Annotated in this window: 108 protein-coding genes and 1 pseudogene (1 of these 109 cut by a window edge); 30 read left to right on the top strand and 79 right to left on the bottom strand. The window is 63.0% G+C overall.

The annotated features are described in order from the left end of the window. The 3 genes from G7009_RS18765 to G7009_RS18755 all read right to left on the bottom strand — a co-directional run. A protein-coding gene (locus G7009_RS18765) for a sensor histidine kinase (protein ID WP_181131546.1) crosses the window boundary here: on the bottom strand, positions 1 to 478 show its 5' portion. 899 nt of this gene lie to the left of the window's left edge; 478 of the gene's 1377 nt are visible here — the first part of the coding sequence; the start codon lies at positions 476 to 478; the stop codon falls past the left edge of the window. Between the two features lies 1 nt (position 479). Beyond that, positions 480 to 1196 (bottom strand): response regulator transcription factor, encoded by a 717-nt coding sequence (locus G7009_RS18760; RefSeq protein WP_181131544.1) that lies wholly within the window; start codon positions 1194 to 1196, stop codon positions 480 to 482. A gap of 522 nt (positions 1197 to 1718) precedes the next feature. Next, positions 1719 to 1856, bottom strand: a complete 138-nt coding sequence (locus G7009_RS18755; RefSeq protein ID WP_181131542.1) for a hypothetical protein — start codon at positions 1854 to 1856, stop codon at positions 1719 to 1721. A gap of 68 nt (positions 1857 to 1924) precedes the next feature. Here G7009_RS18755 and G7009_RS18750 point away from each other — a divergent pair, with 68 nt between their 5' ends. The 3 genes from G7009_RS18750 to G7009_RS18740 all read left to right on the top strand — a co-directional run bounded on the left by G7009_RS18750 (position 1925) and on the right by G7009_RS18740 (position 5650). Further along, a complete protein-coding gene (locus G7009_RS18750) occupies positions 1925 to 4681 on the top strand; it encodes a response regulator (RefSeq protein WP_181131540.1) in 2757 nt (918 codons plus the stop codon). A 130-nt stretch (positions 4682 to 4811) separates the two neighbouring features. Beyond that, entirely contained in the window at positions 4812 to 5249 is a 438-nt protein-coding gene (locus tag G7009_RS27820; RefSeq protein WP_181131538.1) for a hypothetical protein, read from the top strand. Beyond that, a complete protein-coding gene (locus tag G7009_RS18740) occupies positions 5246 to 5650 on the top strand; it encodes an META domain-containing protein (protein ID WP_181131537.1) in 405 nt (134 codons plus the stop codon). Before G7009_RS27820 ends, G7009_RS18740 begins: the two co-directional genes overlap by 4 nt. Positions 5651 to 6098: 448 nt before the next feature. On the opposite strand, the gene G7009_RS18735 is transcribed toward G7009_RS18740, so the two are convergent. Next, on the bottom strand, positions 6099 to 6563 hold the full coding sequence (locus tag G7009_RS18735; RefSeq protein ID WP_181131536.1) for a TlpA disulfide reductase family protein: 465 nt from the start codon (positions 6561 to 6563) through the stop codon (positions 6099 to 6101). Positions 6564 to 6648: 85 nt separating this feature from the next. On the opposite strand from G7009_RS18735, the gene arsC reads away from it, so the two are divergent. From arsC to G7009_RS18720, 3 genes are read left to right on the top strand one after another with little or no spacing between them, the layout of a single operon-like run. After that, the gene (arsC, locus tag G7009_RS18730) at positions 6649 to 7002 is read left to right on the top strand and encodes an arsenate reductase (glutaredoxin) (RefSeq protein WP_181131535.1); all 354 of its coding nucleotides are present in this window, start codon (positions 6649 to 6651) and stop codon (positions 7000 to 7002) included. Continuing rightward, positions 6999 to 7604 carry an NAD(P)H:quinone oxidoreductase gene (wrbA, locus tag G7009_RS18725; RefSeq protein WP_181131534.1) on the top strand — a complete coding sequence of 202 codons (606 nt, stop codon included), beginning with the start codon at positions 6999 to 7001 and terminating at the stop codon, positions 7602 to 7604. The genes arsC and wrbA overlap by 4 nt, the downstream gene beginning before the upstream one ends. Beyond that, entirely contained in the window at positions 7597 to 8010 is a 414-nt protein-coding gene (locus G7009_RS18720; protein WP_181131533.1) for a DUF2069 domain-containing protein, read from the top strand. The genes wrbA and G7009_RS18720 overlap by 8 nt, the downstream gene beginning before the upstream one ends. Positions 8011 to 8151: 141 nt before the next feature. Here G7009_RS18720 and G7009_RS18715 read toward each other — a convergent pair whose 3' ends face one another. Further along, on the bottom strand, positions 8152 to 8823 hold the full coding sequence (locus G7009_RS18715; RefSeq protein ID WP_181131532.1) for a DNA-3-methyladenine glycosylase I: 672 nt from the start codon (positions 8821 to 8823) through the stop codon (positions 8152 to 8154). A gap of 4 nt (positions 8824 to 8827) precedes the next feature. Continuing rightward, complete coding sequence (ttcA, locus tag G7009_RS18710; RefSeq protein ID WP_181131530.1) at positions 8828 to 9652, bottom strand: tRNA 2-thiocytidine(32) synthetase TtcA; 825 nt, start codon at positions 9650 to 9652, stop codon at positions 8828 to 8830. Positions 9653 to 9916: 264 nt separating this feature from the next. Between ttcA and G7009_RS18705 the strand changes: the two genes are divergently transcribed. Both G7009_RS18705 and G7009_RS18700 read left to right on the top strand, forming a co-directional pair. After that, positions 9917 to 10516, top strand: a complete 600-nt coding sequence (locus G7009_RS18705) for a Yip1 family protein (protein ID WP_181131528.1) — start codon at positions 9917 to 9919, stop codon at positions 10514 to 10516. 123 nt (positions 10517 to 10639) lie between these two features. Beyond that, positions 10640 to 11134 carry a SprT family zinc-dependent metalloprotease gene (locus G7009_RS18700; RefSeq protein ID WP_181131527.1) on the top strand — a complete coding sequence of 165 codons (495 nt, stop codon included), beginning with the start codon at positions 10640 to 10642 and terminating at the stop codon, positions 11132 to 11134. 24 nt (positions 11135 to 11158) lie between these two features. On the opposite strand, the gene G7009_RS18695 is transcribed toward G7009_RS18700, so the two are convergent. Continuing rightward, positions 11159 to 14224 carry an efflux RND transporter permease subunit gene (locus G7009_RS18695; protein ID WP_181131525.1) on the bottom strand — a complete coding sequence of 1022 codons (3066 nt, stop codon included), beginning with the start codon at positions 14222 to 14224 and terminating at the stop codon, positions 11159 to 11161. Positions 14225 to 14230: 6 nt separating this feature from the next. Next, a complete protein-coding gene (locus tag G7009_RS18690) occupies positions 14231 to 15331 on the bottom strand; it encodes an efflux RND transporter periplasmic adaptor subunit (RefSeq protein ID WP_181131523.1) in 1101 nt (366 codons plus the stop codon). A gap of 171 nt (positions 15332 to 15502) precedes the next feature. On the opposite strand from G7009_RS18690, the gene G7009_RS18685 reads away from it, so the two are divergent. Beyond that, positions 15503 to 16141: a TetR/AcrR family transcriptional regulator gene (locus tag G7009_RS18685; protein ID WP_181131636.1), complete on the top strand. Its 639-nt coding sequence runs from the start codon at positions 15503 to 15505 to the stop codon at positions 16139 to 16141. A gap of 5 nt (positions 16142 to 16146) precedes the next feature. Here G7009_RS18685 and G7009_RS18680 read toward each other — a convergent pair whose 3' ends face one another. Then, positions 16147 to 16944 carry a class I SAM-dependent methyltransferase gene (locus G7009_RS18680; protein WP_181131521.1) on the bottom strand — a complete coding sequence of 266 codons (798 nt, stop codon included), beginning with the start codon at positions 16942 to 16944 and terminating at the stop codon, positions 16147 to 16149. Positions 16945 to 17039: 95 nt separating this feature from the next. Between G7009_RS18680 and G7009_RS18675 the strand changes: the two genes are divergently transcribed. Further along, a complete protein-coding gene (locus G7009_RS18675; protein WP_181131519.1) occupies positions 17040 to 17657 on the top strand; it encodes an energy transducer TonB in 618 nt (205 codons plus the stop codon). Positions 17658 to 17761: 104 nt separating this feature from the next. Here G7009_RS18675 and G7009_RS18670 read toward each other — a convergent pair whose 3' ends face one another. The 7 genes from G7009_RS18670 to ppc form a co-directional block, all read right to left on the bottom strand. Next, positions 17762 to 18451 carry an extensin-like domain-containing protein gene (locus tag G7009_RS18670; protein WP_181131517.1) on the bottom strand — a complete coding sequence of 230 codons (690 nt, stop codon included), beginning with the start codon at positions 18449 to 18451 and terminating at the stop codon, positions 17762 to 17764. Positions 18452 to 18456: 5 nt separating this feature from the next. Next, entirely contained in the window at positions 18457 to 19287 is an 831-nt protein-coding gene (locus G7009_RS18665) for an isocitrate lyase/PEP mutase family protein (RefSeq protein WP_181131515.1), read from the bottom strand. Positions 19288 to 19316: 29 nt separating this feature from the next. Beyond that, positions 19317 to 20186: a DUF72 domain-containing protein gene (locus G7009_RS18660; RefSeq protein WP_181131513.1), complete on the bottom strand. Its 870-nt coding sequence runs from the start codon at positions 20184 to 20186 to the stop codon at positions 19317 to 19319. Between the two features lie 3 nt (positions 20187 to 20189). Beyond that, complete coding sequence (locus tag G7009_RS18655; RefSeq protein ID WP_181131511.1) at positions 20190 to 20474, bottom strand: hypothetical protein; 285 nt, start codon at positions 20472 to 20474, stop codon at positions 20190 to 20192. 129 nt (positions 20475 to 20603) lie between these two features. Next, positions 20604 to 21278 carry a tRNA (adenosine(37)-N6)-threonylcarbamoyltransferase complex dimerization subunit type 1 TsaB gene (gene tsaB / locus G7009_RS18650; protein WP_181131509.1) on the bottom strand — a complete coding sequence of 225 codons (675 nt, stop codon included), beginning with the start codon at positions 21276 to 21278 and terminating at the stop codon, positions 20604 to 20606. An 87-nt stretch (positions 21279 to 21365) separates the two neighbouring features. Further along, positions 21366 to 22013 carry an adenylate kinase gene (adk, locus tag G7009_RS18645; RefSeq protein WP_181131507.1) on the bottom strand — a complete coding sequence of 216 codons (648 nt, stop codon included), beginning with the start codon at positions 22011 to 22013 and terminating at the stop codon, positions 21366 to 21368. A 256-nt stretch (positions 22014 to 22269) separates the two neighbouring features. Beyond that, a complete protein-coding gene (gene ppc, locus G7009_RS18640) occupies positions 22270 to 24897 on the bottom strand; it encodes a phosphoenolpyruvate carboxylase (RefSeq protein ID WP_181131505.1) in 2628 nt (875 codons plus the stop codon). Positions 24898 to 25049: 152 nt separating this feature from the next. Here ppc and G7009_RS18635 point away from each other — a divergent pair, with 152 nt between their 5' ends. The 3 genes from G7009_RS18635 to G7009_RS18625 all read left to right on the top strand — a co-directional run bounded on the left by G7009_RS18635 (position 25050) and on the right by G7009_RS18625 (position 26922). Continuing rightward, complete coding sequence (locus tag G7009_RS18635; RefSeq protein WP_181131503.1) at positions 25050 to 25394, top strand: pilin assembly protein; 345 nt, start codon at positions 25050 to 25052, stop codon at positions 25392 to 25394. A gap of 275 nt (positions 25395 to 25669) precedes the next feature. Further along, positions 25670 to 26083, top strand: coding sequence for a DUF4398 domain-containing protein (locus G7009_RS18630; RefSeq protein WP_181131501.1), 414 nt, complete (start codon positions 25670 to 25672; stop codon positions 26081 to 26083). 50 nt (positions 26084 to 26133) lie between these two features. Then, positions 26134 to 26922, top strand: coding sequence for an OmpA family protein (locus tag G7009_RS18625; protein WP_181131499.1), 789 nt, complete (start codon positions 26134 to 26136; stop codon positions 26920 to 26922). A 744-nt stretch (positions 26923 to 27666) separates the two neighbouring features. On the opposite strand, the gene G7009_RS18620 is transcribed toward G7009_RS18625, so the two are convergent. From G7009_RS18620 to G7009_RS18550, 15 genes are all read right to left on the bottom strand, one after another. Further along, positions 27667 to 27981, bottom strand: coding sequence for a hypothetical protein (locus G7009_RS18620; protein ID WP_181131497.1), 315 nt, complete (start codon positions 27979 to 27981; stop codon positions 27667 to 27669). Further along, the gene (locus G7009_RS18615; RefSeq protein ID WP_181131496.1) at positions 27978 to 28901 is read right to left on the bottom strand and encodes an alpha/beta hydrolase; all 924 of its coding nucleotides are present in this window, start codon (positions 28899 to 28901) and stop codon (positions 27978 to 27980) included. Before G7009_RS18615 ends, G7009_RS18620 begins: the two co-directional genes overlap by 4 nt. Beyond that, positions 28873 to 30150 carry a flavohemoglobin expression-modulating QEGLA motif protein gene (locus G7009_RS18610; protein ID WP_181131494.1) on the bottom strand — a complete coding sequence of 426 codons (1278 nt, stop codon included), beginning with the start codon at positions 30148 to 30150 and terminating at the stop codon, positions 28873 to 28875. The genes G7009_RS18615 and G7009_RS18610 overlap by 29 nt, the downstream gene beginning before the upstream one ends. Before the next feature lie 24 nt (positions 30151 to 30174). Next, complete coding sequence (locus tag G7009_RS18605; RefSeq protein WP_181131492.1) at positions 30175 to 30720, bottom strand: hypothetical protein; 546 nt, start codon at positions 30718 to 30720, stop codon at positions 30175 to 30177. A 29-nt stretch (positions 30721 to 30749) separates the two neighbouring features. Beyond that, positions 30750 to 31454: a TetR/AcrR family transcriptional regulator gene (locus G7009_RS18600; protein ID WP_181131490.1), complete on the bottom strand. Its 705-nt coding sequence runs from the start codon at positions 31452 to 31454 to the stop codon at positions 30750 to 30752. A 333-nt stretch (positions 31455 to 31787) separates the two neighbouring features. Continuing rightward, positions 31788 to 33290 (bottom strand): lysine--tRNA ligase, encoded by a 1503-nt coding sequence (gene lysS, locus G7009_RS18595; RefSeq protein WP_181131488.1) that lies wholly within the window; start codon positions 33288 to 33290, stop codon positions 31788 to 31790. Between the two features lie 71 nt (positions 33291 to 33361). Further along, positions 33362 to 34457, bottom strand: a protein-coding gene (gene prfB / locus G7009_RS18590; protein ID WP_181131486.1) for a peptide chain release factor 2 whose coding sequence is annotated in 2 segments (ribosomal slippage) — positions 33362 to 34384 and positions 34386 to 34457 — 1095 coding nt in all. Because the reading frame shifts where the segments join, the coding sequence is not laid out codon by codon here. A 280-nt stretch (positions 34458 to 34737) separates the two neighbouring features. Beyond that, positions 34738 to 35742, bottom strand: coding sequence for a response regulator (locus G7009_RS18585; protein ID WP_181131485.1), 1005 nt, complete (start codon positions 35740 to 35742; stop codon positions 34738 to 34740). Between the two features lie 51 nt (positions 35743 to 35793). Further along, positions 35794 to 36807, bottom strand: coding sequence for a chemotaxis response regulator protein-glutamate methylesterase (locus G7009_RS18580; protein ID WP_181131483.1), 1014 nt, complete (start codon positions 36805 to 36807; stop codon positions 35794 to 35796). Further along, positions 36804 to 39086 (bottom strand): hybrid sensor histidine kinase/response regulator, encoded by a 2283-nt coding sequence (locus G7009_RS18575; RefSeq protein ID WP_181131481.1) that lies wholly within the window; start codon positions 39084 to 39086, stop codon positions 36804 to 36806. The genes G7009_RS18580 and G7009_RS18575 overlap by 4 nt, the downstream gene beginning before the upstream one ends. Further along, complete coding sequence (locus G7009_RS18570) at positions 39083 to 39745, bottom strand: chemotaxis protein CheW (RefSeq protein ID WP_181131479.1); 663 nt, start codon at positions 39743 to 39745, stop codon at positions 39083 to 39085. The genes G7009_RS18575 and G7009_RS18570 overlap by 4 nt, the downstream gene beginning before the upstream one ends. Next, positions 39742 to 40986, bottom strand: a complete 1245-nt coding sequence (locus G7009_RS18565; RefSeq protein WP_181131477.1) for a CheR family methyltransferase — start codon at positions 40984 to 40986, stop codon at positions 39742 to 39744. The genes G7009_RS18570 and G7009_RS18565 overlap by 4 nt, the downstream gene beginning before the upstream one ends. Further along, positions 40983 to 41504, bottom strand: coding sequence for a chemotaxis protein CheW (locus G7009_RS18560; RefSeq protein ID WP_181131635.1), 522 nt, complete (start codon positions 41502 to 41504; stop codon positions 40983 to 40985). Before G7009_RS18560 ends, G7009_RS18565 begins: the two co-directional genes overlap by 4 nt. A gap of 6 nt (positions 41505 to 41510) precedes the next feature. After that, complete coding sequence (locus tag G7009_RS18555; RefSeq protein WP_181131475.1) at positions 41511 to 43133, bottom strand: methyl-accepting chemotaxis protein; 1623 nt, start codon at positions 43131 to 43133, stop codon at positions 41511 to 41513. A 129-nt stretch (positions 43134 to 43262) separates the two neighbouring features. Continuing rightward, positions 43263 to 43988: a tellurite resistance TerB family protein gene (locus G7009_RS18550; RefSeq protein ID WP_181131473.1), complete on the bottom strand. Its 726-nt coding sequence runs from the start codon at positions 43986 to 43988 to the stop codon at positions 43263 to 43265. Between the two features lie 64 nt (positions 43989 to 44052). Between G7009_RS18550 and G7009_RS18545 the strand changes: the two genes are divergently transcribed. Further along, positions 44053 to 44379, top strand: a complete 327-nt coding sequence (locus G7009_RS18545; protein WP_181131471.1) for a hypothetical protein — start codon at positions 44053 to 44055, stop codon at positions 44377 to 44379. Positions 44380 to 44671: 292 nt separating this feature from the next. Here the strand turns inward: G7009_RS18545 and G7009_RS18540 are convergent, their stop codons facing one another. The 3 genes from G7009_RS18540 to G7009_RS18530 form a co-directional block, all read right to left on the bottom strand. Beyond that, positions 44672 to 45778 (bottom strand): NADH:flavin oxidoreductase/NADH oxidase, encoded by a 1107-nt coding sequence (locus tag G7009_RS18540; protein WP_181131469.1) that lies wholly within the window; start codon positions 45776 to 45778, stop codon positions 44672 to 44674. 107 nt (positions 45779 to 45885) lie between these two features. Further along, positions 45886 to 47595: a single-stranded-DNA-specific exonuclease RecJ gene (recJ, locus tag G7009_RS18535; protein ID WP_181131467.1), complete on the bottom strand. Its 1710-nt coding sequence runs from the start codon at positions 47593 to 47595 to the stop codon at positions 45886 to 45888. A gap of 26 nt (positions 47596 to 47621) precedes the next feature. Beyond that, positions 47622 to 48164: a YaeQ family protein gene (locus G7009_RS18530; protein WP_181131466.1), complete on the bottom strand. Its 543-nt coding sequence runs from the start codon at positions 48162 to 48164 to the stop codon at positions 47622 to 47624. Positions 48165 to 48295: 131 nt separating this feature from the next. Here G7009_RS18530 and G7009_RS18525 point away from each other — a divergent pair, with 131 nt between their 5' ends. Together G7009_RS18525 and G7009_RS18520 are read left to right on the top strand one after the other, a co-directional pair. Continuing rightward, on the top strand, positions 48296 to 49495 hold the full coding sequence (locus G7009_RS18525) for a CaiB/BaiF CoA transferase family protein (protein ID WP_181131464.1): 1200 nt from the start codon (positions 48296 to 48298) through the stop codon (positions 49493 to 49495). A gap of 18 nt (positions 49496 to 49513) precedes the next feature. Continuing rightward, on the top strand, positions 49514 to 50467 hold the full coding sequence (locus G7009_RS18520; RefSeq protein WP_181131462.1) for a TIGR02285 family protein: 954 nt from the start codon (positions 49514 to 49516) through the stop codon (positions 50465 to 50467). 87 nt (positions 50468 to 50554) lie between these two features. Here the strand turns inward: G7009_RS18520 and G7009_RS18515 are convergent, their stop codons facing one another. The 12 genes from G7009_RS18515 to ffh form a co-directional block, all read right to left on the bottom strand. Further along, on the bottom strand, positions 50555 to 50836 hold the full coding sequence (locus tag G7009_RS18515; RefSeq protein ID WP_181131460.1) for a DUF3509 domain-containing protein: 282 nt from the start codon (positions 50834 to 50836) through the stop codon (positions 50555 to 50557). A 77-nt stretch (positions 50837 to 50913) separates the two neighbouring features. Continuing rightward, positions 50914 to 51354 (bottom strand): response regulator, encoded by a 441-nt coding sequence (locus G7009_RS18510; RefSeq protein ID WP_181131458.1) that lies wholly within the window; start codon positions 51352 to 51354, stop codon positions 50914 to 50916. Positions 51355 to 51559: 205 nt separating this feature from the next. Beyond that, positions 51560 to 52969, bottom strand: a complete 1410-nt coding sequence (gene thrC, locus G7009_RS18505; RefSeq protein ID WP_181131456.1) for a threonine synthase — start codon at positions 52967 to 52969, stop codon at positions 51560 to 51562. Positions 52970 to 53101: 132 nt separating this feature from the next. Beyond that, positions 53102 to 54406 (bottom strand): homoserine dehydrogenase, encoded by a 1305-nt coding sequence (locus G7009_RS18500; protein ID WP_181131454.1) that lies wholly within the window; start codon positions 54404 to 54406, stop codon positions 53102 to 53104. A gap of 97 nt (positions 54407 to 54503) precedes the next feature. Then, complete coding sequence (locus G7009_RS18495) at positions 54504 to 55247, bottom strand: thioredoxin fold domain-containing protein (protein WP_181131453.1); 744 nt, start codon at positions 55245 to 55247, stop codon at positions 54504 to 54506. Positions 55248 to 55396: 149 nt separating this feature from the next. Beyond that, positions 55397 to 56293 carry a site-specific tyrosine recombinase XerD gene (gene xerD, locus G7009_RS18490; RefSeq protein ID WP_181131451.1) on the bottom strand — a complete coding sequence of 299 codons (897 nt, stop codon included), beginning with the start codon at positions 56291 to 56293 and terminating at the stop codon, positions 55397 to 55399. 144 nt (positions 56294 to 56437) lie between these two features. Then, entirely contained in the window at positions 56438 to 56845 is a 408-nt protein-coding gene (locus G7009_RS18485; RefSeq protein ID WP_181131449.1) for an acyl-CoA thioesterase, read from the bottom strand. A gap of 97 nt (positions 56846 to 56942) precedes the next feature. After that, a complete protein-coding gene (rplS, locus tag G7009_RS18480) occupies positions 56943 to 57293 on the bottom strand; it encodes a 50S ribosomal protein L19 (RefSeq protein ID WP_181131447.1) in 351 nt (116 codons plus the stop codon). A gap of 42 nt (positions 57294 to 57335) precedes the next feature. Then, on the bottom strand, positions 57336 to 58088 hold the full coding sequence (gene trmD / locus G7009_RS18475; protein ID WP_181131445.1) for a tRNA (guanosine(37)-N1)-methyltransferase TrmD: 753 nt from the start codon (positions 58086 to 58088) through the stop codon (positions 57336 to 57338). 3 nt (positions 58089 to 58091) lie between these two features. Next, positions 58092 to 58628 carry a ribosome maturation factor RimM gene (gene rimM / locus G7009_RS18470; RefSeq protein ID WP_181131443.1) on the bottom strand — a complete coding sequence of 179 codons (537 nt, stop codon included), beginning with the start codon at positions 58626 to 58628 and terminating at the stop codon, positions 58092 to 58094. Between the two features lie 5 nt (positions 58629 to 58633). Continuing rightward, positions 58634 to 58885, bottom strand: a complete 252-nt coding sequence (gene rpsP, locus G7009_RS18465; protein WP_158459523.1) for a 30S ribosomal protein S16 — start codon at positions 58883 to 58885, stop codon at positions 58634 to 58636. Between the two features lie 233 nt (positions 58886 to 59118). Next, positions 59119 to 60492 carry a signal recognition particle protein gene (ffh, locus tag G7009_RS18460; protein WP_181131441.1) on the bottom strand — a complete coding sequence of 458 codons (1374 nt, stop codon included), beginning with the start codon at positions 60490 to 60492 and terminating at the stop codon, positions 59119 to 59121. 195 nt (positions 60493 to 60687) lie between these two features. On the opposite strand from ffh, the gene G7009_RS18455 reads away from it, so the two are divergent. From G7009_RS18455 to G7009_RS18445, 3 genes are all read left to right on the top strand, one after another. Beyond that, the gene (locus G7009_RS18455; RefSeq protein ID WP_181131439.1) at positions 60688 to 61497 is read left to right on the top strand and encodes a cytochrome C assembly family protein; all 810 of its coding nucleotides are present in this window, start codon (positions 60688 to 60690) and stop codon (positions 61495 to 61497) included. A gap of 10 nt (positions 61498 to 61507) precedes the next feature. After that, positions 61508 to 62713 carry a transporter associated domain-containing protein gene (locus G7009_RS18450; RefSeq protein ID WP_181131432.1) on the top strand — a complete coding sequence of 402 codons (1206 nt, stop codon included), beginning with the start codon at positions 61508 to 61510 and terminating at the stop codon, positions 62711 to 62713. 257 nt (positions 62714 to 62970) lie between these two features. Beyond that, positions 62971 to 64275 (top strand): MFS transporter, encoded by a 1305-nt coding sequence (locus G7009_RS18445; RefSeq protein WP_181131425.1) that lies wholly within the window; start codon positions 62971 to 62973, stop codon positions 64273 to 64275. A gap of 111 nt (positions 64276 to 64386) precedes the next feature. On the opposite strand, the gene purT is transcribed toward G7009_RS18445, so the two are convergent. From purT to G7009_RS18430, 3 genes are all read right to left on the bottom strand, one after another. Then, positions 64387 to 65568 (bottom strand): formate-dependent phosphoribosylglycinamide formyltransferase, encoded by a 1182-nt coding sequence (gene purT, locus G7009_RS18440; RefSeq protein ID WP_181131423.1) that lies wholly within the window; start codon positions 65566 to 65568, stop codon positions 64387 to 64389. A 284-nt stretch (positions 65569 to 65852) separates the two neighbouring features. Then, positions 65853 to 67136, bottom strand: a complete 1284-nt coding sequence (locus G7009_RS18435) for a Zn-dependent hydrolase (RefSeq protein ID WP_181131421.1) — start codon at positions 67134 to 67136, stop codon at positions 65853 to 65855. A 62-nt stretch (positions 67137 to 67198) separates the two neighbouring features. Continuing rightward, positions 67199 to 68689: an NCS1 family nucleobase:cation symporter-1 gene (locus G7009_RS18430; protein ID WP_181131419.1), complete on the bottom strand. Its 1491-nt coding sequence runs from the start codon at positions 68687 to 68689 to the stop codon at positions 67199 to 67201. Between the two features lie 615 nt (positions 68690 to 69304). Between G7009_RS18430 and hydA the strand changes: the two genes are divergently transcribed. The 3 genes from hydA to preA all read left to right on the top strand — a co-directional run bounded on the left by hydA (position 69305) and on the right by preA (position 73516). Next, a complete protein-coding gene (gene hydA / locus G7009_RS18425; RefSeq protein ID WP_181131417.1) occupies positions 69305 to 70744 on the top strand; it encodes a dihydropyrimidinase in 1440 nt (479 codons plus the stop codon). A gap of 130 nt (positions 70745 to 70874) precedes the next feature. Then, positions 70875 to 72242 carry an NAD(P)-dependent oxidoreductase gene (locus G7009_RS18420; RefSeq protein WP_181131415.1) on the top strand — a complete coding sequence of 456 codons (1368 nt, stop codon included), beginning with the start codon at positions 70875 to 70877 and terminating at the stop codon, positions 72240 to 72242. Beyond that, positions 72239 to 73516, top strand: a complete 1278-nt coding sequence (gene preA, locus G7009_RS18415; protein ID WP_181131634.1) for an NAD-dependent dihydropyrimidine dehydrogenase subunit PreA — start codon at positions 72239 to 72241, stop codon at positions 73514 to 73516. Before G7009_RS18420 ends, preA begins: the two co-directional genes overlap by 4 nt. 67 nt (positions 73517 to 73583) lie before the next feature. On the opposite strand, the gene G7009_RS18410 is transcribed toward preA, so the two are convergent. The 5 genes from G7009_RS18410 to G7009_RS18390 all read right to left on the bottom strand — a co-directional run bounded on the left by G7009_RS18410 (position 73584) and on the right by G7009_RS18390 (position 76317). Further along, positions 73584 to 74204: a TetR/AcrR family transcriptional regulator gene (locus tag G7009_RS18410; protein WP_181131413.1), complete on the bottom strand. Its 621-nt coding sequence runs from the start codon at positions 74202 to 74204 to the stop codon at positions 73584 to 73586. Between the two features lie 209 nt (positions 74205 to 74413). Further along, entirely contained in the window at positions 74414 to 74881 is a 468-nt protein-coding gene (locus G7009_RS18405; RefSeq protein ID WP_181131411.1) for a VUT family protein, read from the bottom strand. A 66-nt stretch (positions 74882 to 74947) separates the two neighbouring features. Continuing rightward, positions 74948 to 75145, bottom strand: a complete 198-nt coding sequence (locus G7009_RS18400; protein WP_181131409.1) for a DUF1289 domain-containing protein — start codon at positions 75143 to 75145, stop codon at positions 74948 to 74950. A gap of 1 nt (position 75146) precedes the next feature. Next, on the bottom strand, positions 75147 to 75671 hold the full coding sequence (locus tag G7009_RS18395; protein WP_181131407.1) for a gamma carbonic anhydrase family protein: 525 nt from the start codon (positions 75669 to 75671) through the stop codon (positions 75147 to 75149). A 46-nt stretch (positions 75672 to 75717) separates the two neighbouring features. Beyond that, positions 75718 to 76317, bottom strand: coding sequence for a CoA pyrophosphatase (locus tag G7009_RS18390; RefSeq protein ID WP_181131405.1), 600 nt, complete (start codon positions 76315 to 76317; stop codon positions 75718 to 75720). 133 nt (positions 76318 to 76450) lie between these two features. On the opposite strand from G7009_RS18390, the gene G7009_RS18385 reads away from it, so the two are divergent. After that, entirely contained in the window at positions 76451 to 77005 is a 555-nt protein-coding gene (locus G7009_RS18385) for an NUDIX hydrolase (RefSeq protein ID WP_181131403.1), read from the top strand. 17 nt (positions 77006 to 77022) lie between these two features. Beyond that, on the top strand, positions 77023 to 77577 hold the full coding sequence (locus G7009_RS18380) for a L,D-transpeptidase family protein (protein WP_181131401.1): 555 nt from the start codon (positions 77023 to 77025) through the stop codon (positions 77575 to 77577). 216 nt (positions 77578 to 77793) lie between these two features. Here G7009_RS18380 and G7009_RS18375 read toward each other — a convergent pair whose 3' ends face one another. The 13 genes from G7009_RS18375 to G7009_RS18315 are packed head-to-tail and all read right to left on the bottom strand — an operon-like array spanning position 77794 to position 88868. Continuing rightward, positions 77794 to 78453 carry a general secretion pathway protein GspN gene (locus tag G7009_RS18375; protein ID WP_181131399.1) on the bottom strand — a complete coding sequence of 220 codons (660 nt, stop codon included), beginning with the start codon at positions 78451 to 78453 and terminating at the stop codon, positions 77794 to 77796. Beyond that, entirely contained in the window at positions 78450 to 78836 is a 387-nt protein-coding gene (gene gspM / locus G7009_RS18370) for a type II secretion system protein GspM (protein ID WP_181131397.1), read from the bottom strand. The genes G7009_RS18375 and gspM overlap by 4 nt, the downstream gene beginning before the upstream one ends. Next, complete coding sequence (gene gspL / locus G7009_RS18365; RefSeq protein WP_181131396.1) at positions 78833 to 79933, bottom strand: type II secretion system protein GspL; 1101 nt, start codon at positions 79931 to 79933, stop codon at positions 78833 to 78835. Before gspL ends, gspM begins: the two co-directional genes overlap by 4 nt. After that, the gene (locus G7009_RS18360; protein ID WP_181131395.1) at positions 79930 to 80520 is read right to left on the bottom strand and encodes a prepilin-type N-terminal cleavage/methylation domain-containing protein; all 591 of its coding nucleotides are present in this window, start codon (positions 80518 to 80520) and stop codon (positions 79930 to 79932) included. Before G7009_RS18360 ends, gspL begins: the two co-directional genes overlap by 4 nt. Next, positions 80517 to 80885: a type II secretion system protein GspI gene (locus G7009_RS18355; protein ID WP_181131394.1), complete on the bottom strand. Its 369-nt coding sequence runs from the start codon at positions 80883 to 80885 to the stop codon at positions 80517 to 80519. The genes G7009_RS18360 and G7009_RS18355 overlap by 4 nt, the downstream gene beginning before the upstream one ends. After that, complete coding sequence (gene gspH, locus G7009_RS18350; RefSeq protein WP_181131393.1) at positions 80882 to 81319, bottom strand: type II secretion system minor pseudopilin GspH; 438 nt, start codon at positions 81317 to 81319, stop codon at positions 80882 to 80884. Before gspH ends, G7009_RS18355 begins: the two co-directional genes overlap by 4 nt. 22 nt (positions 81320 to 81341) lie before the next feature. Next, entirely contained in the window at positions 81342 to 81692 is a 351-nt protein-coding gene (locus tag G7009_RS18345; RefSeq protein WP_181131392.1) for a hypothetical protein, read from the bottom strand. A 55-nt stretch (positions 81693 to 81747) separates the two neighbouring features. Further along, the gene (gene gspG, locus G7009_RS18340) at positions 81748 to 82182 is read right to left on the bottom strand and encodes a type II secretion system major pseudopilin GspG (RefSeq protein WP_181131391.1); all 435 of its coding nucleotides are present in this window, start codon (positions 82180 to 82182) and stop codon (positions 81748 to 81750) included. 13 nt (positions 82183 to 82195) lie between these two features. Beyond that, on the bottom strand, positions 82196 to 83398 hold the full coding sequence (gene gspF / locus G7009_RS18335) for a type II secretion system inner membrane protein GspF (protein WP_181131390.1): 1203 nt from the start codon (positions 83396 to 83398) through the stop codon (positions 82196 to 82198). Positions 83399 to 83401: 3 nt separating this feature from the next. Then, complete coding sequence (locus tag G7009_RS18330) at positions 83402 to 84850, bottom strand: GspE/PulE family protein (protein ID WP_181131633.1); 1449 nt, start codon at positions 84848 to 84850, stop codon at positions 83402 to 83404. Continuing rightward, positions 84850 to 86793, bottom strand: a complete 1944-nt coding sequence (gspD, locus tag G7009_RS18325; RefSeq protein ID WP_375139564.1) for a type II secretion system secretin GspD — start codon at positions 86791 to 86793, stop codon at positions 84850 to 84852. Before gspD ends, G7009_RS18330 begins: the two co-directional genes overlap by 1 nt. A 21-nt stretch (positions 86794 to 86814) precedes the next feature. Beyond that, the gene (locus G7009_RS18320; protein ID WP_181131388.1) at positions 86815 to 87240 is read right to left on the bottom strand and encodes a pilus assembly protein PilZ; all 426 of its coding nucleotides are present in this window, start codon (positions 87238 to 87240) and stop codon (positions 86815 to 86817) included. Next, entirely contained in the window at positions 87237 to 88868 is a 1632-nt protein-coding gene (locus G7009_RS18315) for a lipoprotein UxpA (protein WP_181131387.1), read from the bottom strand. The genes G7009_RS18320 and G7009_RS18315 overlap by 4 nt, the downstream gene beginning before the upstream one ends. Positions 88869 to 89096: 228 nt before the next feature. Here G7009_RS18315 and G7009_RS18310 point away from each other — a divergent pair, with 228 nt between their 5' ends. Beyond that, entirely contained in the window at positions 89097 to 91166 is a 2070-nt protein-coding gene (locus tag G7009_RS18310) for a PhoX family protein (RefSeq protein ID WP_181131386.1), read from the top strand. Between the two features lie 77 nt (positions 91167 to 91243). Here G7009_RS18310 and gspK read toward each other — a convergent pair whose 3' ends face one another. Then, positions 91244 to 92209, bottom strand: a complete 966-nt coding sequence (gspK, locus tag G7009_RS18305) for a type II secretion system minor pseudopilin GspK (protein WP_181131385.1) — start codon at positions 92207 to 92209, stop codon at positions 91244 to 91246. 142 nt (positions 92210 to 92351) lie between these two features. On the opposite strand from gspK, the gene tatA reads away from it, so the two are divergent. The 3 genes from tatA to tatC are packed head-to-tail and all read left to right on the top strand — an operon-like array spanning position 92352 to position 93606. Then, the gene (gene tatA / locus G7009_RS18300) at positions 92352 to 92579 is read left to right on the top strand and encodes a twin-arginine translocase TatA/TatE family subunit (RefSeq protein ID WP_181131384.1); all 228 of its coding nucleotides are present in this window, start codon (positions 92352 to 92354) and stop codon (positions 92577 to 92579) included. Further along, positions 92579 to 92869, top strand: coding sequence for a Sec-independent protein translocase protein TatB (gene tatB, locus G7009_RS18295; protein WP_181131383.1), 291 nt, complete (start codon positions 92579 to 92581; stop codon positions 92867 to 92869). The genes tatA and tatB overlap by 1 nt, the downstream gene beginning before the upstream one ends. Next, complete coding sequence (tatC, locus tag G7009_RS18290) at positions 92866 to 93606, top strand: twin-arginine translocase subunit TatC (RefSeq protein ID WP_181131382.1); 741 nt, start codon at positions 92866 to 92868, stop codon at positions 93604 to 93606. Before tatB ends, tatC begins: the two co-directional genes overlap by 4 nt. A gap of 545 nt (positions 93607 to 94151) precedes the next feature. Here tatC and G7009_RS27520 read toward each other — a convergent pair. From G7009_RS27520 to purL, 4 genes are all read right to left on the bottom strand, one after another. Continuing rightward, complete coding sequence (locus tag G7009_RS27520; RefSeq protein ID WP_219856654.1) at positions 94152 to 97625, bottom strand: hypothetical protein; 3474 nt, start codon at positions 97623 to 97625, stop codon at positions 94152 to 94154. A 176-nt stretch (positions 97626 to 97801) separates the two neighbouring features. Beyond that, entirely contained in the window at positions 97802 to 100063 is a 2262-nt protein-coding gene (locus G7009_RS28055; RefSeq protein WP_181131381.1) for an Ig-like domain-containing protein, read from the bottom strand. Positions 100064 to 100347: 284 nt separating this feature from the next. Further along, on the bottom strand, positions 100348 to 100659 hold the full coding sequence (locus G7009_RS18275; RefSeq protein ID WP_181131380.1) for a Nif3-like dinuclear metal center hexameric protein: 312 nt from the start codon (positions 100657 to 100659) through the stop codon (positions 100348 to 100350). A 2-nt stretch (positions 100660 to 100661) separates the two neighbouring features. Beyond that, positions 100662 to 104561, bottom strand: a complete 3900-nt coding sequence (purL, locus tag G7009_RS18270) for a phosphoribosylformylglycinamidine synthase (protein WP_181131379.1) — start codon at positions 104559 to 104561, stop codon at positions 100662 to 100664. A 241-nt stretch (positions 104562 to 104802) separates the two neighbouring features. Here purL and mltF point away from each other — a divergent pair, with 241 nt between their 5' ends. Further along, a complete protein-coding gene (gene mltF / locus G7009_RS18265) occupies positions 104803 to 106257 on the top strand; it encodes a membrane-bound lytic murein transglycosylase MltF (protein WP_181131631.1) in 1455 nt (484 codons plus the stop codon). Between the two features lie 390 nt (positions 106258 to 106647). Here the strand turns inward: mltF and tadA are convergent, their stop codons facing one another. Both tadA and G7009_RS18255 read right to left on the bottom strand, forming a co-directional pair. Further along, the gene (tadA, locus tag G7009_RS18260; protein ID WP_181131378.1) at positions 106648 to 107127 is read right to left on the bottom strand and encodes a tRNA adenosine(34) deaminase TadA; all 480 of its coding nucleotides are present in this window, start codon (positions 107125 to 107127) and stop codon (positions 106648 to 106650) included. Beyond that, entirely contained in the window at positions 107127 to 108509 is a 1383-nt protein-coding gene (locus G7009_RS18255; protein ID WP_181131377.1) for a multicopper oxidase family protein, read from the bottom strand. The genes tadA and G7009_RS18255 overlap by 1 nt, the downstream gene beginning before the upstream one ends. A gap of 301 nt (positions 108510 to 108810) precedes the next feature. On the opposite strand from G7009_RS18255, the gene bla reads away from it, so the two are divergent. Beyond that, a complete protein-coding gene (bla, locus tag G7009_RS18250; protein ID WP_219856653.1) occupies positions 108811 to 109713 on the top strand; it encodes a class A beta-lactamase in 903 nt (300 codons plus the stop codon). A gap of 14 nt (positions 109714 to 109727) precedes the next feature. Here the strand turns inward: bla and G7009_RS18245 are convergent, their stop codons facing one another. The 5 genes and pseudogenes from G7009_RS18245 to mhpE form a co-directional block, all read right to left on the bottom strand. Next, positions 109728 to 110018, bottom strand: coding sequence for a DUF3077 domain-containing protein (locus G7009_RS18245; RefSeq protein WP_181131376.1), 291 nt, complete (start codon positions 110016 to 110018; stop codon positions 109728 to 109730). A gap of 802 nt (positions 110019 to 110820) precedes the next feature. Then, complete coding sequence (locus G7009_RS28050) at positions 110821 to 111039, bottom strand: Fic family protein (RefSeq protein WP_308813335.1); 219 nt, start codon at positions 111037 to 111039, stop codon at positions 110821 to 110823. A gap of 334 nt (positions 111040 to 111373) precedes the next feature. Further along, on the bottom strand, positions 111374 to 112645 hold the full coding sequence (locus G7009_RS18235) for an OprD family porin (protein ID WP_181131375.1): 1272 nt from the start codon (positions 112643 to 112645) through the stop codon (positions 111374 to 111376). A gap of 81 nt (positions 112646 to 112726) precedes the next feature. Further along, positions 112727 to 113908 (bottom strand): 3-(3-hydroxy-phenyl)propionate transporter MhpT, encoded by a 1182-nt coding sequence (mhpT, locus tag G7009_RS18230; protein ID WP_181131374.1) that lies wholly within the window; start codon positions 113906 to 113908, stop codon positions 112727 to 112729. 70 nt (positions 113909 to 113978) lie between these two features. Continuing rightward, a pseudogene (gene mhpE / locus G7009_RS18225) lies at positions 113979 to 114376 on the bottom strand (4-hydroxy-2-oxovalerate aldolase); the annotation flags it as partial.

Here is a 114376-nt window from a genome sequence, read left to right as displayed (position 1 = left end):
TGGTGACGATGCGCCAGAACAGACGGTATTGGCCTGGGGCGAGCCGTTCCGGCAACTGCATGACCAACATGCCTTGCCCTGGATTGTCGGGGAATGGCAAACGTAGCCATGGTTGGTCGACAGAGCGGCGGCTCATGGGCCAGTCGACGCCGCGCAGACGGGTCAGGCGTTGCAGTTGCACGCTATCGAGCGCGTCGCTGCCCAGCGGTCGCAGTTCGCTATCGAGGACCCCGATCCACCCCTGCTCGCGTTGACGCATCTGCGCCAGCCAGCGATCGACGCCCGCATGGCCGCCGCCACGCCAGGCCTGCTCGGCCTGCGCGGCGTAACTGCGCAACAACTGTCTGGCCGGCTCGGACAGAAAGGCGTTCTGGTGCTCCATGTGTCGGCCCCAGGTGTAGCTCAGGCCGATCATCAGCAGACAGAAACCGACCAGCAGGATCGATAGCTTCCAGAACAGCGGATGCCGGTCGAGCACTTCAGCCTGCCTCGCTGGCGCTGAGTACATAGCCCTTGCCCCAGACCGTGCGCAACTGCTGCTCGTGGTAGCCGATGGCCTTGAGCTTGCGGCGGATCTGGCTGACATGCATGTCGAGGCTACGGTCATGCCGGGCGTAGCCGCGTTGCAGGACCTGTTGATAGAGGAAGGGCTTGGAAAGCACGTCGTCCTGGCTGCGATACAGGGTATCGAGCAGGCGGTATTCGCTAGGCGTCAGGCCGGCCCATTGATCGCCACGGCGGACATCGCTGGCCTGTTCATCGAAGCGCAGCTGGCCGGACGGTGCTGTCCGCGGCTCCTGATGTCGGCGTTCGAGAGCCACGCGGCGCAGGATGGCCTCGATGCGTACCTGGAGTTCAGCCATGCTGAAGGGCTTGGGCAGGTAGTCATCGGCACCGCGTTGGAAGCCGGAGATACGGTCGGCCTCGGCACCGAGCGCGGACATCAGGATGACCGGAGTAGCGCTGTGTTGGCGAAACTGGGACAAGGCGTCCAAACCGTTGAGGCCGGGAAGCAGGATATCCAGCAGTACCACATCGAACGGGCGTCGCCCTGCCTCCTCCAGACCCTCCAAACCGTTACGGCACCACGTTACCCGAAAGCCCTCGCGCTGCAGCTCTTGATGCAGATAGGCTCCCAGGATGGGGTCGTCCTCGATAGCGAGGATAGTGGCGGCTGGGACAGTGACGGGATTCATTGGCGGCTGCTAGCAATTCTCAGTTACATGATTATTGTGGAAATGGTAGTGATGGGCAACAGATTACGACGGACGCCACCGTCGCTGCCGTTGCTCTTGCTCTTGCTCTTGCTCTTGCTCTTGCTCTTGCTCTTGCTCTTGCTCTTGCTCTTGCTCTTGCTCTTGCTCTTGCTCTTGCTCTTGCTCTTGCTCTTGCTCTTGCTCTTGCTCTTGCTCTTGCTTTTGATCTTGATCTTGATCTACCGCCCCATTCCAGCAGGCCGAGTGGAGGTGTCATGGAGGGGGCCGGGCGCAGCCCCTCTGGCGAAGCCGGAGCGCCGTACGGAGGGCTTTAGCCCATAGTCGGCGGAGCCCCCGGAGTGGCGCCGGAGTGAGGGGACCCGTAGCGAAGCGGAGGGCCCATGGTGGGGCAGATTTTTTTGGTTACTTTTTTCATCGTTTGGAAAAAAGTGACCCGCCGTAAGGGCGGAAAGGTGAGCATGAGCCGCCATCGCCAATGGATATTCACTCCATATAAGTGCCTCAGCAACGGTGCATGGCAGCATGCAGGATCAGGATCAGGATCAGGATCAACGACAACGACAACGACAACGACAACGACAACGACAAGAAAAGGGCAAGACCAAGATTGGGGCTATAAAGGAGTGCATTACTTTTCAAGCCAGAGTACTTTCCCGCCTAACCCCCGTCTCCCGACGGCCTCACCCCAAACCTGACAGGAGCCCGATGTGTTCGATCGCTTGGGAATCCGAAGCCGCGTCGTTCTGCTAGCCCTCCTCCCCGCAGGCCTGATGGCCCTGGCCCTGGGCAGCTATTTCACCTGGCTCCAGCAAAACGACCTCCGCACCCAGCTCCTGCAACGCGGAAAAATGATCGCCGAGCACCTGGCGCCCTTGGCCGCCTCTTCCCTGGCTCGCCACTCCGAACCGCAACTCGAACGCATCGCCGCCCAAGCCCTGGAACAGGCCGACGTCCGCGCCGTCGCATTCCTCGCCCCAGATCGCACGCGTCTCGCCCATGCCGGCCCCAGCATGCTCAATCAGCCCCCAAGCGGCGGCAACGGCACGCAATTGCTGCAACGCACAGGCAACGATGCCACCCGCTACCTGATGCCGGTCTTCGGCCACCATCGCGACCTCGCCGCCGACGCCATCCCCGCCGAAACCGAACACCTGCTGGGCTGGGTGGAAATCGAACTGTCGCACGACGGTACCCTGCTGCGCGGCTACCGGAACCTGTTCACCAGCCTGTTGCTGATCTTCGCCTGCCTGACCCTCACCGCCCTGGTGGCCTTGCGCATGAGCCGGGCCATCAACGACCCGATCAACCGCATTCGACACGCCGTCACGCAGCTCAAGGACGGTCATCTGGAAGAACGCCTTCCGCCCATGGGCAGTCACGAGCTGGACGCTCTGGCCGCAGGCATAAACCGCATGGCCGAAAGCCTGTACAACGCTCATGAGGAACTGCAACACAGCATCGATCAGGCCACCGAGGATGTCCGCCAGAACCTCGAAACCATCGAGATCCAGAACATCGAACTGGACATGGCGCGCAAGGAAGCCCTGGAGGCCAGTCGGATCAAATCGGAATTCCTGGCCAACATGAGCCACGAGATCCGGACTCCGCTCAATGGCATCCTCGGCTTCACCCACTTGCTGCAAAGAAGCGAGCTGACGCCACGCCAGCTCGATTACCTGGGTACCATCGAGAAATCCGCCGACAACCTGCTGGGAATCATCAACGAGATCCTCGACTTCTCCAAGATCGAGGCCGGCAAACTGGTGCTCGACAACATCCCCTTCAATCTGCGCGACCTGATTCAGGACACCCTGACCATCCTTGCCCCCGCGGCCCACGCCAAGCAGTTGGAGCTGGTCAGCCTGGTGTACCGCGACACGCCGCTGTCGTTGATCGGCGACCCGCTACGGCTCAAGCAGATCCTTACCAACCTGGTGAGCAACGCGATCAAGTTCACCCGCGAGGGCACTATCGTGGCCCGTGCCATGCTCGAGGACGAGCGTGAAGAGAGCGTGCAATTGCGGATCAGCATTCAGGACACGGGCATCGGTCTTTCGCCGCAAGACGTGCGCACCCTGTTCCAGGCATTCAGCCAGGCCGACAATTCGCTGTCGCGCCAGCCTGGCGGCACCGGCCTCGGGCTGGTGATATCCAAGCGCCTGATCGAGCAGATGGGTGGCGAGATCGGTGTCGACAGCACGCCCGGCGAGGGCTCGCAGTTCTGGATCAGCCTCACCCTGCCAAAGGCCCGCGACGATGCCGAGGAGCTGCCACTGCAACCGTTGCTGGGCCGCCGAGTCGCCGTGGTCGACGATCATGAGCTGGCGCGCCAGGCACTCGAACACCTGCTCGAGGATTGCGGCTTGAGCGTGAGCCTGTTCCCTGGCTTCGACCAACTGCTACAGGGCGTGGAAGCGGCCAGCCTGGCGGACCAACCTTTCGACTTCGCGGTAATGGGTGTCAATCTCGGCAACCTGTCGCCAGAGCAGCTGGGCCACTACAACCAGCAACTCGAACGCCAGCGATGCCAGTGCGTGGTGCTCTGTCCGACAACCGAGCAGGCGCTGTACCACCCCTACCTGCCCAATGGGCATGGGCAATTGCTGTCCAAGCCGGCGTGCACGCGCAAGCTGCGTCGGCTGCTGCTCGAGCTGATCCAGCCGCGCCGGGCGAATGTCGAGCACCGCATCCCAGGTGGCCAGCGCGTGCCGAAGATCCTTTGCGTCGACGACAACCCGGCCAACCTGCTGCTGGTGCAGACCTTGCTCGAAGGCCTGGGTGGCGAGGTATTGGCAGTCGATAGCGGCTATGCGGCGGTACAGGCCGTGCAGGACGAACCCTTCGACCTGGTGCTGATGGACGTGCAGATGCCGGGCATGGACGGTCGCGCCTGCACCGAACAGATCCGTCAGTGGGAAAGCAGCCAGAGCGGGCCATCGCTGCCTATCGTCGCCCTCACCGCTCACGCCATGGCCAATGAGAAGCGCGCCTTGTTGCACAGCGGCATGGACGACTACCTGACCAAGCCCATCAGCGAACGCCAGTTGGCGCAGGTGGTGATGAAGTGGACCGGCTTGAACCTGAGCACGCCGCACCGGGAACGCCCCGCGCAGCGCCTGCCCGAGAGCAGCGAGCTGGAAGTCCTCGATCCGGAGGAAGGCCTGCGCCTGGCCGCCGGCAAGCCGGATTTGGCCGCGGACATGCTGGCCATGCTCCTGGCGTCCCTGGAAGAGGACCGCGAGGCCATTCGTGTCGGGCGCGAGACGGCCGACCGAAACGCCTTGATCGAACGTGTCCATCGCCTCAACGGTGCATCGCGCTACTGTGGGGTCCCCCAGTTGCGCGCAGCTTGTCAGCGCAGCGAGACCTTGCTCAAGCAGGAGCATCCGCAAGCCTCGCAGGCGCTGGATGAACTGGACCACGCCATCTGTCGCCTCGCCGCCCAGGCACGCATGAGCGTGTGAAACCTGGGAATGAGGGGCGAGGATGGCTCGCTAGATTTCGTGAGCAGGCCACGGGATGGGGCGATCTCGATTAGCGGCCGTGAATAAAAACTCGACAGGCCCTAGAATACGCCGCCTATCTGGAGGACCCATGGTCGAGCACGATTTCCGCTACACCCTATTCAACCCGCAACACACCTTGATCGAATGCCGCGCGCTGGTCCCTGGACGCTACCAGGTTACCGGCAATGGCGGCTCGATACAGAAGGACGATGTCCTGCTGGTCAGCCTCAAGGGCAGCAAGGGTTTGTCCATGCGCCTGACCGTGGAAAGTGTGCGCCATCTGATCAATCCACGCGGCCAGTGGGTTGCCGTGGCCAGCGGGCCGGTGTTCGGCGAGCTCGAGATTCGCAGCTGGCAGGTGAAATGCGATGGCTGCGGCGCCAGCCTCGATTTCGAGTTCGCCGTGGATGCCAAGTTAGGCAACAAGGCTCGCCAGCCTGCTGCCAGCGCCCGTATCGTCGAGCTCGGCTGGACCCTTCGAGGCGATCGCCACCTGTGCCCACGTTGCCAGGAGGCTGCTCAGTGAGGCACCTGCTGACTGCTGCGCTGGCCTGCACCGGCCTGCTCGGTTGCGCCGCCGAGCCCGTTCAGTTGCAGCAGGAGCGCAGCTATGTGCTGGAGTGGATAGGCGAACGCCCGTTGATCGATTACAGCCATCTGACCCTGACGCTCGCCGCCGATGGCCGGGCCTATGGCAATGCGGGTTGCAACCATTGGTTCGCGCCCTACTCTCTCGACGGCGAACGGTTGACCTTCGGCCAGGTCGGCAAGACCCGCAAGCTGTGCGCACCGGCCCTGATGGAGCAGGAACAGCGCTTTCTGGATGCTTTGCAGACGGTACAGCGCTGGGATGTCTCATCGATCGAGCAGGTGCGGTTCTGGCCGGTCGAGGGCAAGCCGCTGCGGTTCTGGCCTGAAGAGGGTTAGGTGACGTGCCTGTCATGGCACTTTCAGTGCTCTCGAGATCGAGCGCCGCCCGCGCGGCGCTTCGCGGGTAAATCGCATCGGCGAACCGCCGCTCCCACATTTGTTGCACCGTGCCATGGCCTATGAGATTGGGGTTGTCAGCCTTGGTGCATGGCTGAAGATTGCATCAAGGCTGTTGCTGACGCCTCGATATCTTTGTCGTACAAACAAGGCTAAGAACTCGGTCTATCAGGCCATGGTACGGTGCAACAAATGTGGGAGCGGCGGTTCGCCGATGCGATTTACCCGCGAAGCGCCGCGCAGGCGGTGCTCGATCTCAAGGGCGCCGCAAGGCCCAAGACATGCGCCTGGCCGCCATAACGCGCTCTAAAGCCTGCCCTGCCAGCTACGACACCCTCCCGAATCCTGTCCTGCAACCCCGAGACACCCTCACCCACCCCAAAAAACCTCAAGCCCCCTTGAGCGCCTTGATCTTCGCCTGCAACCCCTCGAGCGTCTGCTCGCCCATCAACTGCTCACGGACCTTGCCCTTGTCGTCGATGATGTAGGTCACCGGCAGCGCTTCGCTGCGTGGCAGGTCATAGCGCTCGGCCGGGTCCTCGGCCAGGACGGTGAAGTCAATGCCCAAGGTTTCGCTGGCCTGTTTCAGATCCTGGCCCTGCAAGCCATCGAAATTCACGCCGACCACTTTGATGCCCTGCGCCTGCCACTGCTTCGCTGCGGCGTTGAGCTCGGGAATTTCCGTGCGGCACGGGCCACACCACTCGGCCCAGTAGTTGAGTACCAGCCATTGCCCTTCGAGCTGTTCGGCCTTGACCGTGTTGCCATGCTGGTCCACGCCGTAATCCGCGCCGCAACCGCCGAGCAACAGGCTCGTGGTAATGGCCAGTGCTACTGCGAAACGCCTTGCCATGGGTCAATCCTTCTCTAAGTTTCAAGCAAAGGGAGCAGTCCCTGCGGTTAGAATAGCCGCCACACCCAGCTGGATGCGACCCGTCATGACTGATCTGATTCTCTATCATAACCCGCGCTGCTCGAAATCCCGTGGCGCCCTGGAGCTGCTCGAAGCCCGCGGCCTGGCGCCTACGGTCGTGCGCTATCTCGAGACGCCGCCGGACGCCGCCACCCTCGTCGCCGTGCTCGACAAGCTGGGCGTCGCTGCGCGTCAGCTCATGCGTACCGGAGAGGATGAATACAAGTCCCTCGGCCTGTCCGATCCGGCCTTGACCGATGCGCAGCTGATCGAGGCCATGGTCCAGCATCCGAAACTGATCGAACGGCCGATCCTGGTCGTCGGCGACAAGGCCGTGATCGGTCGACCACCGGAGAAGATACTGGAGATCCTGCCGTGAGCGCGCCTTACATCCTGGTGCTTTACTACAGCCGCCACGGCTCGACCAGCGAGATGGCCCGGCACATCGCCCGTGGCGTCGAGATGGCCGGCATGGAAGCGCGCCTGCGCACCGTCCCGGCGATCTCGACCGAGTGCGAAGCCGTGGCGCCGGACATCCCGGTCACTGGCGCGCTGTACGCCACGCTCGACGACCTGCGCCACTGCTCCGGCCTCGCCCTGGGCAGCCCGACCCGCTTCGGCAACATGGCGGCACCGCTGAAGTACTTCCTCGACGGTACCAGCAGCCTGTGGCTGGGTGGCGAACTGGTGGGCAAGCCGGGAGCGGTGTTTACCTCTACCGCGAGCCTGCATGGCGGTCAGGAGACCACTCTGCTGTCCATGCTCCTGCCCCTGATGCACCACGGCATGCTGGTCCTGGGCCTGCCTTACAGCGAATCGGCGCTGCTGGAGACCCGTGGTGGTGGCACTCCCTATGGCGCCAGTCATCACGCCGGCGCGGACGGCAAGCGCGACCTGGATGAGCATGAGATCGCGTTGTGCCGCGCCTTGGGCAAACGCCTGGCGGAGACCGCCAGGGCCTTGGCGGGCGACCGTGGCTAGCAGACCGAAAACGCTACCGACGCTTGCCTGGCTGGCGCCGCGCCTGCGCCTGGCGCGGGCCCTGAGCATGGCCAGCCTGCTGGGCCTGATCGCCCTGCTGGGCATTCACGACCTGTGGTTTGCCAACCTGCACGGCGCCCGCATCGAAGTGATCCTGGCCATCGAGCTGTTGCCGCTGCTGGTGCTGTTGCCGGGCATGTGGATGGGCAGCGCCCGGGCACATGCCTGGACCTGCTTCATGGTGAACCTCTACTTCATCAAAGGCGTGCTGGCAGCCTTCGATCCGGCGCGCATGCTGTTCGGCTGCCTGGAAGTCGCGATCAGCCTGGTGCTTTTCGTCAGCGCGCTGCTGTACGTGCGCTGGCGGTTCCAGCATGACCGGCGGGTGGCGGGGGAAGGGGCCTGATCCTGTAGGGCTGCCGCCATTCGCGGGCTTGTCCTGGTTTCGGCCAGTCAAGCCTCACAGCCTGCGTTCAAGGCCGCATGGCAGCCCATTGGCCCTGACTGACCGGCATCAGGGCTTGCCCGCGAACGAAGCGCCGCTGACTCAATGATTCACCGTATGCGCCAGCATCACCGACAGCTGGCACAACGGCCGACCGCTTTGCTCGTGCCACAGGTTGAATGCCTGCTGCACCTGCGCCAGGTCGCGCTGGCTGGTAGGACGCTTGTCGATGACCTCCTGGGCGATCAGCGCGGCGCTCATGTCATCGGTGGGAACGAAAGTGTCCTTGCCGATCATGCGCAGGAAACGCGGCGCGGAGAGACCGCCAAGCTGATTGCCATGCTTGACCAGGTATTTCCACAGGCCGACGATGTCGGTCACCGGCCAGTCGGCGATGAAAGCCGCGAAGCTGCCCTTTTCCTTCTGCAGGTCGAGCATCATCTGCGCGTTGCGCGGCACACTCTTGAGCTTGCCCAGATGGCGGATGATGCGCGTGTCCTGCATCAGCCGCTCCAGGTGCTCGGCGCCCATGAGCACGACCTTCTCGGGATCGAAGCCAAAGAACACTTGCTCGAAGGCGGGCCATTTGGCATCGACCAGGCTGTGCTTGAGCCCGGCTCGGAACACCCGCCGAGCCAGCATCGACAGGTAACGGTCTTCCGCGATGGCCCGCAACTGCGCGGCAGTCTTGGGCTGTGGCAGGGAAGCCTCGAGCGCCGCGGCGGAACCGAAGCGATTGAGGCAGTATTCGTGCAACCACTGGTAATCGCGCATAAGGTCAGAGGTTCAGCACGTCGAGGAAACGCGGCGTCGCGCTCTCGTCGATCGTCAGGCTGCCGAAGTCGAACAGGTTGCGGTCGGCGAGCTGCGACGGCACCACGTTCTGCAGGCCGCGGAAAATGCTTTCGGTACGCCCCGGATGCTTGCGCTCCCACTCCACCAGCATGTCCTTGACCACCTGGCGCTGCAGGTTCTCCTGGGAGCCGCACAGGTTGCACGGGATGATCGGAAATTCCTTGAGGTCGGAGTAGGCCTGGATGTCCTTCTCGCTGCAGTAGGCCAGCGGACGGATCACCACGTTGCGCCCATCGTCGGCGCGCAGCTTCGGTGGCATGGCCTTGAGAGTGCCGTTGAAGAACATGTTGAGGAAGAACGTCTCGACGATATCGTCGCGATGATGCCCAAGCGCCATCTTGGTCGCGCCGATCTCGTCGGCGAAAGTATACAGGGTGCCTCGGCGCAGACGCGAACACAGCGAGCAGGTGGTCTTGCCCTCGGGGATCAGCTCCTTGACTACCGAGTAGGTGTCCTTCTCGACGATGTGGTACTCGACGCCCAGGGTAGCCAGGTAGGCCGGCAGCACGTGCTCGGGGAAGCCGGGCTGCTTCTGGTCCATGTTCACCGCGACGATCTCGAACTTGATCGGCGCCACCTTCTGCAGGTGCAGCAGAACATCGAGCATGGTGTAGCTGTCCTTGCCGCCGGACAGGCAGACCATGACCTTGTCGCCATCCTCGATCATGTTGAAGTCGGTGATGGCTTCGCCGGCGAGGCGTCGCAGGCGTTTTTGCAGTTTGTTCTGGTTGACCGAGAGGGTGCCCATAGCGCTTGAATCCGCGAGGTGTGACAAAAGCCGACTATTTTACGCACAAACCGCGCGCTGGCGTAGGCCCCTTCCGATAAGACGGCAAGGGAATCAGCAACAGCCCGGAGAGCGCGATTTGCTCTAAAAAGCCGACTGTGCGCCGAATGGCGCTTCCTATACTCCGTCATAAGGCCACTTCGCCGCTTGATCGGTCGTTGGCCTCCCCCCTCGGGTCTCCCGCGTCTTAAACGGGTGCGGGCAACGACGATAGGAGTGACTGGCATGATCCACCACGTTCTGGGGTTGTTCACCCATCCCGACCAGGAATGGAAGGAAATCCGGGGAGAGGATGAAAGCATCGGCCACATGTACCTGACCCACACCCTGATCCTTGCGGCAGTACCGGCGATATCGGCCTTCATCGGCACGACCCAGGTCGGTTGGGTGATCGGCGACCGACCCGCCGTGATGTTGACCACTGAAAGCGCCCTTTGGATGAGCATCATGTCTTACCTGGCGATGCTCGGCGGCGTGGCCGTCATGGGCGCTTTCATCCATTGGATGGCGCGCACCTATGACGCCACGCCCAGCATGGCCCAGTGCATCGCCTTCGCCACCTATACCGCCACCCCACTATTCATCGGTGGTCTTGCGGCTCTCTATCCGCACCTCTGGCTAGGCATGGTGGTGGGTACCGCCGCCATCTGCTACACGGTGTACCTGTTGTATGTCGGGTTGCCGACCTTCATGAACATTCCCTCGGATGAAGGCTTCCTGTTCTCCAGTTCGGTGCTGGCGGTCGGTCTGGTGGTCCTGGTGGCGATCATGGCCGCCACCGTGATCATCTGGGGTCTGGGCGTCGGACCTGTCTATACCAACTGACGCCCGGTACCGAAGGATGCTTGGCCAGGGGCGATACGCCTCGGCCCCTGGCGACGCGCCGATCGGAGGCTCCGCAGGGCTCGCGCGCTTGCGGCATAATGTTGGCGAGGAGACCCTATCGCCATGCCCGAGCTGCTCAGACACCGAGTCGAAACCTGTTACCAACAAGCCGAAGCCTTCTTCAAGCGTCCCTTTCCCCGTGCCGAAGTGAGTTTCAAGCTGCGCGGGCAGAAAGCGGGCGTTGCCCATCTGCACGAGAATCTGCTGCGCTTCAACCTGCAGCTGTATCGGGAAAACAGCGAAGATTTCCTGCGCCAGACCGTGGCTCACGAAGTTGCCCACCTGGTGGCCCATCAGGTGTTCGGCGATCGTATCCAGCCTCATGGCCAGGAATGGCAAGCGATCATGCGTGGCGTCTATGAACTGCCCGCGCAGCGCTGCCACAACTACGCGGTCAAGCGGCGCAGCACGCAACGCTACATCTACCGCTGCCCTTGCCCGGACAGCGATTTCCCCTTCACCGCGCAGCGGCACACGCTGGTCCGTCAGGGCAGGCGCTACCTGTGCCGGCGCTGCCGGGCCACCCTGGTGTTCAGTGGTGAAATCCGGGTCGAGTGACCATCACCCGACCCAGGATCGCGCTCAGGTTTTCTTGACCCTGAACCAGGCGGCGTACAGGGCCGGCAGGAACAGCAACGTCAGCGCGGTGGCTACCGTCAGCCCACCCATGATCGCCACGGCCATCGGGCCATAGAACACGCTGCGCGAAAGCGGGATCATCGCCAGCACCGCCGCGAGCGCGGTCAGCACGATCGGCCGGAAGCGGCGAACGGTAGCCTCGATGATGGCCTGCCAGGGATCGAGACCCGCGCTGATATCCTGCTCGATCTGGTCCACCAGGATCACCGAATTGCGCATGATCATCCCCGCCAAGGCAATGGTACCGAGCATGGCGACGAAGCCGAACGGCTGACGGAACACCAGCAGGAACAGCGTCACGCCGATCAGCCCCAGCGGCGCGGTCAGGAACACCATCACCGTGCGCGAGAAACTGCGCAATTGCAGCATCAGCAGGCTCAGGACCACGACGATGAACAGCGGCATGCCGGCGTTCACCGACCTCTGTCCCCGCCCCGAATCCTCCACGGTACCGCCGACTTCCAGCAGGTAGCCATCCGGCAACTTCGCTTCCACGGCGGCCAGGGTCGGGTAGATCTGATGGGTCAGGGTTGCCGGCTGCTCCTTGCCGTAGATATCGGCGCGTACCGTCACGGTAGGCAGGCGGTTGCGGTGCCAGATGATGCCTTCCTCGAAACCGTATTCCAGGGTCGCCACTTGCGACAGCGCCACGCTTTGACCGTTGTCGGTAGGCACGGCGAGACTGCCCAGACTGCTCAGTTCGGTGCGCTCACGTGAAGTACCGCGCAGAAGGATCTCGATCAGCTCGTTGTCTTCACGGTACTGGCTGACGGTCGAACCGGTCAGCGAGCTTTGCAGGACACTGGCCAGGCGCGCGGTGCTCACGCCCAAGGCACGGGCGCGATCCTGGTCGATATTGAGGAAGATCGTCTTGCTTGGCTCTTCCCAGTCCAGGTGCACATTGGTGACACGCGGGTTCTCGCGCACCTTGGCGGCGACTTCCCGCGCCAAGGCGCGGACCTGTTCGATGTGCTCGCCGGTCACGCGAAACTGCACCGGGTAGCCTACCGGCGGTCCGTTTTCCAGGCGGGTAACGCGTCCACGCAGCTCAGGGAACTGCTCGTCGAGCGTATCGATCAGCCAGGTCCGCAATGCTTCCCGGTCCTCGATGGAACTGGCCAGCACCACGAACTGGGCAAAGCTGGTCGCCGGAAGCTGTTGGTCCAGCGGCAGGTAATAACGTGGCGACCCAGTGCCGATATAGGCCACGTAGTTGTCGATACCTGGCCGTTCCTTGAGCAGTGTCTCCAATCGCTTGACCTGCTCGGTGGTGTTGCTCAGGGAGGCGCCCTCGGCCAGCTTGAGGTCGACCATCAGTTCGGGGCGCGCCGAGGCCGGGAAGAACTGTTGAGGCACGAACCGGAACAGCAGGATGCTGCCGACAAAAGCGGCCAGGGTCAGCACGATCACGGTCTTGCGGCGCTGGACACACCACCCCACCACGCGCCGCACGCGCTGATAGAAGGGCGTGCCGTAGGGATCGCTCTCCTGTCCACCGCTGCCATGGCGAGCGGCATGGCGCTTGGCCAGGTCCGGCAGCAGACGATCGCCCAGGTAAGGGACGAAGACCACCGCGGCCACCCAGGAAGTCAGTAGCGCAATGGTCACGACCTGGAAGATCGAGCGGGTATATTCGCCTGTGCTCGACGCGGCAGTGGCGATCGGCAGGAAGCCCGCCGCCGTGATCAGCGTGCCGGTGAGCATCGGGAAGGCCGTGCTGGACCAGGCATAACTCGCCGCCTTGAGACGATCGAAACCCTGCTCCATCTTGATCGCCATCATCTCCACCGCAATGATCGCGTCATCCACCAGCAAGCCCAGGGCCAGCACCAGCGCGCCCAGGGAGATCTTGTGCAGGCCGATGCCCAGGTAATGCATGATGGCAAAGGTCATGGCCAGTACCAGCGGGATGGTCAGGGCGACCACCAGGCCGGTACGCATGCCCAGCGAGAAGAAGCTCACCAGCAGCACGATGGCCAACGCCTCGACCAGCACCTGGACGAATTCGCCGACGCCGTTCTTCACCGCCGCCGGCTGGTCCGATACCTTGCGCAGCTCCATGCCCGCCGGCAGGCTGTGGGCCAGGCGGGCGAACTCGTTCTCCAGGGACTTGCCCAGTGCCAGGATGTCGCCGCCGTCCTTCATCGATACCGCCAGGCCAATGGCGTCCTCGCCCATGAAGCGCATGCGTGGCGCCGGCGGATCGTTGAAACCGCGATGGACTTCGGCGATATCGCCGATGCGCAAGGTGCGGTCGCCCACCTGGATCGGGAATTCCCGGATCTGCTCGACACTGTCGAAGCGTCCGCTGACCCGCAGTTGCAATCGCTCGCGCGGAGTCTCGAAGAAACCCGCCGTGCTCACCGCGTTCTGCGCCTCCAGTGCCTGCTGCACCGTCGCCAGGGGAATGCCTAGGGTGGCCAGCTTGACATTGGATAGCTCGATCCAGATTTTCTCGTCCTGCAGACCGACCAGTTCGACCTTGCCGACATCCTTGACCCGTTGCAGCTGGACCTGGACACGATCGGCATAATCCTTGAGCACCGCGTAATCGAAACCCGCGCCGGTCAACGCATAGATGTTGCCGAAGGTGGTGCCGAACTCATCATTGAAGAACGGCCCCTGGATACCGGGCGGCAGGGTGTGATGGATGTCCGCGATCTTCTTGCGGATCTGGTACCAGAGTTCGGGGATGTGATCGGAACGCAGCGAGTCGCGGGCCATGAAGGTGACCATGGACTCGCCTGGACGAGAGAAGGAGACGATCTTTTCGTACTCGCCGGTCTCCATCAGCTTTTTCTCGATACGCTCGGTGACCTGGCGCGACACTTCTTCGGCACTGGCGCCCGGCCACAGGGTACGAATCACCATGGCCTTGAAGGTGAAGGGCGGGTCTTCGCTCTGGCCCAGCTTGGTATAGGACACGGCCCCGATCATCGCGATCAGAACCATCAGGAACAGGACGATCTGGCGATTGCGCAACGCCCATGCGGAAAGGTTGAAACCCATCGAGACCTACTCCTTGGCCGCCTGGCTTACCGTACGGTTGGTGCGATCGACGGGGCGCACCTGCTGGCCTTCCTGCAACACGTGGCCGCCGGCGGCAACCACCCAGTCGCCGGCCTGCAGGCCTTCGAGGACCGGGACGCTGTCTGTGCCATAAGGACCCAGGCGCACGGGCGCGCGCTCCAGGCGATTGTCCTTGCCGATGCGCCAGACGTAGGCATGGCCCTTCTCGGCGGTGACGGCCGACAAGGGGACGGACAGGGTCATGCGCCCGGCTTGAGCCATGGAGACCCGGGCGCTCTGTCCCAGTTCGGCGGGTGTTGTGTTCGACGCGAAGGCGATGCGCGCGGCGAAGGTGCGCGAGCGCGGGTCGGCGGCCGGCGACAGCTCGCGGATACGCCCTTCGAAGCGCTGCCCCGGATGCGACCAGAGTTCGATGCTCACGGGCTGCCCCACCGCGAATCTGGAGAATTGCTGTTCGGGCACGCCGATGGCCACCTCGCGCTCGCCATCGGTCGCCAGGGTGAATACCGTCTGCCCGGCCGCGACGACCTGACCCACTTCGACCTGGCGCCTGGCAATAACCCCATCCTGAGAGGCTCGAAGCACTGCGTATTCGGCCTGGTTGCCGGCCACGTCGAACTCGGCCTTGGCCTGCTTCAAGCGAGCCAGCCCTGCGCGGTACAGGTTCTCGGCGCTGTCGTACTGGGAATGGCTGACCATCTGCCGATCGAGCAGTTTTCGATAACGGTCACGCTCGGCCCGCACCAGGCTCAGGTTGGCTTCGGCACCGGCAAGTTGCGCCCGATTGGCTTCCAGTTGCAGGCGCACGTCCTGCGGATCGAGTTCGGCAAGGGGCTGGTTGGCTTTTACCCGTTGCCCTTCCTCGACCAGGCGCTTGCTGACCTTGCCGCCGATGCGGAAGGCAAGCTGCGGTTCGAAGCGCGCCCGCACCTCGCCGGGGTAAGTGTCAGCCGTCGTGCTGGCGGGCTGGGGCTGCACCACCAGGGCCGGACGTGGAGCCGAAACCGGCGTGGCTTGCTCGCCGCAACCGCTGAGCAAAAGCGCGGCCGCCACGGGCCGGGCGAGGGACAAGGCATGACGCAACATGATGGATGACCTTTCGCGAGGGGCGCATCGAATATTTATACTGGCGGGTATATTAAGTCAGGGAACCGAGGTGGGGAAGCGGGCGTCGGAGAGAAAATGCGCATCGACCATCGGGCGTTTCATGCAGCCCGAGGTAGTGCAACCCGGTACCATGAGTGTCTTTTCATGCAGATGTCCGCCCCGATGCCCAATGACGCACCTCCAGGCCCCGGCCGCCCGAAGGACATGGCCAAGCGCGATGCCATCCTCCAGGCCGCCAAGGCGCTGTTCCTCAGCCTAGGCTATGCCAACACCAGCATGGATGCGGTCGCTTCGGCGGCAGGTGTTTCAAAGTTGACGGTCTACAGCCATTTCAACGACAAGCAGAACCTGTTCAGCTCGGCGATCATGGCGACCTGCCAGGGCCAATTGCCCGACCTGATCTTCGAGATGCCCGACGATGTTCCGCTCGAACAGGTGCTGCTGAACATCGCCCGCAGCTTCCAGGCGCTGATCAGCAGTGACGAGTCGGTGAAACTCAGCCGGCTGATCATGGCCCTGGGCAGCCAGGACCCAGGCTTCGGCCAGTACTTCTACGAAGCAGGTCCCAAGCGGGTGCTGGCGGACATGGAAAGCTTGCTGCGCAACGTCCAGCAACGTGGTCTGCTGCGCATCGACAATCCGCTACGCGCGGCCGAGCATTTCTTCTGCCTGGTCAAGGGCGCTCCGGACTACCGCCTGCTGCTCGGTTGCGCCCCGCCGCTGCAGGGCGAGCCCGCCGAGGACCATGTCCGCGAGGTGGTGGGCCTGTTCCTGCGAGCCTATGCGTAGCGGCCTCAGGAGGGCTTGAGCGCCTTCTTGGGATAGATATCGTAGCGGCTCGACTTGCCTTCCAGGCTATGGCTGGGCTTGGGGCCATCGATGATCGGTGCCTTGCGCGGGCGCTTGACCACCACACGGTGAGTCGCCAGCGCGAGGGCGGCTTCGAGCAGCGCGGGCGCGTCCATGTCGTCGCCGACCAAGGGGCGGAACACGCGCATCTCTTTCTTGACCAGCGCGCTCTTGTCGCGATGCGGGAACATCGGGTCCAGGTAGATGACCTGCGGCGGGTCGCCTTGCCAGGCGCGCATATGTTCGATGGCATTGCCGTTGAGCAGGCGCATGCGCTCGACGATCGGCGCCACTTCAGCGTCGGCGCGGGCCCGCGCCAGGCCGTCCTCGAGCAAGGCCGCGATCAAGGGCTGGCGTTCGATCAAGGTCATCCGGCAGCCCAGGCTGGCCAGGACGAAGGCGTCCTTGCCCAGCCCTGCAGTCGCATCCAGCACCTGCGGCCGTATGCCTTGGGCGATCCCCACGGCCTTGGCGATCATCTGCCCGCTGCCACCGCCGAACAGCCGCCGGTGGGCCGCCTGGCCTTCGACGAAATCCACCCGTACCGGGCCCGGCGCCTGCGGCCCCAACTGCTGGATCTGCAGGCCGTCGGCGCCGACCTGCACGGCAAACGCCGCTTCGCTGTCATCTTCCGGCAACCCCAGGCGCCGGGCCCACTCGCCGGCCCGAGCCTGGAACTCGGGCGCCAATGCCTCGACCCTCAGACGCCCATCCTGTTCCAGGTGCTGCTCTTGCTCCGCCATCTGTTCCCGCGCTCAAAAAGATTAATGAAACCCCGGCCACGGCCGATATCTGCTGTATCCGCCTATTGTGCCAGAGCACACTACTCGCGACTGCCATGACAGACATCCTTTCCATCGGCTTGACCTACCTGTCGCCTGTCGGCAACTACGGTCGGCAAAATACCCAGGCACTCGGGGGCGTCAGCCATCTGTGGCAGGACTTCTTTGCCCGGGCGATGGCCGAGCGGCAGGGGGAAGACGATGCGGGCCTGTTCCAGGCGCCGGCGCTCCATGACGAGGTCAGCGGCGAACCCATCGGCGGCGCGCGCCTGCTGGCTCAGATCCAGACGCAGCGTCTGTGCGACGTCCGCGAGACCGAGATCGCGCCGCCAGAGCCGCTGTTCCTGCCCAAGGCGGAATTCGAGACCGATCTGCTGGAGCCTGCGCCCGAGCCTTTCGGCGCGGCCGAACTGATCGAGCAGCAACGTCAGTTCGACCTGAGCAACAGCTGGCTGCGACCGGTAGTCATGAGCCAGGGCCATCCTCACCCCGAACCCAGCCCTGGCCCGACGCCTCGCGCATTGTACCTGCCGATCGCCGAGCTCGAGCTCGACCTGCTGGACAAGGCACCCGAACCCTACGGCGACGCGACCTTGGCCGAACAACGGTTGGCGCTCGCGTTCGACAACCACTGGGCACGCCCGGTCGTGCTGAACAACGTTCGCGTCCAGTAGGGCAGGTTAGCCAATCCTCAGGTGGCAAGCGGGCTTGCCGGGATGCCGGACCACCCGCGATGAGGCAATCAGCCATCACGCAAGGCTTGAAGTGCAAGGCAAATTCAGCGGCAGACCCGCCACCCACCCATGTCCAGGTGGAAATGGTTGCGATGGGCCGCATTGTATTCCGGGCCCAGCACCGTATTGAAATGCTCGCAGGCGGCCTTGTGCACCTGACGCAGGAAATCCGCCTTGGCCCCCTGCCCTTGCCAGTCACGCGCCAGCACGATGCGTTGGCCATCCTTCAAGCGAAAGCCGCTGATGTCCAGGGCATTGGCCGTCGCGTGCTGGCTGAGCCGTCCTTGCTTGCGGTGGTAGACATTGCGACAGGCGAAGCTGCCCAAGTGATCGATCCGCGTCACCGGCTGACCGAATACCCGCTGGGCCGCAGGCTGAAGACCGTGCTCCTCGAACAGGGCGTAGGCCACGGCCAAGGGGCAGGTCGCGAGAAAGCTGCTGCTCAACCGCGTCTCGCCGCCCTCGACCCGCAGCACATTGCGCAGAGGGCAGTTGGCCGATGCCGGGCTGTCGGCCTGGGCTCGATAGCGCACGGTCGAGGTCTTCATCGCCTGCTCGCAGAGTGACGGATCATTGCGCAGGCGCGACAGCTTGTAAGGTGTCAGCAGATTCGGCGGTTGGCGGATATCCAGGGCCGCCCAGGGATCCCACTCGGCTGGAGGACGCCAGCCGAGATGCCAGAGCACGCCCGCCACGATGGACAGCCCGACCAGGAGCGCGAGAAAGGTCCGCATCCGGATCAGCGATGGAACAGATCATTGAGCCTGGCGAACGGCAACGCCTGCTCTGCGTAACCGAACGTGCCTTGCCGATGGATCTCGCGCGCGGCGCGCTCCAGGGCGCCATAGGCCGCACGCGCCAGCGACGAGCCGACGCTGATGCGGCGCACACCCAGATCCTCCAGCTGATTGACACTCAACGGGACGCCGGACAGGCCCATCAGCACGTTCACCGGTTTGGGCGCCACGGCCTGCACCACGGCGCGGATCTCGTCGATACTGCGCAAGCCAGGGGCATACAGCACATCGGCACCCGCCTCGGCGTACGCCTGCAAGCGCAGGATCGTATCGTCCAGGTCCGGTCGATCGTGCAGCAGGTTTTCCGCCCGCGCGCACAAGGTGAAGGGAAAAGGCAGGCTACGCGCGGCCTGCGCCGCGGCGCGCACCCGCTCAACGGCGAGACCGAAATCATAGATAGGCGCCTCGGCCTTGCCGCTGGCATCTTCGATGGAAGCCCCCACCAGTCCGGCCTGGGCCGCCTGCAGGATCGCTTGGGCGCAACCCTCGGACAGATCGCTGAAACCGTTCTCGAGGTCCGCCGTGACCGGCAGCGCGGTCGCATCGACGATCGAACGGGCGTTGACCAGCGTCTCCTCCAACGTCATCGCGCCCTCCGCGTCTGGCCGGCCCAGCGTGAACGCAAGGCCCGCGCTGGTCGTCGCCAGGGCCTCGAAACCCAGACTGGCCAGCAGCTTGGCCGATCCCGCGTCCCAAGGATTCGCGACGACGAACGCGCCATCGCGCTCATGCAGCGCCTTGAAGGCTTCGGCTCGCAGGGTTTGCACATCCATGATTTCAAGCTCCGACAGTGAAAGTAGGGTCAGAGTAGACCCAGTTGTTCGACCTCGGGCGCTCGCGGCAATTCCGGCAACGGTGGCAAGCCGGGCAAACGCTCGCGCAGCCGCTCATGGAAGCGTTGCGCCAGCGCGGCGGCCAGACGGTTGTCGGCGGTGTGCAGGAAGACGTAAGGACACAGGCCTTGTTCGATCCAGCCGGCCACCTTGTCCAGCCAAGGGACCAGGAAGGGTTCGTTGGCCTCCAGCTCCGGGTGACCGATGAAGCGGACCTGGGGGTGTGCGCTGAACGCTGTCGGGCGTGGCGGGACTCTCGGCTTCTTCGCCTGGGCCTCGAGTATCCTCGGCTCGCGGGAGGTGCAGCTGAACAGCGCGCGCGGATCGAGGCAGATGCGCTCGATTGCGCGTCCATGCAACAGGCGGTTGAGCTGTCGCTCTTCATCGCCACGGGCAAAGAACGCGTCGTGGCGCACCTCGACGGCGATTGGAACCTCGATCTGATCGAGAAACCGGTCCAGCTCGGCGAGCCGATGGGGACCGAAACTGGCGGGAAGCTGCAACCAGTACGGGGCGACACGTTCACCGAGGGGTGCCAAAAGCCGAGTGAAGGCTATCGCGGCTTCCAGTTGCTCTCGCAGGTCACCGTCATGGCTGATGTCACGAGGAAACTTGGCGGTGAAGCGAAAATGCGGTGGCATGACGCGCACCCAGCGCTCGATGACCGCTTGCGCCGGACGCGCATAGAAGGTGGTATTGCCTTCGACGGCGTTGAAGACCTGGGTATAAAGGCCAAGGAAGTCGCTCGTACTGGCATCGGCGGGATAGAGATAGTCGCGCCAGGCGGGTTCGCTCCAGGAGGGACAACCGAGGTGGTAAGGCAGCAGGGATAAGCTCATGGCTCAAATGTACAGGTCCAGCCCCAGTACTTCCATATCCCAGTCGGTAAAGCCCGCGGTGCTCAGGTAGCTCGCCAGGGCCGTGGCGGTGCGGCGGTCGCGAGTACGCGCGAAGATCAGGTCCTGCTGGCGGGCCGGCAAGCCACCGCCACGACGAGGGCGCGCCTGCTGGGTGGCGTCGGTGTCTTCGACCAGCTCGGCGTCTTCGATGGGTTCTTCGCGCAGCGGTGCCTTGCGTGGCGCACGCTTGATCGGAGTGGACTGCGAGGAGAAACCGTCGATACGCATGAGGCTGATACTCGGAAACGTGATAGCAATCTAGCAGCACCTGTGCCGCTTCGCTAACAGGCCGCTGATAACTGGACCACATATCCGACAAAATGTTTATCGTGGACCGCAATAGCCGACGAAATGCACTCAACGCGCCTTGGGCGTGGCCACGTTGTCACGCAGATAGACCGGTTGCGCCTGATCCGCTTCGATCGCCTCGCCGCGTTTCCAGGCATGAGTGGCCAGGGCCAGGATATCGAGCGCGTTGGGCAGCGATGTCGCATCGCAGGCCTCGACCGCGGCGGCCAGGCGAGGCGCATAACCCCATCCCGTACCTGCACCGAACCAGGTTCCGGCGGCGCCTTCAGGCAGGACGGCAAGCTCGGGCGCCAGTACCGCTTCCTGACCGACCAGGCACATTTCGCCTTCTCGGGCCTGGTAACAGCCCCAGTACACCTCATCCATGCGTGCATCGATGGCGCAAGCGACCTGTTGGACAGCGCGTTCGCGCAATGCGCCCTGGGCCAGCGCCGCCAGGTTGGAAACCGGCAGCACAGGCCGCTCGAGGGCGAAGGCCAGGCCCTGGACCACGCCGATGGCAATGCGCACACCGGTAAAGGCGCCAGGTCCGCGACCGAAGGCGATGGCATCGACAGCGCTCAGGGCGACCCCGGCATCACCGAGCAACTGCTGGATCATGGGCAACAGCTTCTGCGCATGCATCCGTGGGATGACCTCGTAATGGCTGGTCACCCGGCCGTCATGCAGCAAGGCGACGGAACAGGCTTCGGTGGCGGTATCCAGGGCCAGCAAGGTGGTCATCGAACGGGGTTCCAGGTACAGGGAAAAGAGCGGCAGTATAAACGACAACGGCCCGCAAGCGGGCCGTTGTCTGCAAGCGCGGGGCTATCAGCTCAGGGCCGCGAGCACCTTGGCGGTGATCGACTCGACCGAGCCGACGCCTTCGATGTGGCTGCACTTCGGCTTGCCGTTGCTGGCCGACAGCTTCTCGTAGAAGGCCACCAGAGGCTTGGTCTGCTCGTGATAGACCGACAGACGATGACGGACGGTTTCTTCGGTATCGTCCTTGCGCTGTACCAGCTCGTCGCCGGTGACGTCGTCCTTGCCTTCCACCTTCGGCGGGTTGTAGACCACATGGTAGACACGACCGGACGCTTCGTGGACACGACGACCCGCGATGCGCTGGACGATCTCTTCGTCCGCGACGGCGATCTCGACCACGGCGTCCAGTTCGACCCCCGCGCTCACCAGGGCTTCAGCCTGAGGGATGGTGCGCGGGAAACCGTCGAACAGGAAACCGTTGGCACAGTCGGCCTGGGCGATGCGGTCCTTGACCAGGTTGATGATCAGCTCGTCGGAGACCAGCTTGCCAGCGTCCATGATCGCCTTGGCTTCCAGGCCCAGCGGTGTGCCGGCCTTGACGGCGGCACGCAGCATGTCACCGGTGGAGATTTGTGGAATACCGAATTTTTCGGTGATGAACTTTGCCTGAGTACCTTTACCGGCCCCGGGAGCTCCCAGCAGAATAACGCGCATCACGTGCTCCTCATTTTTTTAATGTAGATCATGGAGTCGGCACACTGGGCCAAGTCCGCAAAATCGGGTCATGACCATGAATCGGCCAAAAGGCTGCCCAAGATACACAGCGCCCGGCGGCCAGACAAGCATCCCAAAGTGTGAACAAAGCACCACCTGCGCCCCATTCGCGAGGTGGTTGCGCTCTTCGCAACCACTTCGCGCGCAGCCCCGATCGTCTGGGTACGCGCTGCGCGGATGTATACAGCCTGCGGCCTCAACCCGTGTTGCGCAGACCTGCCGCGATACCTGCCACCGTCACTAGCAACGCCTGCTCCAACGGGCTGTCCAGAGCGGCTTCACGCCCGCGCGAGCGCGCCAGCAGCTCGGCCTGCAAGCGATGCAGCGGATCCAGATAGGTGTTGCGCAGCCGGATGAATTCCAGGGTTTCGGGACTGTGCGCCAGTAGCACCGGCTGCCGGGTCAGCGCGAGCACGACCTGGCAGGACTGCGACAATAGGTCGCGCAAATGTACACCTAAAGGAAGCAACTCCGGTTGCACCAGACGTTCGTCGTAGGCCAGGGCGATTTCGGCGTCGGCCTTGGCCAGGACCATCTCGAGCATGTCGATACGGGTACGGAAGAAAGGCCATTGTTCGCGCATCTGCTCCAGCATCGCGCCCTGCCCTCGCGCCAGGGCGTTGCCCAACGCGGTTTCCCAGCCCAACCAGGCCGGCAGCATCAGCCGTGTCTGCGTCCAGCCGAAGATCCAGGGGATGGCCCTGAGGCTCTCGATACCTCCTGCGCGGCGCTTGGCGGGCCGACTCCCCAGCGGCAGTCGGCCCAGCTCCTGTTCCGGGGTCGATTGGCGGAAGTACTCGACGAAATCCGTCCGCTCGCGCACCACGCCGCGATAGGCCTCGACGCCATCGGCGGCAAGTTGGTCCATGAGCTCGCGCCAGGCAGGCCGAGGGGGCGGCGGAGGCAGCAGGGTAGCCTCGAGGACGGCCGCAAGGTACAAGTTGAGATTCTGTTCGGCAATGCCTGGCAGGCCGAACTTGAAGCGGATCATCTCCCCCTGCTCGGTGGTGCGGAATCGTCCAGCCACCGACCCTGGTGGCTGGGACAGGATCGCCGCATGCGCGGGGCCTCCGCCACGTCCGACCGTACCGCCGCGGCCGTGGAACAGCAGCAACTCGACCTGATGCTCCTGGCAGATGCGCACCAGCTGCTCCTGCGCGCGGTACTGGGCCCATGCCGCCGCGGTCGTGCCAGCGTCCTTGGCCGAATCGGAATAGCCGATCATCACTTCCTGCGGACCGTGCAGGCTGGCCCGATAACCTGGCAACTCCAGCAGCTGCTCCATCACCGGGCCCGCATTGTCGAGGTCGGCCAAGGTCTCGAACAACGGCACCACGCGCATGGGTCGGGTCAAGCCAGCTTCCTTGAGCAACAATTGCACGGCCAGCACATCCGAGGCGGCGCCAGCCATGGAAATGACATAGGAACCGAGAGACGCCGCAGGTGCCGCAGCGATCTCGCGGCAGGTCGCCAGCACCTCGGCGGTCTCCGCCTCGGGCTGAAAATGCGGAGACAGCAGAGGACGACGGTTTTGCAGCTCGGCCTGCAGGAAGCCGATGCGTCGATCCTCATCCCATGCCTCATAGCGCCCCAGGCCCAGGTAATCGGTGATCTCGGACAGCGCAGCCGTGTGCCGGGCAGCGTCCTGGCGCACATCCAGGCGCACCAGGAACAGGCCAAAAGTGACGGCTCGACGCAGACAGTCGAGAAGCGGCCCGTCGGCGATCACGCCCATGCCGCAGGCATGCAGCGACTGGAAACACAACTGCAGCGGCTCGATCAGGTCGCGATTGTCTACCAGCACCAACGCACTCGGCGGCTGCGAGGCCGTCAGCGAGGCATGCGCCCAGTTACGCGTGGCGCGCAGGCGCTCGCGCAATTGCTTGAGCAGACTGCGATAGGGCTCGGCGCTGTCGCCCACCCGCTCGATCAAGGCGGGGCTCGCCTGCTGCATGGACAGCTCGGCGGCCAGGTCGTCGACGTCGCGCAGGAACAGGTCGGCGGCCATCCAGCGCGCCAGCAGCAGGACTTCGCGCGTCACGGCGGCGGTCACATTGGGATTGCCATCGCGATCGCCCCCCATCCAGGAAGCGAACCGGACCGGCGCGGCCTCCAAGGGCAGGCGCAGACCGGTAGCGTCGAACAGGGCCTTGTCGGTCTGCCGCAGATGGTTGGGAATGGCCTGCCAGAGCGAATGTTCGATCACCGCGAAGCCCCACTTGGCTTCGTCGACGGGTGTCGGGCGGGTACGGCGGATCTCTTCGGTGTGCCAGGCTTCGGCGATCGATCGACGCAGGCGTTCATGCACCTGTTCGCGCTCCGTGGGGGTCAGGTCACGGTGGTCCAGGGCAGCCAGTTGCGCGGCGATCGCATCGTACTTCTGAATGAGCGTACGACGCGCGACTTCGGTGGGATGGGCGGTGAGCACCAGTTGGATATCCAGCTTGCCCAGCTGTCGCGCCAAGGCATCGTTGCCGTGGCCGGCCTGCTTGAGCCGCGCCAGCAGTTCCGGCAGCACCCGCGACTCGAAGGGCTCGGCCTGATCGGCGTCGCGACGGCGGATCAGCTGGTACTGCTCGGCGATGTTGGCCAGGTTGAGAAACTGGTTGAAGGCCCGCGCCACCGGCAGCAGATCCTCTTCGGCAAGGTTGTCCAGGGTCGAGCTCAACTGCTCGGCGCTACCGCTGCGATCGGCCTTGGCACTGTGGCGAATGGCCTCGATCTTGTCCAGAAAGGCTTCGCCGTATTGCTCGCGAATGGTCTTGCCCAGCAATTCTCCCAACAGGTGCACATCCTCACGCAAACGCAGATCGATATCGGTCATCGGGCCTTCTCCACTCCAGGGAACAGCACTCCCCTCAGAGTGCCCACTCCTATCGGCCCTTTCAAGACGACTTTGGGGCAATGCAAAGCAACTAACGCGTCCGCGCGTCATCACAAGCAATGCCCCTCACCGAGCCTTTGCCAGAGGTCATCATGAAAATTCGCGAACTTGTCCAACACTGGGAACAGAATGCCAAAGGCCACATGAGCCCCACCGGCCATGTCCTGCACCTGGACATGGAATCCGAGGCGCGCCTCGCCGCGCTGATCGACATGTATCCCAAGCGTCAACCCGAGGAGCTGCTCGGTGAGCTGGTCGCCGCTGCCCTGGAAGAACTGGAGGCCAGCTTTCCTTACATCAGGGGCCAACAGGTGATCGCCACCGACGAGGAAGGCGATCCGCTCTACGAGGACATCGGGCCCACGCCGCGCTTTCTGGCGCTCTCCAGGCGCCATTTGCACGACCTCAGCAGCAACGTCGACGACGATGGAAAATGAGCCTCGAGGCTCGCTCGGATGCCGCTTCGCGACGTCGGGCGTACCCTTCGCGCAGGGAAAAGTTCCTCGCCAATTCCGCTGACCAATTAGTCAGCAAAAAAGTATTTAGTGTGCAGGTTTTTCTGAACTATTCAAAAAACACCCCGGTCCGAGCCAATAGCCATCAAGGTAAATCTCTGCATTCTCGAGCCTTGCCGCACAGCGCCAATGCGCTCGCAACTACAGGAAATAGCGATGAACTGCCAAGTACATCGTTGTTTATCAGGAGTGTTCCAATGGAGTTGACCATTATGAAGAACCGCACCGCGAAACCCTCGTCCACCCCTCTGCGCGGTATCAAGTTGGCTGCCCTGGCCTTGGGCAGTAGCTTGGTATTGGCCGGCTGCGCTGGCAACCCGCCGACCGAGCAGTACGCTGTCACCCAGTCGGCGGTCAATTCCGCGGTCAGTGCCGGCGGCACCGAATTCGCGGCCGTGGAAATGAAAGCGGCCCAGGACAAGCTCAAGCAGGCGGAAATCGCCATGCATGACAAGAAGTATGACGAAGCCAAGCGCCTGGCTGAACAGGCCGAATGGGATGCTCGCGTCGCCGAACGCAAGGCTCAGGCAGGCAAGGCCCAGAAGGCCGTACAGGATGCCCGCCAAGGCGTTGAAGAGCTGCGTGAGGAAGGCATGCGCGCCGCCGAATGAGGCCCGCTTCCCAGCCCTCTGCTTTCGTTATCGATCAAAGGATGAACACTATGCGCAATTCCGTCATGATTCCCGCCCTGCTGGCACTGAGCGTCGGCCTCGCAGCTTGCTCGCATCAACCTAACCCGAACCTCGAGTCGGCTCGCACCAATTTCTCGGCCCTGCAGAGCGATCCGCAGGCCAGCAAGATCGCTGCCCTCGAAACCAAGGATGCTCAGGATTGGTTGAACAAGGCCGACAAGGCCTACATGGACCGCGAGGACGACAAGAAGGTCGACCAGCTGGCCTACCTGACTAACCAGCGCGTCGAAGTGGCCAAGCAAACCATCGCCCTTCGTTCTGCCGAGGGTAACCTGAAGAATTCCGCGGCCCAACGTGCCCAGGCTCGCCTGGATGCTCGCGATGCCCAGATCAAGAAGCTGCAGGACAGCCTGAACGCCAAGCAGACCGACCGTGGCACCTTGGTGACCTTTGGTGACGTTCTGTTCGACTTCAACAAGGCCGAGCTCAAGAGCAGCGCCTACCCGGATGTCGCCAAGCTGGCTCAGTTCCTGTCGGAAAACCCTGAGCGCAAGGTGATCGTCGAGGGTTACACCGACAGCGTCGGTTCGGCCAACTACAACCAGTCCCTGTCCGAACGCCGTGCGGCCTCGGTGCGCATGGCCCTGGTACGTGCCGGTGTCGACCCAGCGCGTATCGTCACCCAAGGCTATGGCAAGGAATACCCGGTCGCCTCCAACGCCAGCAACTCCGGCCGCGCCCAGAACCGTCGTGTGGAAGTGACCATTTCCAACGACAACCAGCCGGTGCAGCCGCGCTCGATGAGCCAGGCCAACTAAGCGATGCATGACCTCTGGCCGGTTTCGTGACAGGCCAGGTATCACCGCTGTTGCCAGCGACATCTGATTGCCCTTCTGACAGCCCCTTTATGTGGAGAAGTCAGAAGGGCAATTTTTTTGGCTGGATGAGTTGGACTGGGCTGCCGACGGTTCGCGCATGCTGACAGTTTCTTCAGCGGCCTTGAGATCGAGCGCCGCTTGTGCGGCGCATCGCGGGACAAGCCCGCTCACCACCAGTGAGCAGTGTAGGAAAAATATAGTCCCGCTGGGCAGGGGTATAGCAAAAAACACAATCCCGCTGGGTAGGGGTATAGGAAAAACACAATCCCGGTGGGAGGGCTATAGGAAAAACACAGTCCCGCTGGGAGGGCTATAGGAAAAACACAGTCCCGCTGGGAGGGCTATAGGAAAAACACAGTCCCACTGGGAGGGCTATAGGAAAAACAGTCCCGCTGGGAGGGCTATAGGAAAAACAGTCCCGCTGGGAGGGCTATAGGAAAAACACAGTCCCACTGGGAGGGCTATAGGAAAAACAGTCCCGCTGGGAGGGCTATAGGAAAAACACAGTCCCGGTGGTGAGCGGGCTTGTCCCGCGAGAGGCCATAAGCTTCAAAAGAAGGCTTGAGAGAGAAAAGCAAAGACATGACGTTCGAAAGTCGAAGGCTCTTTCTTCGAACTCAAGACTGCTAAAGCCCCAGCAGCATGCATCATGAGATGCCCTATCCAGTGACGAAACCCAGGCGTTCACCGCATCACATCGCTGGCACACCGCACCGCCCGCTTGCGATTGTCCACCAATACGCCCGTCAGCCCTTTCTGCTGCGTGTCGAACAGCACCAGCACGCCGTCGATGCAATGCGCCACTTGCGCAGCCGGATCGAGGGAAACCTTGTAGTCTTCGCCCGGAACGGTCTTGAGCATGGTGAAGTCCGACAGCAGCAAGGCGTCTTCCGGCTTGGCGAAGTGCAGGTAGCCGTAGTACCAAAGCGCTCCCACCGTCACGATGACGCTCGCGATACCGGTCAGGATCAACGGGACGGCGTTGCGTTCTTCTGTCATTGCTTGTTTTTCTCGTCAGGGTAATTGGGCACTTCGGCCAACCGGCGCAGACCGTTGAAATGCGACGGATCATCGAGGAAACGCATCATCACCTCACGCCAGGTCGGGTCGGCGAACGTCTGCACGTGACCACCACGGGTCAGTTGCAATACCCGGGGCGGCGGGGCGTGCTGGTACAGGCTGATGCCGTTCTGCAACGGGACGATCGGGTCGTCGATACTGTGGAAGAACAGCTTCGGCGGACTCTCCACACGTTCGACCGAGCGGATTGCGCTGTCGCCGTCAGGTACCACCCAGGACAGCGGCACCTGCAGCGGCCATGTCAGCCAGGAAGTACCGAGGGCGAAACGTCCGACGCCGCGGTAGCTGGCCGGCACGCCGTCGAACACCAGCGCCTGGAAGCGCTGGCGTTGCTCGGGATGCGCCGCCAGGTAATGGATCGCCATCGCACCGCCAAGGCTCTGCCCCAGCAGCACCAACGGCTTGCCCTTGACCTCCGGCGCGCTGGCCAGCCACGCCATCGCCGCGCCGATGTCCTGATAGATCGCCGGCAGGCTCGGTTTGCCCTGGGACAGGCCGTAGCCGCGGTAATCGATCATCAACACCTGGTAGCCCTGCTCCGGCAGCCAGTAGCTGGCGCCCAGGTGCCAGGCCATGTTGCCGCCGTTGCCATGCAGGTGCAGCACGGTCCCCTTGATCGGCACGCCCGCCTTGGCAGGCAGCCACCAGGCGTGCAGGCGCGTCCCGTCGCTCGCCGTGAGGGTCAGGTCGCGGTAGTCCAGTTGGGCTCGCGCGGGCGTGAACGGCTGGCCAGGCTCGGGGTAGAACAGCAGGCTGCTGCATCCGCCAAGCCCCAGCAGCGCCAGGGCAAGGACGACGTTGCGGGAAGTTTCAGAGAATATTCGCGTAGTCGGCTTCAATGCGATCCAGGCTCAGGTGGTTGAGGAAGTTGGAGAAACACATCCAGGCGGACAGCGCATTGAGATCGCGGAACTGCTCGGGCAGGTACTTGGGCGGTTCGACCAGGCCTTCATCGACCAATTGGCGCAGGGTACGCATGTCTTCCAGAGTGGTCTTGCCGCAGAACAGCAAGGGGATCTGTTCGAGCTTGCCTTTCTTGACCGCCAACTGGATGTAGTTGTAGATCATGATGAAGCCCTTGAGGTAGGACAGATCCTTGGTGAACGGCAGGCCGTCGGGCACCGAGCCGCGGAACACCCGGCTGGCATTGCCATAGCTCTCCGCCATCTCGAAGCCCTGACCTCGGAAGAACTCGTAGACCTGCATGAAATCCGCGCCCTCCTCGACCATATGAATGGCGCGTGTGCGGTTGGTGAGCTTGCGCAGGCGGCTGGGGTAGGAGGCGAATGCGATGACTTCCATCAGGATGGCCAGGCCCTCCTGTGTCACTGTCGACGAGGGCGGGCCCTTGGCGAGGAAGGTGCAGATGGGCTGGTTCAGCCCGTTCAATGTGGTGCCGACATGCACCAGCCCCTCATGGACTTCCAGCGCGCGTACGTCACGATTGTTGAACACCGCGTCGGCGCGCACCTTGATGTAGTCGGCGCCCGCTGCGGCGTCGGCAACGATGCCGTCGGATTCGAATACTCGGATGGTGCCTTCCGCTTCACCGAATACCTTGTTGAGACGGCGTTGCAGGATCTCGACCGTCTCCTTGGCGGTAAGGTTCTTGGGCTCATCCTTGAGGTCGCCGCGCCCATCGATGTTGTTCAGGTAGTCCGACAGCATCAGGCCCAGATCGGCCAGGGTCGGGTCGCCGGCATGGAACGCGTCGGATGCCGCGCCATAGAGCTCCTGGGAGATCAGGCCGAAATCCTCGGTGCCGCGCGCCTCGAGCATGCGCACCACCATGCGGTACTCCTTGCACATGCGCCGCATGATCTGCCCCACCGGATTGAACTGGCCGAGCTGGCGGGTGATATCGCGCTCGATGCTCTGGAATTCGGACTTCACCGCGGCGGAGTCGAAACCCAGCGGTCGCGCCTGATAATAGGCCCGGTCGACCGCTGGCATCTGCTTGCCGCGCGCGTCAAGAAACCCCTGACGGATGCCATCGTCCCACTTCACCGCATCGAGCACGCGAATCGGCGTCTGCGCCGCGACAATCCGATCGGACAGCGCGCGTATCGTCTGCTGGTACTCGTCCACCCCACACTCCTTGAGTCAGAACACTCACTTGCCGGTACGCTGAAAACGCGCCACTTCGATGAACAGGTCGGAATTGGCCGGGTCGTCCAGGTAAGCCAGGACGCGTTCGGACGGACTGTCGATGAGCACGCCCTGGCCATGATCTTCGGATACCTCTGTTGCATGCCCGGCCAGTTCTTTCTGCTTCACCGCCTGCCGGACCTGCTCGATGTCGAGGGTGTAGAGCACCAGCTCCCTGCCGTCGAGCACTTCGAAACCGCCGATCAGGAAGTGCCCGCCCAGACGCTTTGGGACCCCGGCCGACAGATACCAGCGGTTGCCATGACGCGATACGCTGAAGACGTACTCCTCGGGCGCCTTGCCCTTGCCCCGGGCGACCGCCTTGTAGGTATCGCCGCCGGCGCGGGTGATCGAGAGCTTCAATGGTTCGCCCCAGGCGTCCTTGCTGCTCCACTGCCCGAGCAGCGTCCGTGGCGCCTGCTGGTTGCTCGGCAATGGCTCGTCGAAGGTCACCAGACAACCGCCCAGCAGCAGGAATGACAAGGTCAACAGCACACGCCAGGCTTTCATCCGATTCTCCTTGGAAGGTCAGTCGCGCCTCATGCCGATGCCAGCACCAGGTGCAGGTAACGGGTAAGGATAGCGAGCATCTGCCCATCGGCTTGCGCATGCGCGTCGCTGAGCAGGCCCTGATATTCCATCTGCTCGATGATGGCCGTCAACACCAGCGCGTCCTGCTCGGGCTGGCGCGAGCCGACGACCTGGAGCATCTGTCGCGCGCCGTGCAGGAGAATCTGCTCATGCGCCTGGACCAGCTCGGCCAGGCGCGGGCATAGCAGTGCCTCCTGGCGGAAGGCCTGTTCAGCCATGAGGAAGTCACGGCGGTTGTTCAGTTGGCGGATGACATAGTCGGCGGTCATGCGCGCCACTTCATCGGCCAGGGTCGCTCGCCATTGCGCGCTGCCATCGCCCTGGGACAGCAAGTGACGCAACACCACCTCGGTATTGGCCCAGAGCTTGGCCATGTAGGCAGCGCTTCGCTCGACGTACTGGGCGAAGGTATCGGTGAGCAGGTCCTCGATATCCTTGAAGTAATAGGTCGTCGCCGAAAGCGGCACGCCCGCTTCGGCGGCCACCGCGCGGTGACGCACGCCACGCACGCCATCGCGCACGACGATGCGCATGGCCGCATCGAGGATCTGTTGGCGACGCTGCTCGCTGCCCTGGCGGCTGGTCTTGCGTCCCTGGTATTGCACGTTTTCAGCGACGGCGGTGGCCACGCCGGCGGCGCCTTGTTGAGCCATTGCAGGTGTCACGTTGATACCTCGTGGAGTCGCACACAAGAAAAGCCGCCCCTGGAGGCCAATGCCAGTCAGTCAACGAAGAGCAGTCGACTCAGATGGTGACGCGTATCCGGGCAGCTCTCGAACTTTCTGTGAAGCTAAGGGCCTCGTCGCGGGTCAAGCCCGCTCGCCACCGGTAAGCGCATATCCCGGTGGCGAGCGGGCTTGACCCGCGACGAGGCCCTTAGCTTCACAGAAGATCCAGCAGAAGAGCGCCAAGCTTCAGCGCTCAAAAACTAGAATGTGTTCCTTGACTGACTGGTATTACCCCTAAAAGCGGTTTGGTCAGGATGCTCAGGCCTGTGGTCGCATGTGCGGGAACAGGATCACATCACGAATCGATGGCGAGTTGGTCAGCAGCATTACCAGACGGTCGATGCCGATACCTTCGCCGGCTGTCGGCGGCATGCCGTATTCCAGGGCGCGAACGAAGTCGGCATCGTAGTGCATGGCTTCATCGTCGCCGGCGTCCTTCTCGGCCACCTGGGCCAGGAAACGCTCGGCCTGGTCTTCGGCGTCGTTGAGCTCGGAATAGGCGTTGGCGATTTCGCGACCACCGATGAACAGTTCGAAGCGATCGGTCACTGCCGGGTTTTCGTCGTTGCGACGCGCCAGCGGGGACACTTCGAACGGGTATTCGGTGATGAAATGCGGCTGCTCCAGCTTGTGCTCTACCAGCTCCTCGAAGATCATCACCTGCAGCTTGCCCAGACCTTCATGACCCAGGACCTTGGCGCCGGCTTTCTTGGCGATCGCACGGGCCTTGTCGACGTCCTGCAGATCTGCGGCGGTCAGCTCGGGGTTGTACTTGAGGATCGAGTCGAACACCGAAAGACGCACGAACGGCTCGCCGAAGTGGAACACCTTGTCGCCGTACGGCACGTCGGTGCTGCCCAGCACCAGCTGCGCGAGTTCGCGGAACAGCTCTTCGGTGAGGTCCATGTTGTCGGTGTAGTCGGCATACGCCTGGTAGAACTCGAGCATGGTGAACTCGGGGTTATGCCGGGTCGAGACGCCTTCGTTGCGGAAGTTGCGGTTGATCTCGAAAACCTTCTCGAACCCGCCGACCACCAGCCGCTTGAGATACAGCTCCGGCGCGATACGCAGGAACATCGGCATATCGAGGGCGTTGTGGTGGGTCTCGAACGGCTTGGCCGCCGCGCCGCCTGGAATGGTCTGCAGCATCGGCGTCTCGACTTCGAGGAAGTCGCGCTTGGCCAGGAAGCTGCGGATGTGCGAGATCACCTGCGAGCGCACGCGGAAGGTGTGACGGGTTTCTTCATTGACCATGAGGTCGACATAGCGCTGGCGGTAGCGCTGCTCGGTGTCGGTCAGGCCATGGTGCTTGTCCGGCAGCGGGCGCAGCGACTTGGTCAGCAGGCGCACCGAGGTCATCTCGACGTAGAGGTCGCCCTTGCCGGAACGCGCCAGCGTGCCTTGCGCGGCAATGATGTCGCCCAGGTCCCAGGTCTTGACGGCTGCCAGGGTCTCTTCGGGCAGGGTCTTGCGGTTGACATAGACCTGGATGCGCCCGGTCATGTCCTGGATGACCATGAACGAGCCACGGTTGAGCATGATGCGGCCGCCAACCTTGACCGGGATCGCTGCAGCTTCCAGTTCTTCCTTGGTCTTGTCGGCGTACTGCTTCTGCAGGTCGTCGCAGTAGCTGTCGCGGCGGAAGTCATTGGGGAAGGCCTGGCCCTTGGCGCGTTCGACGGCAAGTTTTTCCTTGCGCAGGGCGATCAGGGCGTTTTCTTCCTGTTGCAGGTCTTGCGGGTCGAGTTTGAGATCGCTCATGTCGTCATTCATTCCATCACGGGTTCGTTGCCCCCGCCCGCAGGCGGGGGCCTTGTAGCAGCTTGGAAGGCTCAGAGCCCCTGTTTGAGGCTGGCTTCGAGGTATTCGTCCAGGTCGCCGTCAAGCACCTTGTCGCAGTCGCTGCGCTCGATACCGGTGCGCAGGTCCTTGATCCGCGAGGCATCGAGGACGTAGGAGCGGATCTGGTGCCCCCAGCCGATGTCGGACTTGCTGTCTTCCAGGGCCTGGGACGCCGCGTTGCGCTTCTGCATCTCCTGCTCGTACAACTTGGCCCGCAGCATTTTCATGGCGGTGTCCTTGTTGGCGTGCTGGGAACGTTCGTTCTGGCAGCTGACCACGGTGTTGGTCGGCACGTGGGTGATACGTACCGCCGAGTCGGTGGTGTTGACGTGCTGGCCGCCCGCGCCGGAGGAACGGTAGGTATCGATACGCAGGTCCGACGGGTTGATCTCGATCTCCACCTTGTCGTCGATCTCGGGCGACACGAACACCGCCGAGAACGAGGTGTGGCGACGGGCTCCGGAGTCGAACGGACTCTTGCGCACCAGGCGGTGCACGCCGATCTCGGTGCGCAGCCAGCCGAAGGCGTACTCGCCCTTGATATGCACGGTAGCGCCCTTGATGCCGGCGACTTCGCCTTCGGACAGTTCCATGATGGTGGCATCGAAGCCACGCTTGGCAGCCCAGCGCAGGTACATGCGCAGGAGGATGTTGGCCCAGTCCTGAGCCTCGGTGCCGCCGGAGCCGGCCTGGATATCCAGGTAGGCGTTGTTCATGTCCATCTCGCCGCTGAACATGCGACGGAACTCGAGCTTGGCAAGGTCCTGCTCCAGGCTCGCCAGCTCCTCGACCACGTCGCCCACGGCATTTTCGTCGTTTTCCTCGACGGCCATGTCCAGCAGGTCGCGGCAGTCACCCAGGCCGCCGGACATTTTGTCCAGGGTCTCGACGATCTGCGCCAGCGCGGCGCGCTCGCGGCCCAGCTCCTGAGCATATTCGGGCTTGTTCCAGACGTTCGGGTCTTCGAGTTCGCGGTTGACTTCGATCAGGCGGTCAGACTTTTGATCGTAGTCAAAGATACCCCCGAATAGACTCGGAACGCTCGGTCAGGTCCTTGATGGTGTTCAGGATCGGGTTGATTTCCATGGGCGGGCAGCTCTCGTACGGATTCTGTGAAAAGCCCGTGAGTATAACGCATCGGACTGGACGCGGCAGCCGCTTCAAGCGCTGGCCGAGCAGCGGACGTGTGGAAGCGGGTTCCCCCGCGAGTGCGGCAGCTGATTCACCGGCGTATTCGCGGGTGAACCCGCCCCACAGGGTACGGCGGCGGCACCAAGCTAGCAGCGGTACGCTCGATGTCGGGAGTGGCAGGAAGACACGTTCGCCAGTCGGGCAAATGCGCTCGATAGTCCTTGCGCTGGCGACCTCAGGCGAGGCCGACCTGGTTGCGGCCGTTGTTCTTGGCCAGGTAGAGCCCCTTGTCCGCCGCCGAGATCAGCTGTCGACTGTGACTGCCGATGCTCGGGACCTGGGTCGCCAGGCCGATGCTGACGGTCAGGCGGGCGTCGGCAGCCGGTGAAGTGTGCGCGACGTCCAGAGCGAGCACCATCTGGCGCAGCTTTTCGGCCACCAGCCGGGCGCCCCCGGGCGAGGTGCTGGGCAATACCAGGGCGAACTCTTCGCCGCCATAGCGGGCCGGCAGGTCGGTCGGCCGTGAACAGGAGCCCCGGATCGCCTCGGCTACCCTGCGCAGCGCCTCGTCACCGGCAAGATGGCCGAAGGTGTCGTTGTAGGCCTTGAAATAATCGACGTCGATCATCAGCAACGACAACTGGCTTTGCTCGCGCATCGCCCGGCGCCATTCCAGCTCCAGGTATTCGTCGAAATGTCGCCGATTGGACAGCGCCGTGAGACCGTCGGAATTCATCAACCGCTGCAGCATCAGGTTGGTGTCCAGCAGTTGCTGCTGGCTGACGCGAAGGGCGCGGTAGGCCTCGTCGCGTTGCAGCAGGGTCAGGTACGAGCGCGAGTGATAGCGGATGCGCGCCACCAGCTCGATGTTATCCGGCAGCTTGACCAGGTAATCGTTGGCGCCCGCGGCGAAGGCGGCGCTCTTGACCAGGGGGTCCTCCTTGGTCGAGAGAACAATGATCGGAATGTCCTGGGTCGCTGGATTGCTGCGGTACTCGCGCACCAGCGACAGCCCGTCCAGCCCAGGCATGATCAGGTCCTGGAGGATGACCGTGGGCTTGATGCGGATGGCCTGCTCGACCGCCTGGTGCGGATCGGCGCAGAAATGAAAATCGATGTTTTCCTCGTTGGCCAGCCCGCGTCGCACGGCTTCGCCGATCATCGCCTGATCGTCGACCAGCAGGACCATGGCCGAATTCGCTTTGGCACTTGCGAAACCATCGAGCATCAGGTTACTCATTCCTGTTCACCTGTCCGCGACCTTCCAGTCGGCGCGACTCAAAACAAATCGTCATTTCGAAAAGACTTCCATCAAACGTGGGCCGATCCGCTCCAGCGAGCGGATCTCCCCGGCGGCATCGATAGCCGCAGCTGCTTTGGGCATGCCGTAGACCGCACTGCTGTATTGGTCCTGGGCAATGGTAAGGAAATGCTGTTGGCGCATCGTTTTCAACCCCTGGGCGCCATCGCGGCCCATGCCGGTCAATAGCACGCCCACGGCATCACCGGTCCAGAAACGCGCCACGCTTTCGAAGAACACGTCAATGGAGGGCCGATAGATCTCGTTTACCGGCTCGGCAGTGTAAGCCAGTTGACCGTTTTTCAGCAGCCGGATGTGGTGATTGGTGCCGGCCAGCAGCACCTGCCCTGGCTGCGGCGTCTCGCCTTCACGCGCCAGGCGTACCGGCAGGCCCGAGGCACCGCTGAGCCATTCGGCCATGCCGGCGGCGAAGACCTGGTCGACATGCTGGACCAGCACGATGGCCGCCGGGAAATCGCGTGGCAGGCTCTTGAGCAGCACTTCCAGCGCGGCCGGCCCGCCCGCGGACGAGCCGATGGCCACCAGACCGGGACGTTGCGGAGTAACGCACGGCGCGCTGGCCAACGGTCGAGGGGCAGCGTTGCGCTGCTGACCGATCAACCAGCCGATATTGAGGATCTTGCGCAAGAGTGGCGCGGCGGCTTCGCGCGGATCGCCGGCCCCGAGCGCCGGGGTATCGACCACGTCGAGGGCGCCATGGCCCATGGCTTCGAACACGCGATGCATGTTCTGGTTGCGATCGACCGTGACGATGACGATGGCGCAAGGCGTTTGCGCCATGATCCGTCGGGTTGCCTCGACGCCGTCCATGACCGGCATGATCAGGTCCATCAGAATCAGGTCGGGTGTCTCTTCGGCGCAGTGCTGCACGGCCTCGGCGCCGTTGCCCGCTACCCAGACGACCTGATGGTCCGGCTCGAAGGCCAGGGTTCGGCGCAGGGCCTCCACGGCCAGAGGCATATCGTTGACGATGGCAATCTTCATCTCGGCGCCTCTCCGATCAAGTCGACCACCGCATCCAGCAACGCGTCGTCATGGAAACTGGCCTTAGCCAAATAGTAGTCGGCGCCAGCCTCCAGTCCACGACGTCGATCTTCTTCGCGGTCTTTGTAGGACACCACCATGACCGGCAGCGACTGCAAACGATGGTCGCGGCGCACCAGTGCCACCAACTCGATGCCGTCCATCCGCGGCATGTCGATGTCAGTGATCAGCAGGTCGAACTCCTCGCTGCGCAGCGCATTCCAGCCATCCATGCCATCGACCGCAACGGCCACGTCGTAGCCGCGATTGCTCAGCAACTTGCGCTGCAACTCACGCACGGTCAATGAATCGTCGACCACCAGAATCCGCTTGCGTACTACTCCGCGACCCGTCCTGGGGCCACGTTCGATACGCTCGAGGCGACCTGTGCTGAGCAGCTTTTCCACAGAACGCAGCAAGTCTTCGACATCGATGATCAGCACCACCGAACCATCGTCGAGCAACGCGCCAGCCGAAATGTCCTGCACCTTGCCCAGGCGCGCGTCGAGCGGCATCACCACCAGCACGCGTTCGCCGATCAGGCGTTCGACGGCTATGCCATAGAGCTGGTCGCGCTCTCGGATCACCACGACGTGAAGGCTCTGCTCATCGCCCTGCCTTGCCGGTCGGTTGAGCAATTGACTGGCAGCCACCAGGCCGATGTGCCGTTGCTCGTGCCAGAAATGCTGGCGGCCTTCGATCTGCACGATGGCGTCGGCGGGAACGTCGAGGATGTGTTCGATGTGCGCCAGCGGGAAGGCATAGGCCTCGCCGCCGACTTCCGCCACCAGGCTGCGCACCACCGACAAGGTCAGTGGCACTTCCAGCTGGAAGCGGCAGCCCTGACCGGGCGTCTGCGTCAGCTCGATCGAGCCACGCAGCTCGCGGACCATGTGCTGCACCGCGTCGAGCCCGACGCCCCGCCCCGAGACTTCGGTCACCGTCTCGCGCATGCTGAAGCCGGGCAGGAACAGGAACGTCAGCAGTTCCGCCTCGCTCATCTGTCCGACCGTCTCGGCCGGCGACAGGGCGCGTTCGACGATGCTCCGACGCAGGCGGTCCAGGTCGATACCGGCACCGTCGTCGCTCAGTTCCAGCACCAGCAAGCCGGCCTGGTGGGAAGCCCGCAAACGTATGACGCCCTCTTCCGGCTTGCCTGCCTGCTGGCGCGGCCCCGGCGGCTCGATGCCATGGTCGACGGCATTGCGCAGCAGATGGGTGAGCGGCGCCTCGAGCTTTTCCAGCACGTCTCGATCGACCTGGGTCTTCTCGCCCTCGATCTGCAGGCGTACCTGTTTGCTCAGGGTGCGCCCCAGGTCCCGTACCATGCGGCTCTGGCCGGTGAGCACGTCGGCAAAGGGACGCATGCGACAGGCCAGCGCCGTGTCATACAGCAATTGGGCACGCTGGCCCGCCTGCCAGCCGAATTCGTCGAGGTCGGCGGCCTGCTGCTGCAGGATCAGCTGGGTTTCGCCGAGCAACTGCTGGGTCTGGGCCAGGGCCGCGAGCACTTCAGCGCTTTGGTCACTGTCTTCGAGTTGGGCCTTCAGGTCTTCCAGCGCGCGCATGCCTTGGCGATGCATGCGCTTGAGGCGCTGCAGGGTGACCAGGTAAGGCTTGAGCCGCTGGGTTTCCACAAGGGACTTGCTCGACAGGTCGAGCAGGCTGTTGAGGCGGTCGGCGGTCACTCGCAGCACCCGCTCGCCACCATCGCCCTTGCGCTTGGCCTTGCCGACCGCCACCGCCTCCGGTTGCGCTTCGGGCACCACGACTGGCAGCGGCGTGGGCGCTGCTTCCACCTGCGGCAAGGCAGACGCAATGGGCAATGGAGGCCGTGGTGCCGGCACTGTCGAGGGGTCCAGCAAGGCAGCCATCTGCACGAGGAAGACCGGTACCGCGGCTTCGCTGGCCGTATCGGCCGGCGTCGCGATACGCATCAGCAGGTCGGTGCCTTGCAGCAAGGCATCGATATGCTCGGGACGCAGCAACAGGCGACCTTCCTGCGCGGCGACCAGGCAGTCCTCCATGACATGAGCCACGCTGACACCGGCATCGACACCGACGATCCGGGCTGCCCCCTTGAGCGAGTGGGCGGCCCGCATGCAGGCTTCCAGCTGGTCCGCCTGAGTGGGGTCGCGCTCCAGCGCTAGCAGGCCGGCGTTGAGTACTTGGGTCTGCGCTTCCGCTTCCAGGCCGAACAATTCGAGCAGCGATGCGTCGCGCATTTGCTCTGGGGTCATGAAAGGCTCCGGTTCACGGCAGACAGCACCTGTTGTTCATCCAGCACCCGAACGCTGCGCCCGCGCCACAGCAGCACCGCCAAGGTGAAGCGCCCGCTCTCGCGCCCGACGTCAAGCCGCGCCGGATCCAGACGGTGGATCCCGTCGATCTCGGCAACCGGCATCACCACGGCTCCCCCTTGCGCGGCAAGGATCAGCATGCGCGGGATCTCGCGGCCCTGGCGTTCCTGAACAGGGATGATTTCCATGCCCAGGAGATCGGCCAGGGACAAGCATGGCACCAGGGCACCTCGAACATTGGCCACGCCCTGCAACACCCGGGACCGCTGATGGGGCAGAGAGTGGACGGATTGGACCGGGGCAATTTCGGCCAGACAGCTGGTCGCCAGGGCCAACCACTCCTCACCCAGGCGAAATAGCAGCATCGAGCGGCCCGTGGCAGGCTCCTCGAGCGTTACCTGTTCTTCGTGCTCGTCCTGGATCAGGGCATAACGGTCGAGCAGGCGGGTAGCGGCCGACGCATAGATTTCACAGTTGCGACAGTGCACATGTCGCGCCAGCAAAGGGCACTGCTTGTTGCCATGAATACCGATGCGGTTCCAGCAATCGTCGATGCCGTCGCTATCGTCGGCGACCACGTCCATCATGTCTCCTGTCATCGTTCAGACTCCCTTCCTGCCCGCTCTGCCCTTTCCTGCAAGCGCAGGGCGCCGGTCTTGTCACCCAGCGAAGCCAGGAGCGCGGCAAGGTGCACCAGAGTCTCCGGGTGCTGCGGTTCCAGGTACAGGGCCTTGCGGTAGTGCCTGACCGCCTCCTGGCTGTTCCCCTCGGTGTCGCTGAGCAGGCCGAGCCAGTAATAGACCTGTGCCGTGGGCGCATGGCGTTGCAGATAGCGCTCGCAGTCGGCGCGGGCCTGGATGGCATTGCCAGCGTTGGCCTGTTGGGCGATGCGTGCCAGCAGCTCATGCTCGCTGTTCGCATTCGCGGCGCCGTCCACCTGTCCCCGCGGCACCGACGCAGGCGCCGGGACACGCGGGCGCGCCGACATTGCGGGCACCGGCTGTTTCGTGCGTGTATCTGCCGCTGCACTCGGACGCGCCGCTGGGGCCTGATCGTGGCGCACATAAGCGAACGACTGCGCAATACCTACCGGGCGCATGCCCAGGCGCGCCAGCAGGCTTCCTTCCGCGGGGCCTATGAACAGCACGCCGCGCGCCTCGATCATGAGCTTGAGCACTTCGAACACACGCTGCTGGGTGGCCATATCGAAGTAGATCAGCAGATTGCGACAGAACACGAAGTCGTACTGTCCCTCGCGCCGCTTCAAGGCAGCGTCGAGAACGTTGCCGACCTCGAGGTTGACCTGGTGACGTACCCTCTCATCGAGACGATGGCCTTCGTCACTTTCGCTGAAATGGCGCGAGCGAAACGCTAGGTCGCCGCCACGGAAGGCGTTGCGACCGTAGACACCTTGCCTGGCCCTGGCAATCGAGCCAGGGCTGATATCCATGCCGTCGACCTGGAACGAAGCCGGGTTGATACCGCCATCGAGCAAAGCCATGGCAATCGAATAAGGTTCTTCGCCGGTCGAGCACGGCAGGCTGAGCAGTCTCAACGGGCGTACGCCGGCGAGCTCGGCAAGGCGCTTGTGCGCCAGGCTCACCAATGCCTTGAAGGAGTCCGGGTACCTGAAGAACCAGGTCTCCGGCACGATGACCGCCTCGATCAACGCCTGCTGCTCGTCAGCCGACTGCTGCAGGCACAGCCAGTAGTCCTCCAGATCACGCGCCTGAACCGCCACGCAACGCTGACGCAAGGCGCGCTCGATCATCGACGTGCCTACGGATTCGACATCCAGACCGATGCGTTCCTGCAGGAAGCGGAAGAAACGTTCGTTCATGCCTGCACCTGCGGGGGCTCTTCAGGGAACAGCAAGCAGCGCACACTTTCCGGCAGCAGATCGTCGACGTGTATCCGTTGCAGCAGGCCCCATTCATCCTGGCGCACCGGTCCCAGGTAGCGGGCCTTGCCGTTGTCCAGGCCATAAGGCTGGAAATCGTCGGCCCGGCAGCGCAGGGTCTCGTTGGCTTGCGCGAGGATCAGGCCAAGCTGCAGCGAGGGCCGCCTTGCATCGGCGCGGTAACGCACCAGCACCAGTCGCGTGCTGGTACGCGCCGGCGCAGGCTGACCGAGGCTCAAGGTCGACAGGTCGATCACCGGAATCAGCGCGCCCTGGTAGGCCAGGATACCCGCCACCCAGGCAGGCGCCTGGGGTATAGGCTTGAGTGTGCGGCGCGGCAAGATCCTGATCACTTCACGGGCTTCCAGGGCAAAGCGCTGGTCACCGATCGTGAATTGCAGGTACAGCGTACCTTTGGCGTTCTTCGTAGTGTCCATGCGCGGCGCGGAATCCGTCATCATCGGTCAGACTTTGAAGCGCGACACACCGCCGCGCAGGCCGGCCGCCACCTGGCTCAGCTCGTCGATGGCAAAGCTGGCCTGGCGCAGCGACTCCACCGTCTGGGTAGAGGCATCGCTGAGCTGGGCCAGGGCCTGGTTGATCTGTTCCGCGCCGGTGGCCTGGGCCTGCATGCCTTCGTTGACCATCAGCACCCGTGGCGCCAGAGCCTGCACCTGGTGAATGATCTGCGAAAGCTGTTCGCCCACCTGCTGGACCTCGAACATTCCGCGACGCACCTCTTCGGAGAACTTATCCATGCCCATGACGCCCGCGGACACGGACGACTGGATCTCGCGCACCATCTGCTCGATGTCATAGGTGGCCACGGCGGTCTGATCGGCCAGGCGGCGCACTTCGGTGGCGACCACGGCGAAACCGCGACCGTACTCGCCGGCCTTCTCCGCCTCGATGGCGGCATTGAGCGACAGCAGGTTGGTCTGGTCGGCCACCTTGACGATGGTGACCACCATCTGATTGATATTGCCCGCCTTCTCGTTGAGGATCGCCAGCTTGGCGTTGACCAGGTCGGCGGCGCCCATTACCTGGTGCATGGTGTCTTCCATGCGTGCCAGCCCCTGCTGGCCGGATCCTGCGAGAATCGAGGCCTGATCGGCAGCCGAGGTCACTTCGGTCATGGTGCGTACGAGGTCGCGGGACGTCGCGGCGATCTCCCGTGAGGTAGCTCCGATTTCGGTCGTGGTAGCGGCGGTTTCAGTGGCCGTGGCCTGCTGCTGCTTGGACGTCGCGGCAATCTCGGTGACCGACGTGGTTACCTGAACAGATGAGCGCTGTGCCTGGGTCACCAGGTTGGCAATGGCCTCCACCATCTCGTTGAATCCGGTCTCGATGGTGGCGAATTCATCCTTGCGGTCCAGGTTGAGGCGCGCGCTCAGGTCGCCCGAGCGCAGCTTGTCCAGGCCCAGTGCGATGCGCTGCATGGGCGCGCTAATGGTGCGCATCAGCAACAGCCCACAGACACCTGCCGCGATGATCGCCAGAACCAGGGACACGATCATGCTGCCCTTGGCGGTCGTCACTGCCGTGACGATGGCGTTCGAGGCATGCTCGGCAGTCTCGCGGCTATGCTCGATCACACCACCGAGGTGCTGTCGGCCCTTGACCCAGGCGGGGGTGAGCACCGTGGCGATCAGACGTTCGGCTTCGGCATAGTTTTTCTGCTGGTAGGCCGCCAAGACCTGGTCGATGGCCATGAGATAATTCTTTTCCAGCACAGTGAAGGCGTCGAAGCTTGCCTGGTCTTCGACGTCGTGGATGGTCGCCTGGTAACTGTCCATGTACTGGCGCAGACGATCCTCGAAGCTCTTGTACAGGTCCAGGTCGGCGGCAGTGATCTCGCGATGATCGCTCAGGCCGACCAGCTGCTGGGTTCTGACGTAACTGTCGACCCACGCGCTGCGGATCATCGAGCTGTAATAGACCCCGGGAATGCTGTCGGAACCGACCGCCTCCTCGCTGGTTTCGATCGCCACCAGTCGCGAGTAGGCCGCCACGATCATCAGTAGCATGATGGCGATGATCACGGCAAAGCTTGCCAGGATCCGTTGGCGCAAGGTCCAGTTCTTCACAATCAGCCCTCAGGAATTCGATACGAGCGGGAAAAAACGCCAGAGTATAGCCCAGGCTTCCTACGCTTATATGTCTGAGCTACCCGAGGGAGGGGCTTCCGTGCCCGGTGTAGGGCTCGACTTGACTGATCATTGATCCGCGGCAAGCCTGATCTGGCTTTCCAGCTCCTGGCGCAGCTCAGGGTCCAGGCGCAATTGGCGGGCCAGCTCATCGAGGTAGGCACGCTCCATGAAGTTTTCCTGATCAACGACCATCACGCTGGCCAGGTACATCTCGGCAGCCATCTCCGGGGTCTGTGCCGCGCGTGCCACTTCCACCGGGTCCAGGGGCTTGTTCAACTCAGCGTGCAGCCAGTGCTGCAGCTCCTGGTCGTTATCGAGCTTGACGAATTCACCTTCGATCAGAGCACGTTCGCGCTCATCGACATGGCCATCGGACTTGGCCGCGGCCACCAATGCCGTGAGGATGGCCTGGCTGTGCAGCTCCACCTGGGCTGGCGGCAGACGATCGAGGGTGCGGGGTTCCGGCTGGTCGACCTGGCCCTGACGCGCCTGCCAGTTGCCGAACGCCTTGTAGGCAATCACTCCCAACGCCGCCAGACCGCCATAGGTCAGCGCCTTGCCGCCGTATTTGCGGGCTTTCTTGTTGCCCAGCAGCAACCCCAGGGCACCCGCGCCCAACGCGCCGCCACCGCCACCGGAAAGCAGGCCGCCCAAGCCGCCGGCACCTTTGCCCTTGACGCTTTCAAGCAGACCGCCGAGTCCGGACGCCTTGTTGCCAGCGCCGCTGCCCTGATTCTGCAGCAACTGCTGGCCGGATTTGAGCAACTGGTCAAGCAGGCCACGGGTGTTCATCTGGGGCACCTCATCACGTAGGAAAGAAGGCCCAGATTAGGTCCGTTGGATGAATCGAGGCTTAATGCAATTGCATCCGGATGTTGCCAAGCGCTGCCTGGGTGGGGCTTTGCAAAGTGCCTGTCATGGCATCCTCAGCGCCCTTGAGATCGAGCGCCGCCCGCGCGGCGCTTCGCGCTATGCCTGTCATGGCACTTTCAGCGCCCTTGAGATCGAGCGCCGCCCGCGCGGCGCTTCGCGGGTAAATCGCATCGGCGAACCGCCGCTCCCACATTTGTTGCACCGTGCCATGGCCTGTGAGATTGGGGTTGTCAGCCTTGGTGCATGGCTGAAGACTGCATCAAGGCTGTTGTTGGCACCTCATTATCCTTGCCATACAAACAAAGGCTAAGACCTCGGTCTATCAGACCATGGCACGGTGCAACAAATGTGGGAGCGAGTTTACTCGCGAAGCGCCGCGCGGGCGGCGCTCGATCTCAAGGGCGCTGCAAAGGTCATGGCGGGCTCTGCGAAGCGCCGCGCGGGCGGCGCTCAATCTCAAGGGCGCTGCAAAGGTCATGGCGGGCTCTGCGAAGCGCCGCGCGGGCGGCGCTCGGTCTCAAGGGCGCTGCAAAGGTCATGGCGGGCGGCGCTCGGTCTCAAGGGCACCAAAGATGCCATGACATACAGCAGCTATATACCCATCAATCCCTGAGATCGGACTCATGGATGGGGTTGGCTCGGCTGGTCGCGCGCTGGTACTGGGCAGGCCAGGTCGCCTTGTGGCCACCCAGGTCATCATCGGCGTGCAGGGGCCAGTACGGGTCGCGCAGCAGCTCACGGGCCAGGAAGATGAGGTCGGCCTGTCCCGTGCGCAGGATGTGCTCGGCCTGCGCCGGCTCCGTGATCATGCCCACGGTACCGGTCGCGATATCTGCGTCCTTGCGCACGCGTTCGGCGAAACGCGTCTGGTAGCCAGGGCCGGTAGGGATTTCGGCATGCACCGAAGTACCACCGGAAGATACGTCGATCAAGTCCGCGCCCAGTGCCTTGAGTCGCTTCGCCAACTCGACGGTCTCGTCCGGGTTCCAGCCGTCCTCGACCCAATCGGTCGCCGAGACACGCACGAACAGCGGCAACTCGCTGGGCCATACTTCGCGGACCGCTTCGGTGACCCGCAAGGTCAACCTTATGCGGTTCTCGAAGCTGCTGCCATAGCTGTCACGACGCTGGTTGCTCAAGGGCGATAGAAACTGGTGCAGCAGGTAACCGTGGGCGGCATGCACCTCGACCACCTTGAAACCGGCTTTCAATGCGCGCCGGGCGGAAGTAACGAAAGCCTGGATGATCTCTTCGATCTCGCTTTCGGACAGTTCACGGGGCGCGGTGTGTTCAGGATCGAAGGCGATCCTCGAAGGGCCGACCGGCTGCCAACCACCCTCTTCGATGCCTACGCTGCCGTGCTTGCCCAACCAGGGACGGTGGGTACTGGCCTTGCGCCCGGCGTGGGCCAGCTGGATGGCAGGCACGGCGCCTTGGGCAGCGATGAAGCGAGTGATGCGCTGCAGGGGTGCGATCTGCTCATCGTTCCACAAGCCCAGGTCCTGGGCGGTGATACGACCATCGGCGGTCACGGCGGTGGCTTCGGTGAATATCAGCCCGGCGCCGCCAATGGCGCGGCTGCCCAGGTGTACCAGGTGCCAGTCGTTGGCCAGCCCCTCGGTACTGGAATACTGGCACATCGGCGAGACGGCGATGCGGTTGGGCAGGCTCAGCTGACGCAGGGTGTACGGCTCAAGCAGCAGGCTCATGAGGGACCTCTCGGGACTCCAATGGTTTTTTCGGCCCGGACACTCTTGAATCCTGTCGGTCCGGTACCGCTTCACTTGAGCCTAGACCAGTTTTGTCCGCCCCCGGTTCAGCGCGCCTCGATATGGGCAATCAGCAATTGCACGCTTTCCTGCCCGCGGAATTCGTTGACGTCGAGCTTGTAGGCCAGCTCGACCCAGCGCACCGTCGGGTTGGGCCACTGCTCGCGGTCGATGCCGAACGCGATGCCATCTAGTCTGACCGAGCCACATTCGCTCTTGAGCACGACCTTCAAGTGCCGCTCGCCCACCACCCGCTGCTCGACCAGTTGGAATACACCATGGAACAACGGCTCCGGAAAGTGCTGCCCCCAGGGTCCGGCATGGCGCAGGGCGCGGGCCAGCTCCAGGTGAAACTCCTCCACCGCCAGGCTGCCGTCGGACAGCAGGCGGCCCGTCAGGTCTTCCTCGCGCAGTTGGCGACGTACCTGTTCGTCGAACGCTTCGGCAAAAGCCGGGAAGTTGCCTGCCGGCAGCGACAGGCCCGCCGCCATGGCATGCCCGCCAAACTTGCTGATCAACTGCGGGTGCCGTGCCGCCACGGCATCGAGGGCATCGCGGATATGGAAGCCTGGCACGGAGCGCGCGGAGCCCTTGAGCATGCCCTCCCCGGCATCGGCAAAGGCGATGGTCGGGCGGTGGTAACGCTCCTTGAGTCGCGAAGCGAGGATCCCGATCACGCCCTGGTGCCATTGCGCATCGAACAGGCACAGGCCGAACGGCATGGCGTCGAGCGGCAAGTCCTTGAGCTGGGCCAAGGCTTCGCGCTGCATGCCTTGCTCGATGGATTTGCGGTCCTGGTTCAGTTCATCCAGTTGCACTGCCATCTCGCGTGCCATTTCCGGGTCTTCGCAGAGCAGGCATTCGATGCCCAGGCTCATGTCGTCGAGACGGCCGGCGGCGTTCAGGCGCGGCCCGATGATGAAGCCCAGGTCGGTGGAGGTGATGCGACCAGGATCGCGGCGGGCGACTTCGAGGATGGCCTTGAGACCGGCCCGCGCACGACCGGCACGAATCCTTTCCAACCCCTGGTGTACCAGAATGCGATTGTTGGCATCGAGCGGGACCACGTCGGCGACGCTGCCCAGGGCAACCAGATCGAGCAGCTCACCGATGTTCGGTTGCGCCTGCGTCTGATAGCGCCCCAGCTCACGCAGCCGCGCCCGCAGCGCCATGAGCACATAGAAGATGACGCCCACACCGGCGAGCGATTTGCTCGGGAAGTCGCAGCCTGGCTGATTCGGATTGACGATGGCATCGGCATCCGGCAGTTGCTCGCCGGGCAGGTGGTGATCAGTCACCAGGACCTTGAGGCCGGCGGCCTTTGCAGCCGCGACACCCTCGACGCTGGAGATGCCGTTATCCACGGTCATCAGCAACTGCGGCTGACGCCCCAGCGCGACCTGGACGATTTCGGGCGTCAGGCCGTAGCCGTACTCGAAACGATTGGGCACCAGGTAGTCGACATGGGCAGCGCCCAGCAGACGCAGACCAAGGACACCCACGGTACTGGCCGTCGCGCCGTCGGCGTCGAAATCGCCGACGATGAGGATGCGCTGGCGCTGGTCGATCGCCTCGACGAGCAAGTCGACCGCCGTCTCGATGCCTTTGAGCTGCTGGAACGGCAGCAGCCGTGCGAGGCTCTTGTCCAGTTCCGTCTCGCACTGCACGCCGCGAGCAGCATACAGGCGGGTCAGCAGCGGAGGCAGGTTGCCGAGAAACGGCAGGGTCGCCGGCAAGGGACGCGGTTCGATGTGCATAGGTCTTCGTCAATCCGAGAGTGGGTTCAACCGCGGTCGCCAAGCAGCCATTCGAGCTGCAGTTCATGCTGACCACGGTCGTCGGTGACGAACACCGTGCCTTCGCTGATCATCACATCCCACTTGATCGACCGAGGCATGTCGGTGGCCAGGGTTTCCAGCACGTCCTGGGGGACGGCTGCGATATTGACGTTCTTCAGGCCTTTGACCGCATCGACGACCTTGGTCTGCCAGACCCGCAGGCTGCCATAGGCCAGCAGGCTGGTGCGATCGGTACGACGCGAGCACCAGGTCAGGCGCTCGGCATCCGGTTGGCCGACCTCGATCCAGTGCAGGACGCGGCCGTCCAGGCTTTTTTCCCACAAGGCCGCTTCGTCGACATCCGAAAGACCACGCCCGAAGGACAGTTGCTCGTTGTACCAAAGGGCGTAGGCCAGCAGGCGAACGGCCATGCGCTCCTCGGTTTCCGAAGGGTGGCGGGCGATGGTCTGCTTGATGCTTTCGTACACGCCGCGATCGAGATCGGTCAGATTCAGTTCGAACTTGTACGTGGTGGACGGCTGGGCCATGGGGAGGGGCTTCTTGCGGGAGGAAAGTCGCACAGTCTAACCGATCCTGTCCTTCGTTGCCCTGCGACAGTTTCTGCGATCCTGGACCTGTGGTAAAACCACGGGCCACGCCCTGTTGCCACGGATGCCCCATGACTACGCCCAGCAAACCCCTCGCCGGCCTCAAAGTGATCGAGCTTGGCACCTTGATCGCGGGCCCCTTCGCATCACGTATCTGCGCCGAATTCGGCGCCGATGTGGTCAAGATCGAGTCGCCCGATGGCGGAGATCCGTTGCGCAAGTGGCGCAAGCTCTACGAGGGTACGTCGCTGTGGTGGTTCGTCCAGGCGCGCAACAAGCAGTCGCTGACGCTCAACCTCAAGCATCCCGATGGCCTCGATGTGCTGAAGCGGCTACTGGCCGAGGCCGATATCCTGATCGAGAACTTCCGCCCTGGCGTGCTGGAAAAACTCGGCCTGGGGTGGGAGGTGCTGCATGAGCTCAACCCACGGCTGGTCATGGTGCGGTTGTCGGGTTTCGGCCAGACCGGGCCGATGAAGGATCAGCCAGGTTTTGGCGCGGTCGGCGAGTCCATGGGCGGGCTGCGCTATATCACCGGGTTCGAGGATCGACCGCCGGTGCGCACTGGTATTTCCATCGGCGATTCGATCGCTGCGCTCTGGGGCGTCATCGGCGCGTTGATGGCCTTGCGCCACCGCGAGGTGAACGGCGGCCAGGGCCAGGTAGTGGACGTGGCGCTCTACGAGGCGATATTCGCGATGATGGAAAGCATGGTGCCGGAGTTCGACGTGTTCGGTTTCATCCGCGAACGCACCGGCAACATCATGCCCGGTATCACGCCCTCCTCCATTCATACCAGTGCCGAAGGCAAGCATGTGCAGATCGGTGCCAACGGCGATGCAATCTTCAAGCGCTTCATGCAGGCCATTGGCCGCAACGACCTGGCCGATGACCCATCGCTGGCCAGCAACGATGGGCGGGACCTGCGTCGTGACGAACTCTACGGCGTGATCGACCGCTGGGCCAATAGCGTGCCGCTGGACGAGTTGATGCAAACGTTGACCGATGCCCAAGTCCCGGCCAGCCGGATCTATTCGGCCGAGGACATGTTCCGCGATCCGCAATTCCTCGCCCGGGAGATGTTCCTGCAAGGGCACCTGCCGGACGGCAAGGCCTTCAAGATGCCGGGCATCGTGCCCAAGCTGTCGGAAACGCCCGGTTCCAGCGAGTGGGTCGGCCCGGCGCTGGGCGAACACACGGAGCATGTGCTGGCCGGCCTGGGCTTCGACGCGACCGCCATTGCCCGCCTGCGCCAGTCGGGCGCGGTCTGAACGCGCGCTCGAGCTGCCATGCGCACCTTCTTGCCACGCCCGGGCCGTATTGTCCTGGCCTTGCTCCTGTCATTGCCCTTGGCCTTGCAGGTGGCTTCATCGCAGGCCAGGGAACGCCTGCTCTGGCTGGTGCAGGACCTGCCGCCCTTTACCATATTCGAAGGCCCGCAGAGCGGTCAGGGCGTGGTCGATCATCTGCTGCCGAGGCTGATCGAGCGGCTGCCCGAGTATGACCACAGTGTCATCAGAGTGAACCGCGCACGGGGCTTGCAGATGCTTCAGGACAAGACCTTCGCTTGCGATCCGGCATTGCTCTGGACGCCTGAACGGGCTCGCTATATTCACTTCTCCAAGCCCTTCCTGAAAGTCGTGAGCAGCGGTTTGGTGCTGCGTCGGCAAGACAGACTTCTGGTAGAACCTTTTCTGCGAGGCTCGCAGGTCGATTTGAGCAGGTTGATGACCGAAATCCATCTGAAGCTCGGCATCGTGGCTCGACGCAGCTACAGCGCCCAGGTCGATCACATCTTGCGCGGCCTGCCGGAAGACTCGGTCAGCCGGCATTATGGTAACGACGCTACGGCAAGCTTGCTGCAGATGCAGGCGCTGGGGCGTGTGCAGCTGGTACTGGGCTACTGGCCAGAAATAGGTTATCTGATCCAGCGGCAAGGAGGCTCGCTGGATACCTATATGTTCTATCCGGTCAGCGGCGTGGCCCCGTACCAGTTCATGCATGTCGGCTGTTCCGACACCGCGCTGGGACGCGAGGCCCTCGAGCATATCGATCGAGTGCTGCCTTCGCTCCGTCGCGCAGGTCTGCGTGAACGGTATGCGCGCTGGCTGCCCCCGAAGCAACGTGCGCACTATCTGGAACGAGCGGCCTACCTGATCGAGGAAAAGGCTGAAGAACCGTCCATCACTGTGCCGGACAGGCAAAAAGAAACCCCGGCCGCTGGGGAGGACGACCGGGGTTAATCGAAAATCCAGATGGACTTCCAGAAGAGCCTTGGCGACACCGGAGCAAAGCGCCCCATGACTGATCTAAAGTGTCTGACGGATCATTCAGGCAAAGGTTCCCTGGGCTTGCCGTTGATGTTGCAAAGCAGCGATCACACAAGGTTGCAGGCGCCCTTCGGCGATTTGCAGGTCACGGTGCAGGCCATCCACCAGATCGACCAGCAGACGCTGATCCTGCAGCTGCGCGGCGGTTACCGAACGTTGCAGGACAGTGCGTCCCTGGTTGTCGAACAGGGTCAGCGATCGGTTGGCGGCGGCATCCGCCTCACTCAGCCGGGCTTGATACGGGGTCAGGGCATTGTTGAGCAATCTGCAGATTCTTTCCATCCGGCTTACTCGCTTGTTCTGAGGACGTATGGGAACTGACCTTCAAGCGCAGCGGAAAGTTCGGCTCACCTGCGCTTTCAGTGAGCATGCGCGTAGCGGATGACAGTTTCAATACTCGGCTGCGCGGGAACGCAGCAGCCCCGGCGTAACGCACGCAACTGCTTGTGCAGGTCCCACGCCGACAGCGGCCATGCCAGCTCACTGAGCACCCAGAGGGTCCGCGCTCGGGCCTCGCGCGCGAGGTTGGGGGCATTGCGTCGGGGTTGCCCAACGAACAATAGCGCGCGCGTGCGCTGCCCTTGCACGATATCGTCCAGCAATGCCATGCCATGGCTCGTCGACATGGCATGGTCAAGTATCAGCAGGTCGGCGGGCGTTCCCTTCATGACCCGCTTCCTGGCAGAGGCCAGGTCTTCCGTCACCTGAACGTTGAACACGCCTTGCGCGTTGCAGGCCTGGTGCAGGTATATCTGGTGAGCGGGACGTTCCTGGTGGATCAGGACCTTGAGCCGGTGCATTGGCATCTCCTGGAGATAGGCATCTTCCATTTATAGGTGCCGGCCACTCTAGGTAAACTCACACAAGGGCAATGTAAGAAAAAGCTGAAGCCCCCATGGATAATTCGGAAAGGCTCTCCACAGATTGAGGGGCGGAAGGAGGGGTTCGGGACACCGAAGACAAAAAAGCCCGTCAGAGACGGGCTTCTTGTTGATCACCTGACACTCAGAGCGGCTTGCCCCGATTACCGTGTTGGCTGACGAACGTCTGGACGGTCTTCAGATCATTGGCCAGTACGGTGCAACGCTCTTCCCGGCTGAACAGGTCGGCCAGGTGGGCTGGCAGTTCCAGGGCCTTGCCGACACCGGCCTTCTCGACGGCCTCCGGGAACTTGACCGGATGCGCAGTCCCCAGCACCACCATCGGCGTATCCAGGCTGCGTCGGCATTCGCGAGCCGCTCTCACACCGATCGCGGTATGCGGGTCGAGCACCTCGCCCGTGCTGGCGAAGACCTCGGCGATGGTCTCGCAGGTTTGCGCATCATCGACGGCCAGGGAATCGAACAGCTTGCGCGCTTCGGTCCAGCGATCCTCTTCGACGCTGAAACTACCGTTCTGCCTGAAGTTGTCCATCAGGCCGGCGATGGCAGCGCCGTTGCGGCCATGCAGATCGAACAGCAGCCGCTCGAAGTTGGAAGAGACCATGATGTCCATCGACGGCGACAGCGTGGCGTGCAGGGTTTGCTTGACGTACTGGTTGCCGCTCATGAAGCGGTGCAGGATGTCGTTGCGGTTGGTGGCGACGACCAGCTGGCTGATCGGCAAGCCCATGTTGCGCGCCAGGTAGCCGGCGAAAATGTCGCCGAAATTACCTGTCGGCACCGAGAAGGCCACGGACCGGGCCGGGCCGCCCAACTGCAATGCCGCGTGGAAGTAGTAGACGATCTGGGCCATGATCCGCGCCCAGTTGATCGAATTCACGGCAACCAGGCGGGTACCCTTGAGGAAGCCCTGGTCGGCGAAACTGGCCTTGACCATTTCCTGGCAGTCGTCGAAGTTGCCCTCGATGGCGATGTTGTGGATGTTTTCGCCAAGGATCGTGGTCATCTGACGACGCTGGACTTCCGACACCCGCTGATGCGGATGCAGGATGAAGATGTCGACATTGTCGCAACGACGGCAGCCTTCGATGGCCGCCGAGCCGGTATCGCCACTGGTGGCGCCGACGATCACCACGCGTTCGCCACGCTTGAGCAGTACGTGGTCGAGCAGGCGGCCCAGCAGTTGCAGGGCGAAGTCCTTGAAGGCCAGGGTCGGGCCGTGGAACAGCTCCATCACCCACTCGTTGGCGTTCAGCTGACGCAGCGGAGCTACCGCGGCGTGGGCGAACTCGCCATAGGTCTCTTCGAGGATCTTGCGGAAGTCGGCATCGGCGATGCTGCCCTCGACGAAGGGGCGCATCACGCGGAAGGCCAGCTCGTGGTATGGCAGCCCAGCCCAGGAAGCGATCTCTTCCTGAGTGAAGCGCGGCAGGTTTTCCGGCACGTACAGGCCGCCATCGCTGGCCAGGCCGGCCAGCAGGACATCTTCGAAATTCAAGACCGGGGCCTGGCCGCGGGTACTGATATAGCGCATGAGTGCAAAAACCTTTGTTTTAGCTGCGAGCCTTGCCGCCAGCTACAAGGAAGCGCCTAGGGCGTCGATCCTCCAGCCGCGGCCAGGCTTGCCGCTTGAGTTATCGATTCGAATCCGGGCGTTGGACGGCCGTCAGTTAAGCTGCTCGACGCGGATGCGCACGACCTTGCCGACCACGTCCTGCAAGGCTTCGAGCGCGACGATGGCGTCGTTGATACCTTTTTCGACCACGCGGTGGGTCAGCAGGATCATCGGCACCAGTCCATCGTGCTCCTCGGCTTCCTTCTGCATGATCGACTCTATATTGATACCGCGCTCCGACAGGATGCTCGCGACCTGAGCCAGCACGCCCGGATGGTCCTTGGCCTGGATGCGCAGATAGTAGGCGCTCTCGCAGGCTTCGATCGGCAGGATCGGATGAGCCGACAGCGAGTCGGGCTGGAACGCCAGGTGCGGTACGCGGTTTTCCGGATCGCTGGTCATGGCACGCACCACATCGATCACGTCGGCAACGACCGAGGAAGCCGTTGGCTCCATGCCGGCACCGGCGCCGTAGTACAGGCTGGAGCCTGCCGCGTCGCCGTTGACCATCACGGCGTTCATCACACCGTTGACGTTGGCGATCAGGCGGTCCGCCGGGATCAGGGTCGGGTGCACGCGCAGCTCGATACCGGCGGCAGTGCTGCGCGCCACGCCCAGGTGCTTGATGCGGTAGCCCAGGGCTTCGGCATAGTTGACGTCGGCGGTGGTCAGCTCGGTGATGCCTTCGGTGTAGGCCTTGTCGAACTGCAGCGGGATCCCGAAGGCGATGGATGCCAGGATGGTCAGCTTGTGGGCGGCGTCGATCCCTTCGACATCGAAGGTCGGGTCGGCCTCGGCGTAACCCAGCGCCTGGGCTTCGGCCAGGACGTCAGGGAAGGCGCGGCCTTTCTCGCGCATTTCGGTGAGGATGAAGTTGCCGGTACCGTTGATGATTCCGGCCAGCCAGTTGATACGGTTGGCCGACAGACCTTCGCGAATCGCCTTGATGACCGGGATGCCACCGGCGACGGCGGCTTCGAAGGCAACGATCACCCCCTTCTCCCGTGCCTTGGCGAAGATCTCGTTACCGTGTACGGCGATCAGGGCCTTGTTGGCGGTGACCACGTGCTTGCCGTTCTCGATGGCCTTGAGCACCAGGTCATGGGCGATGGTATAGCCACCGATCAGTTCGATGACAATGTCGATCTCGGGGTTGCTCGCGACCTCGAACACATCGGCGGTAATGGGGGTACCGGCAATCTGGCAGTCGGGGTTCTGCGAACGCATGGCAATCTGTGCCACTTCAATACCGCGCCCGGCACGGCGGGCAATCTCCTCGGCGTTGCGTTGAAGTACATTGAAGGTACCGCCACCGACGGTCCCCAACCCACAGATGCCTACTTTGACCGGTTTCACTGTGAACTCCCCATTGAACGGACGGCGATTGGCCGACCGTGAAAATGGCCGTCTCCCCATGGCGACGGCCAACTACCTGATGACTTGGGCTGGCTGGTTACTTGCCCTGGGCCAGCGCCAGCTTGGCGACCTGCGGTGCCGGCTGGTAGCCGGGAATCACCTGGCCGTTCTCCAGCACGATGGCCGGCGTGCCATTGACGCCGATCGACTGGCCCAGCTGGAACTGCTTGCCAACCGGGTTATTGCACTTGGCAGCCTTGATTTCCTTGCCTTCGACCATCTTGTCCAGCGCCGCGCGACGATCACTGGAGCACCAGACCGCCTGCAGCTGCTCATCGCCCGCCGAGCCGAGCCCCTGACGCGGGAAGGCGACATAACGCACTTCGATACCGCGACGGTTGAGTTCGGGCACTTCGGCGTGCAATTTGTGGCAGTACGGGCAGGTGGTATCGGTGAACACGGTGATATGCGACTTGGTCTCGCCCTTGGCAGGATAAACCACCATCTCGCCGGCTGGAATGCCATTGATGAGCTTGGCGACACCCAGTCTTTCGGTCTTCTCGGTGAGGTTGACCGGCTTGCCGTCCTGGATCTGGAACAGGTAGCCCTGCATCACGAACTGGCCATCGGGGCTGGCGTACAGCACACGCCCGCCTTGCAGCTTGACCTCGTACAGTCCATTGAGCGGGCTGCTGGAAACGCTCTCCACCGGCACGTCCAGCTCAAGCGATTGAAGGGTCTTGCGGATCGCCTGTTCGGCGGCGTTCTCGGTAGCCGCGGCGGCGGCAAAGGTGCTGACCAGCGCCAGGGCGGCGGCGGCGAAAATCTGGGTCACGCGCATGGAAACTCCTGAAGGCGGACGTCGGCCGGGATGTCGCGCACGGATGGATGGCAGCGACCGGACAGGCCTCGTGCAAAGCGCCCAAGCCTACCACAATGGAGCGCCGCTGAACGTCCTCGCGCACGCCAGTCGACGAACATGAATACTGCTCATCCGCGCGGATGATGCTCGGCGTGAAGTTGCTGCAGACGTGCCTTGGCCACATGGGTATAGATCTGCGTGGTCGACAGGTCGCTATGACCGAGCAGCATCTGCACCACCCGCAAGTCCGCGCCGTGGTTGAGCAGGTGCGTGGCGAACGCATGGCGCAGGGTATGGGGCGACAGCGACTTGTCTATCCCAGCGACCCGGGCCTGGTGCTTGATCCGGTGCCAGAAGGTCTGGCGGGTCATCTGCTCGCCACGCTGACTGGGAAACAGCACATCGCTGGGCCGACCATTGAGCAGTTCGGCGCGACCGTCGCGCAGATAGCGTTCGACCCATACGACCGCTTCCTCGCCCATGGGCACCAGACGCTCCTTGCTGCCCTTGCCCATCACGCGCAGCACGCCCTGACGCAGATTGACCTGGTCGAGCGTCAGGCTGACCAGCTCGGTCACCCGCAGGCCGCATGCATAGAGCACTTCGAGCATCGCCCGGTCGCGCTGACCGATGGCCTCGCCAAGATCGGGTGCCTGCAGCAAGGCCTCGACATCCTCTTCGGACAGTGACTTGGGCAGTGGTCGACCCAATTGTGGCATCTCCACGAGCAGCGTCGGATCGACCGAAACGAGCTTTTCTCGCAGCAGGTAACGGTAGAAACCACGCAGTCCGGAAATGAACCGGGCCGTGGAGCGGGGTTTGTAGGCTTGATCCAGGCGCCAGGCCAAGTGATCCAGAATCAGTTCGCGCCCGGCATCGGGCAGCGCTACGCCCCGCTCTTGCAGCCAGCCATTGAACAGGGCCAGGTCGCTGCGATAGGACAGCCGAGTGTTGTCCGACAGGCCTTTTTCCAGCCACAGGGCATCGAGAAACTGGTCAATGAGAGGATGATCGAGAGCAGGCATGCGGGAAATGATCGATTCCGAGGGGGCGATAGTGTTTCACAGGCTGGGTACCGACGAAAGCCACGGCAACGCGCGCGCGGGCGCACACTCAACTCAGACGGTCCGGAGCCATTGTGGCCCCGGCGGAGGTCGACAAGCGTCGATCTAGTCTTCGCGCAACACGGGCACCGGGCGCTTGTCCTCGTCGATGGCCACGAAGCTGAACACGCCATGGATGGCGCGCTCACGCCCATCCAGGTACATGTTCTCGACGAACACCTCGACTTCGACCTGGAGGCTGGTAGTGCCGACCTTGCTCACGGTCCCGACCAGTTCGATGATCGATCCTGCCGGAATCGGATGCTTGAAATCGATACGGTCGGTGGAGACGGTCACCAATGGCAAGCGACAGAAGCGCGTGGCGGCGATGAAAGACACTTCATCCATCCACGCCAGGGCGGTACCACCGAACAGGGTATTGTGGTGATTGGTGGTCGATGGGAAGACGGCCTTGGTCACGCGGGTAACCGACAGCTCGGTGCGGCGCTGGATTTCCTGTTCTCGGGAGCTCATGGCATTCATTTCTCTGGAGGATAGAAAGCAAAAAAGCAGCCCGAAGGCTGCTTTTTCATCTCGCAGGGCGGCAGCAGCCGCCCGGGTCAAACTGCACTCAGGACAGTTTTTCCTTGATGCGAGCGGCTTTGCCGGACAGGTCGCGCAGGTAGTACAGCTTGGCTTTACGCACGTCACCACGACGTTTCACGGCCATGCTGTCGATCTGTGGGCTGTAGGTCTGGAAGGTACGCTCGACGCCAACGCCGCTCGAGATCTTGCGCACGGTGAAAGCGCTGTTCAGACCACGGTTACGCTTGGCGATGACAACGCCTTCGAAAGCCTGCAGACGGGAACGCTCACCTTCCTTCACTTTCACCTGGACGACAATGGTGTCGCCTGGGGCAAAGGCAGGGATTTCCTTGCTCATCTGCTCAGCTTCGATCTGCTGAATGATTTTGTTGGTCATGCTGTGCTCCTAAGGTAAATCGTCGGATCTACCATCGATACGTTAACTATCGTCCCGCCCGCGGAGATACTCCTCGAGCAGCTTCTTCTCTTCTCCAGAAAGTGAGCGACTTTCCAGAAGATCGGCGCGTCGTTCATAGGTCCGCCCAACGGACTGCTGTAAACGCCAACGCCGGATGTGTGCATGGTTGCCACTTAGCAACACGTCGGGTACACGCCGATCCGCATACACCTCAGGTCGGGTGTAGTGCGGGCAATCGAGCAGACCGTCGGTAAAGGAGTCCTCTTCCGCCGAGTCCACATGCCCCAAAGCTCCGGGCAGCAGCCGTGTAACCGCATCGATCAACACCATGGCCGGTAGCTCGCCACCGGAAAGCACATAGTCGCCAATCGACCACTCTTCATCGACATGAGCTTCGATAAAACGCTCGTCGATGCCTTCGTAACGACCCGCGATCAGGATCAGAGATTCCTGTTGCGCCAGGTCCTTGACAGCCTGCTGAGTCAGCCGGCGGCCTTGTGGCGAAAGGTAGATCACCTTTGCCGTCGCTCCGGTCGCTTGCCTGGCATCGGCCAGGGCATCTTCCAGAGGCTTGATCTTCATCACCATGCCCGGACCACCACCAAAAGGCCGATCATCCACCGTATGGTGACGATCAGTGGTGTAGTCCCGCGGGTTCCAGCAGGTCACTTGCAGCAACCCCTGTTTCGCCGCGCGGCTGGTAATGCCGTACTCGGTGATGGCCGAGAACATCTCGGGGAACAACGTGATGACGTCTACGCGAAGGTTACCCATCGTCTAGAAGTCCGCGTCCCACTCGACCCGCATAACACCAGCTTCAAGATCGACTGCCAGCACGCATTGCGCCGTATAGGGCAACAAACGCTCGCGATCATCCAGGCTGCCAGTGCAAGGCTTGACCACCATTACATCGTTCGCGCCGGTCTCCAACAGGTGATCAACCGTGCCGAACAGCTGTTCGTCCTGGTTGATGACTTTCAGACCTACCAACTGGTACCAGTAGTACTCGTCTTCGGTCAGGTCGGGCAAAAGGCTGCGCGAGATACAAATCTCGTAACCGCTCAGAAGACGCGCTTCGTCACGATCATCGAGCCCTTTGAGCTTGGCGACCAGATCCTTTTTATTGGAACGGCCACTGACCAGCTCTACCTGTTTCACCACGCCTTCGCGCCGAAGCGTCCAGTTACGGTAGTCCAACAGGTTTTCAATCGGATCGGTAAAGGAATAGACCTTCACCTCGCCGCGAACGCCGTGAACCGAAAAAATCTTGCCGACGACGATCAAGTCGTCCGCTTTTTCTGGCGTCGCGCTCATACTATTCAGGCAGCAGCCTTGGCAGCTTCCTTCAGCAGCTGAGCAACGCGCTCAGACGGCTGTGCGCCAACGCTCAACCAGTGAGCAACGCGGTCTTCTTTAACGGACAGGCGAACTTCCTGACCACGAGCGATCGGGTTGAAGAAGCCAACCTGCTCGATGTGGGAGCCGTCACGCGGGTTGCGCGAGTCGGTTACGGTCAGTTGGTAGAATGGGCGCTTTTTGGAGCCGCCACGAGCAAGACGGATGGTTAGCATTGAACATCGTTCCTGTAGTCGGTGCTGCAAATCATGATGCACAGCGGGCACACGGGTGCCCGAAAGGCCGCATATTCTCAAGGAATATACGGACTTTTGCAAATGCCTTTTTAGTCGAACAAAGGCCAGCCTGCTGATCTGCGGTTTGAGCCGCCTCTTTATAAAGGCGGCGGTGTACCCGCCAGGGCGGGTTGCGGTCATCGGCGAGCCAGTCGCCAACGACCAGAATCGGTTTAGAGCTTGGGCATGCCGCCCGGCATCATTCCCCCCAGGCCGCGCATCATCTTCGACATGCCGCCCTTGGTGGAGAATTTCTTCATCATCTTCTGCATCTGCTTGTGCTGCTTGATCAAGCGACCGATGTCCTGCACCTGGGTGCCGGAACCCATGGCGATGCGGCGCTTGCGCGAGCCGCTGATCAGGTCGGGATCACGGCGTTCGGCCGGGGTCATGGAGTTGATGATCGCTTCCATCTGCTTGAACTGCTTCTCGGCGGCGCCCTGGGCATTGCCCATCTGCGACAGGTTGACGCCACCGATGCTCGGCAGCTTGTCCATCAGGCCACCCAGGCCGCCCATGTTCTTCATCTGCTGGAGCTGGTCGCGGAAGTCTTCGAGATCGAAGCCCTTGCCTTTCTTGAGCTTCTTGGCCAGCTTGTCGGCCTTGGCCTTGTCGAGGGTCTGCTCGGCCTGCTCGATGAGGCTGAGCACGTCGCCCATGCCCAGGATCCGCGAAGCGATACGGTCCGGGTGGAACGGCTCGAGGGCCTCGCTCTTCTCGCCCATGCCGATGAACTTGATCGGCTTGCCGGTGATCGCGCGGACCGACAGCGCGGCACCGCCACGGGCATCGCCGTCGACCTTGGTCAGGATCACGCCGGTCAGCGGCAGCGCCTCACCGAAGGCCTTGGCCGTGTTGGCCGCATCCTGGCCGGTCATGGCATCGACCACGAACAGGGTCTCGACGGGCTTGACGGCCGCGTGCAGATCCTTGATCTCGGTCATCATCTCGGCGTCGATGTGCAGACGGCCGGCGGTATCGACGATGACCACGTCGATGTACTTGAGCTTGGCTTCACGAATCGCCGCTTCGGCGATGGCGACCGGCTTCTGGCTGATATCGGACGGGAAGAACGTCACGCCGATGTCGTTGGCCAAGGTCTCGAGCTGCTTGATCGCCGCAGGACGGTAGACGTCCGCCGAGACCACCATCACGGTCTTCTTCTTGCGCTCCTTGAGGAAGCGCGCCAGTTTGCCGGCGGTGGTGGTCTTGCCCGCGCCCTGCAAGCCGGCCATCAGGACCACGGCCGGAGGCGCCGCGTTCAGGGCGAGGTCTTCGTTGGCCGCGCCCATCAGGTCCTCGAGCTCGGCCTGGACGATCTTCACGAAGGCCTGGCCCGGGGTCAGGCTGCGTGACACTTCGGTGCCGACCGCGCGCTCCTTGATCTTGGCGACGAAATCCTTGACCACCGGCAAGGCAACGTCGGCCTCGAGCAATGCCATGCGCACTTCGCGCAGGGTATCCTTGATGTTGTCTTCGGTCAGCTTGGCCTTGCCGGTGACATGGCGCAGCGTCTGTGACAGGCGGTCGGTCAGGTTTTCGAACATGGTGATCCTTTCAGGCTTGGCAAAGCCGAGGTTTGTCAGGCGTCCTGGCGGAAAACAACACGCACGGGGCGCAGCAAGCTGGCGATTATAACGAAGACTGCGACCGACGCACACCATGGGTGCAGCCGCTGGTCTTCCTTGGCGGCGGCGTTCTATGCCAAACTCCGTTCCTTTAGGGCTTGCCCAACAGGACTTATGCTCTCCTCACCCAGTCTGCTTCCCAACCTGATCGCCGCCTGCCTGTACGCGGCCGCGACTTTCTACCACGGTTCGCGCCTGGCCAAGGGCGCCCGCGCCGACAAGCGCCTGCTCGGACTCCTCGGCACCCTCGCCGTGGTAGCGCAAGGTGGCGCATTGTTCTGGCAGTTGCTGACGCCCCTGGGCTTGAGCCTGGACTTCTTCAGCGCCGCCAGCCTCATCGCCAGCGCCGTCATCGCCCTGACCCTGCTCGCCTGCCTGCGCATACCGGTGGAGAACCTGCTCCTGCTGCTGTTCCCGCTGGGGGCGGTGACCGCCTTGCTCGCGCAGTTCGCCCCGCCGGGCACGGTACCGTTGATCGACGAGGAGCCAGGCATCCTGGCGCACATCCTGTTGTCGATTCTGGCCTACGGTCTGTTCACCATTGCCATGTTCCAGTCCCTGCTGCTGCTGCTTCAGGACCACCAGCTCAAGCACAAGCATCCTTCCGGGCTGATCCGCAACTTCCCGCCCCTTCAGACCATGGAAAGCCTGCTGTTCGGCTTCCTGTGGGCCGGCTGGGCATTGCTCTCGCTGTCACTGATCTCGGGCTGGCTGTTCCTCGACAACCTGTTCGCCCAGCACCTGGTGCACAAGACGCTGCTGGCCTGCGTCGCCTGGATAGTGTTCGGCGTGCTGTTGTGGGGGCGCACGCGCCTGGGCTGGCGTGGTCACAAGGCGATCCGCTGGACGCTTGCCGGATTCTGCCTGCTGATGCTGGCCTACTTCGGCAGCAAGCTGGTACGCGAATTCATCCTGCATATCTGATGAGCACGCCATGAACACCCTGCCGCATGCCCCGTTGTTCGGTTCCCTTGCACTGGCGCTGCTCTGGTCGATGCTCTTCAGCGCCGTCGACGCGGCACGCCAGCAACTCAACGGCCATCCGCGCCAGAGCGACATGCCGCCCGGCGACCTACCCGCCCAGGCCCTGGTGCTCTGCGCCAGCCTGGGCAAGCTACTGGTACTGGGGCTGGCCTGCCTGATCGGCCAGCGTTACAGCGGCGAACACGGGTTCTGGCTAGCCGGCCTCTGCGCTGCCGCGACGCTGGTGGTGCTGGCCGATTACCTGCCGCGCCGCCTGGCCAGGCGTCACCCCCTGGCCCTGCTCGAGTTTGGCGCCAGCCTGTTGAAACCGCCCCTGGCAATAGTACAGCCACTGGCCTGTCTGCTCGATGGCTGTGCCAGATTGATCCTGCGGCCTTGGCGCGCCGCGCCCAATGGTACCGCCTTGCATGCCCAGGCCAGCGACGGCCACGACGATGAAGAGCTTGACGCTCCCTCGCGGCCCGGCCTGCTCGAAGGCTTGCAATCGCTGGACAAGATCACCGTCAATGACATCCTGGTACCGCGCAGCGAAGTGGACGGTATCAACCTCGACGAACCCATCGAGCGGATCGTCGAGCAACTGATCATCAGCCGCCACACCCGCTTGCCGATCTACCACAACGACATCAACCAGGTCGAAGCCGTACTCAACACCAAGCTGATCAGTCATCTGCTGCCTCGCGCGGAACTGACGCTGGAGGCACTCCACGCCGCGTGCCACGAACCCTATTTCGTTCCCGAGAGCACGCCACTGCAATTGCAGCTGTTGAATTTCCACAAGCAACAGCGCCGCATGGGCGTAGTGGTCGACGAGTATGGCGAGGTCCTAGGCCTTGTCACCCTGGAGGACATCCTCGAGGAGATCGTCGGCGAGTTCGAGGATGAACAGAGCCTGGACAACCCTCATGTCCATCCGCAACCGGATGGGCGCTATGTAATCGAGGGCAACGCCTCGTTGCGCGAGATCAACCGCAGCCTGGGCTGGCACCTGCCCTGCGACGGCGGCCCCAAGACCTTGAACGGGCTGGTCACCGAAGCGCTGGAGAGCATCCCGGAATGCGCCGTCTGCCTGAAGATCGGTCGCTATCGCCTGGAAATTCTCGCCACGGAAGACAATTGCGCCAGTCGCGTGCTGGTGTGGACCGTGACTCGATAGTTATACTCGGGTCACGCTTACCCAGCCCTGCCGTGTCGCCCGCTACCCGCATCCGACGACAGACGGCCAGTCCGCACGACTGACACGCTCACGGCCCTGCTTCACCACCCCGAACAGTGCCCGCCCCGCCCTACCCCCACGGGCCAGTGTCAATCCGGCGACCTACAACAATACGCTCCGGCGTCCGCGTGCCCGTGCCTGCCTGGGCCGCGCGTGGACAATGCCCATGGAGCATTCCGACTGTCAGGGACCTACGCATGACAACCAGCAGCACCTATGCCGGCTCGACCCCGGACGCCCCGGTCAACTCGCCCGCGCGCGTGGCCACGGCCAGCTTCATCGGCACCGCCATCGAATTCTACGATTTCTACGTCTACGCCACCGCCGCCGCCCTGGTGATCGGCCCGGTGTTCTTCCCGTCCGGATCTGGCACCGCACAGATGCTGGCGGCCTTCATGACCTTCGGCATTGCCTTCCTTGCCCGGCCATTGGGTTCTGCGCTGTTCGGTCATTTCGGCGACCGCATCGGACGCAAGTCGACCCTGGTCGCCTCGCTATTGCTGATGGGCGTATCCACCACGCTGATCGGTGTTCTGCCGGGATACGACAGCATCGGTGTCTGGGCGCCGATCATCCTGTGTGTGCTGCGCTTCTGCCAGGGCCTGGGCCTGGGCGGCGAGTGGGGCGGTGCTGCCCTGCTGGCCACCGAAAACGCCCCGGAAGGCAAACGCGCCTGGTTCGGCATGTTCCCGCAACTGGGCCCGTCCATCGGCTTCCTCGCGGCCAATGGCCTGTTCCTGACCCTGGCTCTGGCGCTCAGTGACGAGCAGTTCCGCGAATGGGGCTGGCGGATTCCCTTCCTGCTCAGCGCCGCGCTGGTGCTGGTGGGGCTTTATGTTCGCCTGAAGCTCGAGGAGAGCCCCGTGTTCGCCAAGGCTGTCGCGCGTCAGGAGCGCGTGAAGATGCCGGTGGTGGATGTCCTTACCCAATACTGGATGCCGACCCTGCTGGGCGCGGGCGCCATGGTGGTGTGCTACGCACTGTTCTACATCTCGACGGTGTTCTCGCTCAGTTACGGCGTCTCGACCCTGGGCTACAGCCGAGAGACCTTCCTCGGCCTGCTGTGCTTTGCCGTGGTCTTCATGGCGCTGGCCACGCCGCTGTCGGCCTGGCTCAGTGACCGCTACGGGCGCAAGCCGGTGCTGATCGTCGGTGGCCTGCTGGCGGTCGCCTCCGGGTTCACCATGGAGCCGCTGCTGACCTCGGGTTCGACCACGGGCGTGGCTCTGTTCCTGGCTATCGAACTGTTCCTCATGGGCGTGACCTTCGCGCCTATGGGCGCCCTGCTCCCGGAGCTGTTCCCGACCCACGTGCGCTATACCGGCGCGTCGGCAGCGTACAACCTGGGCGGTATCGTCGGCGCCTCGGCGGCACCGTTCTTCGCTCAGCAACTGGTGAGCATGGGCGGACTGAGCTGGGTGGGAGGCTACGTATCGGCAGCGGCCGTGCTCAGCCTGATCGCCGTGCTGTGCCTGAAAGAGACGCGCAACAACCAGCTATAGGCTATGCCTGCCGATGGACAGCGCCGCACCAGAATCGAGATGACGGAGCTGTCTATGCGGCGACTTGATCCAGAGGGCGGGCTGCCATGAGGCGAGCCCGCGACCAAAGCCTCAGAACTCGATCTTGACCGCTTGAGCGGCGCGGGTCGCCTTGGCACGCGCAGCCTCGATCGACTCGTCCCGCGCCAGGCAGACGCCCATGCGGCGCTGGCCATCGACTTCCGGCTTGCCGAACAGGCGGATGGCCGTATCGGGTTCGCCGAGGGCCGCGCCCAGGTTGGCGAACGCGGTCTGGCTGGACTTGCCTTCGACCAGGATGACCGCGGAAGCCGAAGGGCCGAACTGGCGAACTGTCGGGATCGGCAGGCCGAGGATGGCGCGTGCGTGCAGGGCGAACTGCGACAGGTCCTGTGAGATCAGCGTCACCAGGCCGGTATCGTGCGGGCGTGGAGAGACTTCACTGAACCATACCTGGTCGCCCTTGACGAACAGCTCGACCCCGAACAGGCCACGACCGCCCAAGGCGTCGGTCACTGCCTTGGCTACCCGCTCGGACTCGGCCAGGGCCTTGGCGCTCATGGCTTGAGGCTGCCAGGATTCCTGGTAGTCGCCTTTTTCCTGGCGGTGCCCGACGGGCGCCAGGAAGGTAGTGCCGCCGACATGACGCACGGTCAGCAGGGTGATCTCGTAGTCGAAATCGATGAAGCCTTCGATGATGACTCGACCCTTGCCCGCGCGACCGCCTTCTTGAGCGTAATCCCAGGCCTTCTGCAGGTCGTCGGCGCTACGCAGCAGGCTCTGGCCCTTGCCGGACGAACTCATCACCGGCTTGACCACGCAGGGATAGCCCAGGTCGCCGACAGCCTTGCTGTAGTCTTCGAAGGTATCGGCGAAGTGGTATGGCGAAGTGGGCAGGTCCAGTTCTTCAGCGGCCAGACGGCGGATCCCTTCGCGGTTCATGGTGAGCTGGGTGGCGCGGGCGGTAGGTACTACATTGAATCCTTCCTGCTCCAGTTCGACCAGGGTCGCGGTGGCGATGGCTTCGATTTCCGGGACGATGTAATGCGGCTTCTCGGCTTCGATGATCGCGCGCAGGGCGACGCCGTCGAGCATGTTGACGACATGACTGCGGTGAGCGACCTGCATGGCGGGCGCATTGGCGTAGCGGTCGACCGCGATCACTTCGACGCCCAGGCGTTGCAGTTCGATTACCACTTCCTTGCCCAGCTCGCCGCAGCCGCAGAGCAGTACGCGGGTCGCGGTGGGCGACAATGGGGTTCCGATACGGGTCATCTCAGGTCCTCGAAGGCGTCCGGGGCTACCGAGGGGTGGGGGTAGCCCGCTGAAAAGGAGCGATATTCTACACCCGAGTCGGGACTTTTGGGGTCCGGGTTGCCTTCTCCCTCTACCTACCCGCCCCGCTTGATGACCCTGGTGGCCTCGCGGCTTACCGTGTTTTTGGCCGGATCGGGGCGCGATTCTGTCTGGCGACGTCGTACATTTCAAATGCTATGCCAGTGCAATAGCCCGATGTTGCCATGGAAACGACCGGCCCCTTGCGAGGCCGGGAGCACTTCTCAGGCGGCCAGACGCCCGCTTGCTATCGCCTCCGATGCCGCGAGCATGGCGCGCAGCAACACCGCGCAGCCGGCGGCCAGGTCCTGTGGCGTGGCGTTCTCGATCTCGTTGTGACTGATCCCGCCCTCACAGGGCACGAAGATCATCCCCGCCGGCCCCAGCTCGGCGAGGAAAATCGCGTCATGCCCTGCCCCGCTGACAATATCCATGTGCCCTAATCCCAGGGTACGCGCCGAGTCGCGCACGGCTTGGACGCAGCTGTCGTCGAAGTACAAGGCGGGGAAGTCTGCCGTAGGCGTCAGCTCGTGGCTCAGGCCATGCTTGGCGCAGGTGTCTTCGATGACCTGGCGGACCTGCGCGATCATCGCGTCCAAGTGCTCGCTCTCCAGATGCCGGAAATCCAAGGTCATGCGCACTTCCCCAGGGATGACATTGCGCGACCCCGGGTAGGCCTGCAGGCAGCCAACGGTGCCGCAGGCATGCGGCTGATGGCCGAGGGCCGCGCGGTTGACCGCCTCGACCACCGCGGCGGCGCCCACCAGGGCGTCCTTGCGCAGGTGCATGGGCGTGGGGCCGGCGTGGGCCTCGACGCCGCGCAGGGTCAGGTCGAACCACTTCTGTCCCAGCGCGCCAAGCACTACGCCGATGGTCTTGGCCTGGTCCTCGAGAATCGGTCCCTGCTCGATGTGGGCCTCGAAATAAGCGCCTACCGGGTGTCCGAGCACCGGGCGCGAACCCGCGTAGCCGATGGCGTTCAGCGCATCAAAGACGGTGGTGCCCTGGGCATCGCGCTTGGCCAGGGTCTCCTCCAGGGTGAACTTGCCGGCGAATACCCCGGAACCCATCATGCAGGGCGCGAAGCGCGAGCCCTCCTCGTTGGTCCAGACCACCACTTCCAGCGGCGCTTCGGTTTCCAGGCCCAGGTCGTTGAGGATTCGGATCACCTCCAGCCCGGCCATCACGCCGAAGCAGCCGTCGAACTTGCCACCGGTGGGCTGTGTGTCGATGTGGCTGCCGGTCATTACCGGTGGTAGCGCGGGATTGCGTCCAGGACGGCGGGCGAAAATATTGCCGACCGCGTCGACACTGACGGCGCAGCCGGCGGCTTCGCACCATTGCACGAACAGATCACGGGCTTGGCGGTCGAGGTCGGTCAGCGTCAGACGACAGACCCCGCCCTTGGCGGTGGCGCCCAGGCGCGCGAGATCCATCAGTGACTGCCACAAGCGCGCGCTGTCGATATGGCTCTCGGTGGATTGCAGGACATCCTTGACAGGATTCATGAGTTGTCTCCTCAGGCGGGTCTTTCTGCATGGGACCGCGCCGTGACGCGGCCGTGGGGTAATCAGGGCAACGGCTTGGCCAGGCGCACCGGGCGACGCGCCACCATGCCGCCCAAGGCGTAGTACAGCGCCGCGCCGAGCAGCGAGCCGGTAAACCAGCCGTAATCGTAGAACCAGCTGAAGCTGCTGTTGCCAATGGCCATGACGGTCAGCGCCACCGGCAGCGCGAAGGCGGCGAAGCCGGCCCAGTTCCAGGCCGGGTAGACGTCGTCGCGGTACAGACCGGCAAGGTCCAGGCGCTGGCCGCGGATCAGGAAGTAGTCCACCACCATGATCCCGGCAATCGGTCCGAGGAGGCTGGAATAGCCCAGCAACCAGTTGGAATAGACGCTCTCCAGACTCACGTCGGAAACGATCCAGCCAAGCTTCTTCAGCAGCTCGTGCCCCATCAGCAACAGGCCGATCAGGCCCGTCAGGAGTACCGCTCGGGTGCGACCGATGTGGCGTGGCGCGATGTTCTGGAAATCGTTGGTCGGCGAGACGATGTTCGCGGCGGTATTGGTCGACAGCGTGGCGATCACGATCAACGCCATGGCCAGGGCTACCCAGCCGGGGCTCTGGATGCGGCCGATCAGGCTCACCGGGTCGGACACCGTTTCTCCGACCAGCGAGGCCGAGGCCGCGGTCATGACCACGCCCAGGGCGGAGAACAGGAACATGGTCAACGGCAAGCCGAAGATCTGCCCGAGGATCTGGTCTTTCTGGGTCTTGGCGTAGCGGCTGAAGTCCGGAATGTTCAGCGACAGCGTGGCCCAGAAGCCGACCATCGCGGTCAGCCCGGCGCAGAAGTAGCCGACCACGCTGGCCCCTTCAGGACGTTTTGGCGGCTGGGCCAGCAACTCGCTCATCGACATGTGCGGCAGCGCCCAGAACAGCAAGCCGAAGCCGACCGCGACCAGCAACGGCGCCGAGAGGGTTTCCAGCCATTTGATCGACTCCGCGCCGCGCAGCACTACCCACAGGTTGAGCGTCCAGAAAATCATGAAGCCAATCACCTCGCCGGTGCCGCCCAGCGATTTCCAGCCTTCGAACATCGAGCCGAGGAACAGGTGAATCGCCAGCCCGCCGAACATCGTCTGGATGCCGAACCAGCCGCAGGCGACCACCGCGCGGATCAGGCAGGGCACGTTGGAGCCGAGGATGCCGAACGAGGAGCGCAGCAGTACCGGGAAGGGAATCCCGTACTTGGTGCCAGGAAAGGCGTTGAGCGTCAGCGGTATCAGCACGATGAGGTTGGCCAGCAGGATCGCCAGCAGCGCCTCGCCCACGCTCAGGCCGAAGTAGGCCGTCAGTACGCCGCCGAGGGTGTAGGTCGGGACACAGATGGACATTCCCACCCACAGGGCGGTGATGTGCCACTTGTTCCAGGTGCGCTGATGCACCTGGGTGGGCGCAATGTCGTGGTTGTAGCGGGGGCTGTCGAGGACATCGCTGCCGGCGGACAGCTCGTACAGCCCATCCTGCTCGATCACTTCAGATCTGCTCTGTTGCATGGGGCCTTCTCCAGATTTTTTTAGTTGTTCGCTCATCGGGCTAATGCGATGGCCGGAGTACATACACCACCAGTACTGCACCTGCGGCCCGGCCTGGCTGCGGGCGCACTCAATAAGCGTGCCGGGTTGGCCTAAGCCGTCCCGCTGGCCGCCGCCTACCGGAGGTAACTGGCTGATCTGCAAAGCCTTCCTCGACAACCGGAAAAGTCGCGCCAGCGCCCTCTCTCACCGCTCGCACCACCCCGGGCCAGCATTGGCCACTGCGTCAGGTTTCAATCTGGTGCAGCCTGGATTTTTCTCGGCGCGGCCCGCGCCTTACACCAGGTTTCAAACGGCTGATTTTGCATGGAAAATCTTGACCAATTTGGCTTCTTGTCAAGTGCGTCAAAATGGTGATGGAGCTCACCATTTTGGTGATTTAAGAAAAAATTACTTAAACTTCAATAATTTAAGTAAGTTATAAACTTATAAAAAAATTTCTTGAAGAATATCAATTCGGCATCTAGATTTCATTCTTGTCAGGCCTGACAGGATTGCAATGGGTCCTTCGGTTATCTGGCAACACCATAATTTCAAGAACCGGCCAAAGACCGGTCAGCCTGCGAGGAAGACGGCATGTCCCTGTTGATCCGTGGTGCCACCGTGGTTACCCACGAAGAAAGCTACCCCGCTGATGTCCTGTGTGCCGATGGCTTGATCCGTGCCATTGGCGAAAACCTCGATCCTCCCGCCGGCTGCGAGATCCTCGATGGCAGCGGCCAGTACCTGATGCCCGGCGGCATCGACCCCCACACCCACATGCAATTGCCGTTCATGGGCACGGTCGCCAGCGACGACTTCTTCAGCGGCACCGCTGCGGGCCTCGCGGGGGGGACCACCTCGATCATCGACTTTGTCATCCCCAGCCCGCAGCAATCGTTGCTGGAGGCCTTTCACACCTGGCGTGGCTGGGCACAGAAGTCTGCCGCCGACTATGGCTTTCACGTCGCCATCACCTGGTGGAGCGAGCAGGTGGCCGAAGAGATGGGCGAGTTGGTTGCTCACCATGGGGTGAACAGCTTCAAGCACTTCATGGCCTACAAGAACGCCATCATGGCCGCGGACGATACCCTGGTGGCCAGCTTCGAGCGCTGCCTGCAACTGGGCGCGGTGCCCACGGTGCATGCTGAAAATGGCGAACTGGTCTATCACCTCCAGCAGAAGCTGCTGGCCCAGGGCCTGACCGGGCCCGAGGCGCATCCTCTGTCGCGTCCGCCGCAGGTCGAAGGCGAAGCCGCCAGCCGCGCCATTCGCATCGCCGAGACCCTCGGCACGCCGGTGTACCTGGTGCACGTGTCCACCCGCGAGGCCCTGGACGAAATCGCCTATGCCCGGGCCAAGGGCCAGCCGGTGTACGGCGAAGTGCTGCCCGGCCACCTGCTGATCGACGACAGTGTCTACCGCAACCCGGACTGGGCCACCGCCGCCGGCTATGTGATGAGCCCGCCGTTCCGTGCGCGCGAGCATCAGGAGGCGCTGTGGCGCGGGCTGCAGTCGGGCAACCTGCACACCACCGCCACCGACCACTGCTGTTTCTGCGCCGAGCAGAAGGCTGCCGGGCGCGACGATTTCAGTCGCATCCCCAATGGCACCGCCGGCATCGAGGACCGCATGGCGGTGCTGTGGGACGCGGGCGTGAATAGCGGACGCCTGTCGATGCACGAGTTCGTCGCGCTGACCTCCACCAACACCGCGAAGATCTTCAACCTGTTCCCACGCAAGGGCGCGATCCGCGTCGGCGCCGACGCCGACCTGGTGCTGTGGGACCCGCAGGGTAGCCGCACGATCTCAGCGCAGACCCACCACCAGCGCGTCGACTTCAACATCTTCGAGGGCCGTACGGTGCGCGGCATTCCCAGCCACACCATCAGCCAGGGCCGCGTGCTCTGGGCCGATGGCGACCTGCGCGCCGAACCTGGCGCCGGCCGCTATGTAGAACGCCCGGCCTATCCCTCGGTGTACGAGGTGCTCAGCCGCCGCGCCGAGCATCAGCGCCCGACCCCCGTCAGCCGCTGAACCCATCCGCAATGCCGCACCGGCTCGCAGAAGCCGGGCGGCGGCGTATTGCCGTTGACTGCCATCCACCCAGAACGGACCGCGCGGGTAACCGCCGCCTGGTCCAACAAAAAAGAGAGAGGCTACAACCGTGATCGATGCCCTGAACCACTTGCCGCGCCCCCAGGCCGGCGCCGATCAGCTGGCCCAGAACTTCGGCGACCTCGCCCCGCCCCTCACCGCCCGCCAGGCCGCCGTGGAGAGCGCGCGCTGCCTGTACTGCTACGATGCGCCGTGCGTCAACGCGTGCCCGAGCGAAATCGACATCCCCTCGTTCATTCATCGCATCAGCGACGAGAACCTGCAAGGCGCCGCCGAACGCATCCTCTCGGCGAACATCCTCGGCGGCAGCTGTGCCCGCGTCTGCCCGACCGAGATCCTCTGCCAACAGGCCTGCGTGCGTAACAATGCCCAGGAATGCGCGCCGGTGCTGATCGGCCAACTGCAGCGCTACGCGCTGGACAACGCCGCCTTCACCGAGCACCCGTTCAAGCGTTCGCCGCCCTCCGGCAAGCGCATCGCCGTGGTCGGTGCTGGCCCCGCTGGACTGTCCTGCGCCCACCGCCTGGCCATGCATGGCCACGACGTGGTGGTATTCGAGGCACAGGAAAAGGCCGCGGGCCTCAACGAGTACGGCATCGCCCGCTACAAGCTGGTGGACGACTACGCCCAGCGCGAGGTGGCGTTCCTGCTCGGCATCGGCGGTATCGAGATCCGCCATGGCCAGCGCCTGGGCGCCAACCTCAGCCTGGGCGAGTTGCACCAGCACTACGACGCGGTGTTTCTCGGTCTTGGCCTGAACGCCGTGCGCCAGCTGGGCTTGCCGGACGAAGAAGCCCCCGGCCTGCTCGCCGCCACCGCCTATATCCGCGAGCTGCGCCAGGCCGACGACCTCTCGCAATTGCCGCTGGCCGATCGCTGCCTGGTCATCGGCGCCGGTAACACGGCCATCGACATGGCCGTGCAGATGAGCCGCCTGGGCGCCCGCGACGTCAACCTGGTGTACCGCCGCGGCCACGCAGACATGGGCGCCACCGAGCACGAACAGGACATCGCCAAGGCCAACCAGGTGCGTCTGCACACCTGGGCACGGCCCGACGCCGTGCTACTGGACGATGACGGACGCGTGCGCGGCATGCGCTTTGCCCGCACGCAACTGGTTGAGGGCCGGCTGCGCGATACCGGCGAAACCTTCGAGCTGGCCGCCGACGCCATCTTCAAAGCCATCGGCCAGCGCTTCGACGATGCCAGCCTGAGCGACCCGCTGGCCGCACAGTTGGCCCGCGACGGCGAACGCATCCGCGTCGACACCTACATGCGCACCAGCCTGCCCGGCATCTATGCCGGAGGCGACTGCACCGCGCTGGGCCAGGACCTCACCGTCCAGGCCGTGCAACACGGCAAGCTGGCCGCCGAAGCCATCCATGCCCAACTCATGCTCAACGTGGAGGCAGCATAATGGCCGACTTGTCCATCGAATTCGCCGGCATCAAGGCGCCCAATCCCTTCTGGCTGGCCTCCGCGCCGCCGACCGACAAGGCCTACAACGTGGTGCGCGCCTTCGAGGCCGGCTGGGGCGGCGTGGTCTGGAAGACCCTTGGCGAAGACCCCGCTGCGGTCAACGTGTCGTCACGTTACTCGGCCCACTTCGGCGCCAACCGCCTGGTGCAGGGCATCAACAATATCGAGCTGATCACCGACCGTTCGCTGGAGATCAACCTGCGCGAGATTACCCAGGTGAAGAAGGACTGGCCCGATCGCGCGCTGATCGTGTCGCTGATGGTGCCGTGTGAGGAAGCGTCGTGGAAGTTCATCCTGCCGCTGGTCGAAGCCACCGGCGCCGACGGCATCGAGCTGAACTTCGGCTGCCCCCACGGCATGCCCGAGCGCGGCATGGGCGCCGCCGTCGGCCAAGTACCCGAGTACGTGGAGATGGTTACCCGTTGGTGCAAGACCTATTGCTCGCTGCCGGTGATCGTCAAGCTCACGCCCAACATCACCGACATCCGCCAGTCGGCCCGCGCCGCGCATCGGGGTGGCGCGGATGCGGTGTCGCTGATCAACACGATCAACTCGATCACCAGCGTCGACCTCGATCGCATGGTCGCCCACCCCATCGTCGGTGACCAGAGCACCCACGGCGGCTACTGCGGCTCGGCGGTCAAGCCGATCGCCCTGAACATGGTCGCCGAGATCGCCCGCGACTCAGAGACCCGCGGCCTGCCGATCTGTGGTATCGGCGGCATCGGCAACTGGCGAGATGCCGCGGAGTTCGTGGCCCTGGGCTGCGGCGCCGTGCAGGTGTGCACGGCGGCGATGCTGCATGGTTTTCGCATCGTCGAAGACATGAAGGATGGCCTTTCACGCTGGATGGACCAGCACGGCCACCGCAACCTGGACGCCTTCCGCGGCCTGGCCGTGGGGCATACCACCGACTGGAAGTACCTGGACATCAACTACAAGGTCATCGCGCAGATCGACCAAGATGCCTGCATCGGCTGCGGTCGCTGCCACATCGCCTGCGAGGACACTTCGCACCAGGCGATCGCCAATGCCGTGCAGGCCGATGGAACCCATGTGTACAGCGTGATCGAGGAGGAATGCGTGGGCTGCAACCTGTGCCAGATCACCTGCCCGGTGGAAAACTGCATCGACATGGTGGCCCAGGAGACCGGCAAGCCATATCTCAACTGGACCCAGGATCCGCGCAATCCCTACCGCGAAGCCAGCTGAGACCTACGCGCTGAGCGATTGCGCAGGACGCATGGCGTCTGCGCCGCCAATTGTCCTGCGGGGCTGCTCAAGGCTCCAGGCCTATGCCCCGCAGGATTACGCTGGTCACCGTCTGCACGGCATTTTCAAAGGCCATGTCCGACAGCGGCTCGCCGCCGTTGAGCAGCTTCACCTGGTAGCCGAAGTCGGCATAGTGCTGGGTTGCCGCCCAGATCATGTACAGCAATGCGGAGGGTTCTACCGGCAGGATGCGTCCGTCCTCCACCCACCGGCGGATCTTCGCTTCCTTGAGCTGCGCCCAGGGCACCAGGGTGTCGTCCAGGCTCGTGCCGAGCAGCGGCGCGCCGTGGAGCATTTCTTCAGCCCAGATCTTCGAGCCCAGCGAACGCGAGCGCGAATGGCTCATCTTTGCGCGGATGTAGCTGGTCAATACGACGCGCGGGTCATCAAAGCGCTCGAAGCACAGTGCGTCCTGCTTCCAGACGTCGAGCAAGTCCTGCAGCACTGCCCGGTACAAGTCGTCCTTGGTACTGAAGTAGTAGTGCAGGTTGGAACGCGGCAGCTCGGCCTGCTCGGCGATATCGCCCATGGAAGTGCCGCCGAAGCCCTTCTCGGCGAATACCTGCTCGGCGGCCTGCAGAATTTTCTCGACGTTACGCCGGCGAATCGCGATCTTGTGGTTGGCCATGGCCTGTCCAATGCGCCCTAAACCCGACAAGGCTAACAGCTTTGCGACCTCGGCTGAGCGGTCTCAAGCACGCTCTGTGCGAATCTTCCCGGCGAACACGCGAAAATCGAGGGTATTGTACGCAAGCGTGACCGGCACGATGAACGCGAACCCCACCAGCATGAAGAGTTGGCTCGCTCGCGATACTGAAAGCTACGATATTGAAAACTTCAACCTGCCAAAGATTGCCTCCGCCCCCGCCACGCCATTACCAACCACACCACAGTCACCCCAGCAAACTTGGAAGCCATGGCCGTGCCAATGATAACCGGCGTCAAAGCCCCGATCATCCCGAAGAAGATGAAAGTATCCACCGGAATACTCAGCGCCGAACTCAACCACAACCGATCCCGCAACGGCCGCTGCGTGACAGTGAAGACCAACCAATCAATCAATTCCGACACGAAGAACGCCGTCGCACTGGCCAATGCAATGGCCGGCTCCGACGTCACATAGGACAAGACCAACGCCCCCAGCATCGCCATCAAGGCGCCATGGCCATACCGCGTCTGCACCATGTCACGCAGGATGAATACCAACCCACCCCAGGCGGACCAGATCACATCCAGATGCGGCGCACTGGAAAAGGCGTAGTTGATCAGCACTACGCTGCTGATATATGCAAATAGAAAGAACATGGGATCAACCGTCGGACAAGCCGCACAGGGTACTGTAGCGACGGTTCTCGGCCAAGAGCCTGGCGCTCAAAGGCCCATGATCAAGCCCGCGGCCACCGCTCGTTCATGACACAGTTCGAGGACACTGCGACGCTCGGAGTTGTCCATCCGGCCCCACTGGGTGATTTCGGCCACGGTGCGCTGGCAGCCCACGCAGATGTCATCCTCATCCAGCGCGCAGACGCTGACACAGGGCGAGGCGACTGGGCGCTCGTTCTCGCTCATGTCAGTCCTCCTGCGGCAACAAGTCGCGAGCATAGCGCTCGGCGTTGTGCACATAGTGAGCGGCACTGGCCTCGAGCATGCGCTTCTGAGTATCGGTCAACTCGCGCACGATCTTGCCAGGCGAACCCATGACCAACGAACCATCGGGAATCTCCTTGCCCTCGGCGATCAAGGCATTGGCGCCGATGATGCAGTGCTTGCCGATCCGAGCGCCGTTGAGCACCACCGCATTGATGCCGACCAAGCTGTAATCGCCCACGGTACAACCATGCAGCATGGCGTTGTGACCGATCGTTACGCCCTTGCCAAGGGTAAGCGGCGAACCCATGTCGGTATGCATCACCGTACCGTCCTGGACATTGCTGTCCTCGCCGATGTCGATCAGCTCGTTATCGCCGCGCAGCACCGCGCCAAACCAGACGCTAGCCCTGGCCTGCAGACGGACCTTGCCGATCAGCGTGGCGGTTGGCGCGGCCCAACTGGTGGGATGAGTCTCGACCCTCTGGTCGCCCAGGCGGTATTTCATCGGTGGTTCCTCACTGTCCTGCGATAGTGGCGGGTTCGGCCCCCGCTCATTTCTGGCTGAAACGTTCAGGCGGCTGGTTCAGATCGATACCGGCGTCGTACAGCAGGTTCACCAGTTCGACGATCATGATCGCCGACAGGCCCCAGATCTTGTACTCGCCATAGCGATAGCTGGGCACATACCAGCTGCGTCCTTCGTAATCGATGCGATGGGTATGATCGCGAGGGTCCTGGCGGAAAAAATCCAGCGGAACGGTAAATACTGCCGCGATTTCGGCATCGTTGGCCCGATACTCGACGTAATCCGGAATCAACCCGACGAATGGCGTCACTTTCAGTCCATGCAACGAAACCAGGGGGCTGAGGGGACCGAGCACTTCCACCAGCCCAGGGGGCAGACCGATTTCCTCCTCGGCTTCGCGCAGCGCGGTGAACACCAGGTCGGGATCCTCCGGGTCGCGGCGTCCGCCAGGGAAGGCCACCTCGCCGCCATGGGTGGACAGGCCCTTGGCGCGCAGGGTCAGTACCAGCTCCGGCTCTTCGTTGCGGGTAATGGGCAGTAATACCGCGGCCTCGGGAAAACGGCGATCCGTTTCCAGAGACGCCGGGGTATGGTTGCTCATTCGGCGAAGAAGCTCGTCCAGCATTACGCACGCTCGTGTCCAGGTCCTGTCCTGCATGATGCACCAAAGCCGTGAAGCACCCAAGTCCTCCCTGACAGTGGCTTGCGGTCCACGGGCCAAGGACGCCAAGATAGCTCGTCATCATAGGAAGCGAAGAATGAAATTCTGCAGCGCGTGCGGACAAGCCGTCACACAGCGGATCCCCGAAGGCGACAGCCGCCCGCGGTACGTCTGCGATCATTGCCATACCATCCATTACCAGAACCCCAATATCGTCGCCGGGGTACTGCCGACCTGGGGCAGCAAGGTCCTGCTGTGCCGCCGCGCCATCGAACCGCGTCGGGGCTTCTGGACATTGCCGGCCGGCTTCATGGAAAACGGCGAGACACTGGAGCAGGCCGCCGGACGCGAAACGATGGAAGAAGCCTGCGCCCGGCTCGGGCCGATGAACCTCTACCAGCTCTTCGACCTGCCGCATATCAACCAGGTGCATGTGTTCTTCCGCGCCGAACTGGCGGACCTCGAAATTGCCGTGGGCATCGAAAGCCTCGAGGTGCGGCTGTTCGAGCAACACGAGATCCCATGGTCCGAACTGGCTTTTCGCACCGTCACGCGCACACTAGAATGCTATTATCGCGACCGCATCGAGCAGCATTATCCCATCGGGAATGAGTACCTGCCGCCGATGAACCTTTCGTCGCCCATCACCTAGTGCTCAGGTATCGTTCCATGCGTTGGTTGCTTGCCCTTTTCTGTATGACCGTGGCGTCGGCGTCCCAGGCGGCCTTCACCGAAACCATCATTCGCAAACCCTTGTCCGACATGCCTGCCCAGACCCAGCCGCGGACCGGGTTCCAGCCCCTGGTCGATAAGGTGCTGGTGATCAAGTCACAGCGCCGCCTGCAGTTGATGAGCCGTGGCGAGCCGCTCAAGACCTACCGTATTTCCCTGGGCAAGCAACCCCTTGGCGCCAAGGAGCGCGAGGGCGACAGAAAGACCCCGGAGGGCTTGTACTGGCTTGACTGGCGCAAGACCAGCGACCGGTACAACCTGGCCATGCACATCTCCTATCCGAACATCAAGGACGCGGCCCACGCCCGTAACGAAGGGATCAGCGCCGGTAGCATGATCATGGTCCACGGCACCCCGGTCGACCAGGAATACCCCGAGTGGTACTTCCATACCCTGGACTGGACCGAAGGGTGCATCGCCATGCGCAACGATGACATGCGCGAAGTCTGGGAAATGGTCAAGGACGGCACTCTGATCGAAATCCGCCCCTGAGGTCCTACATCCGTGGGCAGAGTGTCGGAATCTGCTTACGGAGTTATCACTCCCGCCTGAACCAGCAATGGTCCGGTCTCGCATCCGAGCCCTTGGCTGATCTCTCAGATCCTCGTATACGTTCGCCGATTCGACTTGCCGCGCGGCGATGCTCGATCTCGAGGCGCCAGCTCACTCACACCATGCATCCGATAGCCCCACCCCCAACAACAGAGCCTACCATTCCACCCCACGCTGCAGCTCTCTGCCCCCAGGCGCCAACCATTGCGCGCTTCGCAGCAGAGGTGTAATCGCAGCGCTCTCCTCCACGCTCACCCTCAACCGTGCCTGTCGAGCCAGCAGGTCGGCATCCACGCTTGCCTGATGCTGCCCCGCCAGGTCCAGCCGTCCCAGCAACCGCCAACCCTGGCGACAATCCATTTCGATCACGCCCTGCCCCAGCGTCAATGACCAGGGTGCGGCAAGGGCGAGGTCGACCACCGCGATCCGGCCCTGCGCAGCGCTACATCGCCGACCCTGCCCTGCGAGCTGGATAACCCCCTGCCATTGCCCCACCAACCGGTGCTCGGCAGGGGCCCCATCTGGTGCCTGCCACGGGGTAATCCGAGCGTGCCAGGCCCATGGCCAACCACGCACGTCCAACGCCCACGCCTGGCCCTGCACGCCGACCCTGGTCTGTGCCTGCAAACGCCAAGGACGCCAGTCCCACTCGATCGGTCCGATCGAGCCGATGTGCCGCGCCTGCCCTCGCCACACGGTGCCACTGATGCCCGTGGCAGCCCAACCCAGCCCATGCGCCACCCAACTGGCCGGCAACTGGATCAGCAGTGTCAGGCAGAACACCAGCAACACCCACGATCCCGCACGCCAGCTCATGGCCGCACCAGCACGTCGAAGCGCAGCCCCGAGACGTCCTGTTCCAATGCCCACTGCAACGGCAGCGCGCCTTCGGCTTGCAATGCGAGCAGCCATTGCTGCAGCGCCTGCTCACTGGTCACCTGCCCGTGCACCTGCCAACCGGCGTCACTGGGCTCGACACCCGCCAACTGGATCTGTCGCGACTCGGCCGACTGGCGTAGCCGTTCGAGGTTGATGGGCGCGCGCGCTTGCAGGCTGGCGGCCGACTCTGCCAAGGCTTGCCACTGGCTCAGGTCTCGCCATCGCCCGAGGCCTTCGCGGACCAACAGAACCGCCAGCAGCAAACCGATCATGGCGCATGCCAATGGCAGGCGGTAACGCTGATAGAGAGCCTGAGTCATGACGCCGCTCCAAGGTCGAACACTACCTGCCACTGCGCTGGCCGGGCACCCGGCTGCACCTGTACCCCGGCGCCTGCGGCACTGGCCAAGGCCTGCCACGGCGGTGCGTCGCCTTCGCCGTCGACGCGCACATGCCAGCGCTGGCCGTCGAAACGCACGCCTCGCAGGCGCCAACCGGGATGCTCGCGCAACCAGCCGTGCAGTTCGGTCTGCAGCCCCTCGAGCTGACGCAGGCGCAGTTGACGCTCCCTGTCGGCCTCGCGAAGACGCTTGAGCACCTGCGCGGCCTGACGTGCCGTTGCCTGTTGACCGGTCACTGCCTGCACTTGCGCGCGGTACAGGTCGGCCTGACGCCACTGTTGGGCAAACCACAGCCCACCCCAGATGCCCGTCAGCGCCAGGCATGCCACGGCCAGGCGCCAAGGCAATCGAGGCAACTCGGTCCGGCGACCGCCACGGCGCTGCTCGAACAGTCCCGGCAGCGTATCCAAGGCGCCAAGGTGGGCGGGCCAGTCTCCTTCGAGCGGGTCGACCTGCAGGCCTTCCCACTGCGCGGGACGCTGATCGGCCAATGCCGCGGGCCATGCCAGCCAATGATGCCGCCCTTCGACGCAGACCCCTTTGAACAGATCGCGTGTCTCGTCCTGGCGCCAGTGCCAACAGCACCCAGGCGCGGGCTCGGGCAACAGCTGGAACTCGGCCCAGCAGCGCTCCGGCACCACTCCCCACGCGGCACAGACCGCGCGCCAGTCGTCGAGGCGCTGGCGCTCCACCGTGACCAGCCGCAGCTCTCCTGCAGCGCCCCCCAGGCTCGTGCACAGTACTTCTTCCGCGCCCTGCAACAGACGGTCTTCCAGCAGTAGCGGCCATTCCTCGCGCTTGAGCCCGGGCGGCGCCGGTACTTGAAAATGACTGCAGGCCTCGCCGGGGACGATCAACGCCGGGCGCGCCGACAGGCCGGACGGCGGCATGCCCTGCCCTTGACGCACTGGGCTGCCCGCCTCGACCAATGCCCAGCGCCACGCCGCCTGTTCCGCTCCTGGTTTTAGCAACAGCCAGGACGAGGGCGCGGTCGGACGTCGCCACTCAAGCTTCATGAACGCCCCCAAGGCAGGGCAAAGGTACAGACATAAGAGGCTCCATCATGTTGCAGCTCCAGGCGCACGCCACGGTCGGGGTGCGCCGGTTGATCGGAAGGCCAGGCCAGCCAGCGGCCGGTCTGGTAATAGAGGAAATTGACCGCTGCGACTTTCTCCAGACGCTCGCGCAGCACCCAGCGTGGCGCACCCGCGGCGTAGAGGTCCGCCGAGCTTTCCAGCGACAGACGCTGCTCACGTGCCTCGAACCTCAGGCGCTGCCGTTGCAGACGCGAGCCACCGTCCACCTCCGGCCAGGCTGCCGCGGCAACCCACAGCAGTTGCTGGCGGTCGGCTTGCCAGTCCAGCCAGCGTACCGTCAGCGGTAGACGTTGCTCATACACGCGCCGCAAGACCGGACTGTCGAAGCGCCGTTCCAGCGCCAGGCAGAAGTCCACCACGCTGCTGTCATGAGCCGGGACGGCCAGCCGCTCGCGAACCAGCAGCCAGCCATGTACCAGCGCGGCCAGGAGAATACCCAGCAAGGCCGTCAGGGCCATCGCCACCATGAGTTCGATCAGGGTCAGCCCGGTTTGCCGCTGTTTCATGGACGCTCCAGGAAGACCACGTAGTGGCCCAGCGGCAAGCGCTCGTCGCGGTCGGCGTAGAGTTGCAACTCGCCACGGCGCAGGTCGCGCACGCCGGTGTTGCGCAACTGCAGGTGCCAGTGACAGGCCTGTCCACCTTGATGAAGAACACCCGTGTTCTGCTGGGTCGTCGGCCAGTAGCGTTCGACCGTGAAGCGTGCCTGCAACTCGCGGGCGCACAGCACGCCAAGCCGATGCTGCTGGACATTGTCCTGGATCGCCAGGCGCTGGCGCAGGACCTGGCTGGTAATCACCGCCAGTACCGCGGCGATGGCCAGGGCGACGCTCACTTCAAGCAGGGTGAAGCCTTGCTGCCTGCGCCTCATGGCATCACCGCCACCTGCAGACGGCCGTCCCGGCTCCATTGCCAGCGCTGACGGCCTTCGACACCCTGCCACAACACGCTGCCGGGCTGCGCCCAGCCTTCGGGCGTGAATACCAGCGGCGGTACCTGGCTTGCCGGCCAATCCGGACGCAAGCCCTTGGGCCATGCGCCGAGCCGGACGGGCTCGACCACCCAGCCGCCGTTCACGCGACGGACGAATTCCGGGTGCTGGCCATTCCAGCGCAACCCCCTCAGTTGCCCTGCATGTCGCGCCAGCGCGGCCTGCTCGCGCGTCTGCGCCGCCAAGCGCGCGAGGGCCTGATCCATGCCTGCCTTGCCGCTGTCGAGCCAAGCCACGCTGAGGCCGGTCATCAATCCGGCGATCGCCAGCACCACGAGCATCTCGATCAGGCTGAACCCACGCTGGCCAGACAAGAGGGGGGCGCTCTTGCGGGCGCTATCGCGGGGCAAGCCCGCTCGCCACCGGGACCGAGTCTGCCATTTGGACCAGGTTTGCCATTTGGAACAGGTCTGCCATTTGAAGCAGGTTTGCCATTTGGGCCAGGTCTGCCATTTGGAGCAGGCCTGCCATTTGGAACAGGTCTGCCATTTGGGCCAGGTTTGCCATTTGGAACAGGTCTGCCATTTGGAGCAGGTCTGCCATTTGGGCCAGGTTTGCCATTTGGACCAGGTTTGCCATTTGGAACAGGTCTGCCATTTGGGCCAGGTTTGCCATTTGGAACAGGCCTGCCGTTTGGGCCAGGCTTGCCATTTGGAACAGGCCTGCCATTTGGAACAGGCCTGCCATTTGGACCAGGCCTGCCGTTTGGACCGGGTCTGCTGCCTGGACCGAGTCAGCCAGGTCACAGCGCCCAGTTACCCAGGTCGGCGTCCAGGTCCTCGCCCCCGGCCATCCCGTCGGCGCCAAGCGAGAAGACATCGACCCGACCATGTTCGCCCGGCATGCGGTACTGATACGGTGTGCCCCACGGATCTTCAGGCAAGCGTCGGATGTAGCCGTCGCTACGCCAGGCACGTGGTACCGGCTCTTGCTGCGGCCGCTTGACCAGTGCGGCAAGCCCCTGTTCGTTGCTCGGGAAGCGCAGGTTGTCCAGCCGGTACATGTCCAGCGCCTGCTCCAGCGTCGCCAGGTCGGCCATGACCTTCTGCCGCATGGCCTTGTCCTGGTTGCCCAGCACGCTGGGCGCCACCACGGCGATGAGCAGGCCGATGATGAAGATCACCACCATGATTTCCATCAGGGTGAAACCAGCCTGGTGCGCGCGTCGTCTTTGCATGTCGTTCTCCTTGTCACAGTTGCAGACCCTGGTTCAGTTGCATGATCGGCAGCAGTACCGCCAGCACGATAAACAGCACGACGCCGCCCATCACCAGGATCATCAGGGGTTCGAAAAGCGCCATGGCGGTGTCGACCTGACGGGCGAAGCCCCGCTCCTGGTCATCGGCCACCCGTTCGAGCATGTCCGCCAGGGTGCCGCTGGCCTCGCCACTGCCGACCATGTTCACCAGCAGCGGCGGGAACTGGCCGCTGGCGTCCAGGGCGCGGTGCAGGCTGGTGCCGCCCTGCACCTGCCGCCCGACCTGCTCAAGGGCCAGGCGCACGCGGCGGTTGTTGACCGTGGCGGTGGCCACTTGCAAGGCTTCGAGCAGGGCCACGCCACTGCCGACGAGGATCGCCAAGCTGCGGGCCAGGCGCGCGCTTTCCAGCACCTGCAGCAGCGTCCCGATACGCGGCAGGCGTAGCAGCCACTGGTCGCGGCGCAGGCACCACTGCGGCTTGCGCAGCAGCCAGCTGGCGCCCAGCGCCAGCAGCAGGCCCAGGCCGAGCAGCCAGGGACCAGCCATGACCAGCCCCTGACTGAGGCCGATCAGTAGGGATGTCAGCAACGGCAGGCTCTGCCCGGAGTGCGCGAATTGCTCGGTAAGCTTGGGCACCACGAAGGTCATCAAGCCGACCACCACGGCCAGCGACACGCCCATCAGCACGCTGGGATAGATCAATGCCGTGCGCGCCTTGTGCTGTTGCCGCTGGACCTGTTCCAAGTGATCGGCAAGCCGCTCCAGCACCTGGGCCAGGCGCCCGGAACGCTCGCCGGCCTCGACCAGCGCGCAGTAAAGACCGGTGAACGGCGCCCCTTGGCGTGCGAGGCTGCGCGCCAGACCCAAGCCTTCGGCCAGTGAACCGCGCAACGACACCAGCAAGCCGTGCAAGGCAGGTTGGCGCAACTGCCGCTCCAACGTGGCGAGCGCATCGACCAAGGCGATACCGGCTCCGACCAGCGTCGATAGCTGACGGGTCAACTCGCACAGCTGGGCGCGAGTCAGGCGCTGCCGACGAGACTTCGCCCGCCCGGCCTCATGACGCTGCAACTGGCGAGCGAACAGGCCCTGCTCGCGCAGCAACTGCCGGGCATGCCGTTCGCTGTCGGCCTGGACGCTGGCCTTGTGCGACTTGCCGGCGAGGTCCACGGCCTGGTAACGATAGGTCGGCATGGCTCAGCCCTGCACCGCGCGGAGCACTTCGGCAAGGCTGGTCTCGCCTCGGGCCAGGCAATCTCTGGCCATGGCCAGCAGGCTCTGGCGTCGTTCGGCCAGGTAGGCCTGCATCGCCACTTCGCTGGCACCGTCGTAGAGCAAGGCGATGAGGCCGGCATCCAGCTCGACGAACTCGTACAACCCCAGGCGCCCGATGTAGCCACTGCCTTGACACGACTCGCAGCCCACCGCGTGATAGCTCTGGGCCAGGGACGCCAGCTCGGGCCACAATTGCCGTTCCGCGGGCTGCAAGGGTTGCGGCGCGGCGCAGCTGCACAGGCGCCGAACCAGGCGCTGGGCCAGCACGCCACGCAGGCACGAAGCGATCAGGAAGGGCTCGACGCCCATGTCGCGCAAGCGCGTCACCGCGCCCACGGCGCTGTTGGTGTGCAGGGTCGAGAGCACCAGGTGACCGGTCAGGCTGGCCTGGACGGCGATCTGCGCCGTTTCGCGGTCACGGATTTCGCCGAGCATGATCACGTCCGGGTCCTGGCGCAGGATCGCGCGCAGGCCGCTGGCGAAGGTCAGGCCGGCGCGCGGGTTGATTGCCGTCTGGCCGATGCCGGTGATGGCGTACTCCACCGGATCCTCGACGGTGAGGATGTTGCGGCTGCCATCGTTGAGGCTGTTGAGGCTGGCGTAGAGGGTGGTGGTCTTGCCCGAACCGGTCGGCCCGGTGCTGAGGACGATGCCGTTGGGGCGTCCGAGACAGGCGCGCAGTCCGAGCAGCACGGCGTCGGGCATGCCGAGATTGTCCAGCGCCAACAGGCTGGCCTGTTTGTCCAGCACGCGCATCACCACCCGTTCGCCGTGAATGCCTGGCAGCGTCGAGACGCGCACGTCCACCTCGCGTCCAGCGGCACGCAGGGTGATGCGTCCATCCTGGGGCTGGCGTTTCTCGGCGATGTCCAGACGCGCCATCACCTTGATCCGTGACACCAGCATGGCCGATAGCGCCCGCGGCGGACGCAGGACCTCGCGCAGGTGGCCATCGACTCGCAGACGCACGACCAGGCTCTGCTCGAAGGTCTCGATATGGATATCCGACGCGCGCAGACGCAGCGCCTGGCCGAACAGGCCGTTGATCAGCCGGATCACCGGCGCCTCGTCGTCGCTTTCGAGCAGGTCTTCGATGCGCGGCAGTTCGCTCATCAGGCTGTCGAGGTCGACATGCTCGCCAATGCCTTCGATCAATGCGGCGGTCGCGGCCTCGCCGGCCTGGTACAGCTGGCCGAGCCGTTCATCGAAGGCCTTGTCGTCCAGCCGATGCAGCACCGCCGGCTGGCCATGAACGCGCAACAGCTCCTGTAATTGATCACTGTCGGCATCACGGCGCAGCCACAGCTGCCAGCCCTCGGCGCCAGGCGACATGGCCAGACCGGCCTGACGCGCCATGCGATAGGGCAGCATCACCAGTCGCCACCGTCCAGCCGCGCCCGACTGGCAGGAAAGGCCTGCAGCAACGCGGCTTCATCGGCCTGCCCAGGCAGCTTGAGAGCGGTGGTGGTCTGCAGGTGTCGGTACTTTTCCTGGCTCAGGCTTGCCAGGCTCTGGCCATCACGCAGGATGCGAGGGCGGATGAAGACCATCAGGTTCTGCTTCACGCCGCGGTTGGCATCGGAGCGGAACAGCCGGCCCAGCACAGGGATGTCGCCCAGCAAAGGCACTCTCTGGTTGCTGGTGCTGTGTTCATCGCTGATCAGGCCGCCCAGGATCACCAGGCCATTGTCTTCGACCATGACCTTGGTCTTGATCTCGCGCTTGTTGGTGATCACGTCGCTGGCGCTCGCGCTGTCGGCGATCGACGACACTTCCTGGACGATATCCAGGCGCACGCTGTTATCGATGTTGACCTGAGGCTTGATGCGCAGCTTGACCCCGACTTCCTTGCGCTCGATGGTCTGGTAGGGGTTGGCGTTGTTCTGGGTCACCGAGCCTGTGACGAAGGGCACTTCCTGGCCCACCAGGATCGACGCCTCGGCGTTGTCCAGGGTCAGCAGGGTGGGCGTGGAGAGCAGGTTGAAACCGGTCTTGCCCTTGAGCGCGTTGACCAGCATGGCGAAATTGAAGCCCCCGCCGAAATGGCCGATGCCCGCGGTGGCCCCGGCGGTCGCCGAGAGCAGATCGCCCAGCGCCGAGCTGTCGCCGCTGGCGGCTGCCCCGGCGACAGTGGCGATGTTCACCCCGTTGCTGCCGAAGTTGACGATGCCGGCGCCCAGGTTCTCGTCGGCGAACAACCATTGCACGCCCAGCTCTTCGGCGCGGGTGTCCGAGACTTCGGCGATGATCGCTTCGACCACCACCTGTGCGCGACGGATGTCCAGCTGTTCGACGATGCTGCGGTAAGCCGCCAGTTCGCTGTCGGGGCCGACCATGACGATGGCGTTGGTGCCTTCTTCGTACTCCAGGCGGATACCCGAATCACTGGCGGTGATCACCGGCTTGTCCTTGCCTTCGCCCTCGCCTTCGCCTTCGGTGGCGGGCACCGCGCCCTCTTGGCTGAGACCGCGCAAGACCTTGACCACTTCCCCTGCATTGGCATGGCGCAGGTACATCACCTGGGTATTGGTGTTGTGCAGGTTGTCGCTCGGCCGGTCGAGCTGGGCCAGCAACGCGCGCACACGTTCCCGACTGTCGGCACTGCCCCGTACTAACAACGCATTGCTGCGCGGGTCGGCGACCACCTGGGCGCTGTCGCCCCCTTGCTCGCGCTCCAGCAAACGGGTAATCAGCTGACTGGTGTCGGCGGCGCTCGCATGACTCAGCGGCATGACCTGCAAGGGTTCGTCGCTGACCTGATCGAGCTGGCGCAGCAGGCTGTCGATACGTTCCAGATTGCTGCGCCAATCGGTCACCACCAGCAGGTTCGCGGCCGGGTATGGGGTGATGACACCGACACGCGGATCGATCAGCGGCTTGAGAATGCCGAGCATCTGCTCACTGGCGGCGTTGCGCACGTTGAACACACGCGTGGCGACGCCATCACTGCCTTCGCCGCGCTGGCCGGCGGTCTCGACAGGCACGGGTTCCAGGCGCGCCGCCTGGTCGGGGACGATCTTCACGCTGCCGTTGGGCAGGTCTACCGCCGCGTAACCCTGGGCCCGCAGTTGGGCGAGGAAGATGTCATAGATGGCTTGCGCGTCATGCAGGTCCACCGTGCGTACGGTGACCTTGCCCTTGACCCGTGGGTCGACGATGAAGGTGGTACCCGTGATGCGCGACACGCTGTCGATGAACTCGCCCAGGTCGGTGTCGACGAAATTGACCTCGTAGACCGGCGTGCCGCCCTCGTCCAGCACCTGTGGCTCTTCGGCCCAGGCCAGTGAAGCGGACAGGCTCAGCAGGCCGACCAGGCAGTATCTTGCGATCATCATTCATCCTTGCCGCTTGAAGCCGGTCACGGCGGGCCGTGGCGGCCAGGGCAGACGTTCGCGCCGCCCCTGGTTATCGAAGATCAGGCCTTGGCCATCGATCTCCTGAAGTACGATCCCTGGCGCCAGTCGCTGGCCAAGGCCGAGCGTGCGCACCTGCTGCCCATAGCGCAGCACCACCACGGTGGCGCTCAAGGGCTCGGCCTTGAGGCCGCCGAGGTAGTGCAACGGCAAGCGTGTCAGGGGGATGGCGCCCTCGTCGGCCGCAGGCTGCCAGTGGCCGATCATCAATCCCGGCAGGGGCGTCTCGGTAACCCTGACGGCATTCGCCGGGCGCGGCTCGTTGGCCAGTTGCAGGACACATTGCGCGGCGAGCCAGGCTGCCAGGGTCAATCCGAGACCGCGCAGAAGGCGAGGCCCCAGGCTCAAGAGGTCACCTGCCGCGGATGCCAGCCAGGATGCCCTTGCACGTATCGCACCTGCGGCAGTTGCAATGGCGCAAGCTGCCAGTCCTCCGGCTGCCTGCGCAGCCAGGCCTCGACGTGTTGCCATAGGGGCTCGCCGGCCGTGGGGTCGAAGTGCAGGCCGAAGGTCCGGCATAGCCCTTCGGTGGACTGCAGGCCGGCGATACGCTTGCCCATGGGGCTGTAGCTGACCTCCCAGGCCTGGTCGAACCAGCGCGGCAGGTCCTGGCTGTTGTCCAGCAGCAGCGGATCGCCGAACAGTTGCTCGGCGGCATTTTCCAGTACTTGCGCGACCTGCCGGGCAGGGGCTTCCACCACGGGTGCCGAGTAACCGCCCGTCAGGCTGATCAGGTGTTCACGGGTGATCGACTCACCACCCTGCAACGGAAAGTCATAGCGCAGGCCCGGCATCAGGATCGGCATGCTGCTGCCATCGGCCAAGGCCTGGTGCAACAACTGATCCCAGCTCCCCCCTCGGGTGTCGCGTCGCCACAGGGCTCGCGGCGCGCGCGCCAGAGGCTGGTCCAGCCAGGCCGCATGGCCCGTGCGCTGTTGCTGGAGCACCGTACGCAACTGGCTGGCGCGGGCCTGGCCCGATGGCGGCAGCGAGTGTTCGAATGCCGGGTGGAAGCGCGCCTCGAAACGCCACTGCCCCGCCACGTGCTGGCACCGCAGCTGGAACGCGCCGCTACCGCGGCACCCGGCGAAGAGCACGGGCACGCGCCGACCGCTGGCTTGGGTGACGTTCACCGGCGTCGGCCAGAAATCCTGGCCGCGAGCACAGAGGAGCACATCGACTTCAGGCAGCCGCTCGGCCAGCCACAAGCCCGGGCCGGTACCCACGTCGGCCAGGGCGACCACCAGGTCGGCCTCGCGCCGCGCCTGCTCGAAGCTCGGCAGCAGCGATTGATACCAGTGTTTGAGCGAGGCTTTCTGGTCCTGGGCGTAAGGGTCCGTGACGCCGACCACGGCGATCCGCCGACCGGCCTTGTGAAATATCCGCAGGGCTTCGATGTCCAGGCTTTGGGCCTGGTCCCTGGCAAGGCCCGCGCCCAGGGTGACCGCCGCCGACTGATGATAGAGGCCAGCGCAGCGACGCGGCCAGAGTACGCGTTCGTCACTACTGACTCGAACCTCGCTGCCCAGCATCCGGCTGCCTTGCACGCCACTCTCGCCCTGGGTCAGGTAGGCCAGCCCGCTGCCGTTCCAGCCTTGGCCGTTCTCCAGGGTCAGGCAGTTGCCCTCGCCGCTTTCGCGCCGCAGTTGCTCAAGCACGGTGGCCAGCACTGCGTAGCCGCCCAACCGGGCGTTGTCGGCCAGGCTGGCGTCGAGCAGAGGCGCCAATGCTTCCTGTCCGGCACGCGCGCTGCTGCCGGTCATCCACGGTGCCCGCCCCAGGTGGGTCACCGGACCGAGACGAGTAGCGGGGACCACGGCCTGCCCTGGCATCCGCGCATCGAGCGTGTCGGCCACATACAGCAGATCGAGCGCCGTGCCGCCGTCACCGCCGGACGTGGGCCAGGCGGAACAGGCGCCCAGCAAGGGGGCCATGGCACCGACGCCCATCCAACCGATCAGTTCGCGTCTGCGCATGCCCCGCCATCCTTAACCCGTATTGACTGTGGGCCCGGATATTGCGGAGGTTAGATGACAGTTTAATGGCAGTTATTCGACAGCCATTCCAGAAAATTCCTTCAACTCGTCGCTTAATAGCTGCAGGTTTTAAGCATCCTTTAATAAAACTGCCAATGAATCATCATACTTGCGCACTAAAGTCCCGGTTTCTTCCACTTCGCACTCCCAAAAGAAGGACATACCCTGATGAGTCGAGATACCGGTGACAACCTTGACCGGAACCTCAGCGGCAACTTGCCGATGGCCAGCGTCATGGACGCCTACCTGAGCCGTCGCAGCGTCGTACGTGGCAGCCTGGGCGCGGCGATCGCCATGATTGCCGGTACCGGCCTGACCGGCTGCTTCGATGGGGATGGTGGTTCGGACGACGATCCCGTCGTCGAACCGCCAGTGACGCCGGATCCGGAACCGGAAGTACCGAAACTCAAGCTGGGCTTCGACTCGATCCCAGGTTCGCGCACCGACGCCTGTGTCGTCGCCGCTGGCTACAGCGCGTATGTCCTGGCGCCTTGGGGCACGCCGATCAACAGCAACGGCAGTGTCTGGAAGTCCGACGGCAGCAACACGTCCACCGACCAGGCCAACGCCATGGGCATGCACCACGACGGCATGCATTTCTTCCCCATCAACGGCAGTTCCGAGGATGGCCTGCTGGCGATCAACTTCGAATACATCGATGCCGACGCCCTGCATCCGGCCGGTCCGACCCTTGATGCCAGCGGCAAGCGTCCGGTCGAAGAAGTGCGCAAGGAAATCAACGCGCACGGTGCCGGTGTCATTCGCCTGAGCAAGGTCAACGGTCGCTGGCAGGTGGTCGACAACGACCCGCTCAACCGCCGCTTCACCACCGCCTCGCTGATGGACATCACCGGTCCGCTGCGCGGCACCGATCACGTCAAGACCCAGTTCTCGCCGACCGGCACCCAGGCTCGCGGCACCAACAACAACTGCGGTAATGGCTATACCCCGTGGGGCACCTACCTGACCTGCGAAGAGAACTGGCCTGGCATCTTCGTCAACAAGGCCACCCGCCCTGAAGACCAGCGCCGCATCGGCGTGGGCACCAGCGCCGGCAACTACGGGTGGGAAACCGCGGCGGGCGACCCGAGCGAGGTGGACGGTGAGTTCAGCCGCTTCGACGTGACCCCGACCGGCGCCAGCGCGACGGACGACTACCGCAACGAAGCCAGCACCTACGGCTATATCGTCGAGATCGACCCTTACGACAGCAGCACCCTGGCCACCAAGCGCACGGCCCTGGGACGCTTCCGCCACGAAGGCTGCTGCCCCGGCCTGCCGGTCGCGGGCAAGCCCGTGGTCTGGTACATGGGCGACGACTCGAACAACGAGTACCTGTACAAGTTCGTCTCCGACGCGCTGTGGGACCCTGCCGATGCCACTCCGGCCAACCGCCTGGCCACCGGCTCCAAGTACATGGATCAGGGCAAGCTGTATGTCGCGCGCTTCAATGCCGATGGCACGGGTGTCTGGCTGCTGCTGGACGTCGGTACGCCGACCTCGGCGGGCGGCACCCTGGGTGCCTTGTACGGTGATCTGGCGGGGATCATCCTCAATACCCGAGGCGCTGGCGATGCTGTCGGCGCCACGCCGATGGACCGCCCGGAGTGGACCACCGTCAACCCCCTCAACGGCGATATCTACCTGACCCTGACCAACAACAGCGCGCGTACCCCGGAGAAGGTCGATGCGGCCAACCCGCGAGGCCCGAACCGGCATGGCCACATCATCCGCTGGCACGACAGCGACGACCAACTGAGTTTCACCTGGGACATCTTCGTATTCGGCGCCAACGCCGCCGGTACCGCCGAGATCAACCGCTCCGGCCTGACCGAGCTCAACCAGTTCGCCAGCCCCGACGGTATGAGCTTCGATAGCCGCGGCGTGCTGTGGTTCGAGACCGACAACGGCGAGACCACCCTTACCGACTACACCAACGACCAGCTGCTGGCAGTAATCCCCACCGACCTGGTGGACGCCACAGGCAAGCAAGTGCCGATCAATGCGCAAAACCAGGTGGACCTGCGCCGCTTCTTCGTCGGGCCCAATGGCTGCGAGGTAACCGGGATTGCCTTCAGTCCGGACAACAAGTCGATGTTCGTCAACATCCAGCACCCGGAAAATTGGCCGTATACCGACAAGGCCACCGATGTGACGCCGGCGGGGGCTACGGTACGGCCGCGGGCTTCGACGGTGGTGATCCAGCGTGATGATGGGGGGGAAATCGGGACAGTCTGATCCAAGGCCGGTCAGCCTTCCTTGCGCTGACTGTACCGGCCTCTTCGCGGGTTTACCCGCGAAGAGGCCGGTGAGTTTCACCAGAGCATCGGCTCCCGGCTCTTGACCCGCACCTGCTGCGCCGGCACCCGCGCATGCCACTGCACCACACCCAGCGCCTCCACCTGAAACTCGCTGTGCATCGTCCTCCCCTGTTCCTCGAACGACAGCTGCAACAGAAAATGCCCGCTGTTGAGCAACAACCCTTCGCTCAACCGTTCGAACGTTTCGTCATCCACTGCGCCCAGCGCCTGACGCAACGCCCCGGCATCTTCATACCCCGACGCCGGCCGGCCACTGACAATTCGGCTCAGCAGCGCGCGCGAATAGCGTCCTTCATAAAGCGCCTCGAGCAACGGCAGATGCTCGAGCCCCAGGGCATTGGCATTCAGGCGCCAGCCCGTGGTCTGCGGCAAGGCGCACAGCATCGGGGAGCGGCGTTGCCGAGCGGCATCCGGCTCGAGCAGCAGGTTCAGCTCACTGGTTTCAAGCATCGGCTGGTTGGCCGCCAGGCGCGGCGGTTGCTGGCGCAGGTACTGGGCACTTTCGGCGCCCTGCAGGCGCGCATCGCTGTCACTGTCGAGCCAGTCGGCCAAGGCATCGACCAGGCGTTCAGCGGCCATGTCGTCGCCCAGCAAGTAGCGCAGCTGACGCTCGGCACGCTCGGCGTCCGCGCCAAGCAACGCGTTGACGTTGAAACAGGTGTGCTGGTCGCGTACCCGCAACTGGGCGACGCCGTCGCCGAAATCGTAATCCAGCGATTGGCCACGCAAGGCCTGCCAGAACAGCGGGCTGGCTCGCCAGGCAGGGTCGCGCAGCGCCTGTTCGGCATAGGCCAGGCCCGCCTGCTCCATGGCTCGTACCTGCACCCGCTGTTGCAGCAGGCGTACGCCATCGACCTGTTGCCTGGCACCCTCCACCAGCCAGGTCAGCCCCCCCGCCAGCATCGCCAGCACGACCAGAACCATCAGCAGCGCGACACCGCGTTGTTGCTTGCCTCCCATGCCCGCACTCCCCTTCTTCTATGAAGGCGCCAGTCAACACGGGAGTTGTTTCAGGCAGATGGCAAACGTGCGGCGAGTCACGTGGCCGTCATATAGGACAGGCAGGATGACGCCTTCCTTTTCATGATCCTGGAGTTGATTCATGGGTGGCATCGGTATCTGGCAACTGGTAATCGTGCTGTTGATCGTGTTCCTGCTGTTCGGCACCAAGCGCCTCAAAGGCTTGGGCAGCGACGTCGGCGAGGCGATCCAGGGTTTTCGCAAGTCCATGGGTGGCGCCGATGATGCCGACACCCCGAGCGCACAGGTGCAACAGCCTCCGCTGAGCGCTCAGGTCGTGCAGCAGCAACACGCGGACCGCCAGGCCTGATGTTCGAGATCGGCTTCACCGAACTCGTCCTGGTGGGCATCGTCGCCCTGCTGGTGCTCGGTCCCGAGCGCCTGCCGGTGGCCGCGCGTACCGTCGGCCGTGGTCTGGGGCAGGCGAAACGTGCGATGCATGCCCTGCGTGCCCAGGTGGAGCGGGAGATCGACCTGCCTACGCTGGACAGCGCACCGCTGCAACGTCTCGAGCAGGATATTCGCCAAGGCATTCGTCTGCAGGCCCCGCCGGCCAATGATGCGACGCCTGTCGCACCCGCCAGGGAGCATGCCTCATGAGCGCTGCCGTGCAAGACGGCCGGATGCCGTTGACCGATCACCTGCGCGACCTGCGCCGACGCCTGGTGCGCTGCCTGCTGGCCATCGGCCTGGTATTCGCCGGGCTATTTCCCTTTGCCCAGCAGCTCTACCATCTGGTCTCCGAACCCTTGCGGCGCTACCTGCCAGAAGGGGCCAGCATGATCGCCACCAGCGTGACCTCGCCGTTCCTGGCGCCATTCAAGCTGACCATGATGTGCGCGCTGTTCATGGCAATGCCGGTGCTGCTGCATCAGGCATGGGGCTTCATCGCACCCGGCATGTATCGCCAGGAGCGGCGCATTGCCTTGCCCTTGCTGCTGTCGAGCATCGTGCTGTTCTATGCCGGCATGGCATTCGCGTTTTTCCTGGTCTTCCCGATGATGTTCGGTTTCTTCGCCAGCGTGACCCCGGACGGGGTGGCGATGATGACCGACATCAGCCTGTACCTGGACTTCATCATGGCGCTGTTCCTGGCGTTCGGATTGGCGTTCGAGATCCCGGTTGCCACCTTCATCATCGTCTGGGCGGGACTTACCGACGTGGCTACGCTGCGGCGCAGCCGGCCTTATGTCGTGGTCGGGTGCTTCGTGGTGGGGATGATCCTGACGCCGCCGGATGTGTTTTCGCAGACGTTGCTGGCGGTGCCGATGTGGCTGCTGTTCGAGGTGGGGTTGGTGGCGTGCGGGAGTTTGCGAAGGTTTGACTTGGCGCGATGAGTGCCAGCCAAGTACAGCTATGCGCTTGGAAGTTCCTCGCCTGACTTTCCCATTTCACCCATGCACACGAACACGCCTGAACAAATAGCTTGGTTGATGACTGCGGTGAAGCGATCCTCGAGATATACGGCAGCAACAGACTTCATGGATCGCCGAAAGACACCTGTGGGGCAATGCCAGTTAGTCAACGTTCGGTTTTCGAATTTTCAGAGAGGCTGATGGCTTATCGCTGGACACGCCCGCTCGCCACCGGACGCATATTTCGCTACACCGCATACCAGTGGCGAGCGGGCGTGTCCAGCGATAAGCCATCAGCTTCTCTGAAGATTCCAGAAGCCGAAGGCCAAGCATCAGCATTTGATCGAAGGTTACTCCTTTATCTGATTGGAATTAGCTATGGGATCCTGTCAATCCTTCCCTGCCCAGAAGGCCGAGCAGGTCGTGCGCCGGGGCCAACGCCAGACCCAATTACCCAAACGGAGTCCATGCCGCACGGAGAACTCCATATAGTGCGTGTAAGAATGTGAAAACGGTACGCGGCAAGTTCAAGCTTCATACCGGATGACGTGTTTTTCTGAATAACGCCACAGCGGCTCCCAATAGGAATTTATGAACGCGCTGACGGCGGGCTCGCCCTCGATAAGATAATTAAATTCAGCCAGATAACCAGGGTACATATTGTCAGACCCCACCACATAGAACGTGTCGTCAATAATGGTCACCTTCGCATGATTGCCAGGCGCTGATGGGACTTTCGGCACTGCCAAGCCGCTGGCTTTGATCAACGACTGAAGAGGATAACCTATGACCCCAGCTCGCGGCGGCTTTTCCGAGAGCGGCGATTCTTTGAGGGTGGCCGTATGGGCCTCCTCTGCCTGGTCCGGCCATTGATAGGTAGCGCCTTCGGTTGATCGCTCAGCTGGGACGTCGGTATAAAAAAATGGCGCGACTTCCAAGCGGGCCAGCGCGGCGCGGCGTATGCCCTGTGGATCATCCAAAAGAGCATCGGTATATTCGTCGTGCATCATGTAGTAGGCCAGTATGTCAAACGTTCGCTTGGCACCCGATCCAAAGGAATATTGGTCGCCCTCGGCGCCCGCTGCCGCGTCGAGAGGCGAAACGACCACCTGCACACGCAGCTCAGGGTTAGCCAGCAATGCCTCGATCAGCCATCGACATACATCGTGGTCTCGCCACTGCTTTTTCCAGGCGCTTACAATGTCCTGTTGTGACATACGAATGCTCTTCTTGGCATTTTTTATGATGAACTCTTTCATGATCTCGGACCCTTTTTTATAGTCCGTTCGCCGATCAGGCCCTGTCCAGTATTTACCGACGGACAGGATCCGAGCGGACCTTTCGTAGTCTGACTCGGCAGGGCGAGTGTTCATGTATTCCTTGTGCTTATCATCGACATATTTCAGCACTTTACTTTCACTCAAAGGGTCACTGGGCTGACCTGAAAGACCATCCGCATTCACCCAGGACAGAGTGTCGGCATCGAAATACTCCTTGGTCAACAGATCATTGCCCGTCTCCCAAAGCTCGTTCAAAAAAAGCTGAGCACTCAGGGCCGCCTTTCCCAGCACCTTTACGGACACATCGTGCACAGGCGGATAACTTTTGAAAAGATCCGTATTCAGGTTATGCCCACCGACGAATGACTGAACGCCATCGACGGCAATTATCTTGGTATGATTCCAAGTCATCGCAGTTTCAGCATCATCGATGAGATCATCTGGAAACAGTTTTTTAAGTGCGGAGCTCTTCAAACCCTCCGCTATTCGATAGTATCGACCAATCCAGATATCCGGCTTAAGCCCCCACTGCTGCGCTCTCTGCTCAACCAGTTGCGCGACCGCGTCCTTCAACGCAAGATATTCCGGCGTGCCTCTGAAATAATAGGGTACTCCTTTCAGCAGCACCGTAGGCGTCTGGGCGAACAAGAATCTTATTTGCGGCTTTCCTTGCTTTTCAGCCTGTGCGCTTAGCGCCCCATCGATCGCCGACAGGAGCGTCTTGCGCCACTCGGCATCCGGTGCATTGAGTGAAGAAATATCGCACCGATAGCGCAGATTCCGCACCATGCTCACAATCCCAGCTTCAAACTCCTCTGCGCGTTCCACGGCCTGCGGCATCATGTCCTTACCGAACACCTGCCCCCAGATCCTGGGAGTATCGTATAACTTCACATAACCGGTATTGACTGTCTGGTTAAAACAGCCTTCAAGCGCGTCTGACAATGCGTCAAACACATCCGTCTTCGCGTTTTTTTCAGACGCTGTTTTAGCAAGCGTTACGGTCAGGCTTCCAGCATGCTTGCCGTACTCCCCCGCATACCCATTAATGTAAAAGTAGACCTCGCCTTCTCCGGTAGCAGGAGCGTCATAAAGGGGTGGTCGTATCGCTCGCTCCGTTTCAGGCTCACGCTTGCCTTCAGTCGCTATTCCCATGACCAACGTTCCAACCGGTGCACCAGGAAAGAGCAAGGTACGGTTGGAGCCATCCGTAGATTTTCTCCGTTTGATCGTATAGGAGACGTCGACCCATCCTCCATCAAGAGGCTTTAAAACCTCCGCACCGTTCACTCTCACAGGCAGGCTTTTTCCCGCATGTTTCTGGGTCACCTGGTAGGTTTTCGGCTGTCTCAATAACGAGCTCCCATCCGCGGTGGTGCCGCGCCAGATCACCGTTACTTCGTCACCCGCCTGGAGTCCTGCCGAGGTGGGGACTATCACGTGCACTTGCTCGCGATCGGCCTCGATCCAATCCTCCTCGACCTTGTGCAGGGACGGAGCTGCCAGGCCGCCAGGGCGTGAACCAGTAATACTGACGAACGTACTCTTGGAGACGCGCACCTCCTCTTTGCGCTGAAGTGTATAAAATGCCCGTGCCGACCCCTCTACAAGATCCTGCAGGTCCGTATTAGCGACAGTAAATCGCAAGGATTTCTCTGTGATGCTCACGTTCTCTGGGCCCAACACTCGAGAGATGACCTGGCCCTCCACGGTAGTTCCGTTCCAGCGGAGCAGGACGCTATCATCAGCTTGCACCTCCTCAGCCGTCTGCACCTCGATTTCCAGGCTCGCCCCCGATAGCTCATCCAGATCGACTTCAGTGACGGAGTCACTTTTCTCGCTTGCCTTCAGACTGACAATCGCAGGAGCGCTGAGCAGGTTTTCTTCAAGTGCAACCTTGATGATTGCGTCCTCGGACCACTCAGACTCGTTCCCGACTTCATCGGCGATGAAGTAGTAGACTGGCAGCGCCTCACTGTCACCGGCGGCACGAATCCTGTTTTCCGGGACCTCGATGACAACAGGCCGGTTCACATCCGGTGTTTTCACCGTCTGCTCAATGACTTCTTCGCCCCAATACAGATGGATACGATCATGCTCTTGCATGTTGGGATAGGCGGGGATCGTCACCTTCACAGCCGATGCGGCCTGTGCCACCCCGATCGATCCTGACGCAGGAAGGGCAACAATGGGGGCGGGTAATTCCACCGCTTGCTCGGCGCCTGTATGGCCTGGCTGTCCGAAGCGGACCAATGTTGCGGTTGGCGGCGACCTGTACGGAATGCTGGCCCCGTGCACGGTGTAATACAACTCGTGGTGACCGGCGGGCACTTTGTCGCTGGGTACATTGTAGGTCACATAGGTGTTCAGCTGATCCGCCTTGAGCCGCGCACCTGCCACCTGCTGGCCATTCCAGATGACCTGGATGATGTCGTGTTCACTCATGCCAGTATAAGGCGGAATAATAACGATCACGCCGTTGTCCGGCTGCCAGACCATAGCGTCGCTTATTCCGATATCGGCCGTGACGATAGGCCAGTGGGACTCAAGCACAAAGGGTCTCGGAAAGTTTGATTCAGCATTATCGAGATACTTAGGCTGGAGAGCCGCCTCAAAGGACTTCGATAGTTCCTTGAGCCCGCCGATTCCGGCGTTGTCTTCGGCAACGACATCAGCCTCATTCAAATCTGCTTGGCTGTCCAGCGAATGCATATAGTCCATGTGTCTTCCCCTGATGGGTCCAGCGGATGGAGGGTATGTCTTTGCCATACGCACAAGCGCGATAATCACTGGCGGCATGACGGCATAGCCAGCTCGGCGCACAGCTCGGAAACTTTAAAACAGAACAATACTGTGAGGCACTCAGCGCTTCGGTAGTAGCGGCTTAGCGTAAGCGCCTAGTGGTATTTCATGGCCATGGCGCCAACAATGGCTCCGTTGTATGTGTTGGCAAAATAGGACGGCGACTTCATCTGGGCGTGATAAAACCAACCGGCATCGTGGTTCAACCTGATGCACGTCCACGTGTGCCGAGTGATAGGCAGCGATTTACCATACTTTGCTGCAAGCTTATGAAACTCCCTAGTCCCCAGAGGGACCAAGCCTGTTCTTCTGCACCACTGCTCAGCGGTAATCAGGTTGTAGTTACCCTCCGCCAGATAGACATTGAAACACCCTGATACTTCTATTCGGTAGGTCGCCGTGTCGTTCCGGCTGTCGGTGACAATGATAGTAGCCGCGCCATTTTTCAAGCCTGTCACATACCCTTCGTTATCGACAGACGCAATGTCCTTATTGCTGCAACTAAAAGTGAACGGCCCCAGTCCTCCCTCGGGTCTTCTTTGTTGGCGCGCGACGTTATAGCCGCGTTGGGTACGCCAACCTGCAGATACAAAAACGCCACCGCGGGCCTGGTATACTTCAACAGCGCCGCCGTCGATTTTCATGACTCCCTGATTGACTTCAATGCGCGGAATCAGCATCGAAGGCTCGGCAATTTTAAAACACAAGTCGGCCGACGCATGGTCTGGCTTTCCTTCCTTCGTCACCACATAATAAACTTCGACATCGACGGGCTTATCACCCTTGAGCTCTAGTTCCTCTCGAGGAATCAGAAACGCTGAAAGCGCCTTGTCAGTATCAACCTCTTGTTCATCCTCGAAGTAGCCACCTGCCGAGGTGCTCCATATGACGGTGACCTTATAAGGCGCTTCAAATCCTTCTATGGCTGGAATCACAATGTCCACGCCGAATTCGAAATCACCTTTTGAGGGGTCAAGCACGTTATCCGGGAGCTCGGGGTCAGTCGTCGGCGCAGGTAAGGTTTCCTGAATATAGCCAACATAGATGCGGAGCAGATCAGACTGGCGGGCAGACTGTCCTGCCTGCCCTCCGCTCGTCTGGGTGTCATCTACGGTAAGCTCGCCCTCGGTGACCACGCTCAGCTTATCGCCTGACCGGACCTGCACTCCTGTGAAAAACAATTGTTCTTCGCTGGATGCCAGCGTGTCTGACCAATAAGCTTTGTTGGCATCGAACAGGGGCGAGGAAGCGAGGACTTCGTACCAGCTGGAAGCCAAGCCGGTAGTAGGGTTATAGGGTTGCCCTTGGATGGAAGAAAACTTTCTTCCTTCATTGCCGTATGAGACCGTGCGCTCGCCATCAGTGGTATCGGTCCCGACCACGTATACGGTACTCTCCATTGTCTGGTAAAGGGTGGCAGACTCCTCGATACTGCCAATATACTTAAGAAGTTGCCCCCCACTCAGGTCGAGCTTTTTCTCAAGTGGGGTACCCCATGTGGCCAGGCAACACTCCGAGAAGTGGCGAACGATAAGACCAGGTTCTTTGGCCACCCTACCGCCGGAAACGCCATCAGCCCCTGCATTGCCGACCAAGGTAGCGTGTCTTCCAGCGATGGGATAGACATGAATGGATGTCTTGGGATCGGTCTTGGGTATCACGCAGCTGAACCCCTTCGAGTGTTCGTTGCGCGCATAGAAACCGACATACTCTTTCACATTACTTTTCAACGTCACTTTATTAGGTTGAAAATTACCTGGGCCTGGGACAGGGTCAATAGCAAGAATATTAACAGGAATATGCTTAAGTTCATCGTCTTCGAACATGGCGTTTGCGAGCATGTGACAACTGACCCCACCGCGACTCCACCCCACCAGGTTCACTTTCGCCGGAATCACGCCATCCTTTCTAAATGTTCTCACAATCTGGGCCTGCAACTGCTGCTGGGTAACCTTTCTATCCCCGTAGTCGTAGGTTTTTAAGTAGTGCCCGCTGGCTGTCGCGTCGTTGATTGGAATACCTGCAGCCTTTAATAGTTCATACTGCTTGGCAGTAAGCTTTTGACGCTGCCAGTTAAAATTCCCCTTGATAATATGAAGGGCATGCCTGACATTTTCCTCCCATCCATTACCGAACGTAGCACCAGAAAAATAACTGTAGTTGATGAATTCTGTCCAAAAGTCATCCGCTTGCAGGTTATCGCTTCCAGGACCATCTATAACCACCCACTCCGCGAACTCTCTACTCATGGTTGAGGCCGCCAGGTGAGCGATCAGCTCGCCTTGCCAGTACAAGGGGTTAGTATCATCGAACTTTGTGGAGCTCGTTCCACAAAAGTAGATCGTCAAGATGGTCATGCCTAGCCTCCCGGCTGCTCGTCTTACCTAGACTCCTTTTTATCGCGGCCTGGCTAGGCACGTCACCTGACAAAAATGCTAGAAATCGCCGGGCATACTATTTTTATAGTGATGGTCCATCTCATTAACGACATAATGTATTTTGGTATCTATAGCCATTTGCATGTACGTGCATGAGCCCCTGGCTACGCTCAGAGGTTCAGAACAATCTTATGCCGCCTAAAAAAAAGCAGCCCTCCACGTGGATGACGTGGAAGGGCTGCTCTGAATTCGCTCGAATGTGGTCAGATGTCAGCCAGCCGCCACACCTCATACGCCGGTGTCTCGTAAGGATGGTTCTGCTTGAGCGCAGCGACGACCTGAGTGATCAGGTCGTCGGTCACCACCAGCTCCACCTTCCATTCCTCCACCCGCTCGACTACGCCAGTCTGCCCCAGGTAGGGCTGGCTGCCATCGAGGGGGCGGAACTGGCCTTGGCCCAGCACCTGCCACGCGCAATGGTCATAGTCGCCGATACGTCCGCCACCGGCGGCGAATACGGCAGCCTTGACCACGTCCACGTGGCTGGGCGGAACGAAGAAGGCGAGCTTGTGCATGCTCAGTTCACCCAAACCCGCGCGTTGCGGAACATGCGCATCCAGGCGCCGTCTTCCTGCCAGTCGTCCGGGCGCCAGGAGTTCTGCACGGCACGGAATACCCGCTCGGGGTGCGGCATCATGATGGTCACGCGACCATCACGGCTGGTGAGGCCGGTAATGCCGCGCGGCGAGCTGTTCGGGTTCGCCGGATAGGCTTCGGTCACCTTGCCGTGGTTATCGACATAGCGCAGGGCCACGGTGCCGGAGAGGTCGGCTTCAAGCAGCGCTTGCTCGCTGGCGAACTCGGCATGGCCTTCGCCGTGAGCGATGGCGATCGGCATGCGCGAACCGGCCATGCCCTGCAGGAAGATCGAATTGGACTTCTGCACCTCGACCATGGCCACGCGCGCCTCGAACTGCTCCGAGCGATTGCGCACGAAGTGCGGCCAGAACTCGGTGCCGGGGATCAGTTCGTGCAGGTTGGACATCATCTGGCAACCGTTGCACACCCCCAGGGCGAAGCTGTCGTTGCGCTCGAAGAAGGCCTGGAAGGCATCACGGGCACGGCTGTTGAACAGCGCCGACTTGGCCCAGCCTTCACCAGCGCCGAGCACGTCGCCGTAGGAGAAGCCACCGCAGGCCACCAGGCCCTTGAAGTCGGCGAAGTCGACACGGCCGGCGAGGATATCGCTCATGTGCACGTCGATCGCGCTGAAGCCGGCGCGGTCGAAGGCCGCGGCCATTTCGACCTGGCCGTTGACGCCCTGCTCGCGCAGGACCGCGACCTGAGGACGCACGCCGGTCTTGATGTACGGCGCGGCGATGTCTTCGTTGACGTCGAAGCCGAGCTTGGCGCTCAGGCCCGGGTTGTCTTCTTCCAGCAGGGCGTCGAACTCCTGCTCGGCACAGTCGACGTTGTCGCGCAGGCGCTGGATCTGGTAGCTGGTTTCTGCCCACTGGCGCTGCAGCAGGCGGCGGTCGCCCTTGAACAGCACTTCGCCATTGAGACGGATGACGACTTCGGCATTGTTGATCGGCTGGCCGATCACCGCGACGCAGTCCTCGCCCAGGCCCGCGGCGCTGAACTGTGCCAGCACGACCGGGGTAGCGTCCCGGCGTACCTGGATCACGGCGCCCAGCTCTTCGTTGAAGAGGATGGCGGCGGCCTTCTCGCGGCGGCTGGTGAGGGTGTCGAGCTCCAGCCCGAGGCCGCAATGACCGGCAAAGGCCATTTCCAGCACGGTAGTCGCCAGGCCACCGTCGGAACGGTCGTGGTAGGCCAGCAGGTGTCCGTCGGCATTGAGCCCCTGGATCACGGCGAAGAATGCCTTGAGGTCTTCGGCGTCATCGACGTCGGGCGCCCGGCTGGCCAGCTTGCCGTGGGTCTGGGCGAGGATGGAGGCGCCCATGCGGTTCTGACCACGGCCCAGGTCGATGAGGATCAGGTCGGTCTCGCCCTTGTCCATGCGCAACTGAGGGGTCAGGGTCTTGCGAATGTCGACCACGGGAGCGAAGCCACTGACGATCAGGGACATCGGCGAGGTGACGCTCTTCTCGGCGCCCTCGTCGCTCCATTTGGTCTTCATCGACATGGAGTCCTTGCCCACCGGAATGGTCAGGCCCAGCTCCGGACACAGCTCCATGCCCACGGCCTTGACCGTGTCGTACAGGCGGGCATCTTCACCCGGATGACCGGCGGCGGACATCCAGTTGGCCGACAGCTTGATGTCGGAGAGCTTGCCAATGCGTGACGCGGCCAGGTTGGTCAGGGTCTCGCCGATGGCCATGCGACCGGAGGCCGGGGCGTCGAGCAGGGCCAGCGGCGTACGCTCGCCCATGGCCATGGCTTCGCCGGTATAGACGTCGAAGCTGGTAGCGGTGACGGCGCAGTCGGCCACCGGGACCTGCCAAGGGCCGACCATCTGGTCGCGGGCTACCAGGCCGGTGATGCTGCGGTCGCCGATGGTGATCAGGAAGCTCTTGCTCGCCACGGCCGGATGACGCAATACGCGTTCGACCGAATCGGCAAGTTCCAGGGTGGCCGGGTCGAAGTCATCGCCCAGTTCGGCTTCACGGGTTACCGAGCGGTGCATGCGCGGCGGCTTGCCGAGCAGGACGTCGAGCGGCATGTCCACCGGGGTATTGCCGAAGTGGCTGTCGGTGACGGTCAGGTGTGGCTCTTCGGTGGCTTCACCGACCACGGCGTAAGGGCAACGCTCGCGCTCGCAGATGGCCTTGAAACGCTCGAAGTTGGCCGCATCGACCGCGAGCACGTAGCGCTCCTGCGATTCGTTGCTCCAGATTTCATGCGGGGCCATGCCCGGCTCGTCGTTGGGCACGTTGCGCAGTTCGAAGCGACCACCGCGGCCACCGTCATTGACCAGCTCCGGGAAGGCATTGGAGATACCGCCCGCACCAACGTCGTGGATGAAGGCAATCGGGTTCTCGTCGCCCAGCTGCCAGCAACGGTCGATGACCTCCTGGCAACGGCGCTCCATCTCAGGGTTCTCGCGCTGTACCGAGGCGAAATCCAGGTCGGCCGAACTGGCACCCGTGGCGACCGAAGAGGCCGCGCCGCCGCCCAGGCCGATCAGCATCGCCGGGCCGCCGAGGACGATGAGCTTGGCACCGACGGTGATCTCGCCCTTCTGCACGTGGTCTTCACGGATGTTGCCCAGGCCGCCCGCCAGCATGATCGGCTTGTGGTAGCCGCGCACTTCATCGCCGTGCGGAGTGTCGATCGACTGCTCGAAGGTGCGGAAGTAACCGGTCAGTGCCGGACGCCCGAATTCGTTGTTGAAGGCAGCGCCGCCCAGCGGGCCGTCGATCATGATGTCGAGGGCGTTGACGATGCGCTCGGGCTTGCCGTACGGCTTCTCCCAAGGCTGCTCGAAACCGGGGATCCGCAGGTTGGAAACGGTGAAGCCGGTCAGGCCCGCCTTGGGCTTGGCGCCACGGCCGGTCGCGCCCTCGTCGCGGATTTCGCCGCCGGAGCCGGTGGAGGCGCCGGCGAATGGCGAGATGGCGGTCGGGTGGTTGTGCGTCTCGACCTTCATCAGGATGTGCACCGGCTCCTGCACCGCGCCGTACTGGCGGGTATCGGGATTCGGATAGAAGCGGCCGGCGACGCTGCCGACGATCACCGAAGCGTTGTCCTTGTAAGCGGACAGCACGCCTTCGCTGTGCATCTGGTAGGTGTTCTTGATCATGCCGAACAGGCTTTTTTCCTGGCTCTGGCCATCGATATCCCAACTGGCGTTGAAGATCTTGTGGCGGCAGTGCTCGGAGTTGGCCTGGGCGAACATCATCAGTTCGATGTCGTGCGGGTTGCGCTTGAGACCCTGGAAGGCGGCGACCAGGTAGTCGATCTCGTCTTCGGCCAGGGCCAGGCCCAGTTCGACGTTGGCCTGCTCCAGCGCGGCACGACCACCGCCGAGGACGTCGACGGCAGTCAACGGCTTGGGCTGGGCATGGCTGAACAGGTCGGTGGCTTCTTCCAGGCGGGTCAGCACGCGCTGGGTCATGCGGTCATGCAGCGTGGCGTTGACGAGGGCAGCGTCGGCGTCGCTCAGCTCGCCACTGACGTGATAGGCGATGCCGCGTTCCAGGCGCCGGATGTTCTGCAGCCCGCAGTTGTGGGCGATGTCGCTGGCCTTGCTCGACCAGGGCGAAATGGTGCCCAGGCGAGGCACCACCAGGAACAGGCGGCCCGTCGGCTCCTGCACCGGGACGCTCGGACCGTACTTGAGCAACCGACCCAGCACCTGCTGTTGGTCGGCGGTCAGTTCGCCATCGACCTCGGCGAAGTGGGCAAATTCGGCATACAAACCAGTAACAGCGGGGACTTTCTGGCTCAGTTGCTCGAGTAATTTACCGTGGCGAAAGGCAGAAAGGGCAGGAGCGCCGCGCAGGATCAACATCGTCGGGACAGCCTCAGGAAGGGGTGTGCTTAGAGGCCGTGCATTCTAGCCTAAATCCGCGGCTTTCGGCACCCGCAACAGGGTATTGCTGCCCGACCACATGTCGGTGCCTGAACCGGACTTCAGGGTCAGAAAACAGGCTGTAAGAAAAGCCAACGCCCCATATCGGAAAACTCGCTACCAGACAAGCTCGGCATTGTCGAGATATGGCGGGACCGGCGCTTTGCGTATACTGCAACCTATGTTCGCCCACACTGCTTTGCGCCAGCGTTGCGCCAGATGGCTCTTCGCAACCGGACTCTTCCTGATGCTCGGTGCCTGTGTTGAAAAACCTAGCACACTCGAGCGTGTCAAGGAGGACGGTGTGCTGCGCGTGGTTACCCGCAACAGCCCGGCTACCTATTTCCAGGATCGCAACGGCGATACCGGTTTCGAATACGAGCTGGTCAAGCGCTTTGCCGACGACCTGGGCGTCGAGCTGGAGATCGAGACGGCCGACAACCTCGACGAGATGTTCAATCAGCTGGGCAAGCCCGCCGGCCCCGTGCTCGCCGCCGCCGGGCTGGTCAGCAGCGAGAAGCGCAGCGTCCAGGCGAAGTTCTCCCACCCTTACCTGGAAGTCACCCCGCAGATCATCTACCGCAACGGCCGCTCGCGCCCGACCGATGCCAGGGGCCTGGTAGGCAAGAAGATCATGGTGCTCAAGGGCAGCAGCCACGCGGAACAGCTGGCTGCGCTGAAAAAGCAGTATTCGGCGCTCGAATACGAAGAGTCCGACGCCGTGGAGGTAGTAGACCTGCTGCGCATGGTCGATGAGGGGCAGATCGACCTGACCCTGGTCGACTCCAACGAGCTGGCGATGAACCAGGTCTACTTCCCCAAGGTGCGCGTGGCCTTCGACCTGGGCGACGCCCGCGACCAGCGCTGGGCCGTTGCCGCTGGCGAAGACAACAGCCTGCTCAACGAGATCAACGATTTTCTCGACAAGGCTCAGAAGAACGGCACCTTGCAGCGTCTCAAGGATCGTTACTACGGCCATGTCGACGTGCTCGGCTATGTCGGCGCCTACACCTTTGCCCAGCACCTTCAACAGCGCCTGCCCAAGTACGAGAAACACTTCCACGCTTCGGCCAAGGTCGAGCAGGTCGACTGGCGGCTGCTGGCGGCGATCGGCTATCAGGAATCCATGTGGCAGCCCGAAGTCACGTCCAAGACCGGTGTACGCGGCCTGATGATGCTGACCCAGCGCACCGCGCAAGCCGTGGGCGTGTCCAATCGGCTGGACCCCAAACAGAGCATTCAGGGAGGCGCCAAGTACTTCATGATGGTCAAGGAACAGCTCGATGACAGCATCGAGGAGCCTGATCGCACCTGGTTCGCCCTGGCCGCCTACAACGTCGGCAGCGGCCATCTGGAGGACGCGCGCACCCTGGCCAAGCGCGAGGGCCTGAACCCGAACAAGTGGCTGGACGTGAAGAAGATGCTGCCGCGCCTGGCGCAGAAGAAGTGGTACAGCAAGACGCGCTATGGCTACGCGCGTGGCGGGGAGCCGGTACACTTCGTGGCCAACATCCGGCGCTATTACGACATCCTGACCTGGGTGACCCAACCGCAGCTCGAGGGTCAGGTGGCCGAGGGCACTCTGCATGTGCCGGGCGTCAACAAGGACAAGCCAGAGCAGTCACCGCCGATGTGATCCCACGCGGTGTCAGGTTGCCTGAACTGAGGCTACTGCGCAGCCTATCGCGGGCGGTTCGGCGCTCCGGAGAAGTCACCCCTACAGGCCTTGGTGACGGCCCTGGAAGTCTCTCAAACACCCTCGAAACCTTAGGACTCTGCCTAGCCTGGTGGGCTGCACTGTCGCGCAAAGACTTTTCTGTAGCCCCCGCTGTATCTGTGGGAGCGGGTTTACCCGCGAAGAGGCCGCCCATGTCATCGTCTTTATCGGCAAGGTCGCGCCATTGTTCGCGGGTAAACCCGCTCCCACAGATATGGCAGCGGCTCAAAAAATCATCAAGATCAGTGAGATAAAAGCTTTTTCATGAGAGCGGCCTTGTGTCGTGATGACCCGCAATGGTCTCGGCAGCTACACTTTCGCCCGCCGCGCCTTGAAGAATTCGCTCAGAATCCGCCCGCACTCTTCCGCCAGCACCCCACCCTCGAACATTACCCGATGATTGAGAAAACCCTGGGTGAAGAACTGCCCCTGGCTCTGCACCACGCCCGCCTTGGGCTCCAGGGCGCCGTACACCACGCGCCCGATGCGTGAGTGGACAATCAGCCCCGCGCACATGCTGCACGGCTCGAGCGTGACATACAGGGTGCTGCCCGGCAGACGGTAATTGCTGACAGCCTGGGCCGCGGCTCGAATAGCGACCATCTCGGCATGTGCACTGGGATCGCTGCCGCTGATCGGACAGTTGAAGCCGCGCCCCACTACCTGCCCATGCTGCACCAGCACGGCCCCCACCGGTACCTCACCCAATGCGGCGCCCTCGGCAGCCAGTTCCAAGGCCATGCGCATGAATTCCTGATCGCGGCTGCGATCGATGATTTGAGGACGCATCAGACCACCGCGATCGCGGCCATGAGGCCGGTTTCCATGTGATCGATCACATGGCAATGGAACATCCAGGTGCCCGGGTTATCGGCGACCAGTGCCACCTGGGCCCGCTCGTTCTTGCCCAGCAGGTAGGTATCGGTGAACCAGGGCTCGACGATCTTGTGCCGATTGGACGCGATCACCTTGAAACTCATGCCATGCAGGTGAATCGGGTGCTGGTACTGGGTCATGTTCTTGAACTCGAAGATGTAGCTCTTGCCCAGTTTCAAGGTAGCAATGGGCCGATCGGCACACGTCTCGTCGGTGATGTCCCAGGCCTGGCCGTTGATCTGCCACAGGCTGGGTGGCCGACCTTCCTCGGTATTCACCGAGACCTTGCCTACCCACTCGAAATTGAAGTTGAGCTTCTCGGAAGTTTCCAGATCGGGCTCGGCGATCGGGTTGGGCGGCAAGGCTGGAGGCCAGTCGCCGGGCGCTTCATCGCTGGCCACGGAGCGAAGGGTGCCCAGGCGCACGAAGCCGTCGCGCAGGGAGATTTCCTCACCTGCCTCGGGAATGCGGATCGCCAGGCAAATGCGCATTCCTGGGCCGAGCCAGTAATCCTTGCCCAAGGGGCGCGGGGTGATGGGATTGCCGTCCAGCGCATAGACCATCGCCTCGCAGTCGCCGCGCAGGTTGATGCGATAGGTCCAGGTGTTGTCCAGGTTGAGCAGACGCACCCGCACGACCTGGCCGGCCGGCAACTCGGTCACAGAGTCGGGTTGGCCGTTGATCGTGATCAGGCGCCCTGCGGTCCCGTTGCGCGCTGCCTCGCGGGGGATGCTGAAAGGCGTGAAGACGCCCTGCTCGTCCACGTGCCAGTTCTTCAGGCTCAGCGTACGCTCGTGACGAAAGCCCGTCGGCTCGCGCTCCTCGACGATCAGGGGGCCCACCAGGCCGCGGCCCAGTTCCTCGGAGCTGGCGACATGCGGGTGATACCAATAGCTCCCCGCATCCGGCACGCGGAACTTGTAGTCGAAGAATTCGCCCGGCTTCACGGGCAGCTGCGACACATAAGGCACGCCGTCCATTTCCAACGGCAGGCGGATGCCGTGCCAATGGATGGTCGTTTCTACCGGCAGATGGTTGATGAAGCGCACCCGCAACCAGGTGCCCTGGCGCACGCGCAGCTCGGTGCCGGGAGCCGACGGGCCAAAGGCCCAGGCTTCAGTCTTGAAGCCCGGCACCAGCTCGACATCCAGGGGCGCAGCGATCAGCTCATAGTCGTGCCCGGCCTGCTCGTCCTCGACCTTGCCAAGCCAGTAGCGCGCGGCGCCGCCGGCACCGAGGCCTACGACCACCAGACCGGTCAGGCCCTTGAGCATTTGTCGACGGGTAAAGGACATTGGAGCAGGTACCTCGTATTGCGAAATCAGTCTGCCAGTAAGGGGCTGGCGAAGAAGGGCGAATACGATACACCCGCAATTGAGAAAGATTAAGTGAAGAGTGGTTTAAATGGCATCGAGCCTGCGTTCGAGGAGGCGTACAGCCCTCACGCCATGCGAACTCATGGTTTTTCCTGCGTCAGGCAAGAACCTAATATTTCGATACAACAGACCTAGGACGATTCAGACGCGTCCTACAGCATCCTCATACCGGAAGCGCTATCTTCCGCCGCTTTATCAAGAACAAGTACGAGGCGCCACTGTGAAGACCATCAATCACGTCGCACTGATCGTTACCTTGCTCATCGCATCGGTCATCGGCACGACGAGCGTATTCGCCTCCCCGGTACTCGGCGAGCAGCTAGGCAAAACCGCGGCCCAGATCGAACAGCGCACGGGCGGTCGGCTGGGCATCAGCGTAACTGACCTGGCTTCCGATACCCATTGGTCCTACAAAGGTGATCAGCGGTTTCCCCTGGCCAGCACCTTCAAGGCCTTCGCCTGCGCAAGCCTGTTGTCCCAGGCGGACCGGGGCAAGCTCGACTTGGGACAGCGCATGACTTATACGTCGCGGGAGCTAGACAGCTATTCACCGGTCACGCGCGATCATGCAGATGGACCAGGCCTATCGTTGTCGCAGCTGTGCGATGCCGCCATGTCCATGAGCGACAACACCGCCGCCAACCTGGTGCTCAAGGCCGTGGGCGGGCCTGCCGGGCTGACGGCATTCATGCGCTCCATCGGCGACGGCACAACGCGCGTCGATCGCTACGAACCGGAGCTCAACAACGTCTCGCCCGGTGATCCACGCGACACAACCAGCCCCATTGCCGCGGCGCAGAGCCTGCGGGCGCTGTTGCTGGGGAATGTGCTATCCGAGACCTCGCGCCAGCAGTTCGAAGCCTGGCTGGTAGACAACAAGGTCAGCGCCCCGCTGTTTCGCGCCAGCCTGCCTGGAGGCTGGAAAATCGCCGACCGCACCGGCGCGTCCGAATATGGCTCGCGAGGCATCATTGCGGTGATCTGGCCCACGGGCGATGACACGACGCATGGCCCGGTGGTGGTAGCCGTCTATCTGACCGGAACGCGCTTGTCATTGGAGGAACGTAATACAGTGCTGGCCGAAGTGGGGGCTGCGCTGGTGCGCGACTTGAAGCCTCTCTAACGCCCAGACAAAACTTAGCGTAGAGGCCCCGTCATCATCCCGTGTGCCACATCCTCGACCAGCGCCTTGGCCATCCCACTCAGGCAATGCGCTGCCCACACCAGTTCGTCGCCCCGCTCGCGTCCTGCCGCCAGCGTGATCTTGTAGACGCAGCTCATGAGTACCGTCGCCTGCTCCAACGCATATTCCGCGTCATGTCCCGGCGTGACTTTGAACAATCGGTCTGTAATCTTTCCCTCGACACCCTCACCAAAGGTGCCGACACCAGAAGTCTGCACATCCGACGTCTTGGTTATGCTGCTCATACCTAACCTCCATCGCATGCGTCCGGGCTGACGCAGAGCCAGCCCAGCGCACGTACTATTCCTATGGGCGGTTCGCCGATGCGGCTGACCCCGCGAAGAATCCAGCTCGGTTCAGGCGTCAGGGGCGTGGCTGCAGCCGACTCAGCGCCATTTCTACCAGGCTGCGAGCATTTTCGATTTCATGCATCGTCGCCAGGGTCATGACCTGAGCAGCAGGCTTGGGATGGAGCAACACCGTCTGCTGGGCGACGGTCAGGGCGCAGACCAGGTATTCCGAGGTCTGGAGCAGGAGGGTTTCGATGGAGGGGTTTGCGTTATTTGCTTGAAGCGGCGGGTCGGAACGATCTTCAACATAAGGATAACTCCGTCTCTTCTCAGGGTTGAAGCCGCCACATGCCTGCTGTCAAACAGGCAGGTGGCAGCTGTACGCGGGTTGACAGACTGGGAGAAGTACACGGAAAAGACCGGCGCACCGAAGTGCCCCACGCACAGCCGCCATAACACGAGACGCGCGCGGTGTCTTCTAACACGGCCTGTCAAAACCGGTCGTAGGGTCAACAACGACTGGTCGAGGCTAGACCGACAAGAAAACCATCGCAAGCGCTTAGAGGCGAAGAAAGCATGATTCGGAAAGGTCCAACAGGATATAGGGTAAGTCTGAAGTTTTTTGTAAGAAAGTGCATAAAGCTGTGTATGGAGTTACTCCTGGTTCACAGCTTTGTAGAAGCTTGGCATGTACTCAAACCCTTATCAGCGCAGAGGTGGCCCAAGGTTCGGATAACGCCAGAGCGGCCTGGCCTGATCACCGCCGTGAAAGACGAAATTTGACACCACGCCATCCGGACAGGTGGTTGCGCACGCGCCCATTGCCGTCGGCCAACGGGTGAATGTAGACGAAGCCAAAGGCTGCAATGGCGCTGCGCATCACCCGCGACTGCCCCTCGGCCCTTTCGAGGAACACACGCAGCCCTACCCGCCTGATCTCGGTGATGCCCGTTGCTGGCCGACAGCTGCCTGTCACGAAGGGCTGCTATCGGCCCAAAGCAGCCCTTCGCGCAGCGCTGCTCACGGCCAGAAGCAGACTGCTTGGCAGAGGCGATCCTGTGGGAGCGGGTTCACCCGCGAACACCGGCAAAGCCGGGGCCATACACAGCGTCGCATTCTTCGCGGGTAAACCCGCTCCCACAGGGTACGCGCAGCGCTTGCGGGCGTTGATTACCTCGCATGCTCGCCGGTACTTCCTCGCGGAGACTGCTCTGAAAGCTCAGGTCCGCTATAGGTCCGAAGCTGCCAGTGACGACCGACCGCTATCGATCCAAAGCAGTCGATCGCACTGCGCTGATCTAGCCTCAGGCTTACCAGAGTCGAACCGTGTAATCCACGTTGACCCTCAGCTCGTTGTCGTCCCGGTGCGTGGCGCCGGCCAGGAAGTCATTGCGATACCACGCGTGCCGCAGGCGCAGCGCTACGCCTTCGAGCGTGCCCTGCTGCACGGTGTACGACAGCTCCACGTCCTTCTCGCTCTCGCTCAGCCCGCCCCCGCCAAAACGCGCCAGTTCGATATTGTCGCCACGCACATAGCGCAGCATGCCCTTGAGCCCGGGCACGCCGAACGGGGCGAAGTCCTGGTCGAACTTGACCTGCCAGCTGCGCTCCTTGGGGTTGATGAATTCGGAACTGAGCGTGCCCTCGGTGATCACCAGCGGTTCGGTCCCGTACAGGTAGGGCATCGCGGTGTCGCCATCCAGGCGCATGTAGCCAACCCCCAGGCTGTGGCTGGCCCAGGCGTAGGTGAGCATGAGCGCGGTATTGCGGTTGTCGACCGGGCCGGCCTTGGCGGCGCCCTCCTCGCCGGTGACAAACAGGCGGAAATCGCTCTTCAGGCGGCCCGGCCCCAGCTTGCGATCATCGACGAAGCCGAAGTAGTCCTTGCGATATAGCTGGTCCAGCTCGGCATGGTAGTAGCGCAGGGTCAAGGAGTCGGACCAGGCGTAGTCACCGCCGAGGAAGGTGAAGCGGTCGGAGGTGGCGACGCCGTTGAAGCGGCCATTGGGCCCGGCGACGCTCATCTGCTGGTAGTCGGTTGAGTCGCGCAGGTTGATGCGGTCGAGCCAGCCGGCGTGCAGGCTCAGCCGATCGATATCGCTGGAGCGCAGGTAGGCACCGCGAAAAGTCTGCGGCAAGAGCCGGGTCGGGCTGGCGAAGGCGATCGGCAGGAGGGTGCTGATGGTGCCGCCTTGTAGCTCGGTGCGCGAGATACGCATCTTGCCGGTCAGGCCCAGCTCGGAATAGTTGTCGGCAGGCTTGCGGGTCACCGGGTCGAACGGTAGCAGGCCGGTGCCGGCACGGTCGGACGAGGAGTCGAGCTTGACGCCGAGCATGCCCTTGGCATCCAGGCCGAAGCCGACCGGGCCCTCGGTGAAGCCGGAAGTGACGTTGAGGATGAAACCCTGGGCCCATTCGCGGGCGGCCGCCTGTGCGGTCGGGCCCAGGTAATTGCGATCGAAGTAGTAGTTGCGCAGCACCAGTACGGCATGGCTGTCGTCGACGAAACCAGCAGCATGGGACGAATTGGCGCAGAGCAGGCCGGCGGCCAGGGCCAGGCAGGTTTTCGGGGCCTTGTGCATGTCACTTCACTTTCTTGTAGTTGTAATAAGCCCTGCCGCTAGCGCAGCAGGGAGCACAGCAAGGTTGAACAGCGCGCGGGGTCAGGCCGGGCGGCGACCGATCAGGCGGAACAGCGCCAGGGCGGCAATCACCACGCCGGGTGCCGAGGCCAGCAGCACCCCGGCCGAACCGGCGCCGAGGGCGAGCATCTGGCCGGCCACCAGTGGTCCGCTCATCGCCCCCAGGCGCCCGACCGCCACCGCCGCGCCGACGCCGGTGGCACGCATGCGCACGGGGTAGAAATGCGGCGCCAGGGCGTACAGCACGCCCTGCCCGCCGGTGGCGAAGAAACCGGCGAAAAAGCCGGCGACAAGCATCCCCGGCAATGTACTGGCCAGCCCCAGGCCTGCCAGCGCGGCGAGGATCCCCAGGTACACCAAGGCTGTCGTGGCACCGGCCGGCAGGCGCTCGAGCACCTGGCCGAGGACCAGTGTGCCGATGGCCGCGCCAATTTGCAGGACGAACATCACCCAGCTGGCGTCACGGCTGCTGAAGCCTTGGCCGATCAGCAGGCTCGGCAGCCAGTTGATCAGGATGTACACCACCATCAAGGTGAAGAAGTAACTCAGCCACAGCAGCCAGGTCGCGCCCTGGCCGAACAGCTCGCGGCGCAGGCTGGGCGCGTCGTCGGCCTGGGCGGTGGCGCGGAACTGGCCGGACTCGGGCAGGTACAGCGCCAGCAAGGGCAGGATCAGCAGCGGCCCGACGCCACCCACATGGAACACCCGCTGCCAGTCGCCGCTGTAGCCAGCGATGCCGATGCTAGCGGCCAGCGCCGCGCCCAGCGGCACGCCGCAGTACATCAGGCTGACCGCGCTACCGCGCAGGCGCTGGCCAGCGGCTTCGCTGGTAAGGGCGATCAGGTTGGGCAATGCGGCTCCCAGCCCGACCCCGGTGAGCAGCCGGGCCAGCAGCAGACTGGGCAGGCTCCAGGCGTGGGCCGTGGCCAGGGAGAACAGGCCGAACAGCGCCACCGAGCCGATCAGGATACGCTTGCGCCCAAGGCGGTCAGCCAGCCACCCACCGACCAGGGCGCCGGGCAGCAGGCCGAGGATACCGGCGCTAAAGACCCAGCCCATTTGCAGCTTGTCCAGGCCAAAGGCACTGGCCATGCCTTGGGCGGCGATGCCGGCGGCCTGCAGGTCGAGGCCTTCGAGCAGGGCGACGAGGAAACACAGGCCGATGGTGATAGCCACGCGAGGCGGGTTGTTGGCAGAAGTCATGAAATCACCCGTTTTGTTTTTGTATGGGGTCGTTGTTTGTAGGGGGCCGCAAAGCGGCCCCGGGTTCACATCAGCGCTCGAGCAGGTCCAGCGCCACATCCACGATCATGTCTTCCTGCCCCCCTACCATCCGTCGCTTGCCCAGCTCGACGAGGATGTCCACCGTCTTGATGCCATAACGCGCAGCGGCCAACTCGGCATGACGCAGGAAGCTCGAGTAGACCCCGGCATAGCCCAGCGCCAGGGTTTCGCGGTCCACTCGCACCGGCCGGTCCTGCAGCGGGCGTACCAGGTCGTCGGCGGCATCCATCAGCGCGTACAGGTCGGTGCCGTGGTTCCAGCCGAGCTTGTCGGCGGCGGCAATGAACACCTCCAGCGGTGCGTTGCCGGCACCGGCGCCCATGCCGGCGAGGCTGGCGTCGATGCGGTCGCAGCCCTCCTCCACCGCGGCGATGGAATTGGCCACGC

The organism is Pseudomonas capeferrum, from assembly GCF_013523055.1.
GTDB classification, from domain to species: Bacteria; Pseudomonadota; Gammaproteobacteria; order Pseudomonadales; family Pseudomonadaceae; genus Aquipseudomonas; species Aquipseudomonas capeferrum_A.
The sequence above is the reverse complement of the archived record's forward strand: the minus strand, read 5'-3'. Positions and strand labels throughout refer to the sequence as shown.

Bases quoted from the DNA above. Each gene is read 5' to 3' on its own strand.
- G7009_RS18760 (WP_181131544.1), bottom strand. From the start codon at position 1,196: ATGAATCCCGTCACTGTCCCAGCCGCCACTATCCTCGCTATCGAGGAC.
- G7009_RS27820 (WP_181131538.1), top strand. From the start codon at position 4,812: ATGGTCGAGCACGATTTCCGCTACACCCTATTCAACCCGCAACACACC.
- G7009_RS18735 (WP_181131536.1), bottom strand. From the start codon at position 6,563: ATGGCAAGGCGTTTCGCAGTAGCACTGGCCATTACCACGAGCCTGTTG.
- arsC (WP_181131535.1), top strand. From the start codon at position 6,649: ATGACTGATCTGATTCTCTATCATAACCCGCGCTGCTCGAAATCCCGT.
- G7009_RS18715 (WP_181131532.1), bottom strand. From the start codon at position 8,823: ATGCGCGATTACCAGTGGTTGCACGAATACTGCCTCAATCGCTTCGGT.
- ttcA (WP_181131530.1), bottom strand. From the start codon at position 9,652: ATGGGCACCCTCTCGGTCAACCAGAACAAACTGCAAAAACGCCTGCGA.
- G7009_RS18705 (WP_181131528.1), top strand. From the start codon at position 9,917: ATGATCCACCACGTTCTGGGGTTGTTCACCCATCCCGACCAGGAATGG.
- G7009_RS18700 (WP_181131527.1), top strand. From the start codon at position 10,640: ATGCCCGAGCTGCTCAGACACCGAGTCGAAACCTGTTACCAACAAGCC.
- G7009_RS18695 (WP_181131525.1), bottom strand. From the start codon at position 14,224: ATGGGTTTCAACCTTTCCGCATGGGCGTTGCGCAATCGCCAGATCGTC.
- G7009_RS18690 (WP_181131523.1), bottom strand. From the start codon at position 15,331: ATGTTGCGTCATGCCTTGTCCCTCGCCCGGCCCGTGGCGGCCGCGCTT.
- G7009_RS18685 (WP_181131636.1), top strand. From the start codon at position 15,503: ATGTCCGCCCCGATGCCCAATGACGCACCTCCAGGCCCCGGCCGCCCG.
- G7009_RS18680 (WP_181131521.1), bottom strand. From the start codon at position 16,944: ATGGCGGAGCAAGAGCAGCACCTGGAACAGGATGGGCGTCTGAGGGTC.
- G7009_RS18675 (WP_181131519.1), top strand. From the start codon at position 17,040: ATGACAGACATCCTTTCCATCGGCTTGACCTACCTGTCGCCTGTCGGC.
- G7009_RS18670 (WP_181131517.1), bottom strand. From the start codon at position 18,451: ATGCGGACCTTTCTCGCGCTCCTGGTCGGGCTGTCCATCGTGGCGGGC.
- G7009_RS18665 (WP_181131515.1), bottom strand. From the start codon at position 19,287: ATGGATGTGCAAACCCTGCGAGCCGAAGCCTTCAAGGCGCTGCATGAG.
- G7009_RS18660 (WP_181131513.1), bottom strand. From the start codon at position 20,186: ATGAGCTTATCCCTGCTGCCTTACCACCTCGGTTGTCCCTCCTGGAGC.
- G7009_RS18655 (WP_181131511.1), bottom strand. From the start codon at position 20,474: ATGCGTATCGACGGTTTCTCCTCGCAGTCCACTCCGATCAAGCGTGCG.
- tsaB (WP_181131509.1), bottom strand. From the start codon at position 21,278: ATGACCACCTTGCTGGCCCTGGATACCGCCACCGAAGCCTGTTCCGTC.
- adk (WP_181131507.1), bottom strand. From the start codon at position 22,013: ATGCGCGTTATTCTGCTGGGAGCTCCCGGGGCCGGTAAAGGTACTCAG.
- ppc (WP_181131505.1), bottom strand. From the start codon at position 24,897: ATGACCGATATCGATCTGCGTTTGCGTGAGGATGTGCACCTGTTGGGA.
- G7009_RS18635 (WP_181131503.1), top strand. From the start codon at position 25,050: ATGAAAATTCGCGAACTTGTCCAACACTGGGAACAGAATGCCAAAGGC.
- G7009_RS18630 (WP_181131501.1), top strand. From the start codon at position 25,670: ATGGAGTTGACCATTATGAAGAACCGCACCGCGAAACCCTCGTCCACC.
- G7009_RS18625 (WP_181131499.1), top strand. From the start codon at position 26,134: ATGCGCAATTCCGTCATGATTCCCGCCCTGCTGGCACTGAGCGTCGGC.
- G7009_RS18620 (WP_181131497.1), bottom strand. From the start codon at position 27,981: ATGACAGAAGAACGCAACGCCGTCCCGTTGATCCTGACCGGTATCGCG.
- G7009_RS18605 (WP_181131492.1), bottom strand. From the start codon at position 30,720: ATGAAAGCCTGGCGTGTGCTGTTGACCTTGTCATTCCTGCTGCTGGGC.
- G7009_RS18600 (WP_181131490.1), bottom strand. From the start codon at position 31,454: ATGGCTCAACAAGGCGCCGCCGGCGTGGCCACCGCCGTCGCTGAAAAC.
- lysS (WP_181131488.1), bottom strand. From the start codon at position 33,290: ATGAGCGATCTCAAACTCGACCCGCAAGACCTGCAACAGGAAGAAAAC.
- G7009_RS18585 (WP_181131485.1), bottom strand. From the start codon at position 35,742: ATGAGTAACCTGATGCTCGATGGTTTCGCAAGTGCCAAAGCGAATTCG.
- G7009_RS18580 (WP_181131483.1), bottom strand. From the start codon at position 36,807: ATGAAGATTGCCATCGTCAACGATATGCCTCTGGCCGTGGAGGCCCTG.
- G7009_RS18575 (WP_181131481.1), bottom strand. From the start codon at position 39,086: ATGACCCCAGAGCAAATGCGCGACGCATCGCTGCTCGAATTGTTCGGC.
- G7009_RS18570 (WP_181131479.1), bottom strand. From the start codon at position 39,745: ATGACAGGAGACATGATGGACGTGGTCGCCGACGATAGCGACGGCATC.
- G7009_RS18565 (WP_181131477.1), bottom strand. From the start codon at position 40,986: ATGAACGAACGTTTCTTCCGCTTCCTGCAGGAACGCATCGGTCTGGAT.
- G7009_RS18560 (WP_181131635.1), bottom strand. From the start codon at position 41,504: ATGACGGATTCCGCGCCGCGCATGGACACTACGAAGAACGCCAAAGGT.
- G7009_RS18550 (WP_181131473.1), bottom strand. From the start codon at position 43,988: ATGAACACCCGTGGCCTGCTTGACCAGTTGCTCAAATCCGGCCAGCAG.
- G7009_RS18545 (WP_181131471.1), top strand. From the start codon at position 44,053: ATGCAATTGCATCCGGATGTTGCCAAGCGCTGCCTGGGTGGGGCTTTG.
- G7009_RS18540 (WP_181131469.1), bottom strand. From the start codon at position 45,778: ATGAGCCTGCTGCTTGAGCCGTACACCCTGCGTCAGCTGAGCCTGCCC.
- recJ (WP_181131467.1), bottom strand. From the start codon at position 47,595: ATGCACATCGAACCGCGTCCCTTGCCGGCGACCCTGCCGTTTCTCGGC.
- G7009_RS18530 (WP_181131466.1), bottom strand. From the start codon at position 48,164: ATGGCCCAGCCGTCCACCACGTACAAGTTCGAACTGAATCTGACCGAT.
- G7009_RS18525 (WP_181131464.1), top strand. From the start codon at position 48,296: ATGACTACGCCCAGCAAACCCCTCGCCGGCCTCAAAGTGATCGAGCTT.
- G7009_RS18520 (WP_181131462.1), top strand. From the start codon at position 49,514: ATGCGCACCTTCTTGCCACGCCCGGGCCGTATTGTCCTGGCCTTGCTC.
- G7009_RS18515 (WP_181131460.1), bottom strand. From the start codon at position 50,836: ATGGAAAGAATCTGCAGATTGCTCAACAATGCCCTGACCCCGTATCAA.
- G7009_RS18510 (WP_181131458.1), bottom strand. From the start codon at position 51,354: ATGCACCGGCTCAAGGTCCTGATCCACCAGGAACGTCCCGCTCACCAG.
- thrC (WP_181131456.1), bottom strand. From the start codon at position 52,969: ATGCGCTATATCAGTACCCGCGGCCAGGCCCCGGTCTTGAATTTCGAA.
- G7009_RS18495 (WP_181131453.1), bottom strand. From the start codon at position 55,247: ATGCGCGTGACCCAGATTTTCGCCGCCGCCGCCCTGGCGCTGGTCAGC.
- xerD (WP_181131451.1), bottom strand. From the start codon at position 56,293: ATGCCTGCTCTCGATCATCCTCTCATTGACCAGTTTCTCGATGCCCTG.
- G7009_RS18485 (WP_181131449.1), bottom strand. From the start codon at position 56,845: ATGAGCTCCCGAGAACAGGAAATCCAGCGCCGCACCGAGCTGTCGGTT.
- rplS (WP_181131447.1), bottom strand. From the start codon at position 57,293: ATGACCAACAAAATCATTCAGCAGATCGAAGCTGAGCAGATGAGCAAG.
- trmD (WP_181131445.1), bottom strand. From the start codon at position 58,088: ATGGGTAACCTTCGCGTAGACGTCATCACGTTGTTCCCCGAGATGTTC.
- rimM (WP_181131443.1), bottom strand. From the start codon at position 58,628: ATGAGCGCGACGCCAGAAAAAGCGGACGACTTGATCGTCGTCGGCAAG.
- rpsP (WP_158459523.1), bottom strand. From the start codon at position 58,885: ATGCTAACCATCCGTCTTGCTCGTGGCGGCTCCAAAAAGCGCCCATTC.
- ffh (WP_181131441.1), bottom strand. From the start codon at position 60,492: ATGTTCGAAAACCTGACCGACCGCCTGTCACAGACGCTGCGCCATGTC.
- G7009_RS18455 (WP_181131439.1), top strand. From the start codon at position 60,688: ATGCTCTCCTCACCCAGTCTGCTTCCCAACCTGATCGCCGCCTGCCTG.
- G7009_RS18450 (WP_181131432.1), top strand. From the start codon at position 61,508: ATGAACACCCTGCCGCATGCCCCGTTGTTCGGTTCCCTTGCACTGGCG.
- G7009_RS18445 (WP_181131425.1), top strand. From the start codon at position 62,971: ATGACAACCAGCAGCACCTATGCCGGCTCGACCCCGGACGCCCCGGTC.
- purT (WP_181131423.1), bottom strand. From the start codon at position 65,568: ATGACCCGTATCGGAACCCCATTGTCGCCCACCGCGACCCGCGTACTG.
- G7009_RS18435 (WP_181131421.1), bottom strand. From the start codon at position 67,136: ATGAATCCTGTCAAGGATGTCCTGCAATCCACCGAGAGCCATATCGAC.
- G7009_RS18430 (WP_181131419.1), bottom strand. From the start codon at position 68,689: ATGCAACAGAGCAGATCTGAAGTGATCGAGCAGGATGGGCTGTACGAG.
- hydA (WP_181131417.1), top strand. From the start codon at position 69,305: ATGTCCCTGTTGATCCGTGGTGCCACCGTGGTTACCCACGAAGAAAGC.
- G7009_RS18410 (WP_181131413.1), bottom strand. From the start codon at position 74,204: ATGGCCAACCACAAGATCGCGATTCGCCGGCGTAACGTCGAGAAAATT.
- G7009_RS18405 (WP_181131411.1), bottom strand. From the start codon at position 74,881: ATGTTCTTTCTATTTGCATATATCAGCAGCGTAGTGCTGATCAACTAC.
- G7009_RS18400 (WP_181131409.1), bottom strand. From the start codon at position 75,145: ATGAGCGAGAACGAGCGCCCAGTCGCCTCGCCCTGTGTCAGCGTCTGC.
- G7009_RS18395 (WP_181131407.1), bottom strand. From the start codon at position 75,671: ATGAAATACCGCCTGGGCGACCAGAGGGTCGAGACTCATCCCACCAGT.
- G7009_RS18390 (WP_181131405.1), bottom strand. From the start codon at position 76,317: ATGCTGGACGAGCTTCTTCGCCGAATGAGCAACCATACCCCGGCGTCT.
- G7009_RS18385 (WP_181131403.1), top strand. From the start codon at position 76,451: ATGAAATTCTGCAGCGCGTGCGGACAAGCCGTCACACAGCGGATCCCC.
- G7009_RS18380 (WP_181131401.1), top strand. From the start codon at position 77,023: ATGCGTTGGTTGCTTGCCCTTTTCTGTATGACCGTGGCGTCGGCGTCC.
- G7009_RS18375 (WP_181131399.1), bottom strand. From the start codon at position 78,453: ATGAGCTGGCGTGCGGGATCGTGGGTGTTGCTGGTGTTCTGCCTGACA.
- gspM (WP_181131397.1), bottom strand. From the start codon at position 78,836: ATGACTCAGGCTCTCTATCAGCGTTACCGCCTGCCATTGGCATGCGCC.
- gspL (WP_181131396.1), bottom strand. From the start codon at position 79,933: ATGAAGCTTGAGTGGCGACGTCCGACCGCGCCCTCGTCCTGGCTGTTG.
- G7009_RS18360 (WP_181131395.1), bottom strand. From the start codon at position 80,520: ATGAAACAGCGGCAAACCGGGCTGACCCTGATCGAACTCATGGTGGCG.
- G7009_RS18355 (WP_181131394.1), bottom strand. From the start codon at position 80,885: ATGAGGCGCAGGCAGCAAGGCTTCACCCTGCTTGAAGTGAGCGTCGCC.
- G7009_RS18345 (WP_181131392.1), bottom strand. From the start codon at position 81,692: ATGGCAGGCCTGTTCCAAATGGCAGGCCTGTTCCAAATGGCAAGCCTG.
- gspG (WP_181131391.1), bottom strand. From the start codon at position 82,182: ATGCAAAGACGACGCGCGCACCAGGCTGGTTTCACCCTGATGGAAATC.
- gspF (WP_181131390.1), bottom strand. From the start codon at position 83,398: ATGCCGACCTATCGTTACCAGGCCGTGGACCTCGCCGGCAAGTCGCAC.
- G7009_RS18330 (WP_181131633.1), bottom strand. From the start codon at position 84,850: ATGCTGCCCTATCGCATGGCGCGTCAGGCCGGTCTGGCCATGTCGCCT.
- G7009_RS18315 (WP_181131387.1), bottom strand. From the start codon at position 88,868: ATGCGCAGACGCGAACTGATCGGTTGGATGGGCGTCGGTGCCATGGCC.
- G7009_RS18310 (WP_181131386.1), top strand. From the start codon at position 89,097: ATGAGTCGAGATACCGGTGACAACCTTGACCGGAACCTCAGCGGCAAC.
- gspK (WP_181131385.1), bottom strand. From the start codon at position 92,209: ATGGGAGGCAAGCAACAACGCGGTGTCGCGCTGCTGATGGTTCTGGTC.
- tatA (WP_181131384.1), top strand. From the start codon at position 92,352: ATGGGTGGCATCGGTATCTGGCAACTGGTAATCGTGCTGTTGATCGTG.
- tatB (WP_181131383.1), top strand. From the start codon at position 92,579: ATGTTCGAGATCGGCTTCACCGAACTCGTCCTGGTGGGCATCGTCGCC.
- tatC (WP_181131382.1), top strand. From the start codon at position 92,866: ATGAGCGCTGCCGTGCAAGACGGCCGGATGCCGTTGACCGATCACCTG.
- G7009_RS27520 (WP_219856654.1), bottom strand. From the start codon at position 97,625: ATGGACTATATGCATTCGCTGGACAGCCAAGCAGATTTGAATGAGGCT.
- G7009_RS28055 (WP_181131381.1), bottom strand. From the start codon at position 100,063: ATGACCATCTTGACGATCTACTTTTGTGGAACGAGCTCCACAAAGTTC.
- G7009_RS18275 (WP_181131380.1), bottom strand. From the start codon at position 100,659: ATGCACAAGCTCGCCTTCTTCGTTCCGCCCAGCCACGTGGACGTGGTC.
- purL (WP_181131379.1), bottom strand. From the start codon at position 104,561: ATGTTGATCCTGCGCGGCGCTCCTGCCCTTTCTGCCTTTCGCCACGGT.
- mltF (WP_181131631.1), top strand. From the start codon at position 104,803: ATGTTCGCCCACACTGCTTTGCGCCAGCGTTGCGCCAGATGGCTCTTC.
- tadA (WP_181131378.1), bottom strand. From the start codon at position 107,127: ATGCGTCCTCAAATCATCGATCGCAGCCGCGATCAGGAATTCATGCGC.
- G7009_RS18255 (WP_181131377.1), bottom strand. From the start codon at position 108,509: ATGTCCTTTACCCGTCGACAAATGCTCAAGGGCCTGACCGGTCTGGTG.
- G7009_RS18245 (WP_181131376.1), bottom strand. From the start codon at position 110,018: ATGAGCAGCATAACCAAGACGTCGGATGTGCAGACTTCTGGTGTCGGC.
- G7009_RS18235 (WP_181131375.1), bottom strand. From the start codon at position 112,645: ATGCACAAGGCCCCGAAAACCTGCCTGGCCCTGGCCGCCGGCCTGCTC.
- mhpT (WP_181131374.1), bottom strand. From the start codon at position 113,908: ATGACTTCTGCCAACAACCCGCCTCGCGTGGCTATCACCATCGGCCTG.